Origin of the sequence: Streptosporangium sp. NPDC006930 (genome assembly GCF_040635605.1) — a bacterium.
Taxonomy (GTDB): Bacteria; Actinomycetota; Actinomycetes; order Streptosporangiales; family Streptosporangiaceae; genus Streptosporangium.
In genome coordinates this window covers 1-115,343 of the sequence record NZ_JBEYID010000013.1, presented here as the reverse complement: position 1 = coordinate 115,343, position 115,343 = coordinate 1, and the positions used below count along the sequence as shown (strand labels likewise).

The window sequence follows — 115,343 nt, the reverse complement described above, 5'->3', positions numbered from 1 at the left end:
CCTCGATCCGCCCTGGCCTCTTCGTAGCCGCCGACATCCAGGACACGAGCGCCGTTTCAAAGGTCGGCGCGCTACAGACCGGAAACCCCTACCACAGAGGTTGTGTCCGACATCACGTGGGCACGAAAAAGTTGCGCTTCTATCGGTCGGCGCGGAAGCACCGCATCGGACAGGCGCATGCCTTGTATGTCGTCCGAATCACGGACGAGTAGGTACGGGACGCGATCAGCGACGTTCATCGCGCGATCGACGAGGGCCGCGTACCCGTGCCTGCCGGTCGCCCCGGGCGCCCATCACTTAGAGCCTGCTGACGAAGGGTCAAGTGCTCGTGGGCATGGGGCTTGTAGAGGACTGGCCCGATCTTGTTGATGTGGCCCTGGTGCGACCATTGGGACAGTTGGCCGCGGAAGCCGTTGACGTTCTCGATGCCGAAGACGGCGGCCGGTTCGCTTCCCTTCCAGGCTCGCCAGGGCTGAGCGGCCGGCAGTTGCAGGACCTTGCCGCGCCGGTCAGGGCTGGAGCGGCAGTCGAACACAGCTTGCTGATAACCCCTGTTCGTGAGAGGCGACTCCGTGAGACGGGACGGCGTGGAGGCCTCCTACAGTGGGTGCTTGTGCTTTACGGCAGAACTGCGGAAATCAGCGCACTCGACGAGGTGATCACGCGGGCTCGCGACGGCTTCGGCGGCGCGGTGGTACTACGGGGCGAGGCGGGCGCGGGCAAGACCGCCCTGCTCGACGCGGCGGCCGCGCGTGGTGGTGCGATGCGGGTGTTGCGGACCACCGGCGTTGAGTCCGAGTCCGACCTCGCGTTCGCGGCGCTGCACCAGTTGCTGTGGCCGGTGGCCGGCCTGCTCGACACACTGCCCGAGCCGCAGCGCGATGCCGTGCGCGCGGCCCTGGGGCTTGCCGCGGGCAGTGCCGGCGATCGGTTCCTGGTGGGGGCCGGTGTGCTCTCGCTGCTGGCCGAGGCGGCCGCGCTGGGCGGGCTGATCTGCGTGGTCGACGACTTCCAGTGGGTCGACCGGGCCTCGGCCGATGCGCTGCTGTTCGCCGCCAGGCGGTTGGGGACGGAACGGATCGCGATGCTGCTCGCCATCCGCGGAGACGTGCCCGTCAAGGGCGTGCCGCTGACGGTGGACGTGCGCGGCCTGCCCGAGTCCGCCGCGGCCGAACTGCTGGAGTCCCGTCACGGTACGCTGCCCGCCCCGGTGAAACGGGAGCTCACCACACTGACCGGCGCGAACCCGCTCGCCCTGGGTGAGACCGCAGCCCGTCTGACGTCCGCGCAACTCGCCGGGCGCGAACCGCTGCCCGACCCGCTGCCCGGCGGAGCCCGGCTCTTCGGCGACCGGGTGACCGGGTTGTCGGCCCCTGCCCGGCTGGTCGCCCTGGTCGCCGCCGTCGAGGCCGACCTCGGCCTGGTCTTGCGCGCCACCGACCGGCTGTTTGCCGAGCAACCGGTACGACCCGGCGCGAACGCGGCCCGATCAACCTCAACCGGGCCCGGGACGGAGGCCGAGGCCGGGCGGGCGGCGTTGGCCGAGCTGGAGGACGCCGGGCTGGCCGAGGTGTCGGGCACGAGCGTGCGCTTCCGTCATCCGCTCATCCGATCCGCGATTTATGAGGCGGCCGCCCCCGCCGACATCCGCCGCGCGCACGCCGTCCTGGCGGAGCTGACCGCGGGAGACCGTCGCGCCTGGCACCTGGCCGGAGCCACCCTGGGCCAGGTCGAGCAGGTCGCCGTTGCGCTGGTGGCCGCCGCGGAGCGGGCGCGCGACCGCGGCGGATACGGCGACGCGGCCGGCGCCCTGGCCAGGGCCGCCGAGTTGACCCCCGAGCCGCGCACCCGTGCCGTCCGTCTGAAGGACGCCGCCGTCGCGGCCTGGCTCGGCGGCCGCCCGGGACAGGCGGAGTCGCTGCTGGCCGAGGCGCGCGAGCGGGCCGGCGGGGATGCCACCCTCGCCATGGAGATCGCCCGGCTCCGGGGCCGGTTCGAACTGACCTCGGGCAACGCCGCCGAGGCCGTACGGATCCTGGCGGCGGGCGACAGCTTGGAAATGCTGGCCGATGCCGTGGAGGCGGCCTCGTACGTCGGTGACACGGCGGCCATCGCCGAGCTCGGCCGGCGGGCGGTCGCGCACCCCGAGGGGTTCTTGCGGGACACGGTGGCCGGGATCGGCCTGACACTGGACGGCGACGCCGCCGGACCGGGACTGCTGCGGCGGGCGCTGGCACGGGTCGATGAGCTGGAGGACGCGACGGGGTACCTGTGGGCGACGGCCGCGGCCAGCGCTCTGGGCGAGTCGGACCTGGCCACCGAGATGGCCGAGCGGGCCGGGCGGGTGGCCGGGGTCTCGGGGATGACCGGGCAGTTGCCCGTCGTACTGGAGTTCGTGGCGACCGCCGAGCGCATCGCCGGTCGGCTGGCGCGCAGTCAGGCCATCTCCGAGGAGGGCCTGGCGCTGGCGCGGGAAGCCGGGTACGAGAACACGGTGGCCGCGCACCTGGCCAATCTGGCGGCGCTGGCGGCGTTGCGCGGCGAGGAGGAGTCCTGCGAGCGGCAGGCCCGCGAGGCGCTGGCCATCGCCATCCCGCACCGGGTGGGATTGCACGCGGGGATGGCCGCGTACGCGCTGGCGCTGCTCGACCTGTGTCTGGGCCGCTACGTGGCGGCACACGACCGTTTCACGGCCATCGCCGCGCCGGGATCGGGCGCCGGGCATCCGACCGTGGTGTGGCGAACCGGGCCCGACCGCGTCGAGGCCGCCGTGGGCGCGGGCGACGAGGCGGGCGCGCGGGCGGCGCTGGTCGCGTACGAGCAGGGGGCCGCGCACGCCGCGACATCCGAGTCGCGCGCGCTGCTGGCCCGCTGCCGGGGCCTGGCCGACTCCTCCGAGGACGCCTTCGGTGAGGCGCTGCGGCTGCACACCAACCCCTTCGAGGCGGCCAGGACGGCCCTGCTGCTGGGGGAGCGCCTGCGCCGCACGCAGCGGCCGGGCGAGGCGCGGGCGCACCTGCGGATGGCGTGGGAGACGTTCGAGCGGGCGGGCGCACGGCCGTGGGCGCGGCGCGCGCAGGACGAGTTGCGGGCGGCAGGGGAGAGCGGGCAGGCCCCACCGGCGGCCGTGCTGGACGCGCTGACCCCGCAGGAGCTGCGCATCGCGGGCCTGGTCGCCGACGGGTTGTCGAGCAAGCAGATCGCTGCCCAGCTTTTCCTGAGCCCGCGCACGGTCGAGTACCACCTGTACAAGATCTATCCGAAGCTGGGCATCGGCTCCCGTACGGATCTGGCGCGACTAGTAGTTCTACAGAAGGCGCCCGTAGCCGAGGACGACATGCTCTGAGACATGCAGAACACAGACATCTGGAGCGAAGAGTTCGGCGCCGAGACGGACGCGCCGATCCTGTTGATCATGGGGTCGATGTCGCAGGGCATCCTGTGGCCGGACGAGTTCGTCGGCCGCCTGACCGCCGGAGGCCGCCGGGTGATCCGGTACGACCACCGTGACACCGGTATGTCCGGCACCGTCGACTTCGCTACCGAGCCGTACACGTGGGACGACATCAAGAGCGACGTCTACCGCGTGATGGACGCCCACGGCTTGGAGAGCGCGCACCTGGTCGGCCACTCGGCCGGCGGGCTACTCGGTCAGCTCATCGCCGTGGAGCGGCCGGAGCGGGTGCGCTCGCTGACCGTCATCGCCTCCTCGCCGCTCGGTGGCGGCGAGGGCCAGGTACTCATGCGGGCCCTGACAGGGCAGCCGCAGCCCGAAGGCGGTCTGCCGGAGCCGGCGCCGGAGTTCGTGGCCTTCTACCGCACGCTGATGGCCGCCCCACCGCCGCAGGACCGGCGCGCGCTGATCGACGGCATGATCGCCGAGCAGCGGGTACTGCACAGCACCGGGCTGCCGTTCGACGAGGACGCGGCACGCCGGCTGCAGGAGCGGATCTACGACCGGGCCCGCGACCTGTCGGCGGTGGCCAACCACCGGCTGGCCGCCGCGGCCGACCCCGACTTCGAGCCGGTGGGCGTGCTGCACCGGGTGCAGGCTCCCACACTGGTCATCGAGGGCAGCCACGAGCCGGTCAAACCGGGTCACGGCGCGGTCATCGCCGAGCAGATCCCGGGGGCGCGGCTGATGATCGTGGCGGGCATGGGGCACACGCTGCCGCCGGAGACACACGAGGAACTGGGCGACGCCATCCTCGCGCACACAGCCGAGTGACGCGCGTTCCTGCCGATATCTCCTCTTCAAGCGTTCGGGAGAACCTGTGCTGGACCCCTCCGTCCCTGCCATCGAGGTGGCGGACCTCACCCGGCGCTTCGGTACCGTGCTCGCCGTCGACCGGCTCAGCCTGAGCATCCCGCCGGGGATGTTCTACGGCATCGTGGGCCCTACCCGGTGCGGCCGTGACGACTGGCACGGGCCCGGTCGTGGGCCGATGGGCGGGCCGCGAGGTACGGGCGGCCTGGCCTGTGAAAATAGGAGGCGGCAGGTAGGAGGCCCACGTCAGGATGGTCGCTCTGTACCCGATATGAAAGGAACCGAGTGACCATGCCTAGCGCCATTACTTTGATCCGTGCCGCTTCTCTGTCCGACGTCGCCCAGTACGCTTACGCAGCCACGGCGCCTGCCGAGTCGCGACTCATCTTCCTCGCCGGAGCGTGTCCCCTGAACGAGGACGGCTCGACGGCAGCGATTGGGAACTACGCGGGCCAGGCAGCGAAAGCCATCGAGAACATGCAGGCGGCTCTCACTGCCTCTGGCGCATCATTGCAGGACGTCATCAGCACAAGGGTTCTCGTCGCGTCCACCCGGCAGGAGGATTTGGTGGCTGCCTGGAAGGTAGTCCGGGACTCGTTCGGTGACCATGACGTACCGAGCACCTTGATGGGAGTCACCGTGCTTGGTTACGACGACCAGCTCGTTGAAATCGAAGCCGTCGCCGCCGTACTTGATTCCTGAGCAGTAAGGCCCTATCTGGGCGGCGGCGTGACCAGGGGCGGACCGCATGGTCCGAGCGGCGCGGCTGGCGTACGGCGACGGCTCGGAGTCCCTGCCCGCGCGCCGAGACCGGCCCCCAGGCCGCATGTCCGGCGCGCGCCGCAGGCACAGGGCCAGGCGCCGGCACGCAGCGCCGCCGCCCCTTGGCGATAATCCCGGCACTCTCCGATCACCTGGCGGAGTTCGTGGGTACCGAGCCGGACGCCTTCGTCTTTCTCGGCAAGCGGGAAGGGTTCCTGCGAGGCAACAACTTCCGGCGTGAGGCCAGATGGACGGACGCGCTCAAGGAGTTGGGCGTCAAGGGGCTTCACTACGACAGCGACCGGGCCGCACCGATCTATCAGCGCGCCACGCGGGACGCCGATCAGAGGGTCGCCGACGCGCTGAGCGCACGGGTGGAAGCCGAGCAGAAGAACGATGACGGCGGAACGGTTCAGAAGAGCCAATGGCCCGTTGATGGCCCGAATGCCGCACACCAAGACCGGTTGAGAGGTGTTTTGGCTGGTGGAGCCTAGGAGATTCGAACTCCTGACATCCTGCTTGCAAAGACGCATGCCGATCTTGCTCGACCTGCGAAGACGCAGCTCCGCGCCCTGATCGCGTTCCCCGTGGCTCCCCGCTGCTTCCCCTCATTTCCCTCTCTATCGGGCACGCAACGGGCACGCCATTCGAGCGGCCTCGACAACGGAAGGCTCAGTCCGTGTAACGGTGTGCCGTGCTTGGTCCAAGCAAGGGTGTGATGAGACGCACGTATGACAAAGGGAGCTTCGGTGCTGCCTGAACGCAGGGGACTGACAGACATAGTCCAGGACCCCGAGGCCTTCGAGATTTTCTACCGATCCCACGTCGAGGCCGTAACCCGCTTCCTCGTGAGGCGCGTGCCGGATCCACACGCCGTGGCCGATCTCACGGCCGAGGTGTTCCTCGCCGTCCTGGACTCGGCACACACCTACCAGCCCGGCAAGGGCAGCGAAATCGCCTGGCTGTACGGCGTGGCGCGCAACACCGTCCTAGCCGAGCGGCGACGCTCCGCCAGAGAGATGCGAGCGACCGGCCGGATCACGGGACGCCGGCTGCTGGAGGCCGACGACATCTCACGGCTGGAGGACCGAATCGACGCCGAATCCCCGGCGCGACGCGCCCTGGAGGCCATGGCCGCACTGCCGGAGCGCGACCGGGCCCTACTGGAGCTCGTAGCCGTCGACGGCCTCAGCCCAGCCGAGGCCGCCGCCGTGCTCGGCATCCGGCAAGGAACCGCCCGGGTGAGACTCCACCGGGCCCGGCGCGCCATTCGGCAGGCTCCCGGCGTCATTCCGCTGATGGAAGGAACGAAATGAACGGCACCTTCGAGGACAGACTGCTCGACGAGCTCAAGGCGGAGATCTCCGCACGGGCGGCACAGGGGCGCGCACCGACTCGTCTCCGCCTGAACCGCCGCAGGATCGTGGGCGGGGCAGCCGTCGTCGGGCTCGCCGCCGCCGCTGCCGTCGCCGTCCCGCTGGTTTTCGGGCCGCAGGCCCCGGCGTACGCCCTGACCAAGAACCCAGACGGCTCGATCAACCTGCGAATCAACGAGTTCAGGGACCCCGGCCAAGTCGAGGAGGACATGGCCCACCTGGGTGTCCCCGCGGATATCGTCTACCTTCCGCTGGGCAAGCGATGCGGAGATGCGCGTGCCCCCTTCGTTCCCGGTGACCGCACCACCACGACACCCGAGGAACTCAAGAGCAAGGACCCCGCCGTGCAGGCCCGGGTACGCGAGCGGGCGATGAACACGGCATCCGCCAAGGCCATCCGCGCCAAGAACGGCATCACGATCTACCCCCGATATATCAAGCCCGGGCAGATCGTGCTGATCGAGGTGATGGAGAATCCGGTGGAGCCCACGGTCGAACGCCCCGGGGTCGCCTGGCAGTTCTCCGGTCGCCTGACGGACGGCCCCGTCGCGCCGTGCCAGGTCGTCGACGACCCATCGGCCTTCGACATCGGTGACGCCACGCCTCCGCCCGGCAGCTAACTACGGCTCACACCGCGACGACGTATTGAAGCGGGGACCGGTCGGCCCACACGTCAGGCCGGCCCCTTCCGCATTAGCAGCTCGGGGCGTGACCGTTCAGGACAGTCCCACCTGGACCAACACCCCTCGATGGTCTTCCTGGAACGAGCTGGTACGGCGGTGAACTGCAACCCAAACTGCAACCCAGGCGGTGCTGAGGCGGTCGGCGCGCGCGCCTTGCAGTGCGTAGTCGCGATGAGCCGTTCGTCACCTCAGAGCTCATCTCATGACGGCACCTGGTTGCTATCTATCGATGCTCGTTCACCGTCACTCAGACCGGCCTCCACGAGGATGGCCTGCACCATCGCGTTCTTCCCTCGGCCGTAGTCGTCGATGTTGGCGGCCTTCCCGGCAACGCGCTTCTTCACCGCGGCGTACTGGTCACGAAGTCTCGAGTTGGTTCGCAGGATGTCTCTGACCGCGAGGTGATTGCGGAGCGACAGCGACCCATCAACGATGACGTAGGTGTTGGTCCCGGCAAGTCGTGCGGGTTCCTTGAATGCCCATCGCTGGGGAATTCCCCGATCGCCCAACGGCGAGAAGCCTAGGCCAATCAGGACGTCCGTGGCGGCCTCGACATCTTGCTCTGCTACCACAATGTCGCAGTCGATGATCGGCTTGGCGGCCAGCCCAGGGACTGACGTGCTACCGACATGTTCGATGGAAATCACAGGCACGCTGGCGGCTTCTAATGCCTTGGCGTACTCCTTGCGCAGCACCTCAAACCGATCCGGCCATGCGTGGTCGTAGTCGACTACCGCTATCACGGTTGGAGCCTAATGGGCACGACATGTTTCCGTGAGCAGCCTCTAGGAAGTTCGGCGGTCAACCACCTTCATCCGTACAGAGCCTTACTGGACTGCCCGCACCAAACACGGTGATCAGCCACGCTCCCCGGGGAGCCAGGGTGAGGAACGAACCCTGGCTCGTCGATCGCCCCAAGCAGGTGTGGCGGCCAGCCAGGAAGTGGCGATCGTGAGGGCTGCACCTGTGCGGTGGCGCGGCAACCCCCAGCCGGAGTGTCAACGGTCAGTACGGCGGGGATGGCGTGCGGCGCCCGGCCGGGTGTCCCGCCGCCGTCCGGGACCGGCCCCCAGGCCGCACGTCCGGACGGCGGGCGGGCGGAGGGCCGGGGGTGCGGCGGCGCGCCGCGCCGCCGCCTTGACCTGGACGCCGGGACCGTGCGCGTGGAGCGTCAGTTGATGCAGCTCACCGGCAAGGGGCTTGTCTTCACCGAACCCAAGTCGGCAGCGGGCAAGCGGACGGTGGTGATCCCCGATCTGATCATCGAGGACCTGCGGGCGCACGTGAAGGACTTCACCCAGGACGGCGACAAGGGGCTGATCTTCGCGGGGCCGGACGACGGTCCACTCCGGAACACCAACTTCAACCGCCGCGTCTGGGCTCAGGCTCTCGTAAGCGCGGGCCTTCCGAAGGTCCACTTTCACGACCTGCGGCACACCGGCAACACCCTCGCCGCGAACGCCGGGGCGTCGATCCGGGAGCTGATGGAGCGCATGGGCCACTCCAGCACGCGGGCGGCGATGGTCTACCAGCACTCGACCGACGAGCGGCAACGGAAGGTGGCACGGAAGCTCGACGGCCTCGCCCGTGGGGCACTTGCGAAGGGATCGGGCACACAACGGGCACGGAAGCGAAAGAAGGCCGAATGAAGATCAAAGCCCAGGTTACGGCAACATGCCTGACCTGGGCTTTTTCGTGTCTGAGAGGGAGTGGAGCCTAGGAGATTCGAACTCCTGACATCCTGCTTGCAAAGCAGGCGCTCTGCCAACTGAGCTAAGGCCCCGAGCTACTCAAGCGGGCACCTCAGAGGGGACCTGCTTCAGTCGTACACGGTAGCAACAGGAGCCGCTCCGGCGCCAATTGGATTGGCGGGACGCCGGCATGTCGTACCGAGCGAGACAACCGGAGGTCGTAGAGGGGCTCAGGGCATGGGACCGGCCTTGGCGATGAACTCGTCGGGCGGACCGGTACGGGCTTGAGCCGAGCGAGCAAACCTGGGTCGTAGGAGCGGAGGCGGTACGTCGGGTACGTCACGGACCGCACCGGTCGCGCCGGTTCAGGGGCGGGCCGGGCGGGCGACCCGCGTGACGCGCCGCGTTTCGTCCTCGCGCGGTACGTCGTGGACGGCACGGCGGCCCCTGGACCGGGGAAGGGGTGGGGCCGCCGTGTCCGTTCGTCAGAAGTGGCCGATGTTGACCGAGCTGGAGGTGAGGGCCCAGCGGTGGAGGACGGCCGTCTCGGCCTCGTACATCTGGATCCTCAGCCCCTCCAGGGTCCGGTCGCAGATGATCAGCGGCTCCGGGGTGGGCCAGGTGGCGATGGCGTGGAACAGACGGCTGCCGGTGCCGTAGAGCACCGACCAGCCCGGTCTGGTGGCCTGCAGCATCGCGGCTTCGGCTCGTGCCTGGTGGTCCCAGGTGTAGCACGGGACCGCGATGACGGCCTGGCCGTCGCGGTGACGCCCCCGGGCGGCGGACAGACAGCGGCGGATCACGAGATCACCTGCCCGGCCTGCTCCCGCTCCGGCATCTCCCGTATCCCCTGTTCTCGTGCCGCCTCCTCCGCTTCGCGGGCGAAGGTCTCCTGCCGTTCGGTCTCGGCCCGCAACGTCTCCAGGTCGTCGGCGTCTACGGTTCGCTCGGCCCCGGCGTGGGTGGCCACCTCGGAGAAGGGCCGCTCGCGGCTGGCCCACAGCCGTCCGGCGTCGCTGAGGATCAGCCGCCAGCCGGGAATCGTCGCCGTGGAACCACTGGTGGGCTCTGGGTGGGTGGAACTACCATCTGTCACTGATTGGACCTCGATCCGATCAAGGGCCCGCCCGGTCGTTGGCAGCGTGGGGCGGGCCTGCCTCATGAAATGGAGGGGTTCGCCGTACCGGCCAGGTGACCGGCACGAAGACGGAGTGACCGCTGAGCGGTTCAGTGCGCAGGTGGTTCTTCGCCCGAAGCGAGACACCAGGTGGCGTCCACCCCCGAGCCGGGGCGGCCCGGTGAGAGCGGTCCCTGACGGCGACGCCGGGCGCGGGCGACAGGACCTCCGCCGAGGCGACGACACCGGTACGAGCCGTTCGGCGGCCGGGCTCCGCTCGGGACGACGCTGCTCGGGTATCGCCACAATCCCCTCGGCCGGGGCCGGGGCGGGCTCGAAGCACGGCAGGGAACGGTCTCCGGTACGACGAACCCGCAGCCGGACCTCCAGCAGGTCACCGGAAGGCTGACCGTACTCGTGATCGGCGGGCCGATCAGGGCAGCCGTGCGCGTAGGGGGCGTGTCCACAGGTCGCACACCCCATCGGCAGCGGCGGCACCTCGACGAAACAACCGCAGCCACTCGTCGTGGCCCGGTCGAGAACCGCAGCACCAGGGTTGTTCACGGGTCAGTGCTCCCTTCCTGATCGAGGTGTGCGTACGACGCGATAGCGCCGCGAATCGGTCGAAAAGTTACTTCCTGGACGCTATTCTGTTGGCTTGTTGGCCAACAAGGGAGGTAGCCAAGAGGCCTGTTGCGATGCTCTCGTGCGCATCGACCCGGACTCATACGTTCCCGCTTACCACCAGATCGCCGATGACCTGCGTCGGCGTATCGAAGACGGGAGTCTCGCACCCGGACAGAAACTCCTGCCCGAAGCGCGCCTTGCTCATGAATACGGCGTTGGCAAGGACGCCCTTCGCGATGCGCTGGCCCAGTTACGCGGTGAAGGTCTTGTTCGTACCGTGAGCCGAGACGGGTCATATGTTCGGGATCGAGTCGAGCCTGTCTCGGTGTCTCTTCGAGGTCCGGCAATCGTTCGAACCCGCATGCCCACCCCGGAGGAGCGCAGACGACTACGCCTGGGCGAGGGCATTCCGGTGCTCATCGTGGAGGCAGACGGAGATTGCCGAGTTCTCGCTGGCCACGTGACCGAGATCAAGATTCTGTGAGCGAGTGTGGGCATCTCGGACAACCTCCTCTCCAATAGATAGCTACCTATTCAGTCTCGACTGGTCATCGAATCCCTGTCAATAGATACTGATGTATTCGAAGGGAGAGAAGTTACTTGGCGCGATGGCATGCCGTTGCCGCTTCACTTCGTGAAGCGATACTGAATGGCGCATATCGACCGGGAGACACCATTCCAAAAGAGGAAGAACTGGAAAAACTTCACGGTGTCAGCCGTTCGACCGTACGCAGAGCTGTCGCTCAACTGAGCGCCGAAGGGTTGCTGACACCGGTCCGCAGAGGTGGAACAAAGGTCAGGGAACGGCACGAGCGCAACCGGATCACTCGTGCCCGGATGGTCCACCGTGACGAGCGCGGCTACTACTTCGATCCGGCCGCACGCCCCTGGACCGCCTTGCGTCCTCCGGTGGTCCGCTGGGGGCCGGCTCCTCATGACATTGCGCATGCCTTGGGCATTAAGCCGGGAACAGAGGTGCTGATCAGAGACCGGGTGATGGGCGATCCGCAGACAGGGGATCCCGTCCAGCTCGCCACGAGTTACCTTCCGGCGGACCTGGCCCGAGACACCGTTCTCGCCGAGGCCGACACTGGGCCGGGCGGCATCTATGACCGCCTCGAAGAGGCGGGTCATGCTCCGTTGCAATGGTCGGAGGTCGTCGTCGCATCGGCACCGTCCGAGAGCGAAGCGACTTCCCTGAAGCTCGCGCCGGGCGTCCCGTTGCTACGCCTCATCCGGACCACTCGGTCCGCAGACGGACAGATTCTGGAAGTCAACGACTGTCGAATGTCCGGCGAACACTGGGAAATCGGCTACGACCTCCCCCGCAGCCACGACGCAGAACCCGACCGGTAACACTCGGCTCGACGTCCTCCCCTGATACGACATTCTGGGGATGGCGGTCGAATGCACGGAGATTCCCATTCGCCCGCAGGAGAAGCGGTCAAGGACTGATCTCTGTGCGGCCTTGTTTTCCCCGCCGTCGGGCCGGACTACTTCCCCATCAGCGGGATGCGGCGGCCAAGGGTGCTTCGGCGGACACGCCAAGAAGGCCGGGCAGGCACGTGATGGAGTCAAGGATGTGGGTGGCTCCGCCGTTGAGAAGGCGTTCCCTGCTGTGGACCCCGGTCATGATGCCGACGATCATCATCGCGCCGGCCCGGCGACCGCTGAGCATCTCGCTCTCGGAGTCGCCGACGACGGCGACCTGGCGTACGTCCTCGATGCCGAGGCGCATGACCGCATTGAGGATCATGTCGGGCATGGGGCGTCCTCGTCCGGCGTCTTCCGGGCACAGGGCGAGGTCGATCCTGTCGGACCAGCTGAGGACGCTCAGCACGCGGCTGAGGGTGACGCGGCTGAAGCCGGTGGTGATGCAGATCTTGACGTCGGCGCCGCGGAGCCTGTCGAGTGCCCCGACGATCCCGGGCAGCGGGGCCAGACCCGCCCGTGCGATGGCGCCCTCGTAGGAGCGCTCGAAGGTCAGGTTGGCCGCCTGGGCCTGGGCTTCGTTGTCCGGGAAAATGCCTCGGAAGACATCGATCGTGGGACATCCCCGGGACCGGTGCACGTGCACCATGGCACGAGCGTACGCACCGGTCCCGGGCACGATGCCCTGAGTGGCGATCGCCTCGGCGAACGCCCGCTCGACCATGGCGACATCACCGATCGTGGTGCCTGCCAGATCCAGGCAGACAAGCCTGATGGGTGTTATTCCATCTTGGGCAAGGACCATGAAAGCACCCGAATCGGTAGCCGCGTATGTCAGTTTTCGCTGCCGGTGGCCTCGGTCCACAGGTCAAGCTCGGCGCGGTCGGCCTGCACCTTGCGCCAGACCAGCAGCCCCCCGAGGGCGACGAGCGCCAGAACGAGCAACTTCTTCACGGTGTGACCCCACTTCTTGAGAAGTCTCACCTGCCGGGGTGAGACAACGCCCGGTTCGAACGGTTCCCTGCAGCCTAGCAAGGGATCGGGCGGTGATCCGGTCCGTACGACAGGCCCAGGGCCGATCTACACCAACCGGGTGATTTTCAGCATCATGCCGTACGGCACGCGTTCCGACGATCACGACCTACCGTGAGTCTTGTCGCGAAACCGTCCTGGTTCTCACGATAACCCCGGTGAAGCGGCCACTTTACCCTCCCGGAGGTTCCGGTCCTCGACCGCCCGGGAATGGTACCGCCCACCACCGGCACGACCAGCGCGTTCACCCCTCCGGCTCGATTACGCGCAGCGCGAATGACACAAACCCGCTCGACATGGGCCTTTACTTCAAAACAGGCGACGACATGCCCGGGGAGGTTCAGACACCTTCGACGAGATCGGCGTAGTCGGGGTGGCGGTCGATCCACTCCCGCACGAACCAGCAGAGGGGGACGACCTTCGCGTTCTCCGCACGGGCCGCGTCCAGTGCCGTACGGACGAGCGCAGCGCCGATCCCTTGGCCCTCGTACTCCGGCTGGACCTTGGTGTGGGGATAGACGATGACACCATCGCGCCGGATGAGGTCCAGCCGCCCGGCAGGCCTGCCGTCCACCTCGGCCACGAAGGAATCGCCTCCGGGAGAGAGCTTGACGTCCGCCTGCATGGTGGTCCTCCTTCGCCAGGCCGCCATACGGTCGTACGGCGGTCTCTTGGTCAGCCGATCCCGCATGACGTTCATTCCCGGCTCTCGGCTTACCCTCAACAGAACCGGACATTCACCTCGAAAGATCGGATTTCCCTACAAAGGAGATCTGTCACGGAAAGCAGTCGAACGGACACGGCAGATCATTGATCTCGCGAGCCGGGGTTCGTCGGCGACGGTCTCTGTCGCACGTGCTCCGGATCGTCGAACCGTGTGACTGGACGGCAGTGCCGGCCGCGGGTCCTGGCACCGTAACCACAGTGGGATAACGCCTGGTTGCTCCTCAGTTGTACCGTAAGGGTTCTCTAGAGGAATTCGGAGGATCGTACGCTGAGAGTGACCGGATCGGCCCCCGCCCCGGCTCCCGGGGTGATCATGCTCTCCCATTTCGATACGGGCATCACGCCCGGCTGCCGTCTCTCGGCCGTGCTCTCCTCCCACCGACCGTCTGCAGAGGTATATCCGTGAGCGCTACCGTCCGCGTGACCGACATGTCCGATCCCGCCGAGCAGGAGACACTTCTCCTCGCGCTGGCCGGCGAACTGGACTACAACAACGCCGAGCGCTTCCACCACGACCTGCAGGACGCCATCGGCGAGAGCAGGGGCGACCTCGTCATCGACCTGACCGAGCTGACCTTCTGCGACTCCACGGGGATCCAGAGCTTCCTGAAGACCCGCCAGACCGTCCAGGACCGGGGCGGCAACATCGTCCTGACCAACCTGCATCCCCGCCTGGAGAGGCTCTTCCACCTGACCGGCCTCGCCCACGCCTTCGGCATCCAGCCCACCGTGGCCGACGCACTCAAGGCACTGCGACCGAGTCAGCCGTCGTAACCGATCCCGGCCCCGCCCGGCCGCCACCTTCCGGGAGCACGACCGAGCGAACATCTGTTGGTCCTGGCGGTCGTAAGTTGGCAATGAGCGGGCAGGTGTCTAGCATCGTGTAACTCGTCAGCAACGCCCTGATTCTGGAGCAAGTCGGCGCGCCCCCCGGTGACTGCCAGATAAGGCGATCTCAAGGGGGTGTCGTGACCGGCGACCACGGCCAGCACTGGCCGATCGACGAGGACCTCAGCGGTCTGCGGGAGCGTCTCCAATATCACGCCGTTCAGGCAGGCATGCGGGGCGAACGGTTGGATGACCTCCTCCTCGTCACCAACGAGGCGGTCATCAACATCCTGGAGCACGGCGGCGGCAAGGGCACGTTGGCCATCTGGCAGAACGAGACCCACCTGACCGTCGACGTCACCGACACCCTGGGGCTCCTGACCACCCGGTACGTCCCCAGAGAACGTCCCACGGGGACGGTCCGCGGGTTCGGCCTGTGGCTGATGAACCAACTGTGCGACGAGTTCGCCATCGACCAGACGGAGCAGGGGTCACGCGTCCGTCTGCGCATGCGCCTTGTCCCTCCAGCGGAGGGGAACGGGTTCGATGATCCGGCCGACTCCGCACGGTCCACCTCCGGCACCACGGACCACGCACGGACCGCCACCGTCTCCAGCACCACCGACTCCGCGCGGTTCACTCCCACCTCCGGCACCACGGACCATGTACGGACCGTCCCCACCTCCAGCGCCGCCGATCCCAACCGGGGTGTCTCCGATCCCGCACGGGACGATCCAGGCCAGGACGAACTCCAGGTCTTGTTCTAAGACCTCCAGGTCTCGTTCTAAAAGGAACCGGAGAATTCCCAAAACACCGCTCATGAGGGCGGCGGCCTTCGCGGTTCATCGGCCCCGGTGAACGGATCCCCCGTCGCGCCGCCCTCGGTTCCACCCTTCTCCGTACGCAATCCTTGACCGTGATCTGGCGGAAGACCGACGTCACGGACAAATGCCCGCGATACGATTATCTGGCCAGGTCAGCGCTATCGGATAACGTCGCGAAGAACATCCGCGATGCCCGCCGGGCTTCTCGGGAACGCCGGAGACACCGGCCTCCCCTGGAGAGCGAAGCCAGGAAACCGACACCCATCCCTTGGCACCCACGGCGCCCGCGAGCCTTCCGGAGCCTTACAGGTCCTCCAGGGCCTTCCGGAATCCACAGCGTCTCTGACGGCACGCGAAGCCACCCGCCCGGTCACAACCGCCGGGACGATGCCGAGACCGTCCACCTCAGAAGTCGACCCCGTTCTCCCGGTTCTCTCCGTCTCACTCAGCCGTACGCAGGTTTGGAAGGGATGGTCAATATGAGGGTTGTCGTCGATCTGGCGCGGTGCCAGGGATACGCGCAGTGTGCCTTCCTGGCCCCGGACACGTTCCGGATGCAGGGCGAAGAGGCGCTCATGTTCCACTCCAACCCGGATGAGGCGCAGCGGGAAGAAGTCCTGCGCGCGGCGGCCGCCTGCCCGGTCCAGGCGATCCTCGTCGACCTGCTGGACACCGTCGCGATCCCGCCCGTGACCGCGACGACGGCCGCGACGACCGGAACGAGAACGGTGTGACCGGCGAGCGGAGCGGGGAGACGTTCCCGCGCGACGGCCGCATCGTCATCGTCGGCGCCTCCCTCGCGGGACTGCGGGCAGCCGAAGCGCTCCGCGACGAGGGCTTCACCGGCTCGCTCACCCTCGTCGGGGACGAGGTGTGCGAACCCTACGACCGGCCTCCGCTGTCCAAGCAGGTCCTGACCGGCTGGGTGCCCGCGGACGGCACCGCGCTACCGAGGCGCCGTGAGATCGACGCGCATTGGCTGCTCGGCGTGCCCGCCTCCGGGCTGGATCTCGCGGGCATGCGGGTGGACCTCGCGGACGGGCGTGAGGTCCCCTTCGACAGGTTGCTGATCGCCACCGGTGTGCGCGCCAGGCCCTGGGCCGACGAGTCCGAGGCCGCCCTGGACGGCGTGTTCGTGGTCCGCACGCGCGAGGACTCGGGCCGCCTGTGGGAGCGGCTCGCCGCCGGGCCCGGCCGGGTGCTCGTCGTCGGGGCCGGTTTCGCCGGTTCCGAGATCGCCTCGGTGTGCCGTGGACACGACATACCGGTGACCGTCGCCGAGACCGCCGAGGCCCCGCTGGTGGGAGCCCTGGGAGGCATGGTCGGCTCGATCGCCGCGAACCTCCAGCGTGCCCACGGCGTCGACCTGCGCTGCGGCGTCAAGGTCACGCGACTGGAGGGGGACGAGCGGGGACGGGTGCGCCGGGCCCACTTCTCCGACGGCGCCACGGTCGACGCCGACGTGGTGGTGGTCGCCCTCGGCGGCGTGCGCAACACCGAATGGCTGCGGGACTCCGGACTGGCCGCCGGTGTCTGGGGCGTGGCCTGCGACTCGGGCTGCCGTGCGTTCGACGTCAACGGCCTCGTCACCGACGACGTCTTCGTCGCCGGGGACGTGGCACGCTGCCCGCACCCGGTCTACGAGTATCGATTCCTGTCGCTGGAACACTGGGCCAACGCGGTCGAACAGGCCCAGGTCGCGGCCCACAACATGGTGAGTTCACCGACCGACCGCTGGCCGCACCTGTCCATGCCGGCGTTCTGGTCGACGCAGTTCGGCGTCAACATCAAGTCCGTCGGTGTACCTGTCCTGTCGGACGAGGTCGTCGTGACGCAGGGATCGGTGGAGGAGCACCGTTTCGTCGCCACGTACGGCTATCGCGGCCGGGTCACCGCGGCGGTCAGCTTCGACAACGCCAAGTGGCTCGACCACTACCGGCATCTGATCGAGACGGCGGCCCCCTTCCCGCCCTCCTGTCCCACCCCCGACCAGCCCGTCGACATGAAGCCCGTGCCCGCCCACTTCCCCGACCGGGAGATCATCACCCACGGGGCGACGGTGGTGGTCACCGGTTACGAGCCGAGTGAGCGGCGCGTGGCGTTCGCGCGGCCGGGCGGTTGATTCGTTGAACCGGGCCGTCGACCTGTCCTGCCAGGCGGCTCACCCGTTCGAACCGGCTGACCCGCCCGGCCGGAAGGCTGCCCCTGTTGACTCGCCCGGCCGGATGACCGACCCGTTCGAACCGATCCGGCCGGGGCGGCCGGTACCGGCGACACACCAGGAGAAGCGGCTATGACAGTCACCCATTCGTCCAGCGTCTTCCAGCGCATCCTCGACCACTCCAGCCGGGCCGATCCGTACCCGCTCTACACCGAGTTGCGCAGGACCCCGGTGGCCCGGCAGGAGGACGGTGGCTACATCGTCAGCACCTACCGGGAGATCACCGCGCTGCTTCACAACCCGCATCTCAGCTCCAACACCGACAACCTCGACAACCCCGGCCCCGCCGCCGCCGGCCGCGAGGACCCACCGGCGTTCATCGGCCTCGACCCGCCGCGCCACGACCGGCTGCGCCGTATCGCGATGCGGTACTTCGGCCCCCCGCACTCGCCCAGGCTGGTGGACGACATGCGCCCCGACCTGAAGGCCGTCGTCACGAACCTGATCGACAACCTGGTGAGCAAGGACGAGATCGACATCGTCGACGACTTCGCCTACCCCTTCCCCGTCACCGTGATCTGCCACCTGCTCGGCGTGCCCCGCGAGGACGAGCCTCGGTTCCACGGGTGGGTCGAGGCGATCGTCGCGGTGCTCGACTTCAACCCCGCGACGGCCCCCGAGGAACGCGTGCGGGAGGGCATCCAGGCCCGCAAGGACCTCAGGGCCTACCTCGCCGAACTCCTGGAGAGCCGTCGTGGCCGGCCGCCGGGCGACGACCTGCTCTCCCGGCTGGCCAACGACGAGGGACCCGACGGGCGCATGACGGACGAGGAGATCGTCAGCACCGCCAACCTGCTGCTCATCGCGGGCCACGAGACGACCGTCAACCTGATCACCAACGGCGTGCTGACGCTGCTGCGCCACCCCGACGTGCTGGAACGCCTGCGCCGCGAGCCCGAAATGATCATTCGGACGGTCGAGGAACTGCTGCGCTACGAGCCGCCGGTGCATCTCATCCCCTGGCGGGCCGCCTACAGCGACCTCACCGTCGCGGACACCGTCATCCCGAAGGGCTCGCAGATCACGCTCGTGCTCGCCTCCGGCAACCGCGATCCCTCCTGCTTCCGCGACCCCGACCGGTTCGATCCCGACCGGCGGGACAACCAGCACCTCGGCTTCGGCGGGGGCGTCCACCTGTGCTTCGGCGCTCCACTGGCCCGGCTGGAGACGCAGATCGCGCTGACCGAGCTCGTACGCAACCTGGAGAACCCCCGGCTCGTCGCCGATCCGCCCCCGTACCGGCAGAGCGCGGTCCTGCGCGGCCCGCGCCACCTCCTCGTCAGGCAGGGGTGAGGGTACGGTCCGTCCTTCTCAGGCAGGGGTCACCTCAGGCAAGGGTCACCGCGGCCCAGGGTCACTGCGGCCCGGGTCACGCCACGGCCCCGGGTCCGGGCGGGAGGACCCGCGTCACCGGGCCCGACGGGAGAGCCCGCGCGTCACCGGGTCCACATCCCGATCCTTACCGGCACCCCGGGGGAGGCGTGCAGTACGGGAGCATGATCGGGTGCGTCGAGGCCGCCCGCCTGGAGCAGGTCCTGGTCCAGATGGATCAGCCGGGCGTGGCGCAGCGGCCAGTCGGGGTGCTCGACCTGGGCGGTGACCGTTTTACTCGCGATCGTGGTGAAAAGCCGATAGCGGGCGGTCAGGAAGTGCGCCAGTTCGTCACGCTCAGGCTCGGTGAACGGCGGACCGTGCTCCACGATCGCGTCGCACCGCGCGCCCACGGGCCCCGGCAGGCGCCTCCGGCAGCGGTAGCCGCGCCGCTCGCCGACGGCACTAACCGCCATACGGGACCAGAAGTAGGGCAACCCGTACCCGGCCCGCGCGCCGAGCACCGCGAGCAGGCGACCGGCGTCCAGCGAGAGGAACCAGATGCCGTCACGCCCCTGCTCGTCCCGTACGTAGGTGCGCACGTTCGTCTCGGGAAACCGCGACAGCCACGGCAGGGCGGGCACGCCCGGCGCCCGCACGTCCTCCATCAGAAAGGTGGTGAGGCCGACCCAGGCCGTGCCGTCGAAGGTCTCGGCCGTGAGTCCGGGGGGCAGCAGCCGCTGGATCACGGCGGGTGGGTACCGCCAGTGCATGAAGGTCATCTCGGACCAGCGGTGGTACATGACCGGGTGGGACAGATGAGGGGACGGCGGAGCCTGCATGATCCGCTCCTTCTCTGGTGATGGCGGTGCCCGGGCGAGGGTGTCCGCCACTTATCTTGGCCATGACGCCGGGTGTCGTCCCTGGCGACACCCGTCTCGCCTTCCGACAAGGCCAGACTTCCAACGAAAACACATTCCAAACAGAGCCGAAGGGGCCAATTCGTGATCTTCATCGCCGTCAAGTTCACCGTCCGTCCCGAGCGAGCCGACGAATGGCTCGCACTCGTCGACGACTTCACCCGGGCCACTCGCGACGAGCCGGGAAACATCTTCTTCGAATGGTCCAGGAGCGTCGACACACCCGACCGGTTCGTTCTCCTGGAGGCGTTCGCCTCGTCCGCCGCCGGTGAGGCGCACGTGGGATCGGAGCACTTCAAGACCGCCATGACCTGGATGCCCGATGTGGTGGCGGAGACGCCGGAGATCATCAATGTCGAGGTGCCCGGCGAGGGCTGGTCGCGGATGGCAGAGGTGACGCCCAGGGCGGGCCAGGACCATCCGTAGGGAAATTATCGGTTCGCTTACGCTCTCCCGCGCCCCCTCGGATGGATTTCCCGCTCCAAAAGGGTAGGGCAGGCCGGACAAGAGGAGAGGGGAGAGAGAACATGGGTGATCGTCAGACGGTGCCCGAGCTGATGGGCGAGAACGATGTGGTGGATCTGCTGCTGGCCCAGCACGCGTTGATCCGCGACCTGTTCGACGAGGTGGAGAAGGCCTCGCCGAGCGAGCGACCGGAGGCGTTCCAGCGCCTGGTGCGGCTGCTGGCGGTGCACGAGACCGCCGAGGAGGAGATCGTCCACCCGTACGTCCGCCACAAGATCGAGGGCGGTGACGCGGTGGTGGACGACCGGCTGGCCGAGGAGAACGAGGCCAAGCAACTGCTCATGGAGATGGACAAGGCCGGCGCCGACGATCCGCGGTTCGCGGAGAACCTGGCGGTGCTTCGGGCGGCGGTGACGGCCCACGCCCGCAGCGAGGAGCGCTACGAGTTCACCCAGCTGCGCGCCGAGACCAACGCCGCCGAGCGCCGGGCCATGGCGGTGGGGGTGAAGGCGGCCGAGGCGATGGCGCCGACCCACCCGCATCCCGGGGTGGAGTCGGCGACCAAGAACCTGCTGGTGGGCACACCGGTCGCGATGATGGACCGAGCCCGTGACGTGATCCGCCAGGCCATGGGCAAACAGGGCTGAACAGGTCCGTATCCGGGTCTGTACCGGCGAGCCGGGCCCGCGGCGTCGGCCGCGAGTCAACGGGTGGTGGCCTTCTCACATGGATTTTTGCCCCATAGAGAGCGGGTAAGGGCTCATCCGGCACAAAAACGTCATGAGACGAAATACCGGGAATGACACCCAACACCCGTACGAGACTCTCACCTGACGCCAGGGCCCGCTCCGAGAGGGGACGAGCTTTATGGTCACATCGAGGGAGAACGATATGACACCGACATCACGAGCGCCCGGCCACGAACCCGGCACCCCGCAGGGCATCACCCCGCAGGGCGTGCAGGCCCGCAGCGAGCTGGCCCGGTGGATCAGCGGCGCCGACGCCTTCCCCGCCGACCGCGCCACCCTGCTGGCGCGAGCCGAGGAGCAGGGCGCACCCGACGCGGTGCTCGGGGCGGTGCGGTCACTGCCGGAACAGACCTTCGAGACCCTGGCGGACGTGGCGCAGGCACTCGGATACGGCAAGGAAGAGACCGGACAGGGCTGAAGCCGAAGGGTGATCATGGTTTTGCCCCGCGAGAGCCGTGATCACCCTCGGCCCGGATCACGGAGGACGGAAACATGAGTGCTGTCGCGGTGGTCGTGGTGGACATGCTGAATCCCTACGACCACGAGGACGCCGAGGCGCTGCAGAAGAGCGCCGAGCAGATCGTGGAGCCTCTGGCGGAGTTGATGAGGCGTGCCCACCGGCATCGGGACGCCCAGCTGATTGTGGTCAACGACAACCACGGCGACTTCGCCGCCACGGCCGAGGACCTGCGACGTCGTGCCCTGGAGGGACGACGCCCCGACCTGGTCGAGCCGGTGCTTCCACCGACCGACTGCGCCTTCATGCCCAAGGTGCGCCACAGCGCGTTCTTCGGCACGCCGCTGGAGTATCTGCTGCGCCGCGAGGAGGTCGAGACCGTCGTGCTGGCCGGCCAGGTGACCGAGCAGTGCGTGCTCTACAGCGCCCTGGACGCCTACGTGCGCGACTTCTCCGTCCGGGTGGCCTCCGACTGCGTGGCCCACATCCATCCCGACCTCGCCGAGGCGTCACTGCGGATGATGGAGCGCAACATGCGCGCCGAACTCCTTCCCGCCGACCGCTGCCTGGAATGACCCTCGGCTCTACGCACCGCGCAGCGGCCCCGGCACCCACCGACCGCTGCCACCTGGGATAACGGCGTTCACCCTGGTCGCTCGTCACCTCGACGCGACCCTCCTCACGGCTTGCGCTGCCGGGAGGTTAGCTCGGTAAAGATGAGGGCATCAGGGACATATGGTACGAGTGTTCGATAAGTCAACATACGAGCACATATCCACAAACGATCGCACCGACATCGGGACCCACTCATCTACCGGGCCGGGAACCCCGCCGCTCGACCTCACGGGGAGACACCCTCCGGGAATCTGAATCTCCACCGGCCCATCCCCCCTTCCACCCGCAGCTTTTCGCCGATACGGGAGATCGTGATGCAGCTGCCCACGCCTCGGGGTCCCCTTACCGCCGCGCTCTTCGAACGGCTGAGGCGTCCGCCCCACCCCTTCGACACACCACCGGCACCGGCCGGAGCTCCCGCCATCGACGACGAGGACCTCCAGCTGGCGCTCTTCACCTGCTACGAGCTGCACTACCGGGGCTTCGAGGAGGTGGACGAGGAGTGGGAGTGGGAACCGTCGCTGCTGGCGATGAGGAAGGTGCTGGAGCGAGGGCTGGAGGACGGTATCGCGCGAGCCGTACCCCGCCCACCGTGCCCACCGTGCCCACCGCTCACGCCGGACGTGCCCATGCGACGCGCCCTGGCCGAACTGGTGGCCGCCGACGACGGCCCCTCCCTGTCGGCCTTCCTCGCCAGGCGAGCCGATCTGGAACAGTTCCGCGAGTTCGTCGCGCACCGGTCGATCTACCACCTCAGGGAGGCCGACCCGCACACCTGGGCGATCCCCCGGCTGAACGGCCGTCCCAAGGCGGCGCTGGTGGAGATCCAGGCGGACGAGTACGGCGGCGGGCGCGTCGAGAAGATGCATTCCGAGCTGTTTCGGGCCACCATGCGCGGCCTGGGACTGGACGACTCCTACGGCGCCTACCTCGACCGGGTCCCGGCGATCACGCTGGCGATCTCCAACACCATGTCGCTGTTCGGTCTTCACCGGCGCCACCTCGGGGCGCTGCTCGGCCACCTGGCGGCGTTCGAGATGACCTCCTCGGTCCCCAACCGTCGCTACTCCACCGGACTGCGCAGGCTGGGAGGCGACGAGGCCGCGAGGCGTTTCTACGACGAGCACGTGCAGGCGGACGCCGTCCACGAGCAGATCGCCGCGCACGACATGTGCGGCGGCTTCGTCCGCGAACACCCCTCGCGGGCCGGTGACGTCCTGTACGGAGCGGCCTGCGCCCTCGCTCTCGATCGGCTCTTCGCCGAGCACGTCATGGATCGCTGGCGGTGCGGTGTCTCCTCACTGCGCGAGACGAATGTGATGGCGGAGAGCCGCTGACGGACCTCGACATGGACCCCGACATGGAGACGGATCGCGACATGGACCCCGATGTGGGCTACGGCACGAACCCCGACACGGACTCCGGTATGGACTCCGGTATGGACTCCGGTATGGACTACGTGCTGCCGCTGCGCTGGAATGACGACGCCGGTCTTGAGGAGCTCACCGCCTACCTGCGCCGGCTGCGCCCGCTCGTCCGTGTCATCGTCGTCGACGGCTCCCCCGGCGCTCTGTTCGCCCGGCACGCCGCCCGCTGGGAGGGCCTCGCGCTGCACGTACGACCCGACGGTGACCTCGACTTCGCCAACGGCAAGGTCAACGGGGTGATCACCGGACTGCGCCTGGCCCGCGCAGAACACGTGGTCATCGCCGACGACGACGTCCGCTACGGCGAGGGCGAACTGGCCAGGATCGACGCCCTGCTGAGGAACGCCGACCTGGTCCGCCCGCAGAACCACTTCGACCCGATGCCCTGGCACGCCCGCTGGGACACCGCCCGCACCCTGCTCAACCGCGGTTTCGGCGCCGACTATCCCGGCACGTTCGGGGTGCGCCGCTCGACCTTCCTCGCGATGGGCGGCTACGACGGGGACGTCCTGTTCGAAAACCTTGAACTGATCCGCACCGTCCGCGCCCACGGAGGCCGTGAGGATCGCCCGCTTGATCTCTACGTTCGCCGCCTGCCGCCCGATCCGCGCCACTTCTGGTCCCAGCGGGTTCGCCAGGCCTACGACGACCTCGCGCAACCGGCCCGCATGGCGTTCTTTCTCGCCATCGCACCCGCTCTCGCCGTCGCGCTGCTACGACGACGCCCAGGGTCGGCCCTGGCCGGGGCCGGGCTGGCGGTGGGCCTGGCCGAGATCGGTCGCCGCCGCGCGGGCGGGCCACGGGTCTTTCCCTTCACCGCCGCGCTGTTCGCCCCGATATGGCTGCTGGAGCGGGCCGTCTGCAGCTGGCTCGCCCTCGCGACCCGATTCCTGCGCGGCGGCGTCTTCTACGCCGGGCGCCGGATACCGGCCGCCGCTCACCCGCCCCGCCTGCTCAGAAGGCGTGCCCAGAGGCGTGCTCGGACACATGCTCAGACGTGTGCTCAGGCTCAGACGTGTGCTCAGGCCGCCGCGTCCGGCTCGCTCGCGGCCCGGAAACCGGCCCGCTTGTGCGAGCCGTCGCAGAACGGTTTGGAAGCGGACAGGCCACAACGGCACAGCGCCACCGTCGCCCGGCCGGGATCGATGACGGCCCCGTCCTGAGTGAGCAGGGTGAACGGCCCCCGGATCAGCAGCGGCCCGTCCTCACAGGGGGTCACTGTGACCGAATCATCCATTTTTGAGCGCATATCGCCCCTGTGCCCACCGCACCCCGGAAAAAACGCCGGTCCGCGCCAAGACGGACCGCCCCGGTTCCATCGATTTACGCGCCCATTGCTCAGCAGACCGTACACATACCGCTCGCGGCCTCGTCAGCGGGAGACGTAGCAGTAGTTCGAACTGTTCTTGAAGCGGTGGACGGCCTTCGGCTCGTCGAACCGCCACCGGCAACCGGCGTCACGTTTGGCCTGGGTCAGATACATGGTCCGGTCTCCCTTCGGTATGACGCAGTACGCCCCCGGCCTGGGGGTTTTCCGGTATTCCACCCACTCCCAGCCGATCGTCCTGCAGTAGTCGGTGAAATGGCCGGGACCGAGTTCGACGAGCCGCGCCGGTTCGGGCGACGAGCGTCCGGGGCGCGAGTCTCCGCTTGAGGGTTCGGTACGGGTGGAGGGTTCGCGGGAGGGCTGGGGCACCGCCGGCTTCGTCGCGGGGCGGCTGCTCGCGACGGGATCGGACACCGATGGTGTGGGAACCGCCTCCGGAGAGGCGGTTCCCACACCAATGGAGGCCGAAATGGGGCCGGCGACGTCCTTCGGCGTTCCTGTCCCGCCGATCGGTCCTGTCCCACCGGTCGGCGCCGGCGAGGTCCGCGGCCCACCGGCCACCGGCACGGTCGAGTCTCCGACGGGCAGCAGAGCGACGAAGGCCCCGGCGGCTCCGGCGACGACCACGGCGGCGACTCCCACGAGGACCGTCGTGCGCCTCTTCCCGCGCCTTTTGAGCGTGTCCGGGTCCGTGGCGGCGCCCATGACGCCGGAGGCGTCCGCTCCGCCCGGCGAATCCACCGCTCCGTCCCTGCCCGGGAGACTCGATTCCCTGTCCCGGGCCGGCGAACCCACCGCTCCGCCCCTGCTCAGGAGGCTCGACTCCGTACCCCGGGCCGACGAGCCACCCCCGCCGGTCCCGCCCGGCGAACCAGGCGTCTCATCTCGGACCGGTGATCGCGAAGCGCCGTCTCCCGCGGGGGCGTCCGGGCGGTGGACGGCGTAGGTCTCCAGTGAGTCGACGGGAGCGGACCCGTTCCCGCGCACCAGCCGATCGAGGATCTGCTGCGCCGTGGGCCTTCGGCCCGGGTCCTTGGCGAGGCACGCGGCGAGCAGGTCCCGCAGCGGTGTCTCGATCCCGTCGAGGTCGGGATCGAGGTTCAGGATCCTGTTGATGATCACGGGAATGGCCTCGTCGCCGAACGGTGGACGGCCCGTCGCCGCGAAGGCGATGGTGGAGGCCCAGGCGAAGACGTCGAGGGCGAGACCTGGCCGACCGGCGCTCAGTTGCTCGGGGGCCATGTAGGCGGGCGTTCCCACGACCCTGCTGGTCACCGCACCGGTCACCGCGAGGTCCCGGGCGATGCCGAAGTCGATGACCCGGGGCCCGTCCGGGCCGATCAGCACATTCTGCGGCTTGAAATCCCGATGGACGATTCCGGCGTCGTGCAAGGCGACCAGCGCGGTGGCCGTACCGATGGCCAGGCGTTCCAGAGCGCTGCCCGAACGCGGCCCCTCCTCGGTCACCACCTCCTGGAGCGAACGGCCCGGGACATACTCGCTCACGATGTACGGGTGGTTTTCCCAGATGCCGAAATCCAGGACCTGCGCCGTACAAAAACGGGCGACCCGTTTTGCGACTTTCAGCTCACGCTCGAAGTCATCACGGACGACGCTGTCCCGGCCGAGCCGGATATGGAAGAGCTTTATGGCAACGGGAGCGCCGGAATCCGGCTTACCCAGATAGACGACGCCCTGCCCGCCCTCCCCGATCTTCCTGACAATGCGATAGGCGCTGATTCGTGAAGGTTCTCCGGACTCCATGAGTTGATCGTTCTTCATGCACCCTCCCCCGGATATGAACTGTTCGACGCGGATGTCGGCCGCGACAGCACCGTTCGGCCGGACCACACCCCGGAGACGGCGAGGGTGGGGGTGGGCACGTCCACAGCCGGCTCGCACGGATCGAGGTCGATGCGAGATCGTCCAGCACGTCAGGAAGCATGCCCGAATCCCGAGTTTCGACCTCAATGCCCCCGCACGGATCCATAACTCAAGTCATCATAGGATCGACATTATGTACGTACAACAATTTTCAACATATCAACGCACCGTTGAGATGGCATTTCACATGAATCCCCCGGTCATGCGACCGTGAGCCCTCATGGGGAATTCCCCGAACAGAGAATGAAATCCCGTGGGGGACGGCATGGCCGCACCGCTCCCGTCCACCCGGCGGAGATGCGCGAAACCGCACGTCCAGGCTCGGACACCGTGGTCCGCATTCGCCCGGCGTATGAGTCTTCACCTCGCACGCGACGGCCGTGTTCTCGATATCCCCCGGCATCCCCCGGCATCCCCTGACCGGCGCCACCGGCACTCGGACGACGTCAACGGTGTTCTCGACGAGCACCGTTGCCACCGCGGTCCGCGTGGCACCGGTCTTCAGGACGGTCGCCTCACCGTCGCGCCCGAAGCCGACCGGGCCCTAACGGCCGATCACTAGCCGATCGCCTTCTCCAACTGGGCCTTCGTCATCTTCGAACGTCCCTTGACGCCGCGGCGCTTGGCCTCGGCGTACAGCTGGTCCCGCGTCCGGCCACCCGCACCCGAGTGCGAACGCAGCCCGCCGCGCCGGGAGGAGGAGATGTCCTGGGTCGAGGTACGGCTCGCGGTCCGCGACTCACCGGCTCTCGCCCGCTCCTTGTTCACCGTGCGGGCCGCGATCTCGGTCGCCCGCTTCTCGCTCTCGCCGCGCTCGCGTGCGCTCTCCTTGATGTGCTTGTACTGTCGTTCCCGCTTGGGACTCGATCCCCGAGGCATGACGATCCCCTTTCCTTGATCCTTTCGTCGTTCGTTCCCTTGTTCGGTCCGTGCCCCAACGCCTCCCGAACATGCGGACACCGGCCGAATTCGGCTCACCACCACCGCCGTGGGTGACGAACCTGCCAGGCGCGAGGAGCCGGACTGTTTCCACCGACCGGCGCACACGCCGCCGAAACACCGGATCACGAATCGGATATCCACAAAACAAGCCAATTGGGTTATATGTCAGATTTTATGGTGGTTTGGCGCTAGTGAGGGTAAGGGAGCAGGAAAGGTGACCGACGGCACCACTGGCCGGGAGGAGGGTTATGAGGAAACCGCTGAACGCCCGACTGATCGTCTCCTGCATCGCTTTCATCGTCTTGCTGGCGCTCACCCTTGGGGCCGGGATCTCCCAGATGTGGCCGCTCTTCCTGGCGGGCATCGCGCTGACCGCGCTGGCCGCCGCCTGCGCGCTGGTCACCGGGGAGTGGCTGGCGACCCTGCGCAGGGGCGGTCCCACCAGGTCCGGCCCCCGGCGCCGCTGAGCCCCCACGGCCGGCGGCCGACAGGAGGGCACGGATCTCGCGGGAACCCTGGGACGACCGGCCGGCTTGGAGCAGACCGACGGGGTGGGCGAAAGGCGGGGTGTGAGCGGTCGTTCGGCCGCCTGTATCCCAACCGAGGGGGAATGACCGATGACTTCGACGACCGTTGCCGACTATGTGCTGAAACGCCTGCGTGAGTGGGGGGTCCAGAGGGTTTTCGGCTATCCGGGCGACGGCATCAACGGCCTGCTCGCCGCATGGGGACGGGCCGGGGACCGGCCGGTGTTCGTCCAGGCGCGGCACGAGGAGATGAGCGCGTTCGAGGCGGTCGGCTATGCCAAGTTCGGCAGGCGCCTCGGGGTCTGCGCGGCGACCTCGGGACCGGGCGCGATCCACCTGCTCAACGGCCTCTACGACGCCAAACTCGACCACGTCCCGGTGCTCGCGATCGTCGGCCAGACCAACCGCAGCGCGATGGGCGGCTCCTACCAGCAGGAGGTCGATCTCCTGTCGCTCTACAAGGACGTGGCCGGCGAGTACGTGCAGATGGTCACCGTGCCCGAGCAACTGCCGAACGTGCTGGACCGGGCGATCCGCGTGGCACTGGCCGAGCGGGCCCCGACCGCGATCATCCTGCCCGCCGACGTACAGGAACTCGAGTACACCCCGCCGGGCCACGAGTTCAAGATGGTGCCCTCCAGCCTGGGCATCGACTGGCCGAAGATCTTTCCTGACGACGCGGCGCTCCACTACGCCGCCGACCTGCTCAACGCCGGTGAGAGGGTCGCGATCCTGGCCGGTTCCGGCGCCCGAAGTGCCCGTGAGGAGCTCAAGGAGGTCGCCGAGCTGCTGGGGGCGGGCGTGGCCAAGGCACTGCTGGGCAAGGACGTGCTCTCTGACGAGCTGCCGTACGTGACCGGCTCCATCGGGCTGCTGGGCACCCGGCCGAGCTACGAGATGATGAAGGGCTGCGACACGCTGCTCACCGTCGGCTCCAGCTTCCCCTACACCCAGTTCCTGCCGAACCTGAACCAGGCACGGGCCGTGCAGATCGACATCGACCCCAAGCTGATCGGCATGCGCTACCCCTACGAGGTGAACCTGGTCGGCGACGCCGCGACCACCCTGCGGGCCCTCATCCCGCTGCTGAAACACAAGCAGGACCGCTCCTGGCGCGAGAGCATCGAGTCCGACGTCGAGCGCTGGTGGGAGACCATGCGGATGGAGGCGATGGTCGAGGCCAAGCCGGTCAATCCGATGCGCCTGTTCCACGAGCTGTCCCCGCTGCTGCCCGCCGACGCGATCGTCACCGCCGATTCCGGCTCGGCCGCCAACTGGTACGCCCGCAACCTGCGCTTCCGCGACGGCGTGCGTGGTTCGCTGTCGGGCACGCTGGCCACCATGGGGCCGGGCGTGCCGTACGGGATCGGCGCCAAGTTCGCCCACCCGGACCGCCCGGTGATCGTGTTCGTCGGCGACGGGGCGATGCAGATGAACGGCCTGGCCGAGCTGATCACCGTCAAGCACTACTGGCGCGACTGGTCCGACCCGCGGCTGATCGTCGCGGTGCTGCACAACAACGACCTCAACCAGGTCACCTGGGAGATGCGCGCCATGCAGGGCTCGCCCAAGTTCCCCCAGTCGCAGACCCTGCCGGACGTGGACTACGCCGCCTTCGCCGCGAGCCTGGGCATGGGGGCGTTCACCGTTGACAGCCCCGAACAGGTCGCGCCGGCCTGGGAGCGTGCGCTGGGGGCCGACCGGCCCGTCCTCCTGGACGTGTACGTCGATCCCGACGTGCCTCCGATCCCGCCGCACGCGACCTTCGAGCAGATGAAGGACTCCGCCGAGGCGCTTCTGCGGGGTGACGAGAACCGCTGGGGCGTCCTGCGGGAGGGGATCAGGACCAAGATGCAGGAGTTCCTGCCGCACCGCGACGGCGGCAGGTGACCGGACCGTGACCGGTCCACTCGTCGAGGCGGTCGAGGCGAGCGCCTACACCGTCCCGACGGACGGGCCCGAGGCCGACGGGACGCTGGCCTGGGACTCGACCACGATCGTGCTGGCGCGGGTGCGGGCCGGTGGCGGCACCGGTCTTGGCTGGACGTACGGGCCGGCCGCCTGCGCCGTTGTGATCGGCGACCGGCTCGCACCGGTGGTGCGGGGCCGTGCCGCGCTGGACATCACCGGCACCTGGCAGGCCATGGTCCGCGCGGTGCGCAACGACGGCAGGCAGGGGGTGGCCGGGTACGCGCTCTCCGCCGTGGACGTGGCACTGTGGGACCTCAAGGCCCGCCTGCTGGACCTGCCACTGCACCGGCTCATCGGCGCGGCCCGCGAACAGGTCCCGGTCTACGGCAGCGGCGGCTTCACCACCTACGACGACCGCGCGCTCACCCGCCAGCTCGCCCACTGGACCCAGGAGCGGCGGATCCCCCGCGTGAAGATCAAGATCGGGGAGTCCTGGGGCGCGAACCCGGGCCGCGACCTGGAGCGGATGCGCCTGTCCAGGAAGGTCGTGGGTGAGGACGTCGAGCTGTTCGTGGACGCCAACGGCGGCTACACCGTCAAGCAGGCCATCCGGGTGATGGGCGATGCGGCCGGGCTGGATGTGCGCTGGCTGGAGGAGCCCGTCTCCTCCGACGACCTCGACGGGCTGCGCGAGGTCCGCGCCGCCGTGTCACCCGAGGTCACCGCCGGGGAGTACGGCGGCGATCTCCCCTATTTCCGGCGGATGTGCCAGGCGAGGGCGGTGGACTGTCTGCAGGCCGACGTGTCGCGCTGCGGCGGGATCAGCGAGTGGCTGCGGGTCGCCGCCGTCGCCGCCTCGCACGGCCTGCAGCTGTCCGGACACTGCGCGCCGCACCTGCACGCGCACGCCGCCGCGGCCGTTCCCAACCTGCGCCACCTGGAGTGGTTCCACGACCACGCGCGGATCGAGACGATGTTCTTCGACGGCGCCCTCGACCCGGACGACGGGCTGTTGCGGCTTCGCCAGGACGCGCCGGGACACGGCCTGAGCCTGCGCCACGCCGATGCCGAGCCTTATCGGGTCGGCTGACGGCGTGCCGCCCGGCGACCGACCCGATACGGCTCCCGGCGGCGGTAAGGTCCGAGGACGCGCCCCGATCCCGGCGGAAACAAAAGAACTCCGCGCCGGAAAATTACCCTTTTTCACCCTAGTGAGGTTTATGTAGGGTATGTAGGCATTTGTGTCCCTTTATCGCAACCTCAGGGCCCGGGTGGACGGGGAGGTGCGGTGCGACGAGGGGTCGCTCGCCGCCTACGCCCACGATTCCTCGAACTACCGGCAGACCCCGTCCGTGGTCGTGGTGCCCCGCACCGTGGAGGCCGGGGCCGAGGCCGTACGCGTCTGCCACGAGCACCGGGCGCCGGTGCACTCCCGAGGCGGGGGGACCAGCCTGGCCGGGCAGTGCTGCAACGAGGGCGTGGTGATCGACTGGTCGAAGTACTGCACGCGACTGCTGTCGGTGAACGGCGAGCGGGCACTGGTCGAGCCCGGCATCTGCCTGGACGATCTCAACGCCGAACTCGCCGACCGGCACCTGATGGTCGGTCCCAAGCCCTCCACCCACGACACCTGCACCATCGGCGGGATGATCGGCAACAACTCGTGCGGCGCCTCGGCGCAGGCGTACGGGAAAACGGCCGACTCGGTGATCCGACTGGAGGTGCTCACCTACGACGGCCTGCGGATGTGGGTGGGGGAGACCTCCGAGGAGGAGTACGAGCACATCCTCGCGCTGGGTGGGCGCCGGGCTGAGATCTACCGGGCGATGCGAAGGTTGCGCGACGAGAACCTCGCGCTGATCCGGACCCGCTACCCGAAGATCCCGCGCCGCGTCTCGGGCTACAACCTGGACTCGCTGCTGCCGGAGAACTGCTTCAACGTGGCCCGCGCGCTGGTGGGCAGCGAGTCGACGCTGATCACGGTGCTACACGCGGAGATCAGCCTCTTCCCGGTGCCCCGGTTCCAGTCGCTGGCGGTGCTGGGCTACCCCGACATCGCCACGGCGGGCGACATGGTGCCGAAGATCGTGGAGCACCGGCCGCTGGCGCTGGAAGGGCTCGACCACGAACTGATGGACCTGGCCAGGGTCGAACACGCCGCCGGGCAGGAGGTACTGGACAGGCTGCCCGAAGGGTCGGGGTGGCTGATGGTGCGGTTTGGCGGCGACACCCGCGAGGAGGCCGACGAGCGGGCCAGGAGGCTGCTCGACAAGACCACGGGCGCGCACACCACCTATCTGGACGACCCCGCAGAAGAGGAGCGGGTGTGGAAGGTCCGCGAGGCCGGGCTGGGCGTGACCGCCTACCCACCGGACAATCCCGACACCCACGAGGGCTGGGAGGACGCGGCCGTCCCGCCGGGGCGGCTCGGCGACTACCTGCGCGACTTCCAGACGCTGCTGAACCGCTTTGACTACCGCAACTCCTCTCTCTACGGGCATTTCGGGCAAGGGTGTGTGCACACCCGGATACCGTTCGACCTGGACGACCCCGAGGGAGTGGCGAAGTACCGCGGATTCGTCCAGGATGCCGCGCGCCTCGTCGCCTCCTACGGCGGGTCGCTGTCCGGCGAGCACGGCGACGGGCAGTCACGGGGCGAGCTGCTGCCGATCATGTTCGGCCCCGAGGTCGTCGAACTGTTCGGTGTCTTCAAGCGGATCTGGGACCCGGAAGGGCGGATGAACCCCGGCAAGATCGTCGATCCGTACCGGCTGGACGAGAACCTCGACCACCTTGACTATCACCCCGCCGAGCCGAAGACGTACTTCGACTACCCGGACGACCACCACCGGTTCACCCACGCCGCCGCCCGCTGCGTCGGCGTCGGCAAGTGCCGCTCCGACTCCGGCGGGGTGATGTGCCCCAGCTACCGGGTCACCCGGGAGGAGCGGCACAGCACCCGGGGCCGGGCCCGCATCCTGATGGAGATGATGCGCGGCGAGACGGTCACCGGCGGCTGGCGCTCCAGGGCGGTGTACGACGCGCTCGACCTGTGTCTGTCCTGCAAGGGCTGCCGAGGTGAGTGCCCGGTGCACGTGGACATGGCCACCTACAAGGCCGAGTTCCTCTCCCATCACTACCGGGGACGGCCACGGCCGGTCGCGCACTACTCGATGGGCTGGCTGCCCCTGTGGGCCAGGATCGCCGCCCTCGCGCCCGGAGCGGTCAACGCGCTCACCCACACGCCCGGCCTGAGCGGGCTGATCCGGCTGGCCGGGGGTGTCGATCGGCATCGCGAACTGCCGCGCTTCGCCGCCGAGCGCTTCACCGACTGGTTCCGCGACCGGCAGCCACGAGATCTCGACGGGGGCGAGCCGGTCGTGCTGTGGCCGGACACCTTCACCGACAACTTCCGTCCCGGCGCGGCCGTGGCGGCGACGCGCCTGCTGGAGGCGCACGGCTACCGGGTCGAGGTGCCGCCGGTGCCGCTGTGCTGCGGGCTCACCTGGATCTCCACCGGCCAGCTCGCCACCGCCAGGCGCGTGCTGCGCCGGACCGTGGCGGCGCTCGCCCCCCGGCTGCGGCGGGGGGTGCGGGTCGTCGGACTGGAACCGAGTTGCGCCGCCGTCCTGCGCTCCGACGCGCCCGAACTGCTGTCCGGCGACCCGGACGTGGAACTGCTCGGCCGCCGGATCAGCTCGCTGTCGGAGATGCTGCTCGACCGGGTACCGGTCGCCCCGCCGCCGGGTACGGGAGTGCGCGCGCTCGCCCAGCCGCACTGCCACCAGCACGCCATCTGGGGCTTCGAGGCCGACACCAGGCTGCTGGAGCGCGTCGGGGTCCAGGTCGAGGTGCTGGACGTGGGCTGCTGCGGGCTCGCGGGCAACTTCGGCTTCGAGCGCGGCCACCACGAGATCTCGACCGGGGTGGCCGAGCTGGGGCTGTGGCCCGCCGTGCGGGCGGCGGACGAGGGGACCAGGATTCTCGCCGACGGCTTCTCCTGCCGCACCCAGATCGAGTCCGGCACCCACGCGAAACCGGTTCATCTGGCCGAACTCCTCGCCGAGGTGCTGTTGCGGTCGCCACCGGCCCCCGCGCGCCGGCAGCAGGAGCGGGTGCGCTCGGGCGTCCGCTGAACCACCTCGCCGACCCCGCCCTCTCGCGTACCCGACCGAGCAAGCGGGCCGTCCGGCGGCCCCGACACGCCGAGAGGGGAGGCCGGTTCCATGGTGGAGGAAGACACCACGAGCTTCGCCCCGCATGTGCTGCGGCAGTACGCCTTCCTTGCCGACGGGTATCGCGGGGCCCTGATCGGCCCGATGGGGGACATCTGCTGGCTGTGCGTGCCGCGATGGGACTCCGACGCCGTGTTCACGAACCTGCTCGGCGGCCGTGGCGTGTACGCCATCACGCCCACCGGCGCACGGTTCGTGTGGGGCGGGTTCTACGAGAACGGCTCGCTGATCTGGAACAGCCGGTGGGTGACCTCGCACGGCATCGTCGAATGCCGCGAGGCCCTCGCCTTCCCCGCCGATCCGGAACGTGCCGTGCTGCTGCGCCGGATACGGGCCGTGGACGGCCCCGCCCGGGTGGCGGTGATCCTCGATCCGCGGGCGGGTTTCGGCAGGCGGCCCCTGCGCGAACCGCACCGCGAGGCGGGGGTTTGGAGCGGCCGCACCGGCGACCTCCACCTGCGCTGGACGGGTGCCGAGCACGCCCACCAGGGAGCGGGGGGAGAGCTACGCGCCGATCTGCGGGTGCCCGAGGGAGAGCATCACGACCTCGTGCTGGAGCTGGCCTGTCGGCCGTTCGACGTGGCGCCCGTCGATCCGGCGACGGCATGGCGCACCACCGAACAGTCGTGGCTCGTCACCGCGCCCTCCCTGCGGGGGTGCATCGCCCACCGCGACGCCATACACGCCCACACGCTGCTGCGAGGCATGACGACACCGGGCGGCGGCATGGTCGCCGCGGCCACCACCTCGTTGCCCGAGCGCGCCGAGGCCGGCCGCGACTACGACTACCGCTACACCTGGATCCGCGATCAGTGTTATGCAGGCCGCGCGGCGGCGGTCGCCGGTCTCGACGATCTGCTGGACGCGGCGGTCGCATTCGTCACCGCACGGCTGCTGGCCGACGGCCCTCACCTCGCACCCGCCTACACCGCCGTCGGCGGTCGGGTGCCCGAGGAACACCCGCTGCCGTTCCTGCCGGGCTACCCGGGATCATCGGTCAAAGTGGGCAACCGGGTGACCGGGCAGTTCCAGCTGGATGCGTTCGGCGAGGCGCTGCTGCTCCTCGCCGCCGCCGCGCGCCGGGATCGGCTGGATATCGACTCCTGGCACGCCCTGGAGAGCGCGGTCGACGCCATCGCGCGACGGTGGCGGGAGCCGGACTCGGGAATCTGGGAGTTGCCCCCACGGCAGTGGGTGCATTCCAAACTGGTCTGCGTCGCCGGGCTGAAGACAGCGGCGGGCATCGCCCCGGCCAGGCAGGCCGCTCACTGGAGCGCCCTCGCCGATACCGTCCTGGCTCACACCTCACGGCACGGACTCCACCCGTCCGGCCACTGGCAGCGCGCTTTCGACGATCGACGAGTGGACGCGGCCCTGCTCATCCCGGCCATCCGTGGCGCCCTCGCGCCGGATGATCCGCGAACCGTCGCCACGCGCGCGGCCGTACACACCGACCTCGAACGCGACGGCTACCTCTACCGCTTCCATCAGGACCAGCGGCCTCTCGGCGAGGCGGAGGGCGCCTTCGTGATGTGCGGGCTGATGGCCGCGCTCGCCGCCTACCAGAGCGGAGACGAGGTCGAGGCGGTCCGCTGGTTCGAGCGCAACCGTGCCGCGTGCGGCTCACCGGGCCTGTACACCGAGGAGTACGACATCGGCCAGCGGCAGTCGCGGGGCAACCTGCCCCAGGCGTTCGTGCACGCACTGCTGCTGGAGTCGGCGGTAACGCTCTCGGTGCCGGGGTCCGGGCGAGGCGGCGCACGTACCCTCCCGTGACGCGATCGGCGTCACGACCTGCCGCTGTCGCGCAGTCCGGCCAGGCTCCAGGCGAGGGCGACCCCCGCGTCGGAGAGTGCGACAGGACGCCAGCGGCCGTCGACCACCCCGAGCGCCACGGCGGTGCCGGCGTGCACCAGGTCGATCACGGCGCCACCGGCGAGCACCGACCGGCTGGGGCGAAGACCCGACCAGGCCGCCTGGCCCAGCTGCCTGGCACCCAGCAGACGAGCGACGACCTTCGCCCCGCGACTCCTTCTCCCTCCGAGGGTGCGGAGCACCTGCGAGGGCGCCAGCAGCAGCGCCAGGCCCCATGCCGCGCGCGTGACCTCGATCGTCCGCACCGGTGGCATCGGTCGCTCCTCGAACGACCCACGCCACCTCGTCCCCTTCGCCGTGCGCCGGTGCGCCCACGCCAGAGCGCCCAGCACCGCCGTCAGGGCCGAGGCCCCCGCGAGCAGTCCGTGATGCTGGGAGGCCCAGAGCTGCGGGCTGCGCGTTATCGCCTTGTGGTCGAAGGAGCCGTGCGCCCCCTCATCGGTACCGGGTTCTTCGTCGGCCGGACGCCACAGGTTGGGAGGGACCCGATGGGTCACCTCGGTGGTCTGCTGGGAGGCGTAGCCCGTCCAGGCCAGGTATCGGTCCAGGAGGCCGGGGATCACCGCGTTGGCGAGGAGCGTCGCCGCGGTCGAGACTCCTACCCAGTATTCGCGCCGCCGCGGGTGCTCCGCCGCGTACAGGATGGCGTCGGCCGGGATCTCGGGCTCGTAGATCGGGGGAACGGGCTGGGGATGGCCGGGCAGACGCGACAGCACCCAGTCGAACTGCGGCGTGTTGACCGCGGGCATCTGCACCATGGTGACCCGTACACCGCTCCTGTCGTGCAGCAACTCGCAGCGCAGCGACTCGTTGAATCCCTGGATGGCGTGCTTGGCTCCGCAGTACACGCTCTGCAGCGGAATCCCCCGGTATGCCAGCGCCGAGCCGACCTGGACGACCACCCCGTGATCGCGGGGAAGCATCCGCCTCAGCGCGGCGCGCGTGCCGTTGACGAAGCCGAGATAGGTGACCTCGGTCGCGCGGCGGAACTCCTCGGGTGTGATCTGCGTGAAGGGGGCGAACACCGAGGCGAAGGCGACGTTCACCCACACGTCGATGGGACCGAGTTCGTCCTCGGTCCGCTCCGCGGCGGCATCGATCTGATCATGATCGGCGGTGTCGGCCTCGATGACCAGCGCCTCGCCGCCCGCCTGGCGCACCTCGCGCGCGGCCCCCTCCAGGCCGTCGGCACCTCGTGCGATCAGCGCCACGGCGTCGCCCTCGGCGCCGAAACGGCGGGCGGTGGCCCGGCCGATGCCCGCGCTGGCTCCGGTGATCACTACGACGCGTCGTCCATCTCGTGTTGTCATGGCTCGACTCCCATCGTGCAGAGTCGATTTACCCTGACAAAAACGACATAACACGCTAAAAGGATTAATGTTCTCGTAGTTGACGCGCTCCCCTGAGGCGGCGTGGCCGGACGGCGTCACCGGCGCGCGGGGCGAGGCGCGCGTTGGTGTCGAGGTTGGCCGGCGTCACCGGTGCGCGGGGAGAGGCCGGTGGCCGTCCGTGGTGATGACGAGCCGGAACAATCCGCGCCCGTCGGCCCACGAGGCCACCGCCTCGCCCCGAGCGTTCCTGTCAGGCGATGTCGATCGCGGTGGGGAAGCGTTCCCAGACCCGGTGCTGCCCCAGCAGCCGGACGACCTCCCCGAGCACGCCGTCGCCGCCGTCGCCGACGAACACACCGGGTGCCGCGGTGTCGATCCCCGCGGCGGTGAGCGCCCGCTCGGCATCTCCCCAGCCGCCGAGCGGCTTGGCATGGCGGAACGCCTCACCGAGCATCAGCAGCACCCGCGGGTCGATTCCCGCGGCGAGTGTGCCGGTGCCCGCCTTGGCGTCCCTGGCGCCGTAGGCGTCCTTGCCCGGTGCGGGCGCCCCGGCCAGCAGCAGGGCGTCGAACTCCACCGACCTGGCGGTGGCGAAGGTGCGCTGCACGGTGACGGGATCGGCTCCGTCCGCTCCGAGCACGCCACCCGCCGGGGCGATGACCAGCGGCACCATGCCGCCGTCCAGGATCGCCTGGCGAACGGCGCGTACCCCGTCCAGGCCGCTGTTCTCGCCGACGACGATGCCGATGATCCGGCCGGTGGTGGGCCAGGTCTGGCCGAGCTGGGAGAGCGCGGGGCTGGGCTCGACCGGAGTCGGCGGACCCGTCGGCTCCGGCACGGGGAGACCCAGTCCCGCGGCCACCTGCGCGCACAGATACGAGTCGATCTCGGCGAGCACCCGCAGAGTGCGCTCCTTGATCGCCTGCTCGTAGACCTTGCCGAGCTCGAAGGTGTACGCGGAGATGACGTGCTCGCGCTCGACCGGGGTGAGGCTCAGCCAGAACTGGCGGGGCTGGCTGAAGTGGTCGGCGAACGACGCCGGAGCCTCGCGCACCTTCCGGCCCGCGACCTGCACCGGCCTCTCCACATACCCGCCCTCCTGCTGCCCCGCGAAGAAGGGACAGCCGCCGTCGAGGGAGTTGGGCTTGTAGGGGGCGACACCCGCATGCACCGCCGTCTGGTGCAGGCCGTCACGCAGCATGTCGTTCACCGGGGCGTGCGGGCGGTTGATCGGGATCTGCGCGAAGTTGGGGCCGCCCAACCGGCTGATCTGGGTGTCCAGGTACGAGAACAGGCGCCCCGCGAGCAGCGGGTCGTCGGTGATGTCGATACCGGGTACCAGGTGGCCCGGGTGGAAGGCGACCTGCTCGGTCTCGGCGAAGTAGTTGGTCGGGTTGGCGTTGAGGGTGAGCAGGCCGATCGGCTGGACCGGCGCCAGCTCCTCGGGAACGATCTTCGTCGGATCCAGCAGGTCGATGCCCTCGAAGGTCTGCTCGGGGGTGTCGGGGAAGGCCTGGATGCCCAGCTCCCACTGCGGGTAGGCGCCCGCCTCGATCGCGTCGGCCAGATCACGCCGGTGGAAGTCCGGGTCCATGCCGTTGATGATCTGGGCTTCCTCCCACACCAGTGAGTGCACCCCGGCCTTGGGCTTCCAGTGGAACTTCACCAGCGTCGTCGCCCCTTCGGCGTTGACGAGCCGGAAGGTGTGGATGCCGAAACCCTCCATCGTCCGGTAGGAGCGGGGGATGGCCCGGTCGGACATGTTCCAGATGGTGTGGTGGGTGGCCTCGGTGTGCAGGGACACGAAGTCCCAGAACGTGTCGTGCGCGCTCTGGGCCTGGGGGATCTCCCGGTCGGGATGCGGCTTGGCCGCGTGGATGACGTCGGGAAACTTGATCGCGTCCTGGATGAAGAACACCGGGATGTTGTTGCCCACCAGGTCGAAGACACCCTCACCGGTGTAGAACTTCGTAGCGAATCCCCGCGTGTCGCGCACCGTGTCCGCCGACCCCCGTGACCCGAGGACGGTCGAGAAACGCACGAAGACCGGGGTCTCGACGCCCTCGGCGAGAAATGCCGCCCTGGTCACCGTCGAGGCGTTTCCATAGGCGCGGAAGACACCGTGCGCGGCGGCGCCGCGGGCGTGCACGACGCGCTCGGGAATGCGCTCGTGATCGAAGTGCATGATCTTCTCGCGCAGGTGGTGGTCCTGCAGCAGCACCGGTCCGCGGGGACCGGCCTTGAGCGAGTGGTCGGTGTCCGCCAGCCGCAGGCCCTGAGCCGTCGTCAGGTACTCGCCGCCCTGCGCCCGCGCCGCCGGCGGCACATCGGCGGGTTGCCCGGTCGGGGTGAAGGGGTCGGGGCCGCTCTGGTCGGGCTTGGGCGGCAGAGGCGCCCGGGGCTCGGTCGGCTCATCCAGCGACGGTGTCCCGCTGCTCGGCCGGCCGGGGACCACATCCGAAGATCCATCACCCGACACGGCGTCGACCACCTTGTCGACGACCTTGTCGACCGTTTCCTTCATCGGATGAGACTTCTCCATCGTTCCCCCTCGAGGTATGGCGTCACCGGGCGGAGATCACGTCCGGTCCCCGGCGGGCCGATGCGCCGAGGGCGCGGTCGGACCGTCGGGAACCAGCGGTGGCGCTGTGCGATGCCCCCGCTTCGGCACATGACCTGACTACGGCTTTGGGATCCCGCTGCTCACGACCCGGGATCCCTGTTCTTGACCGGCTCCGCAACACGGGTGCGGACATCGTTCGTTCGGGCGTGTGCCCTACCCGGCGACTCCACACTCCATGAGCGGCGCTTCTTTCCACGTAAAGCCAGGTCCTTACCCGCTCCCTCGTGGGCAAACGTCCGAGCCTCACTCACCCCTCGCCACACCCCGCCTGCGAAAAGCCGCGCACCACCCGCGAACACGTCGTGGCGCCCGCCCCCGTGATCAGCCGTTGTACGGGCTCGCCACGTCCAGGACCCAGACGACGCCGAAGCGGTCCCTGAGCATCCCGTACAGCGGAGCCCACTGCGCGGGCCCCAGCGGCTGCACGACGGTCGCCCCGACGGACAGCTCCCGCCAGTACTCGGTGATCTCCTCCACGCTCTCGCCGCGCACGGAGAGAAAGAACGAACTCTCACCCCGGTCCCACGGCAACCGCGAGGGCACGTCGTACGCCATCACGTGAAAGCCGTTGTCGGCGACCACCTGTCCCCACATCACCTGATCCGCCTCGGCGGGGTCCTGCACGTTTCCCGCCTCCTTGTACGTGACGACGGCGACGTCGCCGCCGAACACGGACCGGTAGAACTCCAGCGCCGCGCGGGCGTCGCCCCGGAAGTTCACATGCGCCACGGACTTGACGGACATACTCCACCCCTGATCTCTGCTCATCGTCTCCGGGCGCCATCAGGCGATCCCGGCCTGGACCGTCGACCGCGAACCTGCTCGGCCGGGGACAACGGTCGCAGGGGAAGTGGCCAGGATCTGTCCTCTTCTCCCGGCAGACTGGATGGCATGCCGAAAACCTCAGCGCGGCTGCTGGCGCTGCTCTCGCTGCTCCAAGCCCGCCGGGACTGGCCAGGAGCGCTGCTGGCCGAGCGACTGGACGTCAGCCCCCGCACCGTACGCCGCGACGTGGACCGCCTGCGCGAGCTCGGCTACCCCATCACGGCCTTCAAGGGGCCCGACGGCGGGTACCGGCTCGACGCCGGCACGGAGCTGCCCCCGTTGCTGTTCGACGACGAGCAGGCCGTCGCCCTGGTCATCGCCCTGCGGCTCGCCACCGCCGGCGGCGCCGACATCGAGCAGGGCGCGGCGCGCGCCCTGCACACCATCCGCCAGGTCATGCCCGCACGACTGCACCACCGCATCGACACCCTCCAGGTCACCGCCGTCGAGCGGCCGGAGCTCCGGCCGGGCCCGCAGGTCGACAGCGGCGTACTCACCGCGCTCAGCGCCGCCGTCCACGCCCGCGAGGAACTGCGCTTCGACTACGCGTCGGAAGCGGACGACGGCGACGCGCTCGCCCCGCCGCGCCGAGTGCAGCCCCATCACCTCGTCACCTGGGGCGGACGCTGGTATCTCGTCGCATGGGACCTCGACCGCGAGAACTGGCGCACCTTCCGCGTCGACCGGATCACCCCGCGCGTCCCCACCGGGCCACGCTTCACACCGCGCGAACTGCCCGGGGGCACGGTGGCCGCCTTCGTGACCGCCAGATTCCGGGGCTCCGACGACTCCTCCGCCGACTGGCCGTGCCGCGGCGAGGTGATCCTCGACCTGCCCGCCGACATCGTGTCCCGCTACACCCGCGAAGGAGTCGTCGAAGAACTCGGCCCCGACCGCTGCCGGCTCGTCCTGGGGTCATGGTCGTGGACCGCCCTGGCCTCCGACGTCGGCAGGTTCGACGCCGACATCGAGGTCGTCGGCCCGGCCGAGCTCAGGGACGCCTTCACCCTCCTCGCCCGCCGCTTCGCCAGAGCATGACACGACGACCACCGGCACGACCCTGCGATGAGGATGAGTCCAAGGGAACGTGGTCACCCGGAAGATCAAAAAAGGCCACTTCCCTGCCGGGAAATGGCCTCTGATCTGGGTGGGGCTACCAGGACTTGAACCTGGGACCTCTTCCTTATCAGGGAAGCGCTCTAACCGTCTGAGCTATAGCCCCTCATCACACAGACGAACGGTCTCGTATCCGTTTGGCGGAGACGAACCCGTTCGCTCGAACAGGGAAAAGCTTACCCTGTTTCGGCACCTGCTCGCGCCATGTCCCCACCCCCGAAAGAGGGCGGGGACACTCGGCGGGACGACTACTCGGCCTCGCTGAAGGTGACCTCCACACCGCCGACCAGGTCGGAGGCGATGTTGTAGATCACAGCGCCGAGAGTGGCGAGAGCGGTGATCAGCACGACGTTCACCGCGCCGATCAGGGCGGTGTAGCCCAGGATGCGGACCGGCTCGAACCAGGAGGCGATGTCGACGCCGTTGGTCGAGTTGCCGTCGGCCGTCGTCAGCTGGGTGACCGTCTGGATGATGTTCTCGAACACCCCGAGGCTGGACAGCACCATGTAGAGGGCCGCGACCGCGATGAACAGCACCACGAAGCAGACCAGCGACACGACGAAGCTGAACTTCATCGCCGACCACGGCTCGATCCTGCGCAGCACCAGGTGCGCCTTGCGGGGTGACCTCGGACCGCCGACGTCCGCGGCCTTCCTGTCGGTCGCGTCAGCCGGGGCCTGGGGCGACGACAGGCTGCCAGGCGACCATGAGGCCCGGTTGTTCTGCTGCCCGGCCGACGGCCGGCTCTGCTGCCCCGGTGAGGGGGCGGACGGAGAACGCCCTTGCTGTCCCCCGGCTGGAGGCGTGGTCGGGGCGGACGGGGAACGTCCCTGCTGCCCCCCCGGTGAGGGCGAGGCGGAGGGGGAACGCCCCTGCTGTCCTGCCTGCGGTGGCGTGGGCGACTGCGGTGGTGGCGCGGATGGTGGTGGAGATCCGCTTGGACGGATCCGCACCGTGGTGTCGGCCTGCTTGCCGTCCTCTGTCGTCGTCACTTTCGGCCTGCCCTTGCGATTGTCGGATACCGATCCATCGGTTTCCGGCGCGGGCACGCTACCGTTAACCGGTGACGAGGCCGCCTCGGCGTCCTTCGTTCCAGCGATCTTGTCCATCTTCTCCGTCGCCTGATCGCGTGTCGACGAGGAGGCGGGGCGCGATCCCGGCTTGCCCTGAGCATTCACGGATTCTCCCCTTCCCCGTTCTCACCGGTCTCCACCTGCGCCTCGGCGCTTTCCCCGGTCACCGGGTTCTCCCCGGTCTCCAGCGCCTCCGCATTGCGGGCCAGCGCCACGACGCTGTCCCCCTCCGCCAGATTCATCAGCCGAACCCCCATCGTCTGGCGGCCAGACTGCTTGATCTCCCCGGCACTCGTCCGGATAACCCCTCCGGCGGACGTAATGGCGAAAACCTCGTCCTCGGGTCTGACCATGACCGCGCCAACCAGCTTGCCACGGGCACTTACGATCTTGGCGGTCAGGACTCCCTTTCCACCCCTTCCCTGAAGAGGGTACTGATCCACGGGGGTGCGCTTGGCGTATCCGCCCTCGGTCGCGACGAGAACGTTGTCGCCGTCGGCGATCCGGTTCATCGCGAGGAGCTCGTCCCCGTCGAGGAATCGCATGCCGATCACGCCGCTGGTCGCCCTGCCCATCGGGCGCATGGCCTCGTCGGAGGCCGTGAAGCGGATGGACTGGGCGCCGCGCGAGACGAGGAGGAGATCGTCGTCCTCCGACACCAGTCTGGCAGCGATCACTTCATCATCTTCGCGCAAATTGATCGCAATGAGACCACCCGTGCGCGGCGAGTCGTACTCGGAAAGGCGCGTCTTCTTCACCAGGCCGCTGCGGGTGGCGAGCACGAGGTACGGGGCGACCTCGTAGTCGCGCAGGTCGAGGACCTCCATCACGACCTCGTCCGGCTGCATGGCCAGCAGGTTCGCCAGGTGCTGCCCACGCGCGTCGCGGCCGGAGTCGGGCAGCTCGTACGCCTTGACCCGGTAGACGCGACCCTTGTTGGTGAAGAACAGCAGCCAGTGGTGCGTCGTGGTGACGAAGAAGTGGTCGACGATGTCGTCCTGGCGCAGCTGCGCGCCCCGCACACCCTTGCCGCCGCGCTTCTGCGCCCGGTAAAGGTCTGTGTTGGTTCGCTTGGCGTAGCCACCGCGGGTGATCGTGACGACCATGTCCTCCTCGGCCAGGAGGTCCTCGATCGACATGTCGCCCTCGTAGGCGATGATCTCGGTCTTACGGTCGTCGCCGTACCGGCCGGTGAGCTCCGTGAGCTCCTCCTGGACGATCGAGCGCTGCCGCTCGGGCGAGGCGAGGATCGCCTGATACTCGGTGATCTGCGCCATCAGCGCGTCGTACTCGTCGGTGATCTGCTGGCGTTCCAGGGCGGCCAGCTTGCGCAGCTGCATGTCGAGGATCGCCTGCGCCTGGATCTCGTCGATCTCCAGCAGCGTCATCAGGCCACCCTGCGCCGCGGACGCCGAGGGCGACCGGCGGATCAGGGCGATGACCTCGTCCATCCGCTCCAGGGCCTTGAGCAGCCCGCGCAGGATGTGCGCCCGCTCCTCGGCCTTGCGCAGGAGGTATCGGGTCCTGCGGACCACGACGTCGATCTGGTGCGCCACGTAGTGGCGGACGAACTGGTCGAGCCTGAGCGTGCGCGGCACGCCGTCGACCAGGGCCAGCATGTTGGCGCCGAAGGTGGTCTGCAGCTGGGTGTGCTTGAAGAGGTTGTTCAGCACGACCTTGGCGACCGCGTCGCGCTTGAGCACGATCACCAGACGCTGGCCCACCCGCGAGGAGCTCTCGTCGCGGACGTCGGCGATGCCGCTGATCCTGCCGTCCTTCACCGCCTCGGCGATGGTCAGCGCGAGGTTGTCCGGGTTGACCTGGTACGGAAGCTCGGTGACGACGAGGCACTGGCGGCCCTTGGCGTCCTCCTCGACCTCGACGATCGCCCGCATGGTGATCGAGCCGCGGCCGGTGCGGTACGCGTCGTCGATGCCGCGCCGGCCCACGATCAGCGCGCCGGTGGGGAAGTCGGGCCCCTTGACGCGGGCGATCAGCGCTTCGAGGAGCTCCTCGTCGTCGGCGTCGGGATTCTGCAGGCACCAGACGACGCCGCTCGCCACCTCCCGCAGGTTGTGCGGCGGGATGTTGGTGGCCATACCGACCGCGATGCCCGCCGCCCCGTTGACCAGCAGGTTGGGGAAGCGCGAAGGCAGGACGAGGGGCTCCTGGGAGCGCCCGTCGTAGTTGGGGACGACGTCGACGGTGTCCTTGTCGATGTCGCGCAGCATCTCCATCGCGATGGGCGCGAGCTTGCACTCGGTGTAGCGCATCGCCGCCGGCGGGTCGTTGCCCGGGGAGCCGAAGTTGCCCTGCCCGTCGACCAGCGTGTAGCGCAGCGACCAGGGCTGCGCCATCCGCACCACGGTCGCGTAGATCGACGTGTCGCCGTGCGGGTGGTAGGAGCCCATGACGTCACCGACGACGCGGGAGCACTTGAAGTAACCGCGGTCGGGCCGGTAGCCGCCGTCGTACATGGCGTACAGCACGCGGCGGTGCACCGGCTTGAGGCCGTCGCGGACGTCCGGCAGCGCGCGCGAGACGATGACCGACATCGCGTAGTCCATGTAGCTGCGCTGCATCTCGGACTGGATGTCGACCGGCTCGACGCGGTCGGTCGGAGGGCCGGGCGGAGTGTTGACTTCCGTCACAGGTCAAGATCCTTTTCTGGTACGGCTACCGCTACACGTCGAGGAAACGGACATCCCGGGCGTTCCTAATGATGAAGGAACGGCGGGCTTCGACGTCCTCACCCATGAGCACGCTGAACAGCTCGTCGGCCTGGGCCGCGTCGTCGAGGGTGACCTGGAGGAGAAGGCGGGTGTCGGGGTTCATGGTCGTCTCCCAGAGCTGGCCCGCGTTCATCTCGCCCAGTCCCTTGAAGCGCTGCACGTTGTCGCGCGGCCGGGGGTCGGGCTTGCCCGCGTCGATACCGGCCTGGATGACCGCGTCACGCTCGCGGTCGGAGTAGGCGTAGGAGGCGTCCTCGCCCTTCCGGTCCCACTTGATCTTGTAGAGGGGCGGCTGGGAGAGGTAGACGTGCCCGGCCTCGATCAGGGGCCGCATGAAGCGGAACAGCAGGGTGAGCAGCAGCGTCGTGATGTGCTGGCCGTCGACGTCGGCGTCCGCCATCAGGATGAGCTTGTGGTAGCGGAGCTTGGTGATGTCGAACTCGTCGTGCACGCCCGTGCCCATGGCGGTGATCAGCGCCTGGACCTCGTTGTTCTGCAGGACCTTGTCGATCCGGGCCTTCTCGACGTTGAGGATCTTGCCGCGGATCGGGAGGATCGCCTGGAACTTGGAGTCGCGGCCGCCCTTGGCCGAGCCGCCCGCCGAGTCACCCTCGACGATGTACAGCTCGCACTTCTCCGGGTCGCTCCACTGACAGTCGGCCAGCTTGCCCGGCAGCCCCGAGCCCGACTCCAGCAGCGACTTGCGCCGGGTCAGGTCGCGGGCCTGGCGGGCCGCGAGGCGGGCGCGGGAGGCCTGCAGGGACTTCGTGATGATGTCCTTGGCCTCGCCGGGGTTGCGCTCGAACCAGTCGCGCAGGTGGTCGTTACAGGCCTTCTGGACGAACGACTTCGCCTCGGTGTTGCCCAGCTTCGTCTTGGTCTGGCCCTCGAACTGGGGGTCTGTCAGCTTCACCGAGATGATCGCGGTGAGCCCCTCGCGGATGTCCTCTCCCGCGAGGTTGTCGTCCTTGCCCTCCTTGAGGAACTTCTGCTCGCGCGCGTAGCGGTTGACGATGGACGTCAGCGCGGCGCGGAAGCCCTCCTCGTGGGTGCCGCCCTCGGCGGTGTTGATCGTGTTGGCGAAGGTGTAGACGGACTCGCTGTAGGAGTTGTTCCACTGCATCGCGATCTCGACGGCGATGCCCTCGCCCTGCGCCTCGAAGTCGATCACCGAGAGGTGGGCCGGCTCCTTCTTGGAGTTGAGGTGCTTGACGAAGTCGGACAGGCCGCCCTCGTAGTGGTAGGTGACCTCCCGGAGCTCCCCCTCCTCTCCGTCGACGAACTCGGAGCGCTCGTCCCTGATCGAGATCGTCAGGCCCTTGTTGAGGAAGGCCATCTCCTGGAAGCGGCGCGCGAGGGTCTCGAAGTGCCAGGTCGTGGTCTCGAAGATGCTCTCGTCGGCCCAGAAGGTGATCGAGGTGCCGGTCGCGTCGGTCTTCTCCCCCTTCGCCAGGGGCGCGGTGGGCCTGCTCTCGACATAACTCTGCCGCCAGTAGTGCCCGTCGGTGCGGATCTCCACATCGAGCCTGCTGGACAGGGCGTTGACGACGGAGACACCCACGCCGTGCAGTCCGCCGGAGACCGCGTACGACTTGTCGTCGAACTTGCCTCCCGCGTGCAGCACGGTGAGGACGACCTCGACCGCGGGACGGTTCTCACCGGGGACGATGCCGACGGGGATGCCACGGCCGTTGTCGACGACCCGCACGCCGTTGTCGGCGAGCAGGGTGACCTCGATCCGGTCGGCGTGCCCGGCCAGGGCCTCGTCGACGGAGTTGTCGACGACCTCGTAGACGAGGTGGTGCAGACCGCGCTCGCCGGTCGAGCCGATATACATACCGGGGCGCTTACGGACCGCCTCAAGCCCTTCGAGAACGGTGATTGAGCTAGCGTCGTAGGACAAGTGCGAAATCCTCCTGCCGCGGACACGCGGCAGGGAGACAAGATGTAGCCCCGCCGTGCCCGTCACCGTCGTGAATGCCCCGATGCGCTCACCCAGGGGAGCCGACATGCTCGCCGGGGGGTGGCACGCAAACGGACGTGTCCGGAATTCGATTTCATTCTAGCGGCTCAGAACACATCATGTGGCATTGACAGCCTCTGGAATGGCCTGTCGCGCGACGATCATCGTCTTGGACATCCCCCTACGCGGAGGGGGTTCGTCGCGTCAGAGGAGCCGCTGATCCGTTTTTCAGGCCCGTGTCAGCCGTACGTGTCGCCCGGACCGCGGCTCCCGGTGACACGCAGACCGCCACTGGACCGGGGACCGTTCTGAGGGCCGCGAACCTTTACCTTTTGCACCGTTCCGTCCCCGAGCTCCTCATTCAACCTCCTGACGAGCGTCCTCGCCAGGAGACGGACCTGGGTGGCCCAGGCTGTGGAGTCGGCGACCACCACGACCTCGCCGTCGGCGAAGGTCTCCGGCTTGGTGTGGGCCGCCATGTCGGCGCCGACGATCTCGTGCCAGCGGCCGAAGACGCCGCCGATCGCGGCGGGCTGCTCCCAGCCTCGGTCGGACAGCAGGTCCGCGATCGCCCTGCCGAGGAGCTGGGGGTCACCGGCGTCCCTGCGCGCCCCCGACGCCCTGCGCCGCGGCTCGCGGCGGGGCAGCTGCCCCCGTCTGGCGGCGTCCGACTTGGCCTGGGCCAGCTTCTCCCTCGCCAGTGCGGCCCCCTTGGCCGCCGCGTTCCTCGCGGAACCGGCGGCCACCCCGTCCACACCCGTGCCGGCCGAGTCCGCCGAGCCCTTACCGGCCGGGTCCGCCGGGCCTCGCGAACCCGAAACGGGCCCGGCCGCCCGGCCCTCGCCTCCCCGCTCCCGGCCCTCCCGCGCCGCCGCGCGCCTCCTCGGCTCCGGGGTCCGAGGCACGGGCACCGGGCCGCTCGCGCGCTCTCCCGCGTCATCGGACACGGGCCACGCCCCCCTCGGTCACGTCGAAACGGCCCCCCGCCAGCTCGGCGGGCACGTCGTCGGACACCGCGGCGGTGATCAGGACCTGCTCGGCGGGTGCGACCATCTCGGCCAGACGGCGCCTGCGCCTGCTGTCCAGCTCGGCGAAGACGTCGTCGAGGATGAGGACCGGATCGCCGCCGTCGGCCCTGAGCAGGTCGTAGGCGGCCAGCCTGAGCGCCAGCGCGAACGACCACGACTCGCCGTGGCTGGCGTAGCCGCGCGCGGGCAGCTCCCCCAGACCGAGGAACAGGTCGTCGCGGTGCGGGCCGACGAGGGTGACACCGCGTTCCAGCTCCGAGGCTCGGACCTCCAGCAGGCCGGCGCGCAGCCGTTTGGCCAGCTCGGTGCGATCGGTCCCGGCGTCCGCGGACAGGGTGCCCCGGTATTCCAGCGCCGCGGCCGCGGAGTCCGGCGCGAGGGAGGCGTACGAGGCGGCGACGAGCGGGCGCAGCGTCTCGACCAGCTCCAGCCTGGCCGCGAGCAGCTCGGCGCCGTGCGTGGCCAGGTGTGCGTCCCAGACCTCCAGGGTGCTCAGCGGGTCTCCCGCCCCCGCCTCGGCGAACGCCGCGTCGCTCTCCGCCCGCCGCGTGCTCCTGCCCCGGCCCCTCCTGGCCTGCGCGGCGGTGCGCAGCAGGGCACCGCGCTGCTTGAGCACCCGGTCGTAGTCGGCGCGCACCCCCGCGAACCTGGGCGTCCTGGCCACCAGGAGATCGTCGAGGAACCGGCGCCGCTCGGAAGGATCGCCCTTGACCATGGCGAGGTCCTCGGGGGCGAACAGGACCGTGCGCAACAGGCCGACGACCTCGCGGGGACGGGGGACCGGGGAACGGTTCAGCCTGGCCCGGTTCGCCCTGCCCGGGTTGATCTCCAGCTCGATCAGCGCGCGCCGGTCGTCGCGCACCACCGACGAGCGGACGACCGCCCGCGCCGCGCCCTGCCTGACCAGCGGTCCGTCGTTGGCGACCCGGTGGCTGGCCTGCGTCGCCACGTAACCCAGCGCCTCAACGAGGTTGGTCTTCCCCATGCCGTTGGGTCCGACGAAGGCCGTGACCCCCGGCTCCATGCCGAGGTCGACGTTCTCGTAGGACCGGAAGTCGGTGAGGGAGAGATGGGCGACATGCACCCCAGGAAGATTAGTCGGCCTCGCCCGTCACCGCGGCCTCCCGTGCCCGTACGGCTCGCGCCCTGTGGAAAAGGTCGTGGCGCGAGCCGCGCTGAGTCGGGGGGCGATGCTGCGCCGACCGGGCTATCCGGCCGCCTCGGCCGGGGGCGTGACGTCGGCGCCGGGGGAGTCGGCGCCCTTCTCCGTCGCGCCCGCCTTGGAGGTGACCGCGTGGCCGCCGAACTGGTTGCGCAGGGCCGCGACGACCTTCATCGCCGGCGAGTCCTCCTGGCGGGAGGCGAACCTGGCGTACAGGGCGGCGGTGATGACCGGCAGCGGGACCGCCAGCTCCACGGCGGCCTGCACCGCCCAGCGGCCCTCGCCCGAGTCCTGCGCGTAGCCCTCCAGCTCCGCCAGGGTCGGGTCCTCCTCCAGCGCGCGGACCATCAGGTCGAGCAGCCAGGAGCGGATGACCGTGCCCTGCCGCCAGCTCTTGAAGGAGCCGGCCGCGTCGGTCACGATGTCGGAGGCCTGAAGCAGCTCCCAGCCCTCGGCGAACGCCTGCATCATGCCGTACTCGATGCCGTTGTGGACCATCTTGGCGAAGTGGCCGGCGCCGACCGTGCCGGCGTGGACGAAACCGTCGTCGCCCTCGGGCTTGAGGGTCTCGAAGATCGGCATGACCCGCTCCACCTCGGCCTTGTCGCCGCCGACCATGAGCGCGTAGCCGTTCTGCAATCCCCAGACGCCGCCGCTCACGCCGCAGTCGACGAAACCGATGCCCTTGGCCGAGAGCTCGGCGCCGTGCTTCTGGTCGTCGACGTAGTGCGAGTTGCCGCCGTCGACAAGGGTGTCGCCGGGTGACAGCAGGTCGCCGAGTGCCCTGACCGTCGCCCTGGTCGGCTCACCGGAGGGCACCATGACCCACACGGTGCGCGGCGCCTGGAGCCGCTCCACGAGCTCTTCCAGGTCGGCGACGTCACTGACCGCGGGATCACGGTCGTATCCGACGACGTCGTGACCTCCTCGGCGCAGGCGCTCAGCCATGTTGCCGCCCATCTTGCCCAGCCCGACCATGCCGATCTGCATACGAGCGCCCCCTTCAGGGTTTCGTCGTTCACCTACGCCAAGCGTGCCCGCGCAAGTCTTACCAGCTCGGCGTTCCCGCCGACAGGGCCGCCCACAGGGCTGTGGAGAACGTCCTCCAGGCCGATGCGCGTGGCGAGTCCAGCCTGCCCCGCCTCGTCCAGGAGAATCCAGGTCGGGTCCCCCTCCCCGTGGAGCAGTCTCGGGCCGGGGACGCCGAGTTCGGCGAGGCGATCCAGGATGGCACGCGCCCGCGGGAGGGCCGTGTCCGCGGGACCGCCGATGATCTCGACGAGCACCCGCGCGCACTCCAGGCCGGTCGCGGCGAGGGCGTCGGCGTCCTCCACCGACCAGACCCCCGCCTCCACGTCCACACCGAGCCGCCGCAGGTCCTGCCACAGGGCCTCGAATCCGGGCTCGGAGAGGTTCGCCGACGCGAAGTCCGGCAGCTCGCCCGGGGCGAGCCCGGCCCAGCCGCGCACGGCCTCGCGCCGCGCGTCCACATCCCAGCCGGTTATCCACAGCCCTGTGCTCACCCCGACGGGGAGGCCGGGGCACGCCTCGCGTACGGCGCGCACGGCCGCCCCGATGTGCGCGGCGCTGAGCGACTCGCTGCCCGCCTCGTCGCGCGGATGCATGTGAACGGCGTCCGCACCCGCCCCACGAGCCTCACGGGCCGCCTCAGCGAGCTCCAGAGGGCTCAGGGGGAGGGCCGGGTGCTCGCCGGGCCTCCTGGCGCCGTTCAGGCACGCCTTGAGCCACGTCGCTCCCCCTCCGGCCCCGCCGGACGTTCCCGAGTCCCCACCCGTCGCCGTGTCCACCCCGGAGTCGCCTTTCCCGCCGGTCTCCGGTGCCGCCGCGAGATCCTTTTCCCGGCCCGCCCCAGGACCTGTGGAGGGATCCTTCGCGCCGGGCCGTCGCGGGCCGCCCATCGGGTGGACGGGCATCAACTGGACAGGCGGATGGGCATGATCAGATAGCGGTAGTCGGGAGCACTCCCGTCGTCCGTGGGTTTGCCCCCGGTGAGGATGGCGGGCTTGGTGGACGTGGTCATCTGCAGGCGGGCCACGTCGGAGTCGATCGCGCCGAGCCCCTCGAGCAGGAACTGGTGGTTGAAGGCGATGTTGATGTCGTCGCCCTCGAAGTCGACGGGGAGCACCTCGACCGCCTGTGCCTCGTCCCCGCTGCCCGCCTCCAGGACGACCTCGTCGCCGCGGAAGGCCAGCCGTACGGGCGTGTTGCGCTCGGCGACCAGGGCCACGCGCTTGACGGCCTCGACGAAGGCGGCCGTCGGCAGCTCGGCACGGGCGGAGAACTCCGTCGGCAGCAGCGAGCGGTACTTGGGGAACTCGGGGTCGAGCAGCCGTGTGGTGGTGCGGCGCCCCGCGCTGGAGAAGCCGATCATGCCCTCGCCGGTGCCGCCCGCGGAGCTCAGCGCGATCTCGACCTCGGCTCCGGTGCCGCCCAGAGCCTTGGCCGTGTCGGCGAGGGTCCTGCCGGGGATCATCGCGATGGCCGAGAAGTCGGGCTGGCCCGGCTGCCACTTCAGCTCGCGTACGGCGAGGCGGTAGCGGTCGGTCGCCGCGAGCGTGACCGTGTCACCCTCGATCTCCACGCGCACGCCGGTGAGCATCGGCAGGGTGTCGTCCTTGCCCGCGGCCACGGCGACCTGGCCGACGGCCGAGGCGAACACGTCGCTGCCGATCCGTCCTGCGGCGGGGGGCATGGTGGGCAGGGAGGGGTAGTCCTCCACCGGCATGGTGAGCAGGGTGAATCGGGCGCTGCCGCAGGTGACGACGGCCTTGGCGCCCTCCACCACGAAATCCACAGGCTGTGCGGGAAGCGCCCTGGTGATCTCGGCCAGAAGCCTGCCCGAGACGAGCACCACGCCCGCCTCGCCCGTCTGCAGTTCGAGGGTCACCTCCGCGGAGACCTCGTAGTCGAAGCCCGAGAGCTTGAGCTGCCCGTCCTCCGTGACCTCAAGACGCATGCCGGCCAGCACCGGCACGGAGGGACGCGCGGGCAGGCTGCGCGCCGTCCATGCGACCGCCTCAGCGAGCACGTCTCGGTCGACCCGGAACATCACGTGGATCCGCCTCCTGTGTGTCGAGCGCCATCCGCTCGGTGCCTGGGGTTGAAGTGTTCACTCTCGCGCACCCGCGCTCCCTCGGAACCCCTCTTATGGCTCTTGGGTTTCCTAGTTAGAGATACAAGTGGCCTTCGTATTAGGGGCTGTGGATACTGTGGAAAGCCGTTGTTTCCGCAGGTCAAGTGCTGTTTTTTCATCCACCGGGGCTGTGGGCGACCACTGTGGACAACTCTTGGGGCTGGGGAGAACTCCGGAGTACACACAGGCCGTCCCCAGATTCGGTGCCCTCTGTCCCCAAGTTTTCCACGAGGTTTCCCCAGGTTATCCACGGGGTAGGAGGTCGTTTTGTCCTTGTGGAAAACTCTCCCCACAGGGCGTCCCCAGGTTATCCACGAGTTGTCCCCAGGTTGTCCCCAGGTTCTCCCCAGAGTTGTCCACAGACGCCGAACAGCGTTCGGACCAGTGGGTTTCCAGATGATCATGGTTCGACGCCTCCGAGCTCCCGGAGCCCTCGCGAACCGTTGATCCACAAGGTTTTCCACAGCCTGTGCATCACGGGGTGAAAAACCTCATCATCCATTGCGGGACTGCTGCTTGATGCGGGTCGTCAGCTCGTTGACCTGGTTGTAGATCGAGCGTCGCTCGGCCATCAGGGAGCGGATCTTCCGGTCGGCGTGCATGACCGTGGTGTGGTCGCGGCCGCCGAACTGCTGGCCGATCTTCGGCAGCGACATGTCGGTGAGCTCCCTGCACAGATACATGGCGATCTGGCGGGCGGTGACCAGGACGCGCGAGCGCGACCCGCCGCACAGGTCGTCGATCGACAGGCCGAAGTAGGCGGCGGTGGAGGCCATGATCGTGGCGACCGTTATCTCGGAGCCGGCGTCCTCGGTGATCAGGTCCTTGAGCACGACCTCGGTGAGCTGCAGGTCGACCGACTGCCGGTTCAGGCTCGCGAACGCGGTCACCCTTATCAGGGCGCCCTCCAGCTCGCGGATGTTGGTGGAGATGCGGCTCGCGATGTACTCCAGCACCTCGGGCGGCGCGGCCAGGCCCTCCTGGATCGCCTTCTTGCGCAGGATCGCGATCCGGGTCTCCAGCTCGGGCGGCTGGACGTCGGTGATCAGACCCCACTCGAACCGGTTGCGCAGCCGGTCTTCCAGCGTGACCAGCTGTTTCGGCGCCCGGTCGCTGGAGATGACGATCTGCTTGTTGGAGTTGTGCAGCGTGTTGAAGGTGTGGAAGAACTCCTCCTGCGTCTGCTCCTTGCCCTCCAGGAACTGGATGTCGTCCACCAGCAGGATGTCCACGGCCCGGTAGCGGCCACGGAAGTTGTCGGCCTTGTGGTCGCGGATGGAGTTGATGAAGTCGTTGGTGAACTCCTCCGAGCTCACGTATCTCACCCGCGCGCCGTCGTAGAGGCTCTGGGCGTAGTGGCCGATCGCGTGCAGCAGGTGGGTCTTGCCCAGGCCCGAGTCACCGTAGATGAACAGCGGGTTGTACGCCTTGGCCGGCGCCTCGGCCACCGCGACCGCCGCCGCGTGCGCGAACCGGTTGCTGGAACCGATCACGAAGGTCTCGAAGGTGTACTTCGGGTTCAGCCGGGCCGGCTCGCCCTGCGTCCTGCTCCCGCGCCCGTCCCATCTGTTCTGAACCCCTCCGGCGCCACCCGCGCCGGGCACGGGTGGCGCGCCGCGGTCGAAGGAGTCGGGCTCGGGCCGGGGCGGGGACGGCTGGGGGTTGTAACCACGGCCGTATCCGGGGCTCTGCTCCCCCTGCGAGGAGCTCTGCGAGGGCTCCGCGGGGAGATACGGCTGGGGCGACTCCTCGCCCTGCTGCTGGTACGGATAGGAGAACGACTGTGCCTGTGGATAGTCGGTGGACGACTGCGGGGCCTGGTTGCCCCCCGGGTAGGGGTGCTGCGGCCCGGAACCCCCGTGGTGCTGGCCCTGAGGGGGTTGTGCATAACCTTGCTGAGCCCCGCCAAGCTGTGTATAACCCTGCGGCTGGGCCTGGGGATAAGTGTCCTGGCGGGGGGGAAGCCCGGGCTCTGGGCCCGCCGCGCTGGGGTCGACCATGACCGCCACCCGCATCGGGCGGCCGAACTCCTGGGAGAGCGCCTGGCTGATGAGCGGACGAAGCTTGTTTTCCAGGACATCTCTGGCGAAATCCGTGGGGGCGGCGAGGACCACGGTGTCGTTCATGAGGCCGAAGGGCCGGGTCATGTTGAGCCAGACCCGCTGCTGGGACGGGACGTTCTCGTTCAGGGAGTTCTCAAGAGCCCTCGCCCAGACAGCGCTGAGGTCCGTTTCGTCCATGGTCCGGCTCCCCTCCTCCCGACGCGGCCCCGCTGGCCTACCGCGATCTGTTTATCCACAACGGTGGCCGCCGGGCGCACCGGATCTCGTCGTTGTCCACATGCCGGGAGTCCCGTGGCCCCTTCGTGGGCGCCGTACGAAATCCACATCGAATCCACAGGCTGTGCACAGCCCGTTACCTGCGGTCCGACGCGTCCTCGCAGCGGAGAGAGGGTCTGGAAGGGCCGACAGTAGCCCTGTCCACAGCTGTGTACAAGACGTTGTCCACAGCCTAGTGGCGTACGGGGGGGACGGAGCGCACATCCTGTGGACGGCGAGGCGCCGGTGGATAACGTGCCTGTGGAAACGTGGATAACCTGTGTTGGCGTGCTTCGGAAACAGCCTCTGGTTTGACCTGGGACACGCCTGACCCGTAACGTACGACGGTCGGCTTGTCACGCGGCGGCTATTTCGCATGCCCCGCATCCGGCAGGTCAGCCATTGTCGAGCGTCCCCATGTGCTGGGGATGCGTCTTGAGCCTGGAGCCCACTCGTGAGCAAGCGTACTTTCCAGCCGAACAACCGCCGTCGTGCGAAGACCCACGGCTTCCGGCTCCGCATGCGTACCCGCGCCGGCCGCGCCATCCTTGCCGCTCGCCGTCGCAAGGGCCGCGCCGAGATCTCCGCCTGACGCATCCGTTGCGCCCGTTCGCCGGGCCAAGGCAGTAGCGTCTGTCGCCCACCGGCATCGCTGCCGGTGGGCGACAGGCGTACCTGCCCAGGGTCACCAAGATCTCTCGTGCTGCCGTCAGGGTCCCGCATGCGCCGGGGCGACGAGTTCGCCGGCGCGATCAGAAGGGGAAGCCGAGTAGGCCGCCCCACCCTGGTCGCGCACCTCGGCATGCGCTCTGACAGGGATGCTCCCCCCCTGGTGGGATTCGTGGTGAGCCGTGCCGTGGGAGGCGCGGTCATCAGGAATCGCGTCAAACGTCAGTTGAGACACCTCATGCGAGACCGTCTCGACCGGCTTCCGAGAGGTAGCCTGCTGGTGGTACGCGCCAATCCACCGGCCGCGTCCGCGCGAAGCGAGCGCATCGCCGCCGAACTCGATGTCGCGCTGGATCGTTTACTCAGGCGGCTGGAGCCCTCAGGGGCTCGCATGGATGGGCGATGATGACGGCGCAGCAGACCGCTGGAATTTCTCCGGCTGCCAGGATCCTGATGGCTCCGATCCGGTTCTACCGGGCCTTCGTGAGCCCTCTGCTGGGTCCCCGTTGCCGCTTCCACCCCTCGTGCAGTGCCTACGGCCTCGAAGCCGTGGCCGTTCACGGCGCGCTGCGCGGCACATGGTTGACGATCCGGAGAATCGGGCGTTGCCACCCATTCCATCCCGGAGGCCTTGACCCGGTGCCCCCGCGCCCGGGCCGGTCCGACGAAACGCAAGGGAGCTAGCTCGGTGGAGCTGTCCTGGCTGAACTGGCTGTACACAGCCGTCGCCCAAGTAATCACCTGGATTCACGAGGGCTACAGCACCTTCATTCCGAGGAACAGCGGGCTCAACTGGGCGCTGACCATCATCACGCTCACCGTGCTGATGCGACTGTTGATCTTCCCGCTCTTCCTGAAGCAGATGCGCTCCTCGAAGAAGATGCAGGAGCTGGCGCCCAAGGTCCAGGAGATCCGCAAGCGGTACAAGAACGACAAGCAGCGCATGAACCAGGAGGTCATGGCGCTGTACCAGGGGCAGGGAGCCAACCCGCTGGGTGGCTGCCTGCCGATCCTGGCGCAGTTCCCGATCTTCATCTCGATGTTCACCGTGCTGCAGGCCATGGCTGGCGGGCACGCCAAGTTCGGCATGACGCAGACCCTCGTCGACAGCGCCCGGGCCGCGCACATCTTCGGCGCCCCCATCCCCGCGACGTTCTTCACGAGCTCGGCCGACATCGTCCAACTGGACGCCGACCCGATCATCACCAAGGTCGTGCTCGCGATCTTCGTGGCGGTCAGCTCGCTGACGACCTTCCTCACCGTCCGGCAGAGCGTGACCCGCTCGATCGCCCAGATGCCGGACAACCCGATGGCGCAGCAGCAGAAGATCCTGATGTACGTCTCGCCGCTGTTCGCGATCTTCTCGCTGAACTTCCCCCTCGGCCTGATCCTCTACTGGGTCACCACCAACGTCTGGACCCTCGGCCAGCAGCACTGGTTCTACAGCCGCAACCCCTCCCCGGTGGTCGATGCCAAGGGCAACGTCACCACTCCCGAGCCCAAGCCGAGCCTGCTGAGCAAGGTCAAGAAGACCGCTCCCGAGCCCGAGGCGCCTGCGGTACCGGAGCCCAAGGTGATCCGGCAGCAGCCCACCCGCCAGCCCCGCAGTAAGCGGAGCGGCAGCAAGAAGTCCTGACGTCTCATCCCGACAGCACGAAGGAGTGGCCGGACGTGACCGAGGCCGAGGCCGAGAAGGAGCCCGCGAAGGCGGTTCCCGATCTCGCCGCCCTGGAGCAGGAAGGCGAGATCGCGGCGGACTACGTCGAGGGTCTGCTCGACATCGCCGACATCGACGGTGATATCGACATGGATGTCGAAGGCGATCGCGCCGTGGTGTCGGTCGTCGATATCAAGGGCGGCGACCTGGTCGGCCCCAACGGTGAGGTGCTGGAGGCCATCCAGGAGCTGACCCGCCTCGCGGTCCACCGCCAGACGGGTGAGCGCTCACGCCTGATGCTCGACATCGGCGGCTACCGCGACCGCCGCAGGAGCGAGCTGAGCGAGCTCGGCACCAAGATCGCAGCGGACGTCAAGCGGAACGGCGAGCCCAAGTCGCTGCAGCCGATGACCCCGTTCGAGCGGAAGATCGTGCATGACGCCGTCGCCGCGGCGGGCCTGCGGAGCGAGTCCGAGGGCGAGGAGCCCCGTCGTTTCGTGGTGGTCCTTCCCGCCTAGCCCTCCTTGGCGCGAAGGTACGCGCTGACAAAAGGCCGCTGCCCCCCGGTTCCCGGGGGGCAGCGGCCTTTCTCGTGACTCCACACCCTGACCTACGGTGGTGCTGTCACTCGTTCTCGTGACGCCGGATCCCGATCCATCGCGGTGCCATCACCTGTTCTCGTGACGTCACACCCCAACCCGCGGTGGCGATGTCACCCGTTCTCGTAACCCCACGCCCCAACCCACGGTGGCGACGTCACCCGATGCCGAGGCGGGCCATTAGCCTTGAGACCGGCCTGAGCCCGATTTTTCCGAGGGAAGAGTGAGCGTCGAGTGAGTGACCAGATCCCCGAACCGCCCGAGGTCGCGCGCGAGGTGTTCATCGGCGACGCCTGGGCGAGAGCGGAGGCCTTCGCGGAGCTGTTGGCCGGTCCCGGGGTGGTGCGCGGGCTGCTCGGCCCGCGGGAGGTACCGCGCATCTGGGACCGCCACCTGCTCAACTGTGCGGTGATCGCCGAGGTCGTGCCCGCCGACGTACGACTGGTCGACATCGGTTCCGGCGCCGGTCTGCCGGGCCTGGTCCTCGCGATCGTGCGACCCGACATCACCGTCACCCTCCTGGAGCCGCTCCTTCGCCGGACGGTCTTCCTGGAGGAGTGCGTGGAGTCGCTGAAACTCGGCAACGTCGAGGTGTTGCGCGGCCGGGCCGAGGAGTTCGCGGGCAGGCGGGAGTTCGACGTCGCCTCCGCCCGCGCGGTGGCGCCGCTCGACCGTCTGCTGAAATGGTCGCTGCCCCTCCTGCGCGAGGGCGGTGAGCTACTGGCCATGAAGGGTGAGCGTGCCGCTGAGGAGTTGGCGGACGCAGAGGCGCAATTACGGTCGAGTGGGGTGCAAACCGCCGAGCTCGCATCGGTCGGGCGCGGTAAGGTCGAGCCGCCCGCAACTCTCATCCGAGTGGTCGCCGGTCGAGCTCCCGAGGGAGCGCGGAAGACCTCTCGCCGGAAGGATCGTGCCTCGCGCGGCAGGTAAGCGCGAGGCCCCCAGATAAACCGAGCAAAGCGAGTACGAGGCCAGTGGAAGACCATTCGAGTGCGATCGCCAGCGCGAGGAGCGGTCTCGGCTGGCCCGAGGTTCCTGCCGTTTTGCCCCATGGACGGCTTTCCGGTCTGGGCTGGCCGGCACCGGCTCCCGGTGCCGTAGTCAGGCCGGTTGAAAGGAAGACGACCGTGACCCAGACCCCCCTTAATCCCGGCGACTCGCCGCTGGTACGAGAGGCACTCAGCTCAGTGGTTTCACGTGAAACATCGGCCCAGAAGACCGCCACCGCTCCCGGAGGCTCCACCGGGGTCCGAGATGGGGACTGGCCGCGCCCTGCCAAAACCCGAATTTTCACCGTCGCGAACCAGAAGGGCGGCGTCGGCAAGACCACCACGTCGGTCAATCTGGCGGCGGCGCTGTCCATGCACGGCCAGCGGGTGCTCGTGGTCGACCTCGACCCCCAGGGCAACGCCTCGACGGCCCTCGCGGTCGAGCACCGTGGTGACGTACCGGATATGTACAAGGTGCTCGTGGAGGATCTGCCGCTCGCGGAGGTCGTGAAGGCGGTTCCGGACATGCCGGGCCTCTACTGTGCCCCCGCCACGATCGACCTCGCCGGAGCCGAGATCGAACTGGTCTCCATGGTCGCCCGTGAGGCCCGCCTGCAGCGCGCGCTGACCGCGTACGACGCCGTCGAGTTCGACTACATCCTCATTGACTGCCCGCCCTCGCTCGGCCTGCTCACGGTCAACGCGCTGATGGCCGCGAACGAACTGCTGATCCCCATCCAGTGCGAGTACTACGCGTTGGAAGGTCTTGGCCAGTTGCTGAGGAACGTGGATCTGGTCCGCGCGCACCTGAACCCCACACTCGACCTCTCCACCATCCTCATGACGATGTACGACGGACGCACCCGCCTCGCCTCCCAGGTCGCCGAGGAGGTCCGCTCCCACTTCGGCGCGACGGTGTTGAGCACGCTCATCCCCCGAAGCGTGCGCGTCTCCGAGGCGCCGAGTTACGGTCAGTCGGTCATGACGTACGACCCGGGCTCCAGCGGTGCGATGGCCTACATGGACGCCGCCCGCGAGATCGCTTATCGCGGTGCGGCCGTATGAGTGCCGGGAATCTCGTGGCCGTGGTCACGGGAATGTCAGTGAGTGCGACACCTTGAGTCTCGGGAGGGGCAAGTGAGCAAGCAGCCGAGAGGGCTGGGCAGAGGGCTGGGGGCGCTCATCCCGACGGGCCCGGCCGTCGTCGCGGAGGCACCCGCGTCGATGACCGCGACCATGGTCGCCCCGGAGCCGGTGACACCGGAGCGCCCGGGGCCCGCCCCGGTCGCGGGCGCCTACTTCCTTGAGATCCCCGTCGACGACATCGCGCCCAACCCACGCCAGCCGCGCGACATCTTCGACGAGGACGCCCTGAAGGAACTGGCGACCTCGATCGGCGAGGTCGGCCTGCTCCAGCCGATCGTGGTGCGCGCCACGGGCGAGGGACGCTACGAGCTGATCATGGGGGAGCGCCGCTGGCGCGCTTCCAAGCTCGCCGGGCTCTCCGAGATCCCCGCGATCGTACGGGAGACCCAGGAGGACAAGCTCCTGCTCGACGCGCTCATCGAGAACCTCCAGCGCGAGCAGCTCAACGCCCTGGAGGAGGCGGCGGCCTACCAGCAGCTGCTTGATGACTTCGGCGCCACCCACGAGCAGCTCGCCGCCCGCATCGGCCGTTCCCGCTCGCACGTGACCAACACGGTGCGCCTGCTGAAGCTCCCACCCGGGGTGCAGCGCAAGGTCGCGGCCGGAACGATCAGCGCGGGCCACGCCCGAGCCCTGCTCCGCCTGGACGATCCCGCCGCCCAGGAACATCTCGCCAACCGGATCTCGGCCGAACTGCTGTCGGTCCGCGCGGTCGAGGAGATCGTCGCCGTGGGCGATGCCAAGGCGGCCCCGGCACCTGCCCCGCGAGCTCCTCGGGCGAAGCCCGACGAGGAGCCGGCCCTCCGGCATCTGGCCGACCGTCTCTCCGACCGCTTCGAGACCCGTGTGAAGGTCGATTTCGGCCGCCGCAAGGGGCGCATCGTGGTGGAGTTCGCGACCATCGACGATCTGGAGCGCATCATCGGCACGATGGCTCCGGGGTCGTTGCAGGCGATGGAGGGGTGATCTCGCCGATCCCGGAGATCTGAAAAAGCGAACCGGCGGTGGAAAGCCGGGGAAGGTGAGCCAGGGGAAGCGAACCGGTGGCGGAGAGCCCCGGAAGGTGGACCTGGGATAGCGAACCGGCGGCGGAGAGAGCAGGAAGGTGAGCCGGGGGAAGCGAGCCCACGGCAGAGAGCCCGGAAAGGTGAGCCCACAGCGAGGGTCGGGAATCGGGCTCGCGGTGCACTCGCGGGTCGGTGAATCCACCTCGACACCATCCCGGAGTCTGGATGGCCCCCGATAGCCCTGGCCTTCTCGGGACAGTTTCCCGGCACGGGAGAGCGGCCGTTCGACTCAGCGCGATGGCCCCACCGGAGCGATACCGGCCACCGCCGTGGTGGGACGGCATCGTTTCACGTGAAACACAGGGAGGGTGGCCGTGCGGACCGGGCTCGGAGGCGGGACGACGGGCCCTTGCTGAGAAGGACCGACGGCGGGAGAGGCGACGAGGAGCGAGGGCCCGCTCTCATCCCTCCGAGGGGCGGGCTTATCGCCGAGAGCCGGACTCTCGTCCTCAATGGCCGGTCTTACACGTGGTGTGTGGACGACCCAGCGGGACGGCGACCGACGTTTCACGTGAAACAGCCGGCCCTTCTGGGAGAAGGCTGTTTCACGTGAAACAAGCGCCCTTCAGAAGCCAACGGCTTCTTGGACGGCGAGACGGATGTCGGCGACGAAGGTGTCGACGTGCTCGGGGGCGGTGTCGAAGGCCGTGACCCAGCGGACCACGTTCCCCGGCGCGTCCCAGACATGGAAGAGATAGCGCTGCTGCAGTTCCGCGATGGCCTTCTCGGGGAGTACGGGGAAGACGGCGTTGGACTGCACGGGGTAACGCAGGGAGACCTCCGGAAGGTCGGCGATGCCGTTGGCGAGGCGGTGGGCCATCGCGTTGGCGTGGGCGGCGTTCTCGCGCCAGAGCTCATCGGTGAGGAGGGCGGTCAGTTGGGCGGAGACGAAGCGCATCTTGGAAGCGAGTTGCATCCCCTGTTTGCGGAGGAACAGTGCGGCGGGGTCCAGCTCCGGGCGGAGGACCACGAGTGCCTCGGCCCCCATCGCGCCGTTCTTGGTACCCCCGAAGCTGAGCAGGTCCACGCCCGCGTCCGTGGTGAGGGAGCGGAGCGAGCAGCCGAGCTCGGCCGCCGCGTTGGCGAGCCGGGCACCGTCCATGTGCAGGAAGAGGTCGTGCTCATGGACGAACTCCGCGAGCTCCGCGATCTCGGCGGCGGTGTAACAGGTGCCGCACTCGGTCACCTGGGAGATGGAGACGACCCTGGGCTGAGAGTGGTGCTCGTTCCCGAGCACGGACAGCTGGCCACGGATGTCGTTCACGGAGAGCTTGCCGTCGTCCGTGGGGAGGGTGACCAGCTTGGCGCCCAGCATGCGTTCGGCGGCGCCGCACTCGTTGGTGTTGATGTGGGCGGTGGTGGGGCAGAGCACCGCGTCGTACGCCCGGAGTACGAGTCCGAGCCCCACGACGTTGGCGCCGGTGCCGTTGAACATGGGATATGCGGTCGCGCGGGCGCCGAACTCGGCGCGGAAGGCGTCCTCCATAGCGATGGTCCAGACGTCCCCCCCATAGGGGAGGGCGTCTCCGGTGTTCGCTTTGAGGATGGCGGTGAGAACCGCAGGGTGCACGCCCGCGTGGTTGTCGCTCGCGAAGCTTTTGGGGAATCTCTTGGGGAATGGGGTGGAGGTCAGCACACGGTCAGCGTATGGGCAAACCCGGTCCGTCACCGGGCTCGCCCCGCTCGTCGGCTCGACTTTCGTCCAGGAAATCCTGATTTCACCGTGCGGCCCTCACCCGTGCAAGACCCTCGCGGGAGGGAACTTCGCGAGTGAAGGCTGCTGTTCCAGGAGGGCGCCGAGGTCTTTCCCCGCGGCCTCGGCGGCCATGGGGAGGAGCGACGTCTCGGTCGTCCCCCACTTCGAGGCAGAGCCGGCCGCCTCCCGCAAAGGAGCCCGGGAAGGTCAGGCTCCGCGGATGACGGCCTGTTCCAGGAGGGTTCGGCAGAGGGTGCCGAGGTCTTCTCCCGCGGCCTCGGCGGCCATGGGGAGGAGCGACGTCTCGGTCATCCCCGGGGCGACGTTCACTTCGAGGAAGTAGGGCAGGCCGTTCGCGTCGACGATCAGGTCGGTGCGTGAGATGTCCCGGAGACCGAGGGCGGTGTGCGCGGTCACGGCCATCTCGGCACAGGCGGCCGACACCTCGGGCGTGAGGCGTGCCGGGGCGAAGAACTCGGTGTGCCCGGCGGTGTAGCGGGCCGCGTAGTCGTACACGCCCTCGTCGGCGACGATCTCCACGGGGGGCAGTGCCACGGGCCCGTTCCCGAGGTCGACCACGGAGACGGCGACCTCGACCCCCTCGATGCAGCGCTCGATCAGCGCGGTGTCGCCGTAGGCGAAGCAGCCGACCATGGCGGCGGGGAAATCCTCCGCGCTGCGGACGATCGACGCGCCGAGCGCCGAGCCGCCACGGGACGGCTTGACGAACAGGGGGAGGCCGAGACGGTCCACGATGCGGGCCAGCACCGCGGCGGCGCCGAGGTCGTGGAAGGTCTCCTTCGGCAGCGTCACCGAGTCGGGGGTGCGCAACCCGAAGGAGCGGACGACGGTCTTGGCGGTGGGCTTGTCGTAGGCGACCCGGCAGGCGTCGGGGCCGGCACCGACGTACGGGACGGAGAGGAGTTCGAGGACCGAGCGGATGGCGCCGTCCTCGCCCGCTCCGCCGTGGAGGGTGACGAAGACCGCGTCCGGTGGGTCCGCGAGCACGGCGGGAACCAGGGACGCGTCGGTGTCGCGGGTCTCCACGGAGACGCCCGCTCCCCGCAGCACCTCGCTCACCCGTCGGCCCGATCGCAGCGAGACCTCCCGCTCGTAGGAGAGTCCGCCCGCCAGGACGAGCACATGGCCCAGGTCACTCATCCGACATACCTCTCGTCATGGCCCGCTCCGAGCCTGTCCTGTCGCTCTCGTCACGCGTGCACGGTTGTCCCGACGGATCGGGATCGATCACCGCGCACCGGCGCAGGAAGTCACCGTACGGCACCGAGGGGGAGGAACTCATGCCGGAGGTGCCCCGTGGCACGGGGCACCTTACGGGGGCGGGGTTACGCGAGGTCGGGTCCCGGGGTGTCGATGCCGGCGCGTTCGGTGGGCGAGCCGGTCCCGAAGGTGTCGCGGAGGCGGAGCTCCTGCCCGATCACCCCTGCCAGGCGGCGGACGCCCTCGCGGATGCGGTCGGGCTCGGGATAGCAGTAGGAGAGCCGCATGTGCCGCGCGCCGCTGCCGTCGGCGAAGAAACCGGTGCCCGGCACGAAGGCGACCCGCTCCGCGACCGCGCGAGGCAGGAGCGCCTTGGAATCGAGTCCCTGCGGAAGGGTGGCCCAAACAAAGAACCCGCCGTCGGGGCGGGTCCAGGTGACGCCGTCGGGCATCAGGGCCTCCAGCGAGGAGAGCATGGTGTCGCGGCGCTCGCGGTAGAGCTCCCCGAACGCCTTGATCTGCTCGCGCCAGGGCTGGGTGGCCAGATACTGGCCGACGGCGAGCTGGGTGAAGGAGGAGTGCGACAGGACCGCGGACTCCATCGCCAGCACCAGCTTCTCGCGGATGGCGTGCGGGGCGAGGGCCCAGCCGACCCGGAAGCCGGGGGCGAGGGTCTTGGAGAAGGAGCCGAGGTAGACGACGCCCTCGGCGTTGTCGGCGCGCAGCGTCCGGATGGGGTCGCCGTCGAAGCGGAGCATGCCGTACGGGTTGTCCTCGACGATCAGCACGTCGGCCCGCTGGCAGATCTCCAGGACCTGCTGCCTGCGCTCGGCGCTGAGCGTCACGCCCGCCGGGTTCTGGAAGGTGGGGATCGTGTAGAGGAACTTGATCCGATTGCCCGCGCTCTTCAGGGCGTAGACGGTCTGGGCGAGCGACTCGGGGATGATCCCCTCGTTGTCCATCGCGACGTGGATGACATTGGCCTGGTAGGCGGAGAACGTGCCCAGGGCTCCGACGTAGGAGGGTCCCTCGGCGAGCACGACGTCGCCCGGGTCGATGAAGATCCGGGTGATGAGGTCGAGGGCCTGCTGGGAGCCGACGGTCACGACGACGTCGTCGGAGTTGGCCTCGATCCCCTCCATCCGCATGACGTCACAGATCTGCTCGCGCAGGTGCGGGTCGCCCTGCCCCGAGCCGTACTGGAGCGCGACGGGGCCGCGCTTGGCGATCAGGTCGGCGACCAGCTCCCCCACCACGTCCAGCGGGAGGGCGGTGACGTACGGCATGCCGCCGGCGAGCGAGACCACCTCGGGCCTCGACGCGACGGAGAAGAGAGCTCGTACCTCGGAGGCGACCATCCCGGTTGCCCGTGCCGCGTAACGGTCGACGTAGGCGTCGATGCGCGACCCTTGGGCCGGGGTGATGGCCTGACCGTGATCGTGGTTCTGGGGCACGGTCCACCTCCTAGGTTGTGTGGAGCACACAAAGCGCTCATACCAGAGAAACCAGGGTACGTCAGGGGTCGCAGTTCGTCTGCGTGTAGGGAGAGGACCTCCTGAAACCAGGACCCGCACTGGGCTACGATGCCAGCTGGAGACGCCGTTTTCGCGCGTTTTTCGCCATGGCTTGCACTCGTCTCGCCAGGATTGGGGCCAACAGGTGTCGCGTCGGCTGGCAAACGTCACCCTCGACAATCTCGACGACCTGCCGCGCCGCTGTCGCCGGTGCGTCTTCTGGGAGCTCGATCCCGTCAACGCGGACCGGGCGATGAAGGCCGGTGACCCGGGACTGGAGAAAGAGGCCTGGATCTCCTCGACCCTGCTGGAGTGGGGAAGCTGCGGAAAGATCGTCTATGTGGACGGGGTGGCCGCCGGATTCGTCCTCTACGCGCCGCCCCACTACGTGCCGCGCTCGGTGGCCTTCCCGACCTCGCCGGTGAGCGCGGACGCGGTGTTGCTGATGACCGCGCACATCATCCCGGAGTTCTCCGGGGGTGGTCTGGGCCGGATGCTGGTCCAGGGCGTGGCCAAGGATCTGACCCGGCGCGGGGTGCGTGCGATCGAGGCGTTCGGCGATCTGAAGTGGGAGCAGCCGGGCGCGTGCCTGATGCCCGCCGACTACCTGCTCTCCGTGGGTTTCAAGACGGTTCGTCCGCATCTGCGCTTCCCTCGCCTCCGCCTGGAGCTCAAGAACGCCGTCTCGTGGCGTGAGGACGTCGAGGTGGCACTGGAGAGGCTCCTTGGGTCGATGAGTCCCGAGAGGGCGCTACGGCCCGTCTGAGACCTTCTGGAGCCCGTACGGCACGCTCTGGGGCCGAACGCGCCCTTCCTGAGCTCTCTGGAGCCGAGCCGGCCCTCTTGAAAGTCCCGCGCATGTGAAGGCCCCCCGCGGTGAGACGGGGGGCCTTCAGTGGGTGGGTGTGCCGCTCGGAAGCGGGTGATACGGCCGGACGCCGTGGGGGACGGCCGACCGCAGGGGGCCTAGATGATGCCCTCAAGCTCGCGAAGCAGCATGGCCTTCGGCTTGGCGCCGATGATCTGCTTCACAACCTCTCCGTTCTTATAGACGTTCAGGGTAGGAATCTGGAGTACGCCGTAGTTTGTCGCCGTTGCCGGATTTTCGTCGACGTTCAGCTTGACGACGGTCAGCTTCTCGGCGTTCTCGCCGGCGATCTCCTCCAGAATGGGCGCGACCTGGCGGCACGGGCCGCACCACTCGGCCCAGAAATCGACGATCACGGGCTTGTCGCTCTTGAGAACGTCGGCCTCGAAGCTGGCGTCGGTCACGTGCTTGATGGTGCCCAAGGTTCCTGCTCTCCCTCTTGCCTGGGGACTGCTGCTGTTGACTTCCCCCTCGCGAACGAGGGGATTCCCACGGTCGCCCGCGAGGGTTCCCGCTTCGTCGCCGGTCACCCGCGAAGGAGAACCCTCCCCGGGGTCTCGCGCCGGCCCGACACGCGTTTCACCTCTCCGCCGACCCGGCGGCGAGGACGATACCGATGGGATCACCGGCGTGGTGACCGGCGCACGCCTGACGCGCCGTTCGACGGGACGCGACGTGTGCCCGGCGGGGGCGGGGGCCGGTCGACCCGTGACGGCGCTCACGGCGCCTGAGGCCCGCCCTGACGGGCGGGGTGACGAGCGGCGCCGGCACCGCCCGTCGATCTCTCTTCCGCCGTCACCCGCCGGGGGGTTACGCGTTCTCGTGCTCGGTCAGCCAGCGCTCGGAGTCGAGCGAGGCGGCGGCGCCGGTGCCGGCGGCGGTGATCGCCTGCCGGTAGATGTGGTCGACCACGTCGCCCGCGGCGAACACGCCGTCCAGGTTGGTGCGGGTCGAGGGCGAGTCGACCTTGATGTACCCCTCGTCGTCCAGCTCCACCTGGCCCTTGACCAGCTCGACGCGCGGGTCGTGCCCGATCGCGACGAACAGGCCGGTGGCGGCGAGCTCCGCCTCCGCACCGGTCTTGAGGTTGCGCACCCGCACCCCGCTCACCTTGGACTCGCCCAGCACGTCGACGACCTCGCTGTCCCACAGGAAGTGGATCTTCTCGTTCGCGAACGCCCGGTCCTGCATGATCTTGCTGGCGCGGAGCTCGTCGCGACGGTGCACCACCGTCACCGAGGCGGCGAACCGGGTCAGGAAGATCGCCTCCTCCATCGCGGTGTCGCCGCCGCCGACGACCACGATGTCCTGGCCGCGGAAGAAGAACCCGTCACAGGTGGCACACCACGACACCCCGTGGCCGGAGAGGCGCTTCTCGTTGGGCACGCCCAGCTCGCGGTAACCCGAGCCCATCGTGAGGATGACGGACTTGGCGTAGTAGGTGTCGGTGGCGGTCTTGACGACCTTCGGGGTGACGGTCAGGTCGACCTCGATCACGTCGTCGGCGACCAGCTCGGCACCGAACCGCTCGGCCTGCTTGCGCATCCCGTCCATCAGGTCCGGGCCCATGATGCCACCGGGGAAGCCGGGGAAGTTCTCCACCTCGGTGGTGTTCATCAGGGCGCCACCGGCGGTGACCGAGCCCTCGAAGACCAGCGGGTTGAGGTCGGCACGCGCGGAGTACACGGCGGCCGTGTAACCGGCGGGACCCGATCCGATGATGATCACATTCCGGACGTCCATCAGTGCTCGCGCCTCTCCTCTGTCGTTGCCACCGGCGTCAACAGATCCTAAGCGCCGCTGATTCCCGCCGGGCGCGGTGACGGATCCGCCGGTGGAACGGGAAAGCCCGGCACGGACGAATCCATGCCGGGCGCCCGGAGGAGGTACGAGGGCTTTGGGAGCGGATTACCCGCCGCCGATCACCCCGTGCCTCTCCCCACCGATCGTTCCGTGCGGCCTGCCGAGGTCCCCCGGGGCCGCCTCTTCCCGGTCACCAGCTTGCGAGACCTGGCTTGCGCACGTCGTCACACTGCGGGCCCACGACGTGGACGCGCACCGTGTTCTTGGCCTTGTTCTCCCAGAAGAGCAGGATGTTGGCCTCCTGCCCGTTGTAGAACCCCTGGTCCACGGCGAAGGGCGACGTGCCGACCTGCGCCGAGACCTGCCGGACACACTTGTCGATCCCGGAGTTGTCGGTCGTTCCGACGATGGTCCCGGGGCCGATGTAGTCGAGCAGCGAGCCGCGGAGCTCGGCGTCGGTGTAGTTGTAGTTGCTGTCGGTCAGCGTGTACTGGATCGTGTCCGCCGCCGGTGCGGCGTAGGGGCCCGGGGTGGCGCCGGGCGGGCCGGACGCCGTCAGCGTCCCGGTCGCCAGCGCGGTCGCACCGATCACCGCCGCCGCCACGCCCGCCGCGGCGGTGGCGGGCATCGCCCACCGGCGCCGTCGGTTCGCGCCGCGACGTCTGGTGGGGACCACCGGGACCACGGTGCCGTCGTCGTCGACGACCCCCAGCCGCACGGCTGGTTCGAGCTCTGGCTCCTTTTCGGGGATCGGGTCCCGGTGAGGGGTCGTCTCCCATGGCGCCGGTTGTGCGGGAGAGGACGTCTCCCACGGCGCGTCGCGCATTATGTCGTCCCAGGCCGGTGCTTCCACCAGGCCCACTCCACCTCCACGGAAGCTTTCCGCCTCGGCGGCCAGCGCGCGGTCGATCCTCAGCGCGACTCCCATCGGCATCGCCGGTGTGGGGGTCGCCGCCAGGACCTCACGGACCGCTGCGAGATCGGCGAGGCTTTCGCCACAGGGGTCGCAGATCGCGAGATGCTCGCGTACCCGTATGGCGGTGGCGGCGTCGAGGAGCCCCTCGGCCAGTTCGGCCAAGATCTCCAGGTCGTAGTGCGTATCACCCGTCACGAAGTTCTGCTCCCTTCGCGGATGAGACGCGAGACAGGTCTGATCGGTTCCGTAAATGGGAAAGAATCGGGGCGAGTTTCGCCCGTCCGCGCGCGCATCGGCTCTTCACCGTGCCGCTCGGCACCTCCAGCACCTGGGCCGCGTCTTCGATCGAGTAGCCCATCATGTCCACGAGCACCAGCGCGGCGCGCTGGTCGGAGGGCAGCAGCTTCAGTGCTGCGGAAACCTCCATGGACACTTCGCGCTCGGCCGTCTGGTCGAGCACCGGGGTATCACGCTCCGCGGCCTCGACGAGCTCGTCGTCGGCCACCGGGCGCACCGATTTCCTGCGCATGCGGTCGAGGCAGGCGTTGACCACGATGCGGTGCAGCCACGTGGTCACGGCCGCCTCGCCGCGAAAGCTCCCGGCCTTGCGGTAGGCCGAGACGAAGGCGTCCTGAACGGCGTCGGCCGCCTCGTCGGGGTCGCCCAGCGTGCGCAGGGCGACCGCCCACATGCGGTCTCGATGTCGCTTGACTATTTCACTGAAGGCGTGCGGATCCCCGGCGATGTGCCGGGTGAGCAGGTCGGCGTCGGACACGGGGGCCTTCGCCGTCTGCTCGTCCGCCGCTGGCGGGGTCTCGGGTGGGGAATTCACAAGGAGAGTCCTGCTATACCGATCCGGGGAGAACACCTCTACGGGATAGATGGTGCCACGAATTCTCCGATGATCTGCAAGAAGCCATGCAAAACAGATCAAATCGGAGCAGTGTCACTTGGTCGCGAAGACCTTGATCTCCTGCACCTGCCCGCGGAACTTCCCCTGGTAGGTGGGCATCTTGGTGAACCAGACGAGCACGTAGCGGCCCTTCTTCGGGGCCTCCGCGGTGAACGTCTTCTTGCCGGAGACTCCGTTGACCTTCTGGAGGACCGAGAGGGACTCCAGCTGCGGGGAGTCGCCAACCCTGAGTTCGGCGGTGCCTCCCGAGGTGCCGCCGAAATCGACCGTCACCTGCTTCACCGGGACGCTCTCGCCCATGTCCAGCAGGAGGCCCACACCCGTCTTGAGCCGGCCGAAGTCGGCGGAGTCGTACGACTCGGAGTGCCAGTCGGTGGAATCCTTACCGTCGATCGCGAAGCCGGCGAGCTCGCCGCGCTCCTCTCTGTCGCCCAGCGGGTCGAAGCCGATGGCCGAGGAGGGCTTCACCTCGCGGATCTCGACGGCCGCGGTCGGCGTGGGCGTGGTGCTCTCCTCGCCGGGCACCGGGGTACCGGCGTTGCCGATGCTGCGGCCGAGGGTCCAGGCGCCCAGACCGACGGCGACCATCACCAGCAGCACGACGACGGTCATGGCGACCTTGTTGACCATGCCGCCCCCCTGCCGGGGCATCGGGCGGTGCTGGTGCTGGGTCCGATGCTGCGAAGGCGGTGTGTGGCGCTGGGGAGCCGCGGTGTCGACCCCCTCGGAGCGCGAGGCCGCCACCGGCAGCGCCGTCATGGGCATCGGCGTCGGCATCGGCAGGGGACTGGGCCGCGACACCGAGGCCAGGGCCTCGGCGACCTCGGCGGGCGTGGTCAGCGGTTCGAGCCCGCGCCTGGTCTCCGGCAGTATCGCCCGGCAGACGATGGCGTCCAGGTAGCCGGGAACGCCCGCGGTGACCTGGCGCGGCGTGCAGAAGTGCCCGTCACTCATGGGTGCGACGGGCAGGCCGCCGCTGCCTCGCTCGTCGCCCGGCCAGTGGCCGGTCAGACCGGCGTACAGCAGGCGGCCGAGGCCCTCGGCGTCCTCGCGGGCGGGGTCGTCGCTCATCACGTCGTCCAGGACGGCGTCGACTCCCAGGCCGAGCAGTTTGACCGTGCTGCCCGCCGTCCAGACCAGGTGCTCGGGGGTGAGGCAGAGATGGGCGAGGTTCGCCTCGTGCGCGTGCGCCAGGGCCTCCGCGGCCTCGGCGACCATCGCGGCGGCCCGCTCGGGGTCGAGGGGCCCGCCCGCGATCATGTCGCCGAAGGACTCGCCGCTCACCCACTCGCTGACGACGTAGGAGTGGCCGTCGTCCTCGGTCGCGTCGAAGACCTGGGTGAGACGGGGGTCGGTGAGCCGGCTCGCCACCCTGGCGGCCGTGACGACCTCGTTCAGGCGGGGGAAGTCGGGATCGAAGGTGTGGACGGCGACGGGCCTGGCGAGCACCTCGTCGATGGCCTTCCACAGGGTGGCCCCGCCCGACTCGTGGACGCGGTCTTCGAGCCGGAAACGCTCGGCCAGCTTGGTGCCGGGCTCTACGGCGGGGGAACTCACGAGGACCCCGTACCTGAGAACACGACAGCACCATGCCCGGTCAGCACATCAAGACACATCACATGATGCTGGGTGGATCCGCCCACGCCCTCCTGCTTCCATTAGCCGCATGTCACCACACGCGTCGCACCATGGTAGTCCCGCACCGGTTCCGCCCGTGTTCGTCTTGTCAGACGTTTAAGACAAGCCTTTGGCTTACCGGCCTACCCGTCCTGCGACCATTCCAACGATCGAACTCACCTCGGGGATGCGCATCCGGTGGGCGATCGCCAAGTAAAGAACCATACCGAGTCCGCCGCCCGCCGCCAGCATGACGGCCGCACTCAGCGCGTCCAACGCGGTGAGTTCCTGCGTGAGCCACAGCACGCCGAGCGCGAACGCGGCCGCCGGGAGGGCGGCCAGATACATCCGGGACAGCCCCGCGGCCACCTTGCGCCCCGCCAGGCCCCCCACGCGGCGCGAGGCCATCGTCCAGGCGGTCGCGGCGCCGGCCACGTAGGCGACGGTGAACGCGAGCGCGAGGCCCATCACGATGTACCTGGCGGGCAGGGTGTAGTAGGCGACGAGGCTGAGCGTGGCGTTCACCGCCACGTTGCCGAGGGCGAGGAACGCCGGGGTGCGGGTGTCGCCGAAGGAGTAGAAGACGCGCAGCAGGAGCTGGAAGATCGAGAACGGCACCAGCGCGAGCCCGAAGACCTGCAGCACGTTGCCGATGTAGACCGCCGAGCCGACGGTCATGTTGCCCCACGAGAAGATCAGTACGGTCACCGCGGGACCGAGCACCATCAGCAGCAGCCCGGCGGGCACCAGCAGCACCGACACCAGCCGCACCCCGGAGGAGAACTCCTCACGGACCGTGTCGAGCTGGCCGTCGGCCACCCCCCGGCTCATCCTGGGCAGCATCGCGGTGATCACCGAGACCGCGATGATCCCGTAAGGGAGCTGGAAGAACTGGTAGGCGTAGGAGTAGGCGGCGTTTCCCGCGCCGGGGGCACGCTGGCCCGCGCCGGTCGCCAGCTTGGTGGTGATCAGGAAGCCCAGCTGGCTGATCCCGACGTAGGCGAAGGTCCAGACCGCGGTCCTGCCCATCTCGCCGAGCCCGGCGTTGCGCAGGTCGAACCTGGGCCGGAAGCGGAAACCCACCCGGTGCAGCGCGATGACCAGCACCGCGCACTGCGCCACGATGCCGGCCGTGGTGCCGAGCCCGAGCAGCGCCAGGTCGGCGTCGGCGATCGTGTCGACGTCGGTGCCCGCCCCGCCCAGCTTCACGTAGTAGACGATCGCGACGCCGATCATCACGATGTTGTTCAGCACCGGTGCCCACATCGGCGCGGCGAATCTGTCACGGGTGTTGAGGATCGCGCCGGCGATCGCGCCGATCCCGAAGAAGGCGATCTGCGGCAGGATGAACTGTGCCAGCCTGACCGCGACCTCGGTCTGCCTGGGACCCCAGTCGGTGCTGTAGAGACTGATCAGCGGTCCGGCGAGGACCACCGCGACCAGCGCCAGCAGGGTGAGCGTGATCACCCCGAGGGTCATCAGGCGCTGCTCGTAGGCCCGGCCGCCGTCGGGGTCCGACTTCTGCCGCCTGATGATCATCGGAACCACGACGCTGCTCAGGATCCCGCCGATGAGCAGGTCGAACAGGATGAGCGGGATCGTGTAGGCGACGTTGTAGGCGTCGCCCAGCGCGAAGGTACCGATGGCCGCCGCGAGCACCGCCGTCCGGACGAAGCCGGTGATGCGGGAGACCATCGTCCCCGCCGCCATGATCGCGCTCGCACGCAGAACCCTGCTCATGCGCTTTCCTCCGCTACGTGCTGGGAGCGCCAGGCGCTCAGGACTCGGTGCCCGCGGGCTCGTGCAGGCGCTCGGGCGGGGGAGCGGCCGCGGGGCGGCGGCCTCCCCTGCGGCGCAGGACGCGCAGGACGACGGCGGCGAGCATCACCACGAGGGCGGCTCCGACGATCACCAGGGCGACCCCGGTGTAGCCGGTGGTCCGCACGGTCAGCTCGACCGGCTTGCCGTACTTGCGGCCGTCGTCGGTGGTGAGCTGGACCGTCACGGTCGTCTGGCCGCTGGCCGTGGAGGTCATCGGGATTCGAATGGTCTGGTTCTGGCCGCCGAGGATCTCCAGTTTGTCCTCGTACGGCTCGATCTTGAGCAGATCCGGCTGGTCGGAGGTCACCCTGAGCCGGACCGCGATCCGGCTGGCCTCGCCGCTCAGATCGTTGCGCACGCTGATCGGCACGTCGCCGTTGCTGCCGGCCAGGGTGCGCAGCCGCGACTGCTCGCTGCCGGTGATGTTGACCATGGCGATCCGGCCGTCGATCCCCCCCGCGACCTGCTGGACGTACGGTGTCGCGTTGCCCGTCCTGCCCCGCCACGCCGAGGAGGTCAGGCGCAGCAGCGCCAGGTCGAAGACGTCGAGGTCCTGGGCGGTGGTGATCGCGGAGGTCAGGTCGGCGCGGGCGCCGACCTTCCTGACGCCCGTCATGTACTGCTTGGAGAGCTCCAGCTTGCGGTCGGTGTCGGTGTAGGTCAGGCCGGACCTGGGGACCGGAGCGCCCTTGCCGCGCTTGACCGTGTCGAGCGTGACGGGTGCCAGCCAGGGCAGGGCGGCGGCCGTCTCGACCAGGTCGGTGACGTAGGCGGGATCGGGGTCCCAGCGGCGGTGCGGGACGGCGATCACCGTTCTGGCGGTGGTGACGGGCTCCGAGCTGATCATCGCCGTCTCCGCGATGAACCGCTGGCGGTTCGTCAGCGCCGCGCCGGAGGTGGAGGTGTCGGCGCCGACGGTCTCGCTCAGCGTCGCGTCGGCGACGAGGGCGGTGAGCGGGCCGTTCACGCTCTCCAGGGTCGCCGAGGCGTCGGGGGTGGTGATCGGTGGCGTCGTCGGCGGCAGGTTCAGCACGTTCAGCAGTACGGTGTCGACGCCGCCGGTGGCGAGCAGGTCCAGCCCGTCGTAGTCGATCAGGCCGCCCACCGGCCAGTTCACGTTGGTGATCACATCGCGGCCGAGGGTCTCCCTGGCGACGATCCCGGCCGCGGAGATCCCGGTCCGCGTGGCGTCGTCGAAACCGTTGTGGGCGAGCGCCACGACGTCGGGGTCGGCGTAGGGGGTGGCGACCACCGGCTGGTCGGCGACGGCCTCACGGAAGTCGCTCAACCATCGGGCGGCCTCGGGGGCGGCGGGGCGCTGCTGGCTGCGGTCCTTGACCCTGACCGTGTGCGGCTCGCCCATCGCCCGCGCGTCGTCGAGCAGGGCGGGGTCGACGACCCAGGTGAGCCCCTTGGCGGACGAGGTGTCCTGGGCGATCTTGAGCAGGTCTCCCAGGCGCTTGCCGGGGGCCATCGCCGCGGGCAGGTTTCCATCGGCGAAGGTGGAGTCCTCCGACCGGCGCGGCTGGTCGACGATGGGCAGCACCATGGCGAGCCGGGTGCGGGGCACCCTGGTCTCCCTGGGCATGTAGGTCACCATGGTCCGCAAGGTGGCGACCTGCTGCCCGAAGGCGTCGCGCACCTCGACCATGATCGGGTAGACACCGAAGCCGGAGAACTTCAGCTCCTGCGGCGTGAAGGCGAACTGCCACGGCAGCTTGCCCGAGGGCGCGATCGGCGCCTGGACGAAACTCTCGCAGCACCACGAGCTCGGGAGGGTCTGCCCGGCCAGGTATGCCTCCATGTCGGCGCGCCTGGCGAACGGCTGCGGCGAGAAGTGCATGCGGATGCGCAGCCCGCTCATGGGTTCGGCGCCCGAGTTGACCAGGGAGCCCGACAGTTTGATCTCGGTGGTCGGGTCACGGGGGGCGTCGGGACCGATCGCCTCCATCACGACCTGAAGGCCCGCCCGGCTCACCGAGGTCGTCCGGGCGCTCGCCATACCCGGAACGACCACGGCCGCGGGAACGAGCAGCGTGGTGACGAACAGGGCGAGCAGCGCGGCTTTGCGGATCACGTGCCGGCCAGGGGTCGAGTACGGCGCACGCCGGTAATGGTATGGCCTAACCGGCGCCTAACCGGCGAGCGGAAAGATCGCCGACTCCCCGCGGGAGCCCTGCCGGGTCAGGTCGACGATCTTTCCTGACACCAGTGTGAGCAGGTGGTCCGCACGGATCTGGAGTGCCGTCCTGCGCTCTCCGGTGGGCACGTAAACGAGTGTGGCGTCGTGGGTGAGTCGCTCGTCCACCAGCACGGTGAGCGTGTCGGGCAACAGCAGCGGGCAGACCAGCCCCGAGGCGTAGTCGGTGGCGGAGTTGACGGTGAAGGCCGGAGCCACCCGCACCCTTCTCGCCCCCAGGATGCCGCCGACCACGCCGGGACGCGGCGGGGACCCGACGGAGGTGACGACCGCCACGGGATCGTGGCCGAGTCGTGTCGTGACCTCGAAAACCGTGACCCCCACGCATATCTCAGGACTCACCGACAGCACCTCGGGGAGTTCGTCCGAACATGTCATCGCGCGCGGAAGGCGTACGATCTCATGATGGACCTGGTGTGCGAGGAGCCAGCGGTGGATCGCGAGCGCATCCTTCATGTGTGCTCCTTGCCTCGACGCACAGTCCCCGAGGTTTCCTGACCGACCGTAACCTGGTGATCGCTTCAGGTGTATCCCCGCAGGGAACATGTTCCGTAACCGAAGGACCTACCCGGCTTGTCCCTTTCAAATCTGACCCAGAGCCAGCGCCACGGCATGAGCGAGCTGTTCCGGAAGATCGCACCCGTGGCGGACGAGCTCGGCGAGCTTTTCGCAGCCAGGGGCTACCAGATCGCCCTCGTCGGCGGCTCCGTACGCGATGTCTTCCTCGCAAGGATCGGCAACGACCTCGACCTGACCACGGACGCGAGGCCCGAGACCGTCCTGGAACTCGTCCGCGACTGGGCCGACTCCATCTGGACGATCGGCATCGACTTCGGCACCGTCGGTGTCCGCAAGGGCGGGTGGCTGCTGGAGATCACGACCTATCGCAGCGAGTCGTACGATCCCAAGTCGCGCAAGCCCGACGTGGCCTACGGCGACACGCTGGAGGGCGACCTGGCCCGGCGTGACTTCGCGGTCAACGCGATGGCGCTGCGCCTGCCCTCCCGCGAGTTCGTCGACCCGCACGGCGGCCTCGACGATCTGCACGCCAAGGTGCTGCGCACCCCGGGCCCTCCCGAGCGCTCCTTCGGCGACGACCCGCTGCGGATGCTCCGCGCCGCGAGGTTCGCCAGCCAGCTCGGCTTCTCCGTCGATCCGGCGGCGCTCGCCGCGATGGGCGCGATGGCCGACAGGATCGACATCGTCTCCGCCGAGCGCATCCGCGACGAGCTGGACAAGCTCATCGGCGGTGACCGTCCCCGCGAGGGCCTGCGGATCCTCGTCGAGTCGGGGCTCGCCGCCCACGTGCTGCCCGAGTTGCCGAAACTCCGGCTGGAGATCGACGAGCACCATCGGCACAAGGACGTCTACGAGCACTCGCTGATCGTGCTGGAGCAGGCGATCGACCTGGAGGAGAACGGCCCCGACCAGATCCTGCGCTGGGCCGCGCTCCTGCACGACGTGGGCAAGCCGAAGACCCGCCGCCACGAGCCCGGCGGCAGGGTCTCCTTCCACCACCACGAGGTGGTCGGGGCCCAGCTCGCCAGGAAGCGCATGACGGAGCTGAAGTTCCCCAAGGACGTGGTGGCCGATGTCTCCCGCCTGGTGGAGCTGCACCTGCGCTTCCACGGGTACGGCACGGGAGAGTGGACCGACTCGGCCGTGCGCCGCTACGTCCGCGACGCCGGACACCTGCTGGAGCGCCTGCACAGGCTGACCCGCGCCGACTGCACCACCCGCAACCGGCGCAAGGCACTGGCCCTGTCGCAGACCTACGACCAGCTGGAGGAGCGCATCGCCCGGCTGGCCGAGGAGGAGGAGCTCGGCAAGATCCGCCCCGAACTCGACGGCAACGAGATCCAGGAGCTCCTCGGCGTTCCGCCGGGTCCTGTCGTGGGCCGCGCCTACAGGTTCCTGCTGGAGATGCGCCTCGACAGGGGTGTCATCGGCAAGGAGGCGGCCGCGGACGCCCTCCGGGAGTGGGCGCGGGCCAACGAGGCCGGCGACGAGGCCGGTGGCGCGGGAGGAATGAGCGAGGTGCGCTCTGAACGGCGCCCCTGAGCTGAACGATCACGTCATCCCCGGTTCCCGTCCCGATGGTGTCGGCGGCCTCGACGGTCTCGACGGGGCCGGGATCGCCCTGCTCGACCGGGAGCACGTGTGGCACCCCTATGCGGCCGCGCCCCAGCCGGTGGCGCCGCACGTGGTCTCCCGTGCGGACGGGGTGCGGATCACCCTCGCCGACGGGCGCGAACTGGTCGACGGCATGTCGTCCTGGTGGGCGGCGATCCACGGCTACAACCACCCCCGGCTCAACCGGGCGCTGAAGGACCAGCTGGAGGACATGGCGCACGTCATGTTCGGCGGGCTCACCCACGAGCCCGCCGTACGGCTGGCCGCCACGCTCGCCTCCATGACCGGGCTGCCGAGGGTGTTCCTCGCCGATTCCGGGTCGGTCGCCGTCGAGGTCGCGATCAAAATGGCGTACCAGTTCACCGGCAGGGGACGGCTGCTCACGGTGAGGGGCGGCTACCACGGCGACACCTTCGGGGCGATGTCGGTCTGCGACCCGGTCAACGGCATGCACCACCTGTTCTCCGGCGTGCTGCCCGAGCACGTGTTCGCCGACCGGCCGCCGCGCGAGTACGACGAGGGCTACGCGGCAGGGCTGTCGGACCTGGTCGCCCGGCACGCCCACGAGCTGGCCGCGATCATCGTGGAGCCGGTCGTCCAGGGGGCGGGCGGTATGCACTTCTACCACCCGGCCTACCTGCGGCTGCTCCGCGAGCTCGCCGACGAGCACGGCGTCCTGCTGATCGCCGACGAGATCGCCACCGGGTTCGGCAGGACCGGGGAACTGTTCGGCTGCGACCATGCCGGGATCAGGCCCGACATCATGTGCCTGGGCAAGGCCCTGACCGGCGGCTACATGTCGCTGGCCGCGACGCTGTGCACCGAGCGGGTGGCGAGGGGCGTCGGGGTGCTGATGCACGGGCCGACCTTCATGGGCAACCCACTGGCCGCGGCCGTCGCGAGCGCCTCCCTGGAGCTCCTGCGGGAGCGCCCGTGGCGCGAGGAGGTCGGCCGGATCGAGGCCGGTCTCCTGGCGGGCCTGAAAGGGGCCTCGGGGGCGGCCGGGGTGAGGGACGTGCGGGTCATCGGCGCGATCGGGGTGGTCGAGGCCCGCGAGCCCGTCGACGTCCCCGCCGTCCAGGACCTCGTCATGCGGCACGGCGTCTGGCTCCGCCCGTTCGGACGGCTGATCTACGCCATGCCGCCCTACTCGATCGGCGACGACGACCTGGAGAGGGTCACGACGGCGATGACGGCGGCGGCCCGCTCACTGTGAGGGATGTGGGGGCGACGACGGTCGCCCGGTCATCGTGAGGAGCATGACGGCGGCGGGGGTTCGGTCGTCGTGAAGGGCACGAGGGCGACGACGCCCGCTCACTGTGAGGGCTGCGACGGCGATGACGGCAGCGGTTCGGCCACTCGGGCCGGCGTGACGACCCGGTAGATCACCGCGCCCGCGACGTATCCGACGGCGATGAGCACCAGCACGAGCAGCGACTTGCCATCCGGCGGCAGCAGCGCCGCCGCCAGTGCCGCGGCCAGCACGTAGCTGCCGTTGAAGAGCATGTCGTAGATGGAGAAGGCCCGGCCGAGGTAGGCGTCCTGGAGATCCCGCTGGACGGCGGTGTCGGCGCAGATCTTGATGCTCTGCCCGGCGATGCCGAGGACGAAGCCCGTGGCCGCGAACCCCCACTGCTGGAACGCCGCACAGAACGCGAGCGTCAGCACCCCGGAGGTGATCAGCATGGCCGGGACCCATCGTTCGATGGTGAAGCGTTCCGTGGCCCACGGCGTGACCAGGATGGCCAGGAAGTAACCGACCCCCGAGGTGGCGACCACGACGGAGACCGCGTTCAGCGCGTCCTCGGCGTTCTCCGCGAAGTAGTAGCGCGACAGCAGCACGAGCATCGCCGTGCACATGCCGTACATGAACCGGTGGGTGGCCATCGCACCCATCGCCGCGGCGGCGGCCCGGTGCCGGACGAGGTGTCTCGCGCCGTCGGCCAGGCCGGCCAGCACGTGGCGTACGGCCTCGCGGGCCTGCGGCCGGTCGGGGTCGTCGGCGGGACCGAGCAGACGCCTTCCCATGGTCATGGCGATGAGCGCGCTGAGCCCGAAGACGAGGCCGGAGACGACGAGCAGCACGGCCGTACCCGGGTGGCCGGAGCCGAAGACCGCCCGGAGCAGGTATCCGGCGCCTATGCCCACGAAGGTGAGCACGGTGCCCGAGGTCGGGGTGACCGCGTTGGCCACCATCAGCCGGTCGGCGGGCACGACGTGCGGGAGTGAGGCCCCCAGCGCGGCGAGGAAGAAACGGTTCACCCCGAGGACGCCGAGCGCGGCGACGTAGAAGATGCCGTCGGGGGCGTTCGCCGCGACGAGTGCCGCCGCCACGAGCAGCAGCGCCCCGCGGACCATCGGCGCGATGACGAGGATCTGCCGCCGCGACCAGCGGTCGATGAACACCCCGACGAAGGGTCCCAGGATCGAGTACGGCAGCAGCAGCACGGCGAGCCCTGCGGCGATCTCCACCGCGCTCGTGCTCTTCTCCGGGCTGAAGAACGCGAATCCGGCCACGGCGAACTGGAAGATCCCGTCGGAGAACTGCGAGACCAGGCGGGTCGCGTACAGCCTCCGGAAGTCCCGACCTTCCAGGACCACACGTAGATCGGATGCAAATGACACGCGCTCAGCCTATGCGTGGGCGGCATGGGCGGGCATCTGGAACCTCCCTGATTGTGTTATTGGGCATTTACGACCTTTGCCTACGTATCACTTAGGGGGCGCGGTAAACCAACATGATCACGTACCCTCGTTCGAGTGACACCTGATGAACACGTTGTGCTCGTCGACACCGAGGGAAACGCGATCGGCACGGCGGCGAAGGCCACGGTGCACGGTCCCGACACTCCCCTCCATCTGGCCTTCTCCAGTTACGTGTTCGACGAGCAGGGGCGGGTCCTGCTCTCCCGCCGCGCACTGCACAAGACGACCTGGCCGGGGGTGTGGACCAACAGCTGCTGCGGCCACCCCCTGCCCGGCGAGCCGCTCCCCGAGGCGGTGACCCGCAGGCTCTCCCACGAGCTCGGCCTCGCGGCCGACCGGGTCGACCTCCTCCTGCCGCGCTTCTCCTACCGAGCGGTCATGGACAACGGCATCGTCGAGCGGGAGCTGTGCCCGGTCTACCGGGTGCTGGTGACCGCGGAGGCCGCGCCGAACCCCGACGAGGTCGACGACGTCCGCTGGATGCCGTGGAAGGAGTTCACCGACGGGGTGCTCGGCGACCGCCTGGCGATCTCCCCCTGGTGCCGCGAGCAGGTTCCCCAGCTGGTCGAGCTCGGCGCCGACCCGCTCGCCTGGGGGGCCGCGGACCCCGCCGACCTCCCGCCCGCCGCCCGCTGACGCGCCGGCCTCCCCCCGCCCCCCATCGAGACCTTCCGCCCCGGCGGTGTGAGTGCCTCTCACACCGGCGGTCGTTCAACGGCGAGAGCCCTCGGCCCACGTGGGCCGAGGGCTCTCGCCGTTCGATGCCGGAAGGCTCGGGAAGGTCAGCGCTCGACCTCGCCGCGGATGAACTTCTCCACGTACTCGCGCGCCTCGTCGTCGGAGTACTGCTCCGGCGGCGACTTCATGAAGTAGGAGGAGGCGGACAGGATCGGCCCGGCGATGCCCCGGTCAAGGGCGATCTTGGCGGCGCGCACCGCGTCGATGATGATGCCGGCGGAGTTGGGGGAGTCCCATACCTCCAGCTTGTACTCCAGGTTGAGGGGGGTGTCGCCGAAGGACCTGCCCTCCAGGCGCACGTACGCCCACTTGCGGTCGTCGAGCCACGGCACGTGGTCGGAAGGGCCGATGTGCACGTCGGCCTTCTGCATCTCGTGCGGGATCTGCGAGGTGACCGCCTGGGTCTTGGAGATCTTCTTGGACTGCAGGCGCTTGCGCTCCAGCATGTTCATGAAGTCCATGTTGCCGCCGAAGTTCAGCTGGTAGGTGCGGAGCAACTCGACGCCGCGGTCCTCGAACAGCTTCGCCATCACGCGGTGCGTGATGGTCGCACCGACCTGGGACTTGATGTCGTCGCCGACGATCGGGACGCCCGCGTCGACGAACTTCTGCGCCCACGCGGGGTCGGAGGCGATGAACACCGGCAGCGCGTTGACGAACGCGACCTTCGCGTCGAGGGCGCACTGCGCGTAGAAGCGGTCGGCCTCCTCCGAGCCCACCGGCAGGTAGGAGACAAGAACGTCCACCTTGCTGTCCTTGAGGACCTGCACGACGTCGACCGGAGCCTCGTCGGACTCCTCGACCATCTCCCGGTAGTACTCGCCAAGACCGTCGAAGGTGGGGCCACGCTGCACCGTGACGCCGAGCGGCGGCACGTCGCAGATCTTGATCGTGTTGTTCTCCGAGGCCACGATCGCCTCGGACAGGTCACGCCCGACCTTCTTGGCGTCCACGTCGAAAGCCGCGACGAACTCCACGTCGCCGATGTGATAGTCGCCGAACTTGACGTGCATCAGGCCCGGCACCCGCATACCGGGGTCGGCGTCCCGGTAGTAGTGCACGCCCTGAATGAGCGACGTGGCGCAGTTGCCTACACCGACAATGGCTACGCGCACCGAACCCATGGCACTCGCTCCCCTTTTGTTCTCTTAGTGGTCAGTTTTCTTCCGGGGTGGCGTGCCGCCCCGTCGTGCCCGTCCCTGGCGCGGGCGCCCTGGACGTCTCCTCTTGCGCGGGTCGCCGCTCCCCCTCCGGCGGCGATGCCTGCCGTTCGGTGGCGATCAGCTCATTCAACCAGCGCACTTCGCGTTCGACCGACTCCAGGCCGTGACGCTGAAGCTCAAGGGTGTAGCTGTCCAGCCGCTCGCGCGTACGGGCGAGTGCCGTGCGCACGCTGTCCAGGCGTTCCTCAAGTCGGCTGCGGCGACCCTCGAGAATGCGCAGGCGCACCTCGGCCTCGGTGTGCCTGAAGAAGGCGAAGTGCACGCCGAAGCTCTCGTCCTCCCAGGCGGAAGGGCCCGCCTGGGTGAGGAGCTCCTGCAGGCGTTCCTTGCCCTCCGCGGTCAGCTTGTAGACGATCTTCGAACGGCGGCCGGGGAGCACGATGGCGCTGTCGGCGGCCGTGGTGGCCGCGGCGGCGTCGCCGTCTTCGACGATCAGTCCGTCGGTGAGCAACTGGCGGAGGCACGGGTAGAGCGAGCCGTAGGAGAACGCCCGGAACATACCGAGCAGGGCGTTGAGCCGTTTGCGCAGCTCATAGCCGTGTAGAGGGGTCTCATGCAACGACCCGAGCACGGCCAGCTCCAGCACGCCGCCACGTCCGCCGGCCACTGGAAACCACCACCTCTCGCGTCGATGTATCGAACCGATACATCGACAGGATACGTCCATTCAACATAAGGCTGCAATCAGCGACTTTCCCAAGAGGTTGGGAGCAAACGCCAAAAAGCCGTAGTCTGGCGCCTATGTGGTCACAGCAGACGGTGGTGGGAGATGGCCCCCACGTGGCGTGGACCGCTTTTCAATACCGGGAATCCCACGTCAATGTGGGAGAGGTCTGCCAAGGTTGTTGCCGGAACCACCTGACGATCTCGTTCGTCCCCGGGAGTGGAGATCCACCCGAATGGGCCGGCCACCAGTGAGCCAAGGCGACGAGATCTCCGGTGATCAGGAGGTAGTCTCGCCCGCCTGCACGCCGTCGTAGACCCCGATGACCGAACGAGGACGCGTGAGTTACAGCAACAGCAATGACCCGGAGTCGGACGGGCGCCGCCAGGGCGCCGACGAGTCGTCTCGCCAGGGGCGGCGCCGTCGCTCAAGCCCAGGAGCCGCTTCCCGTGCAGTCCCCTCTCCGCAAAACGTTCAAACCGGTGCGGGTCGGGATTCTCCTCGACAGGCACCGCAGGCGGGAGCCGACCCCCGGACCGCGATGATGCCCCAGCACGGCGGCATGCCCTACTCCGGCGGCGCATCCCAGCAGCCCGGCGGACCACCCCGGCGCGACGCGGGCGCTCCCGGTGGCATGCCCCCGCGCGGCCCCGCCGGCCCCGCCGGTCCCGGTGCTCCCGGCGGGACGCCTCAGCCGGGTCCCGGGGATGTACGTCGCCGTGACACCGACCCGACAGGCCGCCGCGCCGAGGCCGCCTTCGAGGACACCCAGGCGATGCTCGCCGCCCAGTCGGGCGGCGGGCGTTCTGCGGGTTCGAGGCCGGGCGAGGGCGGCCGCAGGCGCCGAGGACGCGGTGCGAGCGCTCTCGCCGCGGAGGGTCCCGGAGGCCCGGAAGGACCCGAGGGCCCCGGCAGAGACGGTTTCGACGGCGACGGTTTCGACGGCGACGACGAACCCCCCAAGAGGTGGACGCGCTTCCTGCCCAACTGGAAGATCGTGATGGCCAGCTTCGTGGTCCTCACCGCGGGCGTCTTCGGCATGATCGCGGTCGCCTACGCCAACACGCCTGTCCCCTCGTCCCGGCAGGCCAGCGTCGACGACCGGGGCAGCGTCATCTACTACGGCGACGGCAAGACCGTGATGGCCCGCTACGGCACCAAGCGGACCCCGGTGAAGCTCAAGCAGATCCCCGTCCACGTCCAGGACGCGGTGATCGCCCTGGAGAACAAGACCTTCCGTACCGACAGCGGCATCGACGTCGCGGGCATGGCCCGTTCGGTCTGGAGCACCGTGAGCGGCGCCCAGCTCCAGGGCGCCTCGACCATCACCCAGCAGATGGCCCGCGGTTACTACGAAGGCCTCAGCCAGGAGGTCTCGATCCAGCGCAAGATCAAGGAGATCTTCGTCGCGGTCAAGATCAGTAAGACCCTGGAGAAGGACGAGATCCTTGAGGAGTACTTCAACCTCGTCTACTTCGGGCGCGGCGCGTACGGCATTCAGGCCGCGGCGAAGGCGTTCTTCGGTAAGAACGTCGGCGATCTGACCGTGCCCGAGGGCGCCTACCTCGCCGGCCGGATCCAGAACCCGAACGCCTTCGACATCCAGGAGACGGAGAAGAAGAACTACGCCGCGACCAAGGAGCGCTTCCAAGCGGCACTGAAGAACATGGCGGACATGAACCCCGCCGAGTACGGCAAGTACGCGAACAGCTCCTTCGAGGACCTGAAGTTCGAGGACGTCAAGGTCACGGAGACCTTCAAGGGGCTCAAGGGCTACATGCTCAACATCGTCTTCAGGGAGCTCGCCGGGCGGGGCATCACACAGGACGACCTGAAGACCGGCGGTTTCAAGGTCTACACCACGTTCAACAAGAACATGATGAAGGCCGCCAGGGACGCGGTGAAGGCCAGGACCGCCGGCCTGGATCCGACCATCCACGCCAGGCTGGCCTCGGTGAACCCGAAGAACGGCCGGGTGCTCGCCTTCTACAGCGGCGACGACTTCGTCAACGACTTCAACAACCGCGCGTTCGACTCCACCAAGCAGGCGGCCTCCGCGTTCAAGCCCTACGTGCTCGCGGCCTGGCTGGAGAGCGGCAAGTCGCTCGACAGTTACGTCGAGGGCATGGCGACGATCAAGATGCCGAACACCACCCCGATCAGCAACTCGGGGAACCAGCCGTTCGGGCCGATCAACATGGTCAAGGCCATGGCCAGCTCGGTCAACACCGTCTTCGCCCAGATGGGCAAGGAGGTCACGCTCGAAGAGGTGGCGAGGATCGCGAGGGAGGCGGGGGTCGGCGAGACGGCGAAGCAGAACCCCGCCTACAAGGGCAAGAACGCGGTCGACTGGGCGGTCGAGAACCAGAACTACCTGACCACCATCGGTGTGGCCTCGGTGACCGCGGTCGAACAGGCCGCTGGTTATTCGATCTTCGCCAACGAGGGCAAGCACGTCGACTGGCACACCGTCGTCAAGGTGACCAAGCACGACGGCACCGTCGTGCTCAAGGAACTGGCCGACGCGAAGCAGGTCATCACCCCCGAGTCCGCGGCCGACGCGACCGTCGCGCTCCAGGCGGTCGTCAAGAGCGGCACCGGTGGTGCGGCCAACATCGGCACCCGGCCGGTGGCCGGCAAGACCGGCACGAACAACGCCTACAAGGACGCCTGGTTCGTCGGCTTCACCCCGCAGCTCGTCACCGCGGTCGGAATGTCCAAGGACGTGCCCTACAACAAGGCGGGGACGCGCAAGCTCAAGGTCGACAAGTACGGCCTGCCGAGCAGGAAGATCAAGGACGAGAACATCGTCTGGAAGGAGGAGCCCATGCCCTCCTTCATCGGCGGTGGCGGCACCCCGACCCAGATCTGGCACGACTTCATGCAGACCGTGACCGCGAAGGACGAGGTCCTGCAGTTCCCGCCGAGGGCCAACACCGGATCGCCGAACAACCTGGCCACGCCCAAGCCGACGCCCTCGCCGACGCCGACGACGGAGGACACCAACCCCTTCCCTGACGAGAACGGCGACGACGGCTGGTCGAACGACCCCCCCGACGACGGTGGCGATTTCGGCGGCAACGAGTGCCTTCCCGGGGACCCCTCGTGTGACGTCGGCGATGACGGCGGTTGGGGCGGCGACGGGCCGCCGAACGGCGTGATCGAGCAGAACGGTGCGCCAGGCGTGGTCGGCGCACCGGGAACACCTGCCGGGGCCCTCGTGCCGACACCCACAGCGAGCGGACGACGTCCCTGATGAAGAACCTTCTGCCGCAGCGGGAGTCGCTGTCCGAGTTAGGCAACCGGGCCATTCCGTACACGCCGCTCGCCCTGTTCGCGGGGCTGGGGGCGGTTCTGGCCTGGTTCTGGAAGTGGCCGTGCCGCGTCGACGGGGCATGGAACGACGGGACCCTGCAGTTCACGAACTTCTGTTACACCGACATCTATCCCCTGTGGTGGAACGAGAAGCTCAACGAGGGCATGGTCCCCTACTTCGACTATCCGGTCGAATACCCCGTCGGCATCGGCGGGATCATGGAGTTCTTCCGCCGGATCGTCACCCCCATGAGCGATCCGGGGACGGCGTTCTACGACCTCACCGTCATCCTCATGGCGCTCTGCCTGGTCGTCGGCGTTCTGCTGATGGCCGCGCTGGCCGGTCCCGCCAGGCGCTGGGACGCGCTCTGGTACGCCCTCGCCCCCGCGCTGATCCTCACCGCGTACATCAACTGGGACCTGGCGGCCAATGCCCTCGCGCTGGGCGCGCTGCTGGCCTGGTCGAAGCGGAAACAGTGGCTCGCGGGCATCCTGCTGGGCCTCGCGATCGCCACCAAGTTCTATCCGCTGATGTTCCTCGGCCCGCTGTTCCTGCTCGCGCTGCGAACCGGCAAATGGGTGCCGTTCCTCAAGACGATCGGCGGTGCCGCGGGCGCCTGGCTCGTCGTCAACGTGCCGATCATGATCTTCGCCTTCGACGGGTGGAAGAGGTTCTACGTCTTCAGCCAGGAGCGACCGGCCGACTGGGGCTCCATCTGGTACTTCTTCAACCAGAAGCAGTGGCCGATCCTGGGTGACGCCGAACTCCTCGACAAGCTGGGCGTCGTCTCGCTCGCCGCGTTCTGCCTCGCGATCGCCGTGATCACGCTGACGGCGAAGACCCGTCCCCGCCTGATGCAGCTGTGCTTCCTCACCCTGGCGGCGTTCATGCTGACCAACAAGGTGTGGTCGCCGCAGTACGTGCTCTGGCTGATCCCCTTCGCGGTGCTCGCCAGGCCGGGCTGGAGGCCGATCGCGCTCTGGCAGCTCGCCGAGTGCTGGTACTTCTTCGCGATCTGGCTGTACCTGGTCGGCATCCAGCCGGGCAACGAGGCCCTGGGCATCGCGGGCGACACCTACTTCACCGCCGTGTGGGGCCGCGCGATCACCATCCTGATCATGATGGCGTTCGTCGTGCGGGACATCTTCGTCCCCGACAAGGACGTGATCCGCCAGGACGGGGCCGACGACCAGGCGGGCGGCGTCTTCGACGAGGCACCCGACCGTTTCCGGCTCGCGCTCTCCAGCGTCGGGGCCGTTCGGTGAGCTGAGCTCCCCCGGGGTGACGCGGGACGGGGTGGGTTTGTTCGGCGGGGCGCAGGTGTCCTGCGCTCCGCCGGGGTGACAGGGGGACAGGCCGAGGCGTCCGCGTCCGGGGCTCGGCCGGGGTGACAGGGGGCCGGATGGGTCTGTTCGGTGAGCGTTCACATCTGGCGGTTCGCCTAGATGATCCGGGACAATTCGACCTTGTGACTACTCCCCCCGCTCCTCCGCGAGACGCGCCCCCCGCGCCTTCCGCTCCTGAGCGCGTTGTCGCGACGGAAGGACTGCTGCTCTGGCTGGCCTCCAGGTTGGGAATCGTCGTCCTGGTCGTCATCGGCTCTCAGGCGCTCATGGAGGGGGACGCCATACCGGCGCCCTTCCTGGAGCGCTGGCGCAACTGGGACGCCAATCTGCTCATCACCATCGCCGAACACGGGTACGGCGGGCCTCCGGGCAGCGAGCCCGACAGGGGGTTGCCCGCCTTCTTCCCCGGAATGCCGCTGATGCTCCGCGCGGTGCATCTCGTGATCGACGACTGGACCCTCGCCGGGCTGCTCATCTCCCTGGTGGCCGGCGCCGTCGCGATGACGGCGCTCGCCAGGCTGGCCGAGTTCGAGGGGCCGCGGGGAGCGGGCCGGTACGCGGTGCTCGCGCTGCTGCTCTGGCCGATGGCGGTGTTCCTGTTCGCGGGCTACAGCGAGGCGCTCTTCCTCGCCTTCGCCATTCCCGCCTGGCTCGCGGCGCGTCAGGGCCGCTGGCCGCTCGCCGCGGCCCTGGCGGCGGGCGCCTCCTGCGTGCGCATCACCGGCCTGTTCCTCGCCATCGCGCTGATCGTGGAGTTCCTCGTCCGCAGGCATCCCCTACGGCAGGTGGGGTGGCTGCTCCTCCCGTTCGTGCCGCTCGGCCTCTACTCCGCCTACCAGTACTCCCGTACGGGTGACTGGCTGGCCTGGAAGACCGCGCAGGAGGCCGGTTGGGGACGTTACATGGTGTGGCCCTGGGAGTCTTGGACCACGACCTGGGGCGCGGCGATGGGCGAGGGGCGGATGGCCTGGGCGTTCCGGCTGGAGGTCGCGGGGGCGATCGTCGGGGTCGCGCTCGTGCTTGTCCTGCTCTACCTGCGGAGGTGGAGCGAGTTCGTCTATGTGGGGCTCCAGGTGGGTGCCCTGGTGTGTTCCGCCTACTACCTGTCGGTACCGCGCTCGGCGCTGCTGTGGTGGCCGCTCTTCGTCCTGATCGGCAGGGCGAGCAGCGGTCCTGAACCGTGGCGACGATGGATCATCATCGTCTACGCCCTGGTGCTGGGACCGTTGATGGCGCTCAACGCGTTGATCTTCGCCGACGGTGCCTGGGTGGGCTGAGCCGTAAGGGGGATCCCTTTACCCACTCCTTGGAAAAAGTAATCCCATGAAGTTATCCACAGGCTGTGGATCAACTTGCGCTCACCGGCGAGACGTTCTCCGTGACGCCGCCGTCCGGCGGCACCGCCACCTCGTCCCGGCCCCGGAACCTCGCCTCAGAGCTTCGTCCGGAGGAAGGCGATGTCCTCGGCCTGGCCGTCGAAGGGGGTCTCCACCACGATCGGCGCGTTCGCGCTCCGGCACACGCCCAGGATGAGCTCGGGGTCGATCTGGCCCGCGCCGAGGCTCGCGTGCCGGTCGGCGCCGGAGTCGAAGGCGTCGCGCGAGTCGTTGCAGTGGATCAGGTCGATCCTGCCGGTGATCGCCATGACCCGCTCGACCACGTCCGCCAGGTCCTCACCACCCGCGTGCGCGTGGCAGGTGTCGAGGCAGAAGCCCACGTCGAAGCCGTCGAGCGCGTCCCACAGCCGGGCGATGCGCTCGAGCTTGCGCGCCATCGCGTTGCCGCCGCCCGCGGTGTTCTCGATGAGAACGGGGACCTCGTGCTCCTCAAGGCGTTCGAACACCTTGCGCCAGTTGTCGAAGCCCTTCTGCGGGTCGTCTCCGGCGCCGACGTGCCCGCCGTGGACGATCAGACCCCGGGCGCCCAGCTCGGCCGCCGCCGCGAGGTGCGAGCTCAGCAGCTTGCGGCTGGGGATGCGCACCCGGTTGTTGACGGTCGCGACGTTGATCACGTAGGGGGCGTGGACGTAGACCTCCACGTCCGAGTCCTTGATCTCCCGGGTCTTCTCGCCGATGACCGGGGCCTTCCACCCCTTCGGGTCACCGAGGAAGAACTGCACGACCTGGGCATCGCGTGCCCTGGCGTGGGCCAGCGGGTCGTCCTGGTCGACGTGAGCTCCGATAAGCGGCATGTATCCGAGAGTAGCCGTTTCAACGCCGAGGGCAGGGGCAGTCGCAGGTCGCGCCCCACCGCCCGCCCCCACGGGCCAACCCCAAGGAGTTCCAAGTGGCTGCTCGCTATCGCAGAGGGATCAGTCTCATCGGTCTCATCTACATCCTGATCGGCATCTATGTCGCCTGGCTGTACGACTACATCACCCCCGCGCTCCTGAAGGACATCGCCGAGGCACTGCTCGCCGTCTTCCTGTGGTTCCTCATCCTGCTGGGCGTGGATCTGCGCCTCGGCTGACCCCGCGTGCCGTACGCGCCCCCGATCGCATCGGATCGGACACAACCGCCGATCTGCGGCGAGGCGGCACGCGCGGAGAACGGGGCCGGTCGTTCCCCGCTCCCGTTCGAGATCTTTCAGGGCCGCTCGCGGCCCGGTCCTCGTCGGTGTGGCCCTCGTCAGGTTCGGGACCCTACGGGAAAAACCCCCCGTTGCGGATGCCGAAGGCCACACCGACGAACGAGGCCACGATGCCTACGATGTTCAGCGCGCGCTCCGGTGTCGTGGCGGAGACGTACTGGGAGTAGAGACCTCCGCAGAAGCCGAGCACCCCGAGCCACGACGCGACGGGGTGCGCGGCGGGGATGAGCCCGGCCGCGAAGGCGACAAGTCCGCAGAGGATCGTGCAGACGCTCAGCACGTTCTCCAGGGGATGACGTCGCCCGTCGCTGTTCAGCCTGAACCGGAAACGCCCACTCGGGCTCTGTCCGGACACATGAGGCACCTTCATCGCCCCCTTTCCCATGAGGGCGTGTCCTCACGAGGACGAACCCGTTTCTTCTGTGGGGACGTGCCCGGCGAGGCGACGGCCCAACCCTTGACGGGCTGGTAGGCTGGCACGGCTACGTCGAATGGGTGTGTCATGGCCCACCCTCCACCCCGAGCGCCGAAATGGGAGTTCCGGGGTGAAGCACGTCAGCGTCCTCCTGTCACGGCACGGTGTCGTGACCGCAAGAGTCCAGAGGAGGTTGGAAGTCAGCATGCGCCGTTACGAAGTGATGGTCATTCTTGACCCCTCGCTCGATGAGCGTACGGTCGCCCCTTCCCTCGACCAGTTCCTCACGGTCGTCCGCAACGACGGCGGCACCGTGGAGAAGGTCGACGTGTGGGGTCGCCGCAAGCTGTCCTACGACATCGCGAAGAAGCCCGAGGGCATCTACGCCGTCATCGACCTGAGCGCCGAGCCCGCCACGGTCAAGGAGCTCGACCGGCAGATGAACCTCAACGAGGGAATCCTGCGCACCAAGGTCCTGCGCCCGGACGTGCACTAAATCTCCGGCATTTTGTCGGACGGCAGCCGTACTCTGAGCCGATAACCAGCGAAGGCCGCAGGAAGGGCAGCGCTAGCCATGGCAGCAGGCGACACCACGATCACCATCGTCGGCAACCTCGTCGACGATCCGGAGCTGCGCTTCACCCCCACGGGGCAAGCGGTGGCCCGGTTTCGCATCGCGTCCACTCCGAGGTTCCTCGACAAGACGACCAACGAGTGGAAAGACGGCGAAGGCCTGTTCCTGACCTGCAACGTGTGGCGGCAGGCGGCGGAGAACGCCGCCGAGAGCCTCCAGCGCGGCATGCGGGTCATCGTTCAGGGACGGCTCCGCCAGAGGTCTTACGAGACCAAGGAAGGCGAGAAGCGCACCGTCTACGAGGTCGAGGTCGACGAGGTCGGCCCCTCCCTGAGAAACGCGACCGCCAAGGTCAACAAGACCGCCCGTCAGGGCGGTGGCGGTGGCGGTGGCTTCGGCGGCGGTCCCGCCAACGACCCGTGGGCCTCCGCGGCGCCGGCCGCACCGCAAGGTGGCGGCTTCTCCGGCGGCGGCGGCAACAACTACGGTGGCGGCGGTCAGCAGCAGCAGGGTGGCGGCGGCTTCGGCGGCGGCGACTTCAGCGACGAACCGCCTTTCTAGGGACGTTCTTTCGGGACGGTCACGACCGCGCCCGGCGTCCCAGTCCATATCCGCAGCGACCATTCCCGCCTGACGGCGGGGCTCTGAAAGGAGCACCACGATGGCCAAGCCGGCACTGCGCAAGCCCAAGAAGAAGGTTTGCCTGTTCTGCCACGACAAGATCTCCTACGTCGACTACAAGGACACGGGGCTGCTTCGGAAGTTCATCTCCGACCGCGGCAAGATCCGTGCCCGCCGGGTGACGGGTAACTGCACCCAGCACCAGCGTGACGTGGCGACCGCTATCAAGAACGCTCGTGAGATGGCGCTCCTGCCGTACATGAGCACCGCGCGCTAAGGAGGTCCGGACAGATGAAGCTCATTCTCACCAGTGAGGTCACCGGCCTCGGCGCCCCCGGCGACATCGTCGAGGTCAAGAGCGGTTACGGCCGCAACTACCTGCTTCCCCGCGGCTTCGCGATCCTCTGGACGCGCGGCGGCGAGAAGCAGATCTCCTCGATCAAGAAGGCCCGCGACGCTCGCGAGATTCGCGACCTTGGCACCGCCAAGGAGGTCGCCGGTCAGCTGCAGGCCCTGAAGGTGGTCCTGAAGACGAAGGCCGGCGAGTCCGGCCGCCTCTTCGGCTCCATCACCACGGGTGACGTCGCCGAGGCCGTGAAGGCCGCCGGTGGCCCCCTGCTCGACCGCCGTCGCATCGAGATCGCCTCCGCGATCAAGAGCCTCGGCTCCCACCGGGTCAGCGTCAAGCTGCACCCGGAGGTCTCCGCGTCCCTCGATGTCGAGGTCGTCGCGGCCTGACAGGCCCCGTGAGACAAGGGCTCCTCTCCGTTCGCGGGGAGGGGCCCTTGTCCTTTCCCGGCCCTCATACGGATCCGGGGAGTGCTCTTTCCCGTCCTCCGGGGGAGCCTGGGTGATCGATGAAAGTCCCCTTTCCCGCCGGGAAAAGTTCATATGGTGGTACCCCGTTACCCCAGGTCACTGCGAATACATACAATTCGGAAATCGTTGCTTCGCCCTGGAGGTTTTGTCATGGTCCGTCCCTCGACGCTGTTCGCGCTCGGTGCCCTCGCGGCAACCGCGGTGGCCTGTGCGCCGGCTTCGGAAACGGCGACTCCGGCGAGCCCCACGTCCTCGAGCGCCTCCGGCGACGCCTCCACGGCCCCCAGTGCCTGCGCCAAGGACAGCCCCGCGCTGAAGACGCCCGGCAAGCTGACCATCGGCACCGACAAGCCCGCCTACGACCCGTGGTTCAGCGACGACGACCCCACCAACGGCAAGGGCTTCGAGAGTGCGGTCGCCTACGCCGTCGCGGACCAGCTGGGCTTCGCCAAGGATGACGTCACCTGGGCCACGGTGAAGTTCGACTCCGCGTTCGCGCCGGGCGCCAAGCAGTTCGACTTCGACGTGAACCAGGTCTCGGTGACCTCCGACCGGGCGAAGGTCGTCGACTTCAGCAAGGGCTACTACACGGTGAAGCAGGCCGTGGTCGCGCTGGACGGCTCCAAGATCGCCTCTACCACGGACCTCGCGGGCCTGAAGGACGCCAAGATCGGTGTGCAGATCGGCACCACCTCGCTGCAGGCGGTCAAGGACGTGATCAAGCCCTCGTCCGAGCCCAACGTCTACAACGAGCAGATCGACGCCGTCAACGCGCTGAAGAACAAGCAGGTCGACGCCGTGGTGGTGGACCTGCCCACCGCCTTCTACGTGACCGCCGCACAGGTCGAGAACTCCAAGATCGTCGGTCAGTTCGGCGCGGCCTCCGGTGAGCCCGAGGTCTTCGGCGCGGTCTTCGAGAAGGGCAGCCCGCTGGTGAGCTGCGTGAACGAGGCCATCGACAAGCTGACCGCCTCCGGTGAGCTGGCGAAGATCGAGACCGAGTGGCTCGGCTCCGCCGCGGGCGCACCGGAGCTGAAGTGACCCTGGAGCATTCTCCGACGTCGCCCAAAGCCGGACCTGGAGCCGGACTCGGACCTGGAGCCGGACTCGGAGCCGACGCGGACGCCCGGGTCTCGCCGCGGGCGCGGAGCGCGTACGGTCCGCGCCACGGCGGCGCTCGATGAAGAACGACGAGCGCCTGCGGGTTCCCGTCGACTGGGAGAAGAGCGAACGACAGCTTGAGCGCGAGCGGCTCCGCAGGAGGTCGTCGATCCGTTCGGGCTCCCTCGCGACGGTCTCGACGATCCTCGTGATCGTCCTGCTGCTCTGGCTCTTCATGACCTCCCCCGGCTGGCCCAGGGTGCGGGAGACGTTCTTCGACCTCGACCAGTTCACCGGGGCGCTGCCGGACGTGCTGAGCGGGTTCCTGCTCAACGTCAAGATCTTTCTGATCGCCGAGCCACTGATCCTCATCGTGGGACTGCTCGTCGCGCTCGCCCGCAACCTCACGGCGCCGGTGTTCTTTCCGCTGCGTGCCCTGGCGGTGATCTACACCGACGTCTTCCGCGGCGTGCCCACGATCCTCATCATCTACCTCGTCGGCTTCGGCCTGCCCGCGCTCGGCCTGCAGGGGACACCGACGGACCTCGCGACGCTGGGCATCATCGCGCTCACCCTCTCCTACGGCGCGTACGTGGCGGAGGTCTTCCGGGCGGGCATCGAGTCGGTGCACCCCAGCCAGCGGGCCGCCGCCCGGTCCCTCGGACTGAGCCACGGCCAGACCATGCGCCACGTGGTGGTGCCGCAGGCCGCGCGCAGGGTGGTGCCGCCGCTGCTCAACGACTTCGTCTCACTGCAGAAGGACACCGCGCTCGTCGCGACGATCGGCCCCCTGGAGGCGCTGCGGCAGGCGCAGATCCACGTGGCCAGCACCTTCAACTACACGCCGTACCTGGCGGCGGCGCTGTTGTTCATCCTGCTCACCATCCCGATGGCCCGCTTCACCGACTATCTGGCGGCTCGCTCGCAGAGACGGCGGGGCCAGTGAGCGTGCGTACCCCGGCGTACGGCGGCGTCCCACCGCCCGGCGAGACGGCGGCGGCACAGGAGGAGAGTGCATGAGCCTGCTCACCATCGAGGGTCTGTGGAAGAACTACCACGGCCACAACGTGCTGCGCGGGATCGACCTGGAGGTCGAGTCGCACGAGGTGGTCTGCCTGATCGGTGCCTCGGGCTCGGGCAAGTCCACCCTGCTGCGCTGCGTCAACCTGCTGGAGACCGCCGACGACGGCACGATCACCCTGGACGGTGAGGAGATCACCGACGCCAAGGTCGACCCCGACGACGTGCGCAAACGCATCGGTATCGTCTTCCAGGCGTTCAACCTGTTCCCGCACATGAGCGTGTTGGACAACATCACGCTGGCCCCGCGCAAGGTCCACAAGATGAGCGGGAAAGAGGCCGAGGCACAGGCCCGCGACCTGCTGGCCAGGTTCGGCCTGGGGGACAAGGCGGACGCCTACCCCGACCAGCTCTCCGGCGGCCAGCAGCAGCGTGCCGCCATCATCAGGGCCCTGGCCACGCGGCCCCGCCTGATGCTGCTGGACGAGGTCACCTCCGCCCTGGACCCCGCGCTGGTCAAGGAGGTGCTCGGGATCATCAGGGAGCTCAAGGAGGGGGGTATGACCATGGTCCTGACCACCCACGAGATGGGTTTCTGCCGGGAGATCGCCGACACCGTCTGCTTCCTCGACGGCGGCGTGCTCCTGGAGCGCGGCACCCCCGAGCAGATCTTCACCGATCCTCGGGAGCCCCGCACCAGGGAGTTCGTACAGAACGTGATCGACGCCCGGCGTCTCTGATCCCCTCTCGCCCACGCGTCCCCGAAGCCGCGCGGGTCATGAGGCCCACGGACGTCTCAGTGGTCCGGCGGGCCTCATGGCCTGCGCGGTGGACGGTCCTCTCAGCGCCGGTGCCTGCCGCGAGGTCCGGCCGTGGGCCCGGGGCCGCCAGGTCGACCGGGAGGGCTCTGTGAAGGGTCGTACCGCCCCGGAGCGGGACCGGCGGGAGCCTCGGGGACGGGGCGCGCCATCGTGGCGAGCACGCTGTTGCGTCTCCCGTACACCAGGTAGACGAGCACACCGAAGGCCATCCAGATGATGAAGTACAGCCAGGTGATGAGCTGGAGGTTCACCATGAGCCACAGGCAGGCGAGGATCGTGGCGATCGGCAGGCCGGGAGAGAGCGGGGTGCGAAAGCCTCTCGGCAGATCCGGCATCGTCTGCCGCATCCGGATCACCCCGCCGGCCACGACGATGAACACGAACAGGGCACCGATCACGACCAGTGGTTCGAGCGTCAGCACGTCCACGAACTCGGCCAGCAGGATCGCGACGAAGCCGATGACCAGGGTGACCCTCGTCGGGCTGTGATAGCTGCGGTTGATCCTGGAGAGCGGGCGGGGAATGAGCCCGTCGCGCGCCATGGAGAACATCACCCGGGTCAGGCCGACGAGCAGCACCAGGATGACGGTGGTGAGGCCGAGCACCGCCCCGATGTTGATGACGTGCACCATGAAACCCACGCCCGCGTCGCGGAAGGCGCTGGCGAGCGGCGCATCCGTGTCGATCTCGTCGTACGGGATCATCCCGACCATGACCACCGCGACCGCGATGTAGATGACCGTGGTGATCACCAGCCCGCGGATGATCCCCTTCGGGATCGAGCGCGGGGCGTCCTCGGCCTCCTCGGCGGCGGTGGCCACGACGTCGAAACCGATGTACGCGAAGGTGATGGCCGCCGAGGCGGCGAAGATGCCGAACCAGCCGAACGCGCCCGTCTGGCCGAAGAGGAGGCCGAGCAACGGGGAGTGCAGGGCGTCCTCGGCCTTGCCCGCGGGCGTCGCCGGCACCGGGATGGCCGCGAGGTTGCGCTGGTCGAAGTGGAGGGCGCCGATCACGATGACCGCGCCGATGGCGAGCAGCTTGGCGGTCACGATGATCCACAGGGTGCGCAGTCCGACACGGGCGCCCAGGGCCACCACGGCGGTGAGGATCACCAGAATGAACAGTGTGAACAGGTCGAAACCCATGCTCTGGCCGACCATGCCCGCGACCGCCCCGGGAAGGTTCACACCGAGGTCGGTGAGCATCTGGGCGGCGTAGAGCGACCAGGCGCGGGCCACCGCCGCCGCGGCGAGGAGGAGCTCCAGGATCAGCGCCCAGCCCACGACCCAGGCCCAGACCTCGCCGAAGATGACGTAGGCGAAGGTGTAGGCGCTTCCCGCGGTCGGCATCGCGGAGGCCAGCTCGGCGAAGCAGAAGGCCACGAGCAGGCTGGTGATTCCAGCGATCATGAAGGAGAGGAACACGCCCGGCCCTGCCATGCTCGCCGCCTGGCGGCCGGCGAGGCCGAAGATTCCCGCGCCGATCATGACACCGATGCCGAGGACGATGAGGTCCGCCCCGCGATAGGCCGTGGGGAGGCCGTGGCGCGCACCGGTCCACCGGTCGGTGGCATGGCCGGGCGGCATGCGGCGAACGATCGAGGGGGAAGGGCCTTTGGGCACGACGTGACCAATCGTGGTGGGCTGTTAACCCTATATCGAGGGACTTGTCTCACAGTGTCGTAGGAGAGTTCCGCAGGACAAGGGCTATCCCATCACGTGGTGGACACCACAGTGTCACGCAAGGATTACCTGCCTGCCGGATACGGTGCGTTACTTTTTGACCACGCGTGGACGCTCGGCCGTCTCAGCCGCCGACCACCAACCACGCCGTGCCGTACGCCCGCGTCGACAGGGTCACCAGCCGGGCCGCCATCCACAGCCCGAGCGCCAGCCAGAGCGCGACCAGACCGCCGCCCTTGAGATCCACCAGGAACGCGGCGGGCAGATAGGCGAGCGTCGTCCACACTCCCGCCCAGGCGAGGTAACGCCGGTCTCCGGCACCGATCAGCACGCCGTCCAGCACGAACACCACCCCGGCGACGGGCTGCAGGGCGGCCACCACCCAGAGCAGGCCGAGCAACTCGGCGGAGACGACGGGGCCCGCGTCGAACAGCGAGGGCACGAACGGCCTGGCCACCACCACGAGGAGGCCGAGCAGCACGCCCGAGCCGACTCCCCAGGCCACCATCCTCCGGGTCGCGCCGCGGACTCCCGCCACGTCACCGGCGCCCAGCGCGCGGCCGGTGATCGCCTGCCCGGCGATGGCGATCGCGTCCAGGGCGAACGCCATCAGGGTCCAGATCCTGATGGCGACGGTGTGTGCCTCGATCTGCTGCTCCCCCATGCGGGTGGCGACGGCGGTCGCGACGGCCAGCACCACCTGAAGGCACGCCGTACGGATGATCAGGGCGACCCCTGCCGAGCCCGCCGCCCGTACGCCCGCCAGGTCGGGGCGGAACGGCGCTCGGTACCGGACGAGGATGAGGAGGAGGTAGACGGCGGCGGCGAGCGACTGGGCCAGCACCGTGCCCCAGGCCGAGCCCGCGATCCCCCAGCCCAGTCCCAGGACGAAGACGATGTTGAGCACCGCGTTCAGCCCGAAGGCTCCCACCGACACCAGCAGGGGGGTCGTGGTGTCCTGCATGCCGCGCAACACGCCCGTGCCCGCGAGCACCAGCAGCATGGCGGGGACGCCCAGCAGGCTGATCCGCAGGTAGGTCACCGCCTGCCGGGCGAGCTCGCCCTCGGCGCCGATCAGGTGAACCAGCGAGGGCGCGAGGGGCCAGACGACCACGATGATCGCCAATCCCACCCCCGCGGCCAGCCAGAGACCGTCCACCCCCTGCCGCAGCGCCCGGCCGGTCTCGCCTGCGCCGATCTGCCTGGCCACCGCCGCGGTCGTGCCGTACGCGAGGAACACGCACAGTCCCACCAGGAAGGTCAGCACCGTGCTCGCCACTCCCAGGGCGCCGAGCGCGGGGGCGGGCAGACGGCCGACGACGACGCTGTCGGTCAGCAGGAAGAGCGGTTCGGCGACCAGGGCGCCGAACGCGGGCAGCGCGAGCCGCAGGATCTGCCTGTCGTGGTCGCGCCCGGAGCCGCCTGACCGATCGGCCCGACTGGATTGACCGATCTGACCAGTTTGGTCGGATGAGCCGGAGTCGAAGCCGGGCCGACCGGACCGGTCGGTCCGACCGGATCGAGGAGTAAGAGGCACTTATCCATTGTGTCTCTTACCTCCCGGCGGATCTCCGGCGGGATGAACCTCTCAGGACATGCCATCTGGGGCGACTTTCAGCGTGTCGCCCCAACTTTCTTTTCTCCACAGGCAGTGGATGAAGTTTTCCCTGGTCAGAGCGTTATCCACAGCTGTGGACAAGAGTTATCCACAGAACTGTCCCCAGGGTGCCCACACCTCTGGGGAAGAAGTGCACAGCTTATCCACACCTCTGTCGACAGGTCGCGTTGCCAGCCGGGCGTGGAGCCGCGAAACTGTCACACCGGTCCGCTACAAATAGAGATAACGTAACTGTGTTCGAAAGAGGGGGTGTGTGGTGAGCGTCGCGGAGCCGCCGGTCTTCGAGCCGAGATTCGAGCGCACCCCACCGAACAACATCGAGGCCGAGCAGTCGGTCCTGGGCGGCATGCTGCTGTCCAAGGACGCCATCGCCGACGTGGTCGAGATCCTGCGGTCCGACGACTTCTACCGCCCGGCCCACCAGATCATCTACGACATCATCACCGACCTCTACGGCCGCGGCGACCCCGCCGACGCCATCACGATCCTCGACGAGCTGCAGAAGCGGGGCGAGGTCGCCAGGATCGGCGGCGGCGCCTACCTCCACACGCTGACCGCCATCGTCCCGACCGCGGCCAACGCCGGTTACTACGCGAGGATCGTCCGCGAGCAGGCCATCCTCCGCCGCCTGATCGAGGCCGGCACCCGCATCGTCTCCTACGGCTACGGCGGTCAGGACGAGGAGGTCGACGACCTCGTCGACCGCGCCCAGGCGGAGATCTACAAGGTCACCGAGCGCCGCACCTCCGAGGACTACGTCCCCCTGGCGGACATCATGCCGGGCGCCCTCGACGAGCTGGAGGCCATCGGCGGCCGGAGCGGCCAGATGGTCGGGGTCCCCACCGGTTTCCAGGACCTCGACTCCCTCACCAACGGCCTGCACCCGGGCCAGATGATCGTTGTGGCGGCCCGCCCCGCCATCGGCAAGGCGCTCGCTCTCGACACGCCGCTGCCCACTCCCGGCGGCTGGACGACCATGGGGGAGGTCGAGCCGGGTGACCACCTGATCGGTGCGGACGGCAGACCGACACGGGTGGTCGCGGCGACCGAGGTGATGCACGGACGGCCTTGTTACGAGGTGGAGTTCAGTGACGGCACCGTGATCGTCGCGGACGCCCGGCACCAGTGGCGGACGACCACGCGTGCGCGTCGTCGCCAGGAGTCGGAGAGCAGGCGACCCCTCTACCGGCCCGCCGGATCCATCGAGCACGTCAGGAGCACCTACGAGACGTCGACGGCGGAGCCGATGAACGCCTCCGCGACCGCTGCCCACGAGGACGTCGTGACGACCGAGGAGATCGCCCGCACATTGCGCTGCGCCTCGGCGGACAGACGGCCGAACCACGCCGTCGCCGTCGCGGCGGCGTTCGACCTGCCCGAGCAGGATCTGCCGTTGCCCGCCTACGCGCTCGGAGTATGGCTTGGCGACGGTCACACCGACGGTGCCGGGTTCACCACCATCGACTCGGAGATCGTTCTCAACCTGGAAGCCGAAGGGCTGCGGGTCACCCGTACGAGCTCCGATCTCCTCTACTCACTCGGTCTGCCGCATCCGTCGCCCGTGGCGGAGAGGTCCTGCACGGTATGCGGTGCCCTGTTCGTGCCCCTGGCATCCCAGGTTCGGACGTGCGGTCGTTCGTGCGGGGTAAGGGCCCGTCCGGTGTCGAGTCCGGTTCCGGCACCCATGTGTCCCGACTGCGGTGGTCCGTCCAGCGGTCCGAGGCAGTGCCAGGGGTGCCGGAACGGTCATGGCACGGTGCAGGCCATCCTGCGCACCCTGGGTGTCCTCGGCGACAAGCACATTCCCCAGATCTATTTGCGAGCTTCCGAGAAGCAGCGGCGTGCTCTGCTCGCCGGTCTCCTCGACACCGATGGACACGTCGGCCGCAACGGTCGGATCCAGCTCGAGGTCACCGACAGGAGACTTGCCGAGGATGCCTACGAACTGGTTCTGAGTCTCGGTTACCGGGCGACGATGAGGACACGGGCGGTCAAAGGCGGAAGCGTCGGCTCCTCCACCTTCTACATGATCGACTTCACGGCGGCGGACAAGGTGTTCCGGCTGTCCCACAAGGCCGTCCGGCAGGTGACCACGCCCCATCCGTCGACGCTCGTTCGATACATCGTCGACGTGCGGCCGGTGCCCTCGACGCCGGTGAGATGCGTGGAAGTCGACAACGCCGACCATATGTACCTTGCCGGAAGGGCCGGTATTCCAACGCACAACAGCACTCTTGGTCTGGATTTCGCGAGATCCGCCGCTATCAAGCACGGCATGACCACCGTGGTGTTCTCGCTGGAAATGTCGCGCAATGAGATTACGATGCGCCTGTTGTCGGCCGAGGCACGGGTGGCGCTGCACGCCATGCGGTCGGGCACGATGACCGACGACGACTGGGCGAAGCTGGCCCGGCGGATGGGCGAGGTGGCCGAGGCGCCGCTGTTCATCGACGACTCGCCCAACATGTCGATGATGGAGATCAGGGCCAAGTGCCGTCGCCTCAAGCAGCGCAACGACCTGCGGTTCGTCATCATCGACTACCTGCAGCTGATGTCCTCGCCGAAGAAGACCGAGAGCCGCCAGAACGAGGTCTCCGAGATCTCCAGGGCCATCAAGCTCCTCGCCAAGGAGCTGGAGGTCCCCGTGATCGCGATCTCCCAGCTCAACCGTGGCCCCGAGCAGCGAACGGACAAGAGGCCCATGGTGAGCGACCTTCGCGAGTCGGGGAGCATCGAGCAGGATGCGGACATGGTCATCCTGCTGCACCGGGAGGACGCCTACGAGCGTGAGTCGCCCAGGGCGGGCGAGGCCGATCTGATCGTGGCCAAGCACCGTAACGGCCCCACCGCGACGGTCACCGTGGCGTTCCAGGGCCACTACAGCCGTTTCGTCGACATGGCTCCCCACTAACCACTGGACCTCGCCGTGGGGGCCGCGACCGGTGAACCATTCCGCGTGGCGCGCCCTCCATGCCGGAGAGCTCTGGGCAGATCCGCCCCAGGCGGCATTCTCAAACAGCGCGCAGGCCACGGTCGGTGAAGGCGATCAGCCACTCGAAGCTTTCATCGATGTCCGCGCTCATCTGGAAGCCGTGGGCCGCCTGCAGGGTGGCGAAGCCGTGGCAGAGGCTGCGAAGCATGCGCAGGGCGTGATCCATGTCGGCCTCTCCGATCTCGTAGCCGCGCAGCACCGCCCTGAACGTGCCGAGTGAGCGCTGAGCCGCGGTGATCAGCGGATCGTCCGGACCGGACGGTTTCAAGCCGATCGTCGCGGCGTACCGGCCGGGGTGATTCAGGACGAAGGCGCGGAAGGCGCGCGCCGCGGCCGCCAGGGCGTCACGGCCCGCGTACCCCTGGATCGCGCCGCCGATGGCGTCGGCGACCTCGTTCAGCGCCAGGACCGCGATACGACGGTTGAGGTCTTCCTGTCCGCTCACGTGCTTGTAAAGGGAGGGGGTGCGCACATTCAGTCGTTCGGCCAGCAAGCCCATCGTCAGGTTGGCGAGGCCCACCTCGTCGGCGAGGGCGGCACCGGCCGCGACCACGGTCGCCGGGTCCAGACCGGCCCTAGGCACGAGCGGCGTCCGAGCGGAGGAAGGCGAGCGTGAGCGAGACCACCTGGTCGGGGAACTGGTCGTGCGGGTAGTGCCCGGCGCCCTCGATCATCTCAAGGCGGCCGAGGCCGGAGGGCAGGTCACCAATGATCGCCGAACCCTCGGCGTGCGGATCGGCCCAGTCGGGGTCGAGCGTGCCCATCACGACGAGGACCGGACAACGGACGTTGCCGAGCTGTGCGCCGGCGTCGGTCGGGGCGCTGCGGCCCATGCCCTGCAAGGCCTTCATCCGGCCCGGCTCGCGCATCAGGGAGTCGACGCGGCCGAGCCGCTCGGCCCAGTGGGCCGGCTTCACGCCGGGGTAGGCCACGTCGAGGTACGAGCGCCAGAGCGACACGCTGCCGAACACGCCCGCGCCGAGCAACCGCAGCATGCCCTGCCGGAAGCGTTTCTTCCGCAGGTCGCCGACGCGGATCGACTGCTTGCGGGTGAACGGCGCCAGCTCGACGACCGCGGTGATCAGCGATGGCTCCTGCGCCGCGGCGATGGTGGCGGCACCGCCGGAGAACGAGTGGCCGACGAGCACGGCCGGACCACCCAGGTGGCGGATCACGGCGAGCAGGTCGCCGGCGACGGCGGTGCGGCTCCAGGACGGCCAGTCGACGCTGGACTTGCCGCAGCCGCGCAGATCGACCGCGGCGACCCGGTATCCCGCCGCCACCAGCGGCGGGATCACCGCGTGGTACGCGGCGCGGCTGTCGCCCATGCCGTGGGCGAGAACGACCAGCGGGCCGGATCCGGTCACCTCGTAGGCGATCGTGCCGCCGTCGACGGCGAGGTATTCGGTCATGACACCCTCCAGGTTTGGCTAATGAAGTTAGCTAAAAGCTAATGTAATTAGCCTAGCCTGTCAACGGCGAACCCCCGGAAGCCCGTTCGACCGGTCCCCGTCGACATGTCGCGTGCCGCGACCGTCGAGGTCCAGGGTGCGGGCGGCGCCTCGCGAGCCGACGGCCTGCCTGGCGCCGATCGACGACGAGCCGATGGTCGTCTTCTCCGGCGGCAGCCCGCTGATCTTCTCCACCGGGCTCCCGGACCTGCTCGGGCCAGAACGGGCAAGCACGCCGGCCCGCCGCCGGTACGGCTCGCTGCGCCGCCTGGCCGATCTGCCGGGTGATGTCCGGCTACCGCTGATGCCAATGGGGGCGCGATTCCGTCTTGACGTGAACCAAGGTTGAGGTAGGAACCTGTTCGTACGGCGCCGCGAGGGCGCGGACAAACCCACTGTGACCAGCGGAGGACCGTCATGCCCGAAGAGCAGATCCGGTTAGCGGTGATCGTCGGCAGTGTCCGCGAAGGGCGGCTCGGCCCGACCGTCGCGGAGTGGTTCGCGGGCCGGGCCCGGCGGCACGAGAGCCTGGACGTCGATGTCATCGACCTTGCCGAGACCCCTCTTCCGATGGTGATGCCCCGCTTCGGGACCGCGCCCGCCGCGGCGGCGGCGCGGGCTCTGGGGGTGCTCACCTCGCGGCTGGCCAGAGCCGACGCGTTCGCCATCGTGACGCCCGAGTACAACCACAGCTTTCCGGCCTCGTTGAAGAACGCCATCGACTGGCATGACCGGCAGTGGCACGCCAAACCAGTTGGTTTCATCTCCTACGGCGGCATCTCCGGCGGCCTGCGAGCGGTCGAGCAGCTCCGTCTGGTCTTCGCGGAGCTGCACGCGGTCACCATCCGAGACACCGTCAGCTTCCACGGCGCCCGGAGGCACTTCGACGACCAAGGGGAGCCGATCAGCCCGCAGGGCTGCGACGGCGCGGCCAAGGTCCTGCTCGACCAGCTGATCTGGTGGGCGCGAACGCTGCGTGAGGGAAGGGCCGCCCGCCCTTACGTCACCTGATCCGAACCCCGGAGGACGCCACTCCCCCCGGGTCCAGGAGGACACCGCCTGACCCGGGCTCCGGAGGACGCCATCCGCCCCAGGTCCAGGAGGACACCACCTGCCCTGGGGGACGGACGACGCCACCTGACCCTGGTCACCGAAGACACTCCGTGGGCAGGGCCACGGAAGGCACCACCCACCCCGGGGTACGGAAGATCAGGGGATCAGGACGATCTTCCCGGTGGTACGGCGGGTCGACAGGAGTTCGTGCGCCTTCGCCACCTCGGACAGCGGCAGTGTCTGATCCACGTGAACCCTGAGCCGTCCCGACTCCGTCAGCGCCGTCAGCCGCGACAGGTCGGCCGCCGAGGGGCGCACACTCACCACCGCGAGCCGTACGCCCAGCTACATGGAACGCGACGGGATGGTGATCCGCACGATCTACCCGACGATCCCGCCCCGGGTGGAGTACGAGCTCAGCCCGCTGGGGCACAGCGTGGTCGCGCTGATGGAGGGCATCGAGAGCTGGTCGGAGAAGCACGTGGCCGAGATCATGACCGCTCGCGAGCGCTACGACCTCCGTGCGGCCGAGGAACCCAGACCGGTCCAGACGGGCTGAGCGGACCCGGCGTACGTCCGCGGGTCGAGCATGCGCGATCCCTGGACGGACTGAGCGGATCTCGGCCCGTCCGGGGGCCGAGCGTGCGCGGTCCTCGTCCAGGACCCGGGCCCGCCGCCGGTCATCACGCGCGACGGCGCCCGCCACACGGAACGAGCTCCGTGTGGCGGGCGCCGTCGTCTCCGGGGTCACGGGGGGCCTGTGACGACCGTGGATCCCCTCCGCGTCCCGGACTCACCGCCGACGCGTGATCCCCGGACGTCGGTTCACCAGCCGCTGCCGGACCTGTAGAGCTGGCCGCGCACCGCGCCGCCGCCGAACTCGGTGGTGTGCAGGTTGGTGTACCAGTTCTTCGGGTTCTTCTTGATGCCCCGGGCGATGTCGGGCTTCACCGACGCGGTGCCCGCGATCCCGGTGACGCCCTCGGGCAGGCCGTTCGAGTCGGCGAAGAAGTCGATCACGACATCGCCGTTCTTGCCCTTCTTGCCACGGTGGATGTGCCCGTTCGTGGGGGCGGCGAGCTTCTCCCAGATGGTGGCGTAGTAGACCTTCGAGCCCTTGATGCCGACGAGCCATTCGGCGCGGCCGTTCGGGTCGCCGACCTTCTTGCCGGGGACCGGGACCTCCTGGCGGCCGTCGGCGTTGGAGTGGTAGACGGGGCGCACGCCGGCGGCGAGCACGTTGGACAGGTTGGTCGGGCTGATCCTGTGCATCTGGACGCGCACCGCGCCACCCGGGAACTCGGCGGTATGCAGATTGAGGTACCAGTTCTTCGGGTTCTTCCTGATCCCCGCCAGCAGGCCGCCGTCGTTGATCCTGACGCTGCCGAGGATGGCCTTGCTGCCGCCGGGCAGGGCCTCCATGAAGAAGCCGACCTTCACGTCGCCGTTCTTGCCGGCCTTGCCCTGGTGGATGTGGAACGCGGTGGGAGTGTCGGTCCCTTCCCACCGTACGGCGTAGGAGACCTCGTTACCGCGGATGCGGACCACGGCGACGGCCTTGCCGTCCTTGTCGCCGACGGCGGGACCGCCGCTGGTCGGCACCTCGTTCTTGCCGAGCAGGGTGCCCGCGAAGTAGGCGTCCGCGGTGCTCGCGGTGTCGGACGGCGTGGCCGCGGTCGTGCCGGCCTGTGCGACCGGGGCGAGGGCCGCGGAGAGCGCCGAGAGCATGGTCGCGGCGATGGCCACGCCGGAGACGGTGAGGGTGCGCATGGACCGCTTGAACATCGTGGACCTCTCGTAGCTGTAAGGGGCTGCTGTGTGCTTCAGCCGGTTGTACGGCGCTACGTCCGACGGTGGTTCAATATTCAAATACGTAAAAATACGCAGACGGAACCAGCCAGGGAAATGCCCTCCCGGGGAACGGGAGGGCTAAAATGCCCGGTCAGACCGCGACGGTGAGCAACGTGTCCCCGCCGTTCGTGCGGACCTCGAAGTGGTCTATCCCCGCAGGTCCCCAGGCGACCCCGCCGTGCACGTAGAGCGGTTCCGGAGAGCCGGGAACCCCGTACCCCCGCTCGGGCACCGCCCATCCGGTGACCACGCGCCGCTCGCCGGTCGGGGAGACGGCGACCAGCTCGCACTCCAGCGGCCCCTTGACGCCCTTGAGTTCCAGAACGGCGTGGGTGCCCCAGCCCTTCGTCTCCAGCACCAGGCCGCCGGTGACCCCGGAGGCGCCCTTACCGGCGAGCGGGGTGCCCGTCCGGTATGCCTCTTCTGCGGGGCCGTGCGCGGAGTGGCCGACGGGGACGCTCCCGCTCTCGCCGGAGATCGCGGTGCCCGCCGCGATCCCTCCGGCGACGAGGGTGACGGCCGCGGCGGCGCCGATCATGAACGTACCCCTACGGGCACGCCGGTCGGCCGCCTTGCGGCGGCGCAGCAGGTCGACCACCTCGGCGGGATTTCCCTCGCCGGCGCCCGCGACGTCGTACCCGTCCCCGAGGGGACCGATGCCGGCGAGCGCGTCCGCCACCCCGGACAGCTCCCGGAGCTCCGCGGTGCAGGACGGGCAGGTGGCCAGGTGGCCGGAGAAGGCCGCCCGGTCGGGCTCCCCGAGGATGCCCAGGGCGTACGCGCCCACGTCGGTGTGCTCCACCCGCGAGGTCATGCCGTCACCCCTCTCTCCTCAAGGGCGACGCGCAGCGCGCGGAGGGCGTAGTACGCCCTCGACTTCACCGTACCGACGGGGATGCCGAGCGCCTCGGCGGCGTCGTTCACCGACCGGTCGCGCAGGACGGTCTCGTTGAGGATCTCGCGATGGGCGGGGGACAGCGAGTTGAGCGCGTCCGACACGACGACCTGTCGCAAAAGATCTTCCATCTGATCGGGCATGGGAACACTCTCCAGTGGTCCCTCACCCGCCTCGTGGGGACGCGCGTCCTTACGGCGTTGGTCATCGATCACGATATGTCTGGCGACCGTCGCGAGCCAAGGCATCAGGGACGACGCGTCGGCGTCGAACCGGTCCGCGCTGCGCCACGCGCGCACCATGGTCTCCTGCACCACGTCCTCGGCCCACTGCACGTCGCCACGGGTGAGCCGTACGACGAAGGAGAGCAACGGCCGACGGTACGTCCGGTACAGCTCCGCGACGACCAGCTCGTCGTCGGGGACGTCGACCGGTCGCAGGCGGTGGGAGCGGCGCGGCCGGTCACCGGACCAGGAAGAGGCTTTCACGGTGGAGTCTTCTCCGGGGGAATCGGCCGGTAGGGAGGTACAGGCGCCTTGCCGGGTCATCACGCGCTTCCCGCGGTTCGCACCGGGCGGTCGTGACCGGAGCGCGGGGTGGCATCGCCCGCCTCTTCGCGGTCGCGGATGCCGGGCGGCGGTCCCGCGATCACGGCTGTGCTCGCTGGAACGGGCCGCCACAGGGCGTCCATGATCACGCTGTGCCCTCCCCGATTCGGGCGCCGGACGTTTTCCGGTGTCGGCAGGCAGTACGTCGCCGGATCCCCGAGGGTTCAACGGATCATGTGGTTTCCCGATTATCAGCCGAAGCAACTTCACATCAGGGACGAAAGCAGGCTGATTTCCGGTGAGGAACACCTGTCCGGTCGCGGCACCGCTCCGACAGGACATCCGTGCCGGCCGCTCTCCCAAGGTGTGCGGGCCACCGGGGGACGAGCCTCCCGATGGGAAAGTCAGATCTTCCACGACATACGGCCGTCAAGTGGCCCGGTCTCCTGGAGCGTGCCGCTCAGGCCGCGGCACGCCGTGAGGGCGGGCCGCGGCGATGTCACAGGACCGGACGGACGTGGGTGACGAGACGGCCACCGTCGAAGACGTGAATGGCGATCTGCGGCGGCAGGTCGTAGTCGACGGGGATCGGGATGTCGAGCTCCTGGCTGAGCCGCAGCGTGGAGACGACCCCCGGCGCCACCGAGAGCGGCAGGCCCGCGAAGACGGTGCTCGCCGCGGTGTGGGCGTGACCGGTGATGACGGAAACCACCTGCGGGTGCCGCCGCACGACCGCCTCCAACCGCTCGGGGTTCCGCAGCCGGATCCCGTCGACGTACGGGATGCCCAGGGACACCGGCGGGTGGTGCATGCCGACGAGGGCCGGGGTGTCCGGGGCCTCGGCGAGCACGCCGTTCAACCAGGCGATCGTCTCGTCCTCCAGGAAGCCCTCGGGCCGCCCGGGGACGCTGGAGTCGCACAGCGCGACGGTGAGCCCGTTGAGCCTGAGGACCTGGTTGACCGGCCCGTCGCCGCCCTCGTCGAGGCCGAGCAGGGCCTTGCGGAACGCCGGACGGGCGTCGTGGTTACCGGGGCAGACGATCGTCGGATGGCGCGTGGTCAGCAGCTCACGCGCGATCTCGTACTCCTCGATCAGGCCGTTGTCGGCGATGTCGCCGGTCACCACGACCGCGTCCAGGGGACCGGGTAGGTTCTCCAGGTGTCGCATGACGGATCGGGTCCTGTCGATGCTGCGGGGAGAACCGTCGATGTGGACGTCACTTACGTGCGCCAGGATCAGCATCAGTCAAGAGTGACATATCCGGCTTCCCATCGCTGGGCATCCGGGGCGCCGAGCAGGAACGCACCGGGCGGGGAGAGCCGGTGTGAGCAGGAGAAGCCGGGGTCCGTCCCTGCCCCTCGTGAGGGACGGACCCCGGCGGATCGGAGGCCGCACCGGCTACTCCCAGCGGAAGAACCAAGCCGCCAGCCCACCCATGACCAGCACGGTCGCCACCATCACCACCAGGTGCAGCGGCTGCGGCGCGTGTCCCGCCCACGTGTCGCGGAGCGCGTCGGCGAACGGCGCCATCGGCAGGAAGTCCCCGATCCGTCGCACCAGGTCGGGCATCAGCTCCCGGGGAATCCACATCCCCGCCATGAACAGCAGCGGGAACATCAGCAGCGAGCCGATGCCGGGCGCCACCTTCGCGTTGGGCGCCACGGCGGCGATCAGCAGTCCCAGGCTCAGCATCGAGGCCGTGCCGAGCACGAACACCCCCGCGAAGGCGAGCGGGCTCCTGGGCAGGATCGACCCGAGGACGAGATGGCCCGCGCCGACCAGAAGGACGGTGGCGACGATCGCCACCACGAGGTTGTTGGCGAGCTGGGCGACCAGCAGCCGGATCGGGTGGACAGGGGTGGTGGACATCCGGCGCAGCACGCCGCTCTCCCGGTAACTCACCAGCGTCGCCGGCAGGACGGTCAGCGCCATCGTCACCACCGCGAGGATCACCATCATGCCGGGCAGCTGCGTGTCGATGACCCGCTCCCCGCCCAGATCGGGGGTCGCCTCCCGGAAGCCGGGAATCTGCCCCAGCGCGATCAGGAGGGCGAGGGGCAGCAGCATCGCGAAGATCGGGCTGCCCGGGTCCCGCAGGAAGAGCTTGGCCTCGGTCAGGAGCATCTTGTTCATGAGGAGATCTTCTTTCCGGTGAGGCTGAGGAAGGCGTCGTCGAGGGTGGCCTGCTCCACGCGCAGGTCGGTGGGTACGACATTCGCGGCGGCGAGGGCGGTCGTGACCGCGAGGAGCAGGTTGCCGGTGCCGGTGACCGCGACCTGCCCGCCGCTGCGGCTCACCTCGGTGACCTCGGGGAGGGCTTCGAGCCTGGTGTCGTCGAGCGGCCCGGACAACCGGAACCTGACGGTCTGCCGCCCGCCGACCCTGGCGATGAGGCCGGACGGGGTGTCCATCGCGACCACCCGGCCGGAGTCGATCAGGGCGAGCCGGTCGCAGAGCCGCTCGGCCTCCTCCATGAAGTGGGTGACGAGCAGGATCGTCACGCCGTCCTCGCGGATCCGCTCGATGAGCTCCCAGGTGTCGCGGCGGGCCTGGGGGTCCAGGCCGGTGGTCAACTCGTCCAGGATCGCCACGCGGGGGGTGCCGACCAGGGCCAGTGCGATCGAGAGCCGCTGCTGCTGGCCGCCGGAGAGCTTGCCGTAGGGGGTGTCGCGCTTGTCGGCGAGCCCGACGCGCTCCATCAACTTCACCCAGTCCGCGGGCCTCCGGTAGAAGGAGGCGTACAGGTCGAGCGCCTCCCACACCTTGAGTTTCTCCGGCAGCGCGGAGCTCTGCAGCTGGACTCCCAGCTGTTCCCTGAGCTCGGTGCGGTGCAGGCCTCCGAGCACGTTGACGGTGCCGGAGTCGGGGACGCGCAGGCCCGCGACGCACTCCACGGTGGTTGTCTTGCCGGCGCCGTTGGGGCCGAGAACTCCAAAGATCTCGCCCTCCTCCACGGTGAACGAGACGTCGTCCACCGCGAGCTGGTCGCGGTACCGCTTGCGGAGGTTGCTGACCTCGATGACCTTCATGCTCACCGACGCTACGAGCCGCGCCGCACGCGGAGAATCCGTCTACACCCCCGGCAGGGGCGGGCCAGGCACCCGAGGGGGGTGTGGCTACCCCCACCCCCGCAGGGCACTCTCCACCACTGGGCACATATTGGACGTATCACCGACACTTGACCCATGAAGACGTACGCGGTGGCGGTCGGCAGGGCACTCGTCCTGGGAGCGATGGCGCTACTGGACGCGGCCCTCATCGTCGTGATCCTGGTCACGTCCTTGCTGACGTTCGGGCTGGGAATGATCTTCTTCTTCCCCCCGATGGTCCGGCTGCTCAGGTTTCGCACGGGGGTGGCGAGGAGACTGACCGGCGGGTGGCTCGGGACCGCGGTGCCGGTCCCCTACCTGCCGCCCCCGCTGCCGGTGCGTCCCCAGCCCGACGGCTGGTACCGCCACGAGCGCCAGCTCTACAAGACACCGCGGTGGCCCGACTGGAACAACCGCCTGAAGTGGATGTTCGGTGACCCGGCCACCTGGCGGGACGGGCTCTGGGTGTTCCTCAACCCACTGGCCGGCACCATCCTGCTGCTGCCCTTCCTCCTGGCCGGGTACGCCCTCCTCACGCTCAGGTCCGATCTCCCCGCGGTCACCTCGCCGCTCCTGGCGCTCGCGGCGGCCCTCGCGCTGCTCGCGACACCCACCTTCCTGCGGGGGTACGCGCGGTGGAACCACCTGCTGCTGTCGCCCACGGCCAAGGCCGTGCTCGCGGCGCGGGTGCAGCGGCTCGACCAGGCACGTCTGGCGACGGTCGACTCCCAGGCCTCCGAGCTGCGGAGGATCGAGCGCGACCTGCACGACGGGGCGCAGGCGAGGCTCGTCGCGATGGGCATGACGCTCGGCGCGGTCGAGGAGCTGATGGACAAGGACCCCGCTGCGGCCAAGGTCCTGCTCGGCAAGGTCAGGGAGGCCTCCTCCACGGCGCTCGTCGAGCTGCGCGACCTCGTCAAGGGCATTCACCCTCCGGTCCTGGCCGAACGCGGCCTCGGCGACGCCGTGCGCGCCCTCGCGCTGGACAGCCCCCTGAAGGTCACCGTCACCGTGGACCTGGCCAGTCGCCCCGACTCACCCGTCGAGTCGGCCGCCTACTTCTCGATCAGCGAGCTCCTCACCAACGCGGCCCGCCACGGCGGCGCCGAGCGGGTGTGGATCGACATCAGCAGCAACGACCGCGCGCTGCGGGTGGTGGTCACCGACGACGGCTCGGGGGGCGCCGACCCGTCCCTGGGCAGCGGCCTGCGCGGCATCGAGCGTAGGTTGGCGGCCTTCGACGGGGTGCTCGTGGTCAACAGCCCGAAGGGTGGCCCGACCACCGCCACGTTCGACCTGCCCAACGCCCTTCTGGGGGAGAGCGGGCCGGACCACAAGTCATCCCTGCCCCGAGGCAAGGCGATCATCGTCGGGATCTGCTGGGGGCTCGGCTGGCTCCCGCTCTTCCCGCAGGGGCTGGTGGCGATGTTCATGAAGATCTTCGGCGCGGAGTACCGCAGCTGGTTTCTCGCGCTCTACCTGCCAGAACCCCTGCAGTGGCCGTTGATCGTCTTCAACATCCTCCTGGGCCTGTCCATGTACACCGCGGGCACGCTCATTCCCGTCATGCACGCTCGTCAGCAGCGGCTGGCGGAGGTCCTGCCGGCCCGCCTATGGTTGGGCCGATGAGCCTGAGAGTCGTCATCGCCGAAGACCTGTATCTCCTGCGGGACGGCCTGGTCCACCTGCTCCAGGCACACGACTTCGAAGTGGTGGCGGCCGTCGAGTCGGGGCCGGAGCTGCTGGGAGCGCTGACCGGGCTGCGACCCGACGTCGCGGTGGTCGACGTTCGCCTCCCGCCCACGTTCACCGACGAAGGTCTCCAGGCCGCGCTGGCGGCGCGCCGGGCCATTCCCGGCCTGCCGGTGCTCGTGTTGTCCCAGCACGTCGAGCAGCTGTACGCGCGCGAACTCCTCGCCGACGGCTCGGGCGCGATCGGCTATCTCCTCAAGGACCGGGTCTTCAACGCCGAGCAGTTCGTCGACGCGGTCCGCCGGGTGGCGGCGGGGGGCACCGCGATGGACCCCGAGGTGATCGCGAAGCTGCTCGCCAGCACCGCCAGGCACCAGCCGCTCGGCGCGCTCACCCCGCGCGAGCGCGAGGTGCTGGAGCTGATGGCCGAGGGCCGCTCCAACGCGGCGATCTCCCAGCGGCTGTTCCTCAGCGAGAGCGCGGTCGGCAAGCACACGGCCAGCATCTTCGCCAAGCTCGACCTGGCACCCTCCGACGACGACAACCGCCGCGTGCTCGCCGTCCTGACCTACCTCAACGCCGCCCGCGGCTGACTCACCTCGACGTCCGCGCGGCCGATCCATCTCAACGGGATCTCCCTCGACGTCCGCGCGGCCGACCTCCCGAGCCCGTTCCCGGCGAGCACGTCGCGCATCGACGAGCCGGCTCATCTCGGCGCCTGCGCGGACGATCCTCTTTTCTTCGGCCCGGTACCTGTTCTGTCGGTCTCAGCGGATAGCGTGCTGTTGAAGTACGGCTTCCGCGCCCGATGTGCCGTTCGGGACGAAGGGATGATCAGGTGAAGTTCCAGGTTAACCGTGATGTCCTGGCCGACGCCGTGGCCTGGGTGGCCCGGGTGCTGCCGAACCGACCGGCCATTCCCGTCCTGTCCGGCCTGCTCCTGGAGGCCGACGACGGCGACCTCGTGCTGTCGGCCTTCGACTACGACGTCTCCGCCCGCGTCTCGATCGAGGCGGTCGTGGCGGAGCCGGGCCGGGTGCTGATCCCGGGCCGGATTCTCGCGGAGATCACCCGCAGCCTGCCCGGCGAGGTGGTGGAGGTCCTCACCAGCGGCTCCGAAGCGGTTCTTACCTGTGGAAGCGCGGAGTTCGGCCTGCTGACCATGCCGGTCGAGGACTTCCCCTCCCTGCCCGAGATGCCGCCGAAGATCGGCGCGGTCGGCGGTGTGGTCTTCGCGAGCGCGGTCAATCAGGTGGCCCCGGCGGCGAGTCGCGACGAGAGCCTCCCCATGCTGACCGGCATCCGGGTCGACATCTCCGGTGACGACGTGACCATGGCCGCCACCGACCGCTATCGCATCGCGGCCAGGGAGTTCGACTGGCGCCCGGAGACGGCCGGCACCACGGCCGCCGCGATGGTGCCCGCCCGGGTGCTCGTCGATGTGGCCAGGTCGCTGCGCGGCGGCGAGGTGTCGGTCGCGCTGGGCGACGGTGTGGCCGGTTTCGAGAGCGTCGGCCGGGCCACCACGGTCCGCCTGCTCGACGAGCAGTTCATCGACTATCGCTCGCGGCTGACCGACGACTGGTCGATCAGGGCCGACCTGCCGGTGACGCCGTTCATCGACGCGATCAAGCGGGTCGCGCTGGTCGCCGAGCGCAACACCGCGGTCCGGCTCTCCTTCGCCCAGGGGCAGGTCCTCATCCAGGCGGGCGGTGGTGACATCGGCCGGGGCACCGAGGTCGTCGACGCGGAGATCTCCGGCGGCGACATCCAGATCGCCTTCCAGTCCCAGTTCCTGCTCGATGGCCTGCACGGGGTCGAGACCGAGTTCGTCAGGCTCAACATGGAGTCACCGAGCCGACCGGCCCTCATTACGGAGGTTCCGGGTGATGCCGTCCCCGCTTTCCGCTACCTCGTGATGTCCCTGCGCCTCACCTGATCGGCCCCTGCCCCTGGCCGCGCCGTTTCGAGACGAGTGCTCCGTACGAGCGCTCTCCGCGTCCGCCCCGAGAACCCATGCCGGCCTCTCCTACCGGGTGCCCTCATACCGAGCCCCCGCATGCCAGGCGCTCTCATGTCGCGGGGGGGCCCGCCGCATGGTTTTGGGGGGCCGCGCCGGGGTGGGGGTGTG

Annotated in this window: 105 protein-coding genes, 2 tRNA genes and 1 pseudogene; 56 read left to right on the top strand and 52 right to left on the bottom strand. The window is 69.0% G+C overall.

Annotated features, from left to right (window positions below; translation table 11 throughout):
* Positions 1-613 precede the first annotated feature (613 nt).
* From ABZ664_RS22970 to ABZ664_RS22945, 6 genes are all read left to right on the top strand, one after another.
* The gene (locus ABZ664_RS22970; protein WP_362513309.1) at positions 614-3,346 is read left to right on the top strand and encodes a LuxR C-terminal-related transcriptional regulator; all 2,733 of its coding nucleotides are present in this window, start codon (positions 614-616) and stop codon (positions 3,344-3,346) included.
* Between the two features lie 3 nt (positions 3,347-3,349).
* Positions 3,350-4,228 (top strand): alpha/beta fold hydrolase, encoded by an 879-nt coding sequence (locus ABZ664_RS22965; protein WP_362513306.1) that lies wholly within the window; start codon positions 3,350-3,352, stop codon positions 4,226-4,228.
* 330 nt (positions 4,229-4,558) lie between these two features.
* Complete coding sequence (locus ABZ664_RS22960) at positions 4,559-4,969, top strand: Rid family hydrolase (RefSeq protein ID WP_362513752.1); 411 nt, start codon at positions 4,559-4,561, stop codon at positions 4,967-4,969.
* A 224-nt stretch (positions 4,970-5,193) separates the two neighbouring features.
* Positions 5,194-5,523, top strand: a complete 330-nt coding sequence (locus tag ABZ664_RS22955) for a hypothetical protein (RefSeq protein WP_362513303.1) — start codon at positions 5,194-5,196, stop codon at positions 5,521-5,523.
* A 255-nt stretch (positions 5,524-5,778) separates the two neighbouring features.
* Entirely contained in the window at positions 5,779-6,345 is a 567-nt protein-coding gene (locus ABZ664_RS22950; protein WP_362513300.1) for an RNA polymerase sigma factor, read from the top strand.
* A complete protein-coding gene (locus ABZ664_RS22945) occupies positions 6,342-7,025 on the top strand; it encodes a hypothetical protein (protein ID WP_362513297.1) in 684 nt (227 codons plus the stop codon). Before ABZ664_RS22950 ends, ABZ664_RS22945 begins: the two co-directional genes overlap by 4 nt.
* A gap of 263 nt (positions 7,026-7,288) precedes the next feature.
* On the opposite strand, the gene ABZ664_RS22940 is transcribed toward ABZ664_RS22945, so the two are convergent.
* On the bottom strand, positions 7,289-7,831 hold the full coding sequence (locus ABZ664_RS22940) for a GrpB family protein (RefSeq protein ID WP_362513294.1): 543 nt from the start codon (positions 7,829-7,831) through the stop codon (positions 7,289-7,291).
* Between the two features lie 252 nt (positions 7,832-8,083).
* Here ABZ664_RS22940 and ABZ664_RS22935 point away from each other — a divergent pair, with 252 nt between their 5' ends.
* Entirely contained in the window at positions 8,084-8,737 is a 654-nt protein-coding gene (locus ABZ664_RS22935; RefSeq protein ID WP_362513292.1) for a site-specific integrase, read from the top strand.
* A 61-nt stretch (positions 8,738-8,798) separates the two neighbouring features.
* Here the strand turns inward: ABZ664_RS22935 and ABZ664_RS22930 are convergent.
* The 3 genes from ABZ664_RS22930 to ABZ664_RS22920 form a co-directional block, all read right to left on the bottom strand.
* Positions 8,799-8,871: transfer RNA gene (locus tag ABZ664_RS22930), tRNA-Ala, on the bottom strand.
* A gap of 393 nt (positions 8,872-9,264) precedes the next feature.
* Positions 9,265-9,582 carry a hypothetical protein gene (locus ABZ664_RS22925; RefSeq protein WP_362513289.1) on the bottom strand — a complete coding sequence of 106 codons (318 nt, stop codon included), beginning with the start codon at positions 9,580-9,582 and terminating at the stop codon, positions 9,265-9,267.
* Positions 9,579-9,875 carry a hypothetical protein gene (locus ABZ664_RS22920; RefSeq protein WP_362513286.1) on the bottom strand — a complete coding sequence of 99 codons (297 nt, stop codon included), beginning with the start codon at positions 9,873-9,875 and terminating at the stop codon, positions 9,579-9,581. The genes ABZ664_RS22925 and ABZ664_RS22920 overlap by 4 nt, the downstream gene beginning before the upstream one ends.
* A gap of 679 nt (positions 9,876-10,554) precedes the next feature.
* Here ABZ664_RS22920 and ABZ664_RS22915 point away from each other — a divergent pair.
* Together ABZ664_RS22915 and ABZ664_RS22910 are read left to right on the top strand one after the other, a co-directional pair.
* A complete protein-coding gene (locus ABZ664_RS22915) occupies positions 10,555-11,007 on the top strand; it encodes a winged helix-turn-helix domain-containing protein (RefSeq protein ID WP_362513283.1) in 453 nt (150 codons plus the stop codon).
* A gap of 116 nt (positions 11,008-11,123) precedes the next feature.
* The gene (locus ABZ664_RS22910; protein WP_362513280.1) at positions 11,124-11,879 is read left to right on the top strand and encodes a GntR family transcriptional regulator; all 756 of its coding nucleotides are present in this window, start codon (positions 11,124-11,126) and stop codon (positions 11,877-11,879) included.
* 148 nt (positions 11,880-12,027) lie between these two features.
* Here ABZ664_RS22910 and ABZ664_RS22905 read toward each other — a convergent pair whose 3' ends face one another.
* From ABZ664_RS22905 to ABZ664_RS22895, 3 genes are all read right to left on the bottom strand, one after another.
* Positions 12,028-12,759 (bottom strand): HAD-IA family hydrolase, encoded by a 732-nt coding sequence (locus ABZ664_RS22905; protein WP_362513277.1) that lies wholly within the window; start codon positions 12,757-12,759, stop codon positions 12,028-12,030.
* A gap of 29 nt (positions 12,760-12,788) precedes the next feature.
* On the bottom strand, positions 12,789-12,908 hold the full coding sequence (locus ABZ664_RS22900; protein ID WP_211264163.1) for a DLW-39 family protein: 120 nt from the start codon (positions 12,906-12,908) through the stop codon (positions 12,789-12,791).
* 418 nt (positions 12,909-13,326) lie between these two features.
* Complete coding sequence (locus ABZ664_RS22895; RefSeq protein WP_362513274.1) at positions 13,327-13,677, bottom strand: GNAT family N-acetyltransferase; 351 nt, start codon at positions 13,675-13,677, stop codon at positions 13,327-13,329.
* Positions 13,678-14,114: 437 nt separating this feature from the next.
* Here ABZ664_RS22895 and ABZ664_RS22890 point away from each other — a divergent pair, with 437 nt between their 5' ends.
* From ABZ664_RS22890 to ABZ664_RS22870, 5 genes are all read left to right on the top strand, one after another.
* Positions 14,115-14,486 carry an STAS domain-containing protein gene (locus tag ABZ664_RS22890; protein WP_362513271.1) on the top strand — a complete coding sequence of 124 codons (372 nt, stop codon included), beginning with the start codon at positions 14,115-14,117 and terminating at the stop codon, positions 14,484-14,486.
* A 194-nt stretch (positions 14,487-14,680) separates the two neighbouring features.
* Entirely contained in the window at positions 14,681-15,307 is a 627-nt protein-coding gene (locus tag ABZ664_RS22885; RefSeq protein WP_362513268.1) for an ATP-binding protein, read from the top strand.
* Positions 15,308-15,843: 536 nt separating this feature from the next.
* Positions 15,844-16,098 (top strand): ferredoxin, encoded by a 255-nt coding sequence (locus tag ABZ664_RS22880; protein ID WP_362513265.1) that lies wholly within the window; start codon positions 15,844-15,846, stop codon positions 16,096-16,098.
* Positions 16,095-17,486 carry an FAD/NAD(P)-binding oxidoreductase gene (locus tag ABZ664_RS22875; RefSeq protein WP_362513262.1) on the top strand — a complete coding sequence of 464 codons (1,392 nt, stop codon included), beginning with the start codon at positions 16,095-16,097 and terminating at the stop codon, positions 17,484-17,486. Before ABZ664_RS22880 ends, ABZ664_RS22875 begins: the two co-directional genes overlap by 4 nt.
* A 171-nt stretch (positions 17,487-17,657) precedes the next feature.
* Positions 17,658-18,878 carry a cytochrome P450 gene (locus ABZ664_RS22870; RefSeq protein ID WP_362513259.1) on the top strand — a complete coding sequence of 407 codons (1,221 nt, stop codon included), beginning with the start codon at positions 17,658-17,660 and terminating at the stop codon, positions 18,876-18,878.
* Between the two features lie 143 nt (positions 18,879-19,021).
* On the opposite strand, the gene ABZ664_RS22865 is transcribed toward ABZ664_RS22870, so the two are convergent.
* Positions 19,022-19,738, bottom strand: a complete 717-nt coding sequence (locus tag ABZ664_RS22865; RefSeq protein WP_362513256.1) for a DUF2071 domain-containing protein — start codon at positions 19,736-19,738, stop codon at positions 19,022-19,024.
* A gap of 162 nt (positions 19,739-19,900) precedes the next feature.
* Here ABZ664_RS22865 and ABZ664_RS22860 point away from each other — a divergent pair, with 162 nt between their 5' ends.
* The 6 genes from ABZ664_RS22860 (at position 19,901) to ABZ664_RS22835 (ending at position 24,692) form a co-directional block, all read left to right on the top strand.
* Positions 19,901-20,242, top strand: a complete 342-nt coding sequence (locus tag ABZ664_RS22860; protein ID WP_362513253.1) for a putative quinol monooxygenase — start codon at positions 19,901-19,903, stop codon at positions 20,240-20,242.
* A 101-nt stretch (positions 20,243-20,343) separates the two neighbouring features.
* A complete protein-coding gene (locus ABZ664_RS22855; protein WP_362513250.1) occupies positions 20,344-20,928 on the top strand; it encodes a hemerythrin domain-containing protein in 585 nt (194 codons plus the stop codon).
* A gap of 244 nt (positions 20,929-21,172) precedes the next feature.
* Entirely contained in the window at positions 21,173-21,448 is a 276-nt protein-coding gene (locus ABZ664_RS22850; RefSeq protein WP_362513247.1) for a DUF2795 domain-containing protein, read from the top strand.
* Between the two features lie 74 nt (positions 21,449-21,522).
* A complete protein-coding gene (locus ABZ664_RS22845) occupies positions 21,523-22,062 on the top strand; it encodes an isochorismatase family cysteine hydrolase (RefSeq protein ID WP_362513244.1) in 540 nt (179 codons plus the stop codon).
* A gap of 354 nt (positions 22,063-22,416) precedes the next feature.
* The gene (locus ABZ664_RS22840) at positions 22,417-23,439 is read left to right on the top strand and encodes an iron-containing redox enzyme family protein (RefSeq protein ID WP_362513241.1); all 1,023 of its coding nucleotides are present in this window, start codon (positions 22,417-22,419) and stop codon (positions 23,437-23,439) included.
* A gap of 11 nt (positions 23,440-23,450) precedes the next feature.
* Positions 23,451-24,692, top strand: coding sequence for a glycosyltransferase family 2 protein (locus ABZ664_RS22835; protein WP_362513238.1), 1,242 nt, complete (start codon positions 23,451-23,453; stop codon positions 24,690-24,692).
* Here ABZ664_RS22835 and ABZ664_RS22830 read toward each other — a convergent pair.
* The 3 genes and pseudogenes from ABZ664_RS22830 to ABZ664_RS22820 all read right to left on the bottom strand — a co-directional run.
* Positions 24,656-24,766: pseudogene (locus ABZ664_RS22830) on the bottom strand (hypothetical protein); the annotation flags it as partial. The gene ABZ664_RS22835 and the pseudogene ABZ664_RS22830 overlap by 37 nt on opposite strands.
* A 135-nt stretch (positions 24,767-24,901) precedes the next feature.
* On the bottom strand, positions 24,902-26,620 hold the full coding sequence (locus tag ABZ664_RS22825; protein ID WP_362513748.1) for a serine/threonine-protein kinase: 1,719 nt from the start codon (positions 26,618-26,620) through the stop codon (positions 24,902-24,904).
* Between the two features lie 678 nt (positions 26,621-27,298).
* On the bottom strand, positions 27,299-27,619 hold the full coding sequence (locus tag ABZ664_RS22820) for a plasmid stabilization protein (protein WP_362513235.1): 321 nt from the start codon (positions 27,617-27,619) through the stop codon (positions 27,299-27,301).
* Between the two features lie 311 nt (positions 27,620-27,930).
* On the opposite strand from ABZ664_RS22820, the gene ABZ664_RS22815 reads away from it, so the two are divergent.
* From ABZ664_RS22815 to ABZ664_RS22795, 5 genes are all read left to right on the top strand, one after another.
* Complete coding sequence (locus tag ABZ664_RS22815) at positions 27,931-28,149, top strand: hypothetical protein (protein WP_362513232.1); 219 nt, start codon at positions 27,931-27,933, stop codon at positions 28,147-28,149.
* 150 nt (positions 28,150-28,299) lie between these two features.
* Positions 28,300-30,099, top strand: coding sequence for a thiamine pyrophosphate-requiring protein (locus ABZ664_RS22810; RefSeq protein WP_362513229.1), 1,800 nt, complete (start codon positions 28,300-28,302; stop codon positions 30,097-30,099).
* Positions 30,100-30,106: 7 nt separating this feature from the next.
* On the top strand, positions 30,107-31,210 hold the full coding sequence (locus tag ABZ664_RS22805; protein ID WP_362513226.1) for an enolase C-terminal domain-like protein: 1,104 nt from the start codon (positions 30,107-30,109) through the stop codon (positions 31,208-31,210).
* A gap of 151 nt (positions 31,211-31,361) precedes the next feature.
* Positions 31,362-34,256, top strand: a complete 2,895-nt coding sequence (locus ABZ664_RS22800; protein WP_362513223.1) for an FAD-binding and (Fe-S)-binding domain-containing protein — start codon at positions 31,362-31,364, stop codon at positions 34,254-34,256.
* Positions 34,257-34,346: 90 nt separating this feature from the next.
* On the top strand, positions 34,347-36,131 hold the full coding sequence (locus ABZ664_RS22795; protein WP_362513219.1) for a glycoside hydrolase family 15 protein: 1,785 nt from the start codon (positions 34,347-34,349) through the stop codon (positions 36,129-36,131).
* Between the two features lie 11 nt (positions 36,132-36,142).
* On the opposite strand, the gene ABZ664_RS22790 is transcribed toward ABZ664_RS22795, so the two are convergent.
* The 3 genes from ABZ664_RS22790 to ABZ664_RS22780 form a co-directional block, all read right to left on the bottom strand.
* Positions 36,143-37,540: an SDR family oxidoreductase gene (locus tag ABZ664_RS22790; RefSeq protein WP_362513216.1), complete on the bottom strand. Its 1,398-nt coding sequence runs from the start codon at positions 37,538-37,540 to the stop codon at positions 36,143-36,145.
* A 271-nt stretch (positions 37,541-37,811) separates the two neighbouring features.
* The gene (locus ABZ664_RS22785) at positions 37,812-40,103 is read right to left on the bottom strand and encodes a catalase (RefSeq protein ID WP_362513213.1); all 2,292 of its coding nucleotides are present in this window, start codon (positions 40,101-40,103) and stop codon (positions 37,812-37,814) included.
* A gap of 402 nt (positions 40,104-40,505) precedes the next feature.
* Positions 40,506-40,928, bottom strand: a complete 423-nt coding sequence (locus tag ABZ664_RS22780; RefSeq protein WP_362513210.1) for a VOC family protein — start codon at positions 40,926-40,928, stop codon at positions 40,506-40,508.
* Between the two features lie 147 nt (positions 40,929-41,075).
* Here ABZ664_RS22780 and ABZ664_RS22775 point away from each other — a divergent pair, with 147 nt between their 5' ends.
* Positions 41,076-42,047, top strand: a complete 972-nt coding sequence (locus tag ABZ664_RS22775; protein WP_362513207.1) for a WYL domain-containing protein — start codon at positions 41,076-41,078, stop codon at positions 42,045-42,047.
* Between the two features lie 110 nt (positions 42,048-42,157).
* Here ABZ664_RS22775 and ABZ664_RS22770 read toward each other — a convergent pair.
* The 10 genes from ABZ664_RS22770 to dnaA form a co-directional block, all read right to left on the bottom strand.
* A tRNA-Ile gene (locus tag ABZ664_RS22770) sits at positions 42,158-42,231 on the bottom strand.
* Between the two features lie 142 nt (positions 42,232-42,373).
* The gene (locus ABZ664_RS22765) at positions 42,374-43,234 is read right to left on the bottom strand and encodes a DUF3566 domain-containing protein (RefSeq protein ID WP_362513204.1); all 861 of its coding nucleotides are present in this window, start codon (positions 43,232-43,234) and stop codon (positions 42,374-42,376) included.
* A 65-nt stretch (positions 43,235-43,299) separates the two neighbouring features.
* Entirely contained in the window at positions 43,300-45,849 is a 2,550-nt protein-coding gene (gene gyrA, locus ABZ664_RS22760; protein ID WP_362513201.1) for a DNA gyrase subunit A, read from the bottom strand.
* 31 nt (positions 45,850-45,880) lie between these two features.
* The gene (gene gyrB / locus ABZ664_RS22755) at positions 45,881-47,833 is read right to left on the bottom strand and encodes a DNA topoisomerase (ATP-hydrolyzing) subunit B (protein WP_362513198.1); all 1,953 of its coding nucleotides are present in this window, start codon (positions 47,831-47,833) and stop codon (positions 45,881-45,883) included.
* A gap of 299 nt (positions 47,834-48,132) precedes the next feature.
* Positions 48,133-48,840 carry a DciA family protein gene (locus ABZ664_RS22750; RefSeq protein ID WP_362513195.1) on the bottom strand — a complete coding sequence of 236 codons (708 nt, stop codon included), beginning with the start codon at positions 48,838-48,840 and terminating at the stop codon, positions 48,133-48,135.
* Complete coding sequence (gene recF, locus ABZ664_RS22745; protein ID WP_362513192.1) at positions 48,830-50,005, bottom strand: DNA replication/repair protein RecF; 1,176 nt, start codon at positions 50,003-50,005, stop codon at positions 48,830-48,832. Before recF ends, ABZ664_RS22750 begins: the two co-directional genes overlap by 11 nt.
* A gap of 123 nt (positions 50,006-50,128) precedes the next feature.
* On the bottom strand, positions 50,129-51,073 hold the full coding sequence (gene gnd, locus ABZ664_RS22740; RefSeq protein ID WP_362513189.1) for a phosphogluconate dehydrogenase (NAD(+)-dependent, decarboxylating): 945 nt from the start codon (positions 51,071-51,073) through the stop codon (positions 50,129-50,131).
* Positions 51,074-51,105: 32 nt separating this feature from the next.
* Positions 51,106-51,891 (bottom strand): 3-keto-5-aminohexanoate cleavage protein, encoded by a 786-nt coding sequence (locus tag ABZ664_RS22735; RefSeq protein ID WP_362513186.1) that lies wholly within the window; start codon positions 51,889-51,891, stop codon positions 51,106-51,108.
* Positions 51,892-52,016: 125 nt separating this feature from the next.
* On the bottom strand, positions 52,017-53,156 hold the full coding sequence (gene dnaN / locus ABZ664_RS22730; RefSeq protein WP_362513183.1) for a DNA polymerase III subunit beta: 1,140 nt from the start codon (positions 53,154-53,156) through the stop codon (positions 52,017-52,019).
* Positions 53,157-53,731: 575 nt separating this feature from the next.
* Positions 53,732-55,477, bottom strand: a complete 1,746-nt coding sequence (gene dnaA / locus ABZ664_RS22725; RefSeq protein WP_362513179.1) for a chromosomal replication initiator protein DnaA — start codon at positions 55,475-55,477, stop codon at positions 53,732-53,734.
* Positions 55,478-56,009: 532 nt separating this feature from the next.
* On the opposite strand from dnaA, the gene rpmH reads away from it, so the two are divergent.
* The 8 genes from rpmH to ABZ664_RS22685 all read left to right on the top strand — a co-directional run bounded on the left by rpmH (position 56,010) and on the right by ABZ664_RS22685 (position 61,581).
* Complete coding sequence (gene rpmH, locus ABZ664_RS22720) at positions 56,010-56,147, top strand: 50S ribosomal protein L34 (protein ID WP_329088117.1); 138 nt, start codon at positions 56,010-56,012, stop codon at positions 56,145-56,147.
* Between the two features lie 66 nt (positions 56,148-56,213).
* Positions 56,214-56,630 carry a ribonuclease P protein component gene (gene rnpA / locus ABZ664_RS22715; protein ID WP_362513175.1) on the top strand — a complete coding sequence of 139 codons (417 nt, stop codon included), beginning with the start codon at positions 56,214-56,216 and terminating at the stop codon, positions 56,628-56,630.
* Entirely contained in the window at positions 56,630-56,908 is a 279-nt protein-coding gene (yidD, locus tag ABZ664_RS22710; protein ID WP_362513746.1) for a membrane protein insertion efficiency factor YidD, read from the top strand. Before rnpA ends, yidD begins: the two co-directional genes overlap by 1 nt.
* 4 nt (positions 56,909-56,912) lie before the next feature.
* Positions 56,913-57,860 (top strand): membrane protein insertase YidC, encoded by a 948-nt coding sequence (gene yidC / locus ABZ664_RS22705; RefSeq protein WP_362513172.1) that lies wholly within the window; start codon positions 56,913-56,915, stop codon positions 57,858-57,860.
* Positions 57,861-57,895: 35 nt separating this feature from the next.
* The gene (locus ABZ664_RS22700; RefSeq protein ID WP_350941863.1) at positions 57,896-58,399 is read left to right on the top strand and encodes a R3H domain-containing nucleic acid-binding protein; all 504 of its coding nucleotides are present in this window, start codon (positions 57,896-57,898) and stop codon (positions 58,397-58,399) included.
* Positions 58,400-58,714: 315 nt separating this feature from the next.
* Positions 58,715-59,410 carry a 16S rRNA (guanine(527)-N(7))-methyltransferase RsmG gene (gene rsmG / locus ABZ664_RS22695; protein WP_362513169.1) on the top strand — a complete coding sequence of 232 codons (696 nt, stop codon included), beginning with the start codon at positions 58,715-58,717 and terminating at the stop codon, positions 59,408-59,410.
* Between the two features lie 197 nt (positions 59,411-59,607).
* The gene (locus ABZ664_RS22690; RefSeq protein WP_350941859.1) at positions 59,608-60,534 is read left to right on the top strand and encodes a ParA family protein; all 927 of its coding nucleotides are present in this window, start codon (positions 59,608-59,610) and stop codon (positions 60,532-60,534) included.
* A 72-nt stretch (positions 60,535-60,606) separates the two neighbouring features.
* Entirely contained in the window at positions 60,607-61,581 is a 975-nt protein-coding gene (locus ABZ664_RS22685; protein WP_362513164.1) for a ParB/RepB/Spo0J family partition protein, read from the top strand.
* 666 nt (positions 61,582-62,247) lie between these two features.
* On the opposite strand, the gene ABZ664_RS22680 is transcribed toward ABZ664_RS22685, so the two are convergent.
* The 3 genes from ABZ664_RS22680 to ABZ664_RS22670 form a co-directional block, all read right to left on the bottom strand.
* A complete protein-coding gene (locus tag ABZ664_RS22680; RefSeq protein ID WP_362513161.1) occupies positions 62,248-63,318 on the bottom strand; it encodes a beta-eliminating lyase-related protein in 1,071 nt (356 codons plus the stop codon).
* Between the two features lie 267 nt (positions 63,319-63,585).
* Positions 63,586-64,539: a D-alanine--D-alanine ligase gene (locus ABZ664_RS22675; RefSeq protein WP_362513157.1), complete on the bottom strand. Its 954-nt coding sequence runs from the start codon at positions 64,537-64,539 to the stop codon at positions 63,586-63,588.
* A 185-nt stretch (positions 64,540-64,724) separates the two neighbouring features.
* Positions 64,725-65,957, bottom strand: coding sequence for a PLP-dependent aminotransferase family protein (locus tag ABZ664_RS22670; protein ID WP_362513743.1), 1,233 nt, complete (start codon positions 65,955-65,957; stop codon positions 64,725-64,727).
* A gap of 301 nt (positions 65,958-66,258) precedes the next feature.
* Here ABZ664_RS22670 and ABZ664_RS22665 point away from each other — a divergent pair, with 301 nt between their 5' ends.
* Entirely contained in the window at positions 66,259-66,879 is a 621-nt protein-coding gene (locus tag ABZ664_RS22665) for a hypothetical protein (RefSeq protein ID WP_030919650.1), read from the top strand.
* Positions 66,880-67,079: 200 nt separating this feature from the next.
* Here the strand turns inward: ABZ664_RS22665 and trxA are convergent, their stop codons facing one another.
* From trxA to ABZ664_RS22625, 8 genes are all read right to left on the bottom strand, one after another.
* Positions 67,080-67,403, bottom strand: coding sequence for a thioredoxin (gene trxA, locus ABZ664_RS22660; RefSeq protein WP_329088095.1), 324 nt, complete (start codon positions 67,401-67,403; stop codon positions 67,080-67,082).
* A gap of 388 nt (positions 67,404-67,791) precedes the next feature.
* On the bottom strand, positions 67,792-68,727 hold the full coding sequence (trxB, locus tag ABZ664_RS22655; protein ID WP_362513739.1) for a thioredoxin-disulfide reductase: 936 nt from the start codon (positions 68,725-68,727) through the stop codon (positions 67,792-67,794).
* A gap of 247 nt (positions 68,728-68,974) precedes the next feature.
* Entirely contained in the window at positions 68,975-69,895 is a 921-nt protein-coding gene (locus tag ABZ664_RS22650; RefSeq protein ID WP_362513151.1) for a zf-HC2 domain-containing protein, read from the bottom strand.
* Positions 69,885-70,532 carry an RNA polymerase sigma factor SigM gene (gene sigM / locus ABZ664_RS22645; RefSeq protein WP_362513147.1) on the bottom strand — a complete coding sequence of 216 codons (648 nt, stop codon included), beginning with the start codon at positions 70,530-70,532 and terminating at the stop codon, positions 69,885-69,887. The genes ABZ664_RS22650 and sigM overlap by 11 nt, the downstream gene beginning before the upstream one ends.
* A 114-nt stretch (positions 70,533-70,646) precedes the next feature.
* On the bottom strand, positions 70,647-72,170 hold the full coding sequence (locus tag ABZ664_RS22640; protein ID WP_362513144.1) for a protein kinase family protein: 1,524 nt from the start codon (positions 72,168-72,170) through the stop codon (positions 70,647-70,649).
* 195 nt (positions 72,171-72,365) lie between these two features.
* Positions 72,366-73,970, bottom strand: coding sequence for a murein biosynthesis integral membrane protein MurJ (gene murJ / locus ABZ664_RS22635; RefSeq protein WP_362513140.1), 1,605 nt, complete (start codon positions 73,968-73,970; stop codon positions 72,366-72,368).
* 37 nt (positions 73,971-74,007) lie between these two features.
* On the bottom strand, positions 74,008-76,128 hold the full coding sequence (locus tag ABZ664_RS22630; RefSeq protein WP_362513137.1) for a DUF6049 family protein: 2,121 nt from the start codon (positions 76,126-76,128) through the stop codon (positions 74,008-74,010).
* A 57-nt stretch (positions 76,129-76,185) separates the two neighbouring features.
* Complete coding sequence (locus tag ABZ664_RS22625; RefSeq protein WP_362513133.1) at positions 76,186-76,707, bottom strand: YbaK/EbsC family protein; 522 nt, start codon at positions 76,705-76,707, stop codon at positions 76,186-76,188.
* Between the two features lie 156 nt (positions 76,708-76,863).
* On the opposite strand from ABZ664_RS22625, the gene ABZ664_RS22620 reads away from it, so the two are divergent.
* Positions 76,864-78,312, top strand: coding sequence for a CCA tRNA nucleotidyltransferase (locus ABZ664_RS22620; RefSeq protein ID WP_362513736.1), 1,449 nt, complete (start codon positions 76,864-76,866; stop codon positions 78,310-78,312).
* Between the two features lie 73 nt (positions 78,313-78,385).
* Positions 78,386-79,600: an adenosylmethionine--8-amino-7-oxononanoate transaminase gene (locus tag ABZ664_RS22615; RefSeq protein ID WP_362513733.1), complete on the top strand. Its 1,215-nt coding sequence runs from the start codon at positions 78,386-78,388 to the stop codon at positions 79,598-79,600.
* A gap of 98 nt (positions 79,601-79,698) precedes the next feature.
* Here ABZ664_RS22615 and ABZ664_RS22610 read toward each other — a convergent pair whose 3' ends face one another.
* Complete coding sequence (locus ABZ664_RS22610; RefSeq protein ID WP_362513130.1) at positions 79,699-80,985, bottom strand: MFS transporter; 1,287 nt, start codon at positions 80,983-80,985, stop codon at positions 79,699-79,701.
* Positions 80,986-81,144: 159 nt separating this feature from the next.
* Here ABZ664_RS22610 and idi point away from each other — a divergent pair, with 159 nt between their 5' ends.
* Positions 81,145-81,726 (top strand): isopentenyl-diphosphate Delta-isomerase, encoded by a 582-nt coding sequence (idi, locus tag ABZ664_RS22605; protein ID WP_362513126.1) that lies wholly within the window; start codon positions 81,145-81,147, stop codon positions 81,724-81,726.
* Between the two features lie 146 nt (positions 81,727-81,872).
* Here the strand turns inward: idi and ABZ664_RS22600 are convergent, their stop codons facing one another.
* Positions 81,873-82,952, bottom strand: a complete 1,080-nt coding sequence (locus tag ABZ664_RS22600) for an inositol-3-phosphate synthase (RefSeq protein ID WP_362513123.1) — start codon at positions 82,950-82,952, stop codon at positions 81,873-81,875.
* 31 nt (positions 82,953-82,983) lie between these two features.
* Positions 82,984-83,658, bottom strand: coding sequence for a PadR family transcriptional regulator (locus ABZ664_RS22595; RefSeq protein WP_362513120.1), 675 nt, complete (start codon positions 83,656-83,658; stop codon positions 82,984-82,986).
* 598 nt (positions 83,659-84,256) lie between these two features.
* Between ABZ664_RS22595 and ABZ664_RS22590 the strand changes: the two genes are divergently transcribed.
* The 3 genes from ABZ664_RS22590 to ABZ664_RS22580 all read left to right on the top strand — a co-directional run bounded on the left by ABZ664_RS22590 (position 84,257) and on the right by ABZ664_RS22580 (position 89,654).
* Entirely contained in the window at positions 84,257-86,971 is a 2,715-nt protein-coding gene (locus tag ABZ664_RS22590) for a transglycosylase domain-containing protein (RefSeq protein ID WP_362513117.1), read from the top strand.
* A complete protein-coding gene (locus ABZ664_RS22585; protein WP_362513112.1) occupies positions 86,971-88,296 on the top strand; it encodes a glycosyltransferase 87 family protein in 1,326 nt (441 codons plus the stop codon). The genes ABZ664_RS22590 and ABZ664_RS22585 overlap by 1 nt, the downstream gene beginning before the upstream one ends.
* Before the next feature lie 203 nt (positions 88,297-88,499).
* Positions 88,500-89,654, top strand: coding sequence for a hypothetical protein (locus ABZ664_RS22580; protein WP_362513109.1), 1,155 nt, complete (start codon positions 88,500-88,502; stop codon positions 89,652-89,654).
* A 155-nt stretch (positions 89,655-89,809) separates the two neighbouring features.
* Here the strand turns inward: ABZ664_RS22580 and ABZ664_RS22575 are convergent, their stop codons facing one another.
* Entirely contained in the window at positions 89,810-90,568 is a 759-nt protein-coding gene (locus ABZ664_RS22575) for a deoxyribonuclease IV (protein ID WP_362513106.1), read from the bottom strand.
* 95 nt (positions 90,569-90,663) lie between these two features.
* Here ABZ664_RS22575 and ABZ664_RS22570 point away from each other — a divergent pair, with 95 nt between their 5' ends.
* Entirely contained in the window at positions 90,664-90,846 is a 183-nt protein-coding gene (locus ABZ664_RS22570; protein ID WP_350941835.1) for a hypothetical protein, read from the top strand.
* A 172-nt stretch (positions 90,847-91,018) separates the two neighbouring features.
* On the opposite strand, the gene ABZ664_RS22565 is transcribed toward ABZ664_RS22570, so the two are convergent.
* Positions 91,019-91,321: a hypothetical protein gene (locus ABZ664_RS22565; protein WP_362513101.1), complete on the bottom strand. Its 303-nt coding sequence runs from the start codon at positions 91,319-91,321 to the stop codon at positions 91,019-91,021.
* A 265-nt stretch (positions 91,322-91,586) separates the two neighbouring features.
* Between ABZ664_RS22565 and rpsF the strand changes: the two genes are divergently transcribed.
* From rpsF to ABZ664_RS22530, 7 genes are all read left to right on the top strand, one after another.
* Entirely contained in the window at positions 91,587-91,877 is a 291-nt protein-coding gene (rpsF, locus tag ABZ664_RS22560) for a 30S ribosomal protein S6 (protein ID WP_350941833.1), read from the top strand.
* Positions 91,878-91,955: 78 nt separating this feature from the next.
* Positions 91,956-92,516, top strand: a complete 561-nt coding sequence (locus ABZ664_RS22555; protein ID WP_362513097.1) for a single-stranded DNA-binding protein — start codon at positions 91,956-91,958, stop codon at positions 92,514-92,516.
* A gap of 100 nt (positions 92,517-92,616) precedes the next feature.
* Positions 92,617-92,853 carry a 30S ribosomal protein S18 gene (gene rpsR / locus ABZ664_RS22550; RefSeq protein ID WP_344892480.1) on the top strand — a complete coding sequence of 79 codons (237 nt, stop codon included), beginning with the start codon at positions 92,617-92,619 and terminating at the stop codon, positions 92,851-92,853.
* Between the two features lie 14 nt (positions 92,854-92,867).
* Entirely contained in the window at positions 92,868-93,314 is a 447-nt protein-coding gene (rplI, locus tag ABZ664_RS22545) for a 50S ribosomal protein L9 (RefSeq protein ID WP_344744211.1), read from the top strand.
* 231 nt (positions 93,315-93,545) lie between these two features.
* Positions 93,546-94,436, top strand: a complete 891-nt coding sequence (locus tag ABZ664_RS22540) for an ABC transporter substrate-binding protein (protein WP_362513091.1) — start codon at positions 93,546-93,548, stop codon at positions 94,434-94,436.
* Positions 94,437-94,575: 139 nt separating this feature from the next.
* Entirely contained in the window at positions 94,576-95,442 is an 867-nt protein-coding gene (locus ABZ664_RS22535) for an amino acid ABC transporter permease (protein ID WP_362513087.1), read from the top strand.
* 70 nt (positions 95,443-95,512) lie between these two features.
* A complete protein-coding gene (locus ABZ664_RS22530; protein ID WP_362513084.1) occupies positions 95,513-96,256 on the top strand; it encodes an amino acid ABC transporter ATP-binding protein in 744 nt (247 codons plus the stop codon).
* Between the two features lie 101 nt (positions 96,257-96,357).
* Here ABZ664_RS22530 and ABZ664_RS22525 read toward each other — a convergent pair whose 3' ends face one another.
* Positions 96,358-97,926, bottom strand: coding sequence for an amino acid permease (locus tag ABZ664_RS22525; RefSeq protein WP_362513081.1), 1,569 nt, complete (start codon positions 97,924-97,926; stop codon positions 96,358-96,360).
* 220 nt (positions 97,927-98,146) lie between these two features.
* Positions 98,147-99,475, bottom strand: coding sequence for an MATE family efflux transporter (locus tag ABZ664_RS22520; RefSeq protein WP_362513729.1), 1,329 nt, complete (start codon positions 99,473-99,475; stop codon positions 98,147-98,149).
* Positions 99,476-99,896: 421 nt separating this feature from the next.
* Between ABZ664_RS22520 and dnaB the strand changes: the two genes are divergently transcribed.
* On the top strand, positions 99,897-102,551 hold the full coding sequence (gene dnaB / locus ABZ664_RS22515; RefSeq protein ID WP_362513078.1) for a replicative DNA helicase: 2,655 nt from the start codon (positions 99,897-99,899) through the stop codon (positions 102,549-102,551).
* Between the two features lie 100 nt (positions 102,552-102,651).
* On the opposite strand, the gene ABZ664_RS22510 is transcribed toward dnaB, so the two are convergent.
* Positions 102,652-103,215, bottom strand: coding sequence for a TetR/AcrR family transcriptional regulator (locus tag ABZ664_RS22510; protein ID WP_362513075.1), 564 nt, complete (start codon positions 103,213-103,215; stop codon positions 102,652-102,654).
* The gene (locus tag ABZ664_RS22505) at positions 103,208-104,044 is read right to left on the bottom strand and encodes an alpha/beta hydrolase (RefSeq protein WP_362513072.1); all 837 of its coding nucleotides are present in this window, start codon (positions 104,042-104,044) and stop codon (positions 103,208-103,210) included. Before ABZ664_RS22505 ends, ABZ664_RS22510 begins: the two co-directional genes overlap by 8 nt.
* A 136-nt stretch (positions 104,045-104,180) precedes the next feature.
* Between ABZ664_RS22505 and ABZ664_RS22500 the strand changes: the two genes are divergently transcribed.
* Positions 104,181-104,432: a hypothetical protein gene (locus ABZ664_RS22500; RefSeq protein WP_362513068.1), complete on the top strand. Its 252-nt coding sequence runs from the start codon at positions 104,181-104,183 to the stop codon at positions 104,430-104,432.
* Between the two features lie 68 nt (positions 104,433-104,500).
* A complete protein-coding gene (locus ABZ664_RS22495; RefSeq protein WP_362513066.1) occupies positions 104,501-105,094 on the top strand; it encodes an NAD(P)H-dependent oxidoreductase in 594 nt (197 codons plus the stop codon).
* Between the two features lie 198 nt (positions 105,095-105,292).
* Here the strand turns inward: ABZ664_RS22495 and ABZ664_RS22490 are convergent, their stop codons facing one another.
* Entirely contained in the window at positions 105,293-105,460 is a 168-nt protein-coding gene (locus ABZ664_RS22490) for a zinc-binding dehydrogenase (protein WP_362513063.1), read from the bottom strand.
* A gap of 25 nt (positions 105,461-105,485) precedes the next feature.
* On the opposite strand from ABZ664_RS22490, the gene ABZ664_RS22485 reads away from it, so the two are divergent.
* Entirely contained in the window at positions 105,486-105,695 is a 210-nt protein-coding gene (locus ABZ664_RS22485; protein WP_362513060.1) for a helix-turn-helix domain-containing protein, read from the top strand.
* A gap of 266 nt (positions 105,696-105,961) precedes the next feature.
* Here ABZ664_RS22485 and ABZ664_RS22480 read toward each other — a convergent pair whose 3' ends face one another.
* The 7 genes from ABZ664_RS22480 to ABZ664_RS22450 all read right to left on the bottom strand — a co-directional run bounded on the left by ABZ664_RS22480 (position 105,962) and on the right by ABZ664_RS22450 (position 111,460).
* Positions 105,962-106,921: a CHRD domain-containing protein gene (locus ABZ664_RS22480; protein ID WP_362513057.1), complete on the bottom strand. Its 960-nt coding sequence runs from the start codon at positions 106,919-106,921 to the stop codon at positions 105,962-105,964.
* Between the two features lie 157 nt (positions 106,922-107,078).
* Entirely contained in the window at positions 107,079-107,801 is a 723-nt protein-coding gene (locus ABZ664_RS22475; RefSeq protein ID WP_362513054.1) for a zf-HC2 domain-containing protein, read from the bottom strand.
* Positions 107,798-108,292, bottom strand: coding sequence for a sigma-70 family RNA polymerase sigma factor (locus ABZ664_RS22470; RefSeq protein WP_350943522.1), 495 nt, complete (start codon positions 108,290-108,292; stop codon positions 107,798-107,800). Before ABZ664_RS22470 ends, ABZ664_RS22475 begins: the two co-directional genes overlap by 4 nt.
* A gap of 137 nt (positions 108,293-108,429) precedes the next feature.
* Entirely contained in the window at positions 108,430-108,579 is a 150-nt protein-coding gene (locus ABZ664_RS22465; protein ID WP_362513051.1) for a hypothetical protein, read from the bottom strand.
* 350 nt (positions 108,580-108,929) lie between these two features.
* A complete protein-coding gene (locus ABZ664_RS22460; RefSeq protein ID WP_362513048.1) occupies positions 108,930-109,673 on the bottom strand; it encodes a phosphodiesterase in 744 nt (247 codons plus the stop codon).
* A 156-nt stretch (positions 109,674-109,829) separates the two neighbouring features.
* On the bottom strand, positions 109,830-110,564 hold the full coding sequence (locus ABZ664_RS22455) for an ABC transporter permease (RefSeq protein ID WP_362513045.1): 735 nt from the start codon (positions 110,562-110,564) through the stop codon (positions 109,830-109,832).
* Positions 110,561-111,460, bottom strand: a complete 900-nt coding sequence (locus ABZ664_RS22450) for an ABC transporter ATP-binding protein (RefSeq protein ID WP_362513042.1) — start codon at positions 111,458-111,460, stop codon at positions 110,561-110,563. The genes ABZ664_RS22455 and ABZ664_RS22450 overlap by 4 nt, the downstream gene beginning before the upstream one ends.
* Positions 111,461-111,616: 156 nt before the next feature.
* On the opposite strand from ABZ664_RS22450, the gene ABZ664_RS22445 reads away from it, so the two are divergent.
* The 3 genes from ABZ664_RS22445 (at position 111,617) to dnaN (ABZ664_RS22435) (ending at position 115,151) form a co-directional block, all read left to right on the top strand.
* Complete coding sequence (locus ABZ664_RS22445; RefSeq protein ID WP_362513039.1) at positions 111,617-113,149, top strand: histidine kinase; 1,533 nt, start codon at positions 111,617-111,619, stop codon at positions 113,147-113,149.
* Between the two features lie 2 nt (positions 113,150-113,151).
* Positions 113,152-113,805, top strand: coding sequence for a response regulator transcription factor (locus tag ABZ664_RS22440; RefSeq protein ID WP_350943521.1), 654 nt, complete (start codon positions 113,152-113,154; stop codon positions 113,803-113,805).
* A 245-nt stretch (positions 113,806-114,050) separates the two neighbouring features.
* Positions 114,051-115,151, top strand: coding sequence for a DNA polymerase III subunit beta (dnaN, locus tag ABZ664_RS22435; protein WP_362513036.1), 1,101 nt, complete (start codon positions 114,051-114,053; stop codon positions 115,149-115,151).
* Positions 115,152-115,343 lie beyond the last annotated feature (192 nt).

What these genes read in the sequence shown, in the direction of transcription:
- ABZ664_RS22965 (WP_362513306.1), top strand. Translation starts at nt 3,350, where the DNA reads ATGCAGAACACAGACATCTGGAGCGAAGAGTTCGGCGCCGAGACGGAC.
- ABZ664_RS22960 (WP_362513752.1), top strand. Translation starts at nt 4,559, where the DNA reads ATGCCTAGCGCCATTACTTTGATCCGTGCCGCTTCTCTGTCCGACGTC.
- ABZ664_RS22945 (WP_362513297.1), top strand. Translation starts at nt 6,342, where the DNA reads ATGAACGGCACCTTCGAGGACAGACTGCTCGACGAGCTCAAGGCGGAG.
- ABZ664_RS22905 (WP_362513277.1), bottom strand. Translation starts at nt 12,759, where the DNA reads ATGGTCCTTGCCCAAGATGGAATAACACCCATCAGGCTTGTCTGCCTG.
- ABZ664_RS22895 (WP_362513274.1), bottom strand. Translation starts at nt 13,677, where the DNA reads ATGCGGGATCGGCTGACCAAGAGACCGCCGTACGACCGTATGGCGGCC.
- ABZ664_RS22880 (WP_362513265.1), top strand. Translation starts at nt 15,844, where the DNA reads ATGAGGGTTGTCGTCGATCTGGCGCGGTGCCAGGGATACGCGCAGTGT.
- ABZ664_RS22870 (WP_362513259.1), top strand. Translation starts at nt 17,658, where the DNA reads ATGACAGTCACCCATTCGTCCAGCGTCTTCCAGCGCATCCTCGACCAC.
- ABZ664_RS22865 (WP_362513256.1), bottom strand. Translation starts at nt 19,738, where the DNA reads ATGCAGGCTCCGCCGTCCCCTCATCTGTCCCACCCGGTCATGTACCAC.
- ABZ664_RS22855 (WP_362513250.1), top strand. Translation starts at nt 20,344, where the DNA reads ATGGGTGATCGTCAGACGGTGCCCGAGCTGATGGGCGAGAACGATGTG.
- ABZ664_RS22850 (WP_362513247.1), top strand. Translation starts at nt 21,173, where the DNA reads ATGACACCGACATCACGAGCGCCCGGCCACGAACCCGGCACCCCGCAG.
- ABZ664_RS22845 (WP_362513244.1), top strand. Translation starts at nt 21,523, where the DNA reads ATGAGTGCTGTCGCGGTGGTCGTGGTGGACATGCTGAATCCCTACGAC.
- ABZ664_RS22840 (WP_362513241.1), top strand. Translation starts at nt 22,417, where the DNA reads ATGCAGCTGCCCACGCCTCGGGGTCCCCTTACCGCCGCGCTCTTCGAA.
- ABZ664_RS22835 (WP_362513238.1), top strand. Translation starts at nt 23,451, where the DNA reads ATGGACCCCGACATGGAGACGGATCGCGACATGGACCCCGATGTGGGC.
- ABZ664_RS22825 (WP_362513748.1), bottom strand. Translation starts at nt 26,620, where the DNA reads ATGGAGTCCGGAGAACCTTCACGAATCAGCGCCTATCGCATTGTCAGG.
- ABZ664_RS22820 (WP_362513235.1), bottom strand. Translation starts at nt 27,619, where the DNA reads ATGCCTCGGGGATCGAGTCCCAAGCGGGAACGACAGTACAAGCACATC.
- ABZ664_RS22815 (WP_362513232.1), top strand. Translation starts at nt 27,931, where the DNA reads ATGAGGAAACCGCTGAACGCCCGACTGATCGTCTCCTGCATCGCTTTC.
- ABZ664_RS22810 (WP_362513229.1), top strand. Translation starts at nt 28,300, where the DNA reads ATGACTTCGACGACCGTTGCCGACTATGTGCTGAAACGCCTGCGTGAG.
- ABZ664_RS22795 (WP_362513219.1), top strand. Translation starts at nt 34,347, where the DNA reads ATGGTGGAGGAAGACACCACGAGCTTCGCCCCGCATGTGCTGCGGCAG.
- ABZ664_RS22790 (WP_362513216.1), bottom strand. Translation starts at nt 37,540, where the DNA reads ATGACAACACGAGATGGACGACGCGTCGTAGTGATCACCGGAGCCAGC.
- ABZ664_RS22785 (WP_362513213.1), bottom strand. Translation starts at nt 40,103, where the DNA reads ATGGAGAAGTCTCATCCGATGAAGGAAACGGTCGACAAGGTCGTCGAC.
- ABZ664_RS22780 (WP_362513210.1), bottom strand. Translation starts at nt 40,928, where the DNA reads ATGTCCGTCAAGTCCGTGGCGCATGTGAACTTCCGGGGCGACGCCCGC.
- ABZ664_RS22775 (WP_362513207.1), top strand. Translation starts at nt 41,076, where the DNA reads ATGCCGAAAACCTCAGCGCGGCTGCTGGCGCTGCTCTCGCTGCTCCAA.
- ABZ664_RS22765 (WP_362513204.1), bottom strand. Translation starts at nt 43,234, where the DNA reads ATGGACAAGATCGCTGGAACGAAGGACGCCGAGGCGGCCTCGTCACCG.
- gnd (WP_362513189.1), bottom strand. Translation starts at nt 51,073, where the DNA reads ATGCAGATCGGCATGGTCGGGCTGGGCAAGATGGGCGGCAACATGGCT.
- dnaA (WP_362513179.1), bottom strand. Translation starts at nt 55,477, where the DNA reads ATGGACGAAACGGACCTCAGCGCTGTCTGGGCGAGGGCTCTTGAGAAC.
- yidD (WP_362513746.1), top strand. Translation starts at nt 56,630, where the DNA reads ATGACGGCGCAGCAGACCGCTGGAATTTCTCCGGCTGCCAGGATCCTG.
- ABZ664_RS22675 (WP_362513157.1), bottom strand. Translation starts at nt 64,539, where the DNA reads ATGAGTGACCTGGGCCATGTGCTCGTCCTGGCGGGCGGACTCTCCTAC.
- ABZ664_RS22670 (WP_362513743.1), bottom strand. Translation starts at nt 65,957, where the DNA reads ATGGTCGCCTCCGAGGTACGAGCTCTCTTCTCCGTCGCGTCGAGGCCC.
- murJ (WP_362513140.1), bottom strand. Translation starts at nt 73,970, where the DNA reads ATGAGCAGGGTTCTGCGTGCGAGCGCGATCATGGCGGCGGGGACGATG.
- ABZ664_RS22625 (WP_362513133.1), bottom strand. Translation starts at nt 76,707, where the DNA reads ATGAAGGATGCGCTCGCGATCCACCGCTGGCTCCTCGCACACCAGGTC.
- ABZ664_RS22620 (WP_362513736.1), top strand. Translation starts at nt 76,864, where the DNA reads ATGAGCGAGCTGTTCCGGAAGATCGCACCCGTGGCGGACGAGCTCGGC.
- ABZ664_RS22600 (WP_362513123.1), bottom strand. Translation starts at nt 82,952, where the DNA reads ATGGGTTCGGTGCGCGTAGCCATTGTCGGTGTAGGCAACTGCGCCACG.
- ABZ664_RS22590 (WP_362513117.1), top strand. Translation starts at nt 84,257, where the DNA reads ATGATGCCCCAGCACGGCGGCATGCCCTACTCCGGCGGCGCATCCCAG.
- ABZ664_RS22585 (WP_362513112.1), top strand. Translation starts at nt 86,971, where the DNA reads ATGAAGAACCTTCTGCCGCAGCGGGAGTCGCTGTCCGAGTTAGGCAAC.
- ABZ664_RS22575 (WP_362513106.1), bottom strand. Translation starts at nt 90,568, where the DNA reads ATGCCGCTTATCGGAGCTCACGTCGACCAGGACGACCCGCTGGCCCAC.
- rpsF (WP_350941833.1), top strand. Translation starts at nt 91,587, where the DNA reads ATGCGCCGTTACGAAGTGATGGTCATTCTTGACCCCTCGCTCGATGAG.
- ABZ664_RS22555 (WP_362513097.1), top strand. Translation starts at nt 91,956, where the DNA reads ATGGCAGCAGGCGACACCACGATCACCATCGTCGGCAACCTCGTCGAC.
- rpsR (WP_344892480.1), top strand. Translation starts at nt 92,617, where the DNA reads ATGGCCAAGCCGGCACTGCGCAAGCCCAAGAAGAAGGTTTGCCTGTTC.
- rplI (WP_344744211.1), top strand. Translation starts at nt 92,868, where the DNA reads ATGAAGCTCATTCTCACCAGTGAGGTCACCGGCCTCGGCGCCCCCGGC.
- ABZ664_RS22540 (WP_362513091.1), top strand. Translation starts at nt 93,546, where the DNA reads ATGGTCCGTCCCTCGACGCTGTTCGCGCTCGGTGCCCTCGCGGCAACC.
- ABZ664_RS22535 (WP_362513087.1), top strand. Translation starts at nt 94,576, where the DNA reads ATGAAGAACGACGAGCGCCTGCGGGTTCCCGTCGACTGGGAGAAGAGC.
- ABZ664_RS22530 (WP_362513084.1), top strand. Translation starts at nt 95,513, where the DNA reads ATGAGCCTGCTCACCATCGAGGGTCTGTGGAAGAACTACCACGGCCAC.
- ABZ664_RS22525 (WP_362513081.1), bottom strand. Translation starts at nt 97,926, where the DNA reads ATGCCGCCCGGCCATGCCACCGACCGGTGGACCGGTGCGCGCCACGGC.
- ABZ664_RS22505 (WP_362513072.1), bottom strand. Translation starts at nt 104,044, where the DNA reads ATGACCGAATACCTCGCCGTCGACGGCGGCACGATCGCCTACGAGGTG.
- ABZ664_RS22495 (WP_362513066.1), top strand. Translation starts at nt 104,501, where the DNA reads ATGCCCGAAGAGCAGATCCGGTTAGCGGTGATCGTCGGCAGTGTCCGC.
- ABZ664_RS22485 (WP_362513060.1), top strand. Translation starts at nt 105,486, where the DNA reads ATGGAACGCGACGGGATGGTGATCCGCACGATCTACCCGACGATCCCG.
- ABZ664_RS22480 (WP_362513057.1), bottom strand. Translation starts at nt 106,921, where the DNA reads ATGTTCAAGCGGTCCATGCGCACCCTCACCGTCTCCGGCGTGGCCATC.
- ABZ664_RS22475 (WP_362513054.1), bottom strand. Translation starts at nt 107,801, where the DNA reads ATGACCTCGCGGGTGGAGCACACCGACGTGGGCGCGTACGCCCTGGGC.
- ABZ664_RS22460 (WP_362513048.1), bottom strand. Translation starts at nt 109,673, where the DNA reads ATGCTGATCCTGGCGCACGTAAGTGACGTCCACATCGACGGTTCTCCC.
- ABZ664_RS22455 (WP_362513045.1), bottom strand. Translation starts at nt 110,564, where the DNA reads ATGAACAAGATGCTCCTGACCGAGGCCAAGCTCTTCCTGCGGGACCCG.
- ABZ664_RS22450 (WP_362513042.1), bottom strand. Translation starts at nt 111,460, where the DNA reads ATGAAGGTCATCGAGGTCAGCAACCTCCGCAAGCGGTACCGCGACCAG.
- ABZ664_RS22445 (WP_362513039.1), top strand. Translation starts at nt 111,617, where the DNA reads ATGAAGACGTACGCGGTGGCGGTCGGCAGGGCACTCGTCCTGGGAGCG.